The sequence below is a fragment of the Lujinxingia vulgaris genome (assembly GCF_007997005.1).
GTDB lineage: Bacteria > Myxococcota_A > Bradymonadia > Bradymonadales > Bradymonadaceae > Lujinxingia.
Genome location: NZ_VOSL01000054.1, coordinates 1 through 115,343 on the forward strand (window position 1 = coordinate 1; position 115,343 = coordinate 115,343).

The following is a 115,343-nucleotide window of genomic DNA, read 5'->3' on the forward strand; positions in this document are numbered from 1 at the left end:
GCGCCGAAGGCGCCGCGCGCGATGAGGCGCTCCTCAAGGCGCTGGCGCGGGTGCTGGAGCAGGGTTTTGGTGTGGTGACCGGCGCGCTCACCGCCGCGGAGGTGCAGCGAGCGCTGCGCACGCGCGCGCTCCCGGAGCCGCTGGTCGAGAAGGTCAGCGACCTGGTCAGTGAGCTCACCCGCGGGCGCTACGCCCCGGGGGCCGGCTCGGCCCAGACGCTGGTGGAGCGCGCCGCGCAACTGATCGATGCGCTCTTTGAGAAGGCCGAAGCCCGGGCGGAGACCGCCTCTGCAAGCACGCAGGCTGGCCGCACAGCCCTTTTGATCGCCGCCGGGGCTGTGGGCCTGTGCGCGGCGCTGGCAGGTCCTGGTGAGGCCCTGGCGCAGGCAGACGAGGCCGGCGTTGAGGCTCAGGCGCCCGAGACCGACGCTTCTGGCGCCACGGTCGACGGCCCCGGCAGCGAGGCCGCCCGGAGCTGGGAGGCGGGAGCGTTTGCGGAGGCGTCTCGGAGCTGGGCGGAGCGCGCCGCACAGCACAACGACGCCACCGCCTGGTACAACGCCGGCACTGCCGCGCTGCGCGCCGGCGACCTGGGGCGCGCGCGCCTTTTTCTGGAGCGCGCCGCGCTCACCCACGCCCATCACCCGGATGTGGCCGCCAACCTTCAGACGACCGTCAACCTGGTGAGCCTCAATGACGCCAACGCCGCACGCTTCGGGGCTCAGAGCCCGGTGGTGGCCCGCGCCTTGCGCAGCGGCCCCTGGCTTGCGCTCATCGTCTTGTGGCTGGCGTTTGCGCTCACGCTGGTGCGCCGCCTCAGCGGGCGCCCCTCCGCCGGGGTGGTCCGCGCCGCGGTCATCGCCGCCCTGGTGCTCGGGCTGCTCAGCGCGACGCTGCACGTGGGCATCGCCCAGATCTCGGGCCCCGCGCAACTGGGGGTGGTGATGGAGGAGAGCGAGATGCGTGTGGCCCCATCCGAGCACGCTGGCGCGCACAGCGGACACCCTCAGCTGGCGGCCGGCGCAGTGGTCGACATCCAACGCACCCGCGAGGGCTGGGTGGAGGTCCTCCTGCCCACCGGCGACCTGGGGTGGCTACTCGCCAGGCAGGTCGAAGCGGTGCAACCTGCCAGCGAATGAGCCGCATCGCTACCCCGGAGGGCGTTCGCCTGTAGCGCCAGGGCAATCGCAAAGTCCCACAAGACTTTTTATGGAGAACCCACCCAATCCGTAGGGAGGGGTCTTGTGCCCCTCCCGAACTCCCAAGGCGGGGACCCACAAGGGGTCCCCCTACGGTGGTGGGGACCCACTTTGCGATTGCCCTGCCTGTAGCGCCGCAATGTCTTGACGCATGCGCCTCTCGTGGTGTCGAGCCCCCGACTGCCTACCTCCCCGCAACGTCAGCATCGCCACCGACGCGACGCGCTGCGCCGCCCCCTCCGAGCGTCATGAAGGCGTGTGGGTTCGCCTGTCGCCTCGGGGCTTACGCCCATCAACAAAGAAGCCGCGCCCCCTCTTGCGGGACGCGGCTTCTCTAATCGCTTCAGCGCTGGTGTCCCGCGAGCGTTAGCGCACAGGGCGATGACACTCGGGGTCGCGCACCATCATTTGGATTCCTGCATCGCCGCCAGCCCCTGCAGCATGCGCGGCAGATCCATCCCCAACGTCTGCTTGATCTGCTCCGATCCGCTGGCCGCCTTCATCGGCGCGGTGCCATGGCGATCGACCTCCTGCATCTGCGAGTCGATGACGGTGATCTTGTCGATCTTGATCTCCTGGACCGTCGAGAGCATCGAGTCGAGGATCGTGTCGAACTGCTGCAAGAGGAAGATCGGGCGCGCGGAGTCGCCGGCGCTGTTCCAGGTGTCGATCAGCTCGCGCAACGCGACCACGTTGGCCTTGCCGTCCTCGATAAAGGACGCGGCGTTGGCCTTGGCCTGCGCTTCCAGCTCGGACTTACGGGCCTGCGCAGGCTGAATGAGGTCGGCGGCGAGCTGGCGCTTGACCTGCTCCAGACGCGCGCGCTGCACGTCGAGGTTCGCGCGAGCTTTGGCGACCATCGCCCCCACCTTGGCGCGCTCCTCGGCCACCATCGCCTCGCCACGGGTCTGGGCGTCGATGACGCGACGCTCGGCCTCAGCCTTGGCGATCTCCATCTGGGCGTTGACCTTGGCGGTGGCGCGCTTTTGCTGGTTCTCGGCGTCAAGCACGCTGGCCTCGGCGCGGTTGAGCGCCTCGGCGATGCGGCTCTCCATCAGCAGCGTCGCCGACTGCTGGCGACCGATGGAGTCGAGGTAGCCCTGATCATCGCTGACGTGCTGGATGTTGAGCGTATCCAGCTCCAGCCCGATGCGCGTCAGATCGTGCTCGGCCTCTTCGGAGAGCGACTGCGCGAACTTGATGCGATCGTCGTTGACCTCTTCCGGGGTCAGCGTGGCGAGCACCCCGCGCAGGTTCCCTTCGAGCGTTTCTTTGGCAATCTGGATGATCTGCTGACGCGTCATCCCCAGAAAACGCTCCACGGCGTTGTCGATCAGCGGCGAACGGCTGCCCACCTTGACGTTGGCCACCCCTTTGACGCTCAAGGGGATACCACCTTTGGAGTAGGCGTTGGTCACGTGCAGGTCGATGACCATGTTGGTCACATCGAGCCTGTCGACGCGGTGGAAGAGCGGGTTTCGGATCTTACGACCGCTGTGCACGATCGTATAACCGGGCGCCTTTTTCTCACCCGCAAACACCAGCACCTCGTTGGGCTGGCAGACCTCAATGAGGTGGGTGGCCGCAATAACCGCAAAGACGATCAGGACCAGGATGGCACCGAAGAGAGCGAAGATTCCCATAATTTCTCCTGTGATGAAGCGTGGGGCACCGAAAAGCGTGTGGTGTGATGCTCAGGCCTTTTCGGTGGGGCCGTCGCGTTCCTCGCCAAGTTTCGGGATGGAGTGCTGCGTGGTGGGGCGCTTACCAAAGCCCTCGCCGGACTCACGCGCCTCCGAGAGCCGACGCCCGAGGGAGGCGGGGCCGGAGGTGGACTTGCCACCGCCGGCGTTCTCGGTCATGCCGCCACCGCCGGTGAGCACGGCTTCGATGTCGATGCCCACCGTCTCGCGCATCTCCTTGAAGAGGCCGCTGACGATGCCCGGGAAGCTGCTCACGTAGTTGGGGAGCGCCTTGCCGTTGCCGCTGTCGATCAGCGCCACCTCGCGCACCTCGACCTGGCGTGCGGCGTCGGCCACGCGTTTCATCACCGACTCCATGCGCTGCAGGATGAAAACATCCATGGCCGCGTCGCCGGCGTCGACCCAGACCTCGGTCATCATGCGCAGGACCTCGGCCATGGCACGACCGCGCTCGGCGATCTCGGCGGCCTCACCGGCAGCGGTCAACTCACGAGCGACCTTATCGGCCTCGGCCGGGATGACCACGTCGGCCTGCAGACGCAACTTCTCAAGCTCGGTACGCACCTGCTGGAGCTCCTGCTCGGCCTCAGCCCGGGCGGTCATCGCCCTCGCGGTGGCGCGCTCCTCTTCGGAGCGGGCGCGAAGCTCCAGGTCGGCCTGAAGCTCGCGCAACGCATTCTGAACTCGCTGGATCTGGGCCTGAGCGTTGCGGCGGGCAACCTCGCCACGCCCCTGCGCTTCGGCTTCCGACTCTTCGGCGGTCTTCACCGCGTTGGACTCGGCGACCTCGGCGACCTTCAAGATCTCGGCGATGCGGCGGCGACCGATGGAGTCGAGGTAGTCGCGATCATCGGCCACGTTCTGGATCTTCAAGGTGTCCAGGTGCAGGCCGAGCTTCTCAAGGTCGGGCTCGGCCTCGCGGGCGAGCTGGTCGGCGAAGAGCAGGCGGTTCTCATTGACCTGCTCCGGGGTCAGCGTGGCGAGCACCCCGCGCAGGTTACCCTCCAGGGTCTCCTGGGCCACGCGCATGATCTCGTTGCGGCCCCGGCCCAGAAAACGCTCCACGGCGTTGTGAATGGCACCGTCGCTGCTGTCGATCTTGACGTTGGCCACCGCCTGCAAGGTCAGCGGGATACCGCCGCGGGAGTAGGCCCCGGTGATGCTGATATGCACCGGCATCACGGTCAGGTCGAGGCGGTCGACCTTCTCAAAGAAGGGGTTAAAGAGGCGCCGGCCGCCGGCCAACACCTCGTAGCCACGCACCGAGCCATCGGCCAGGCGGTAGTCCTTACCCGAGAAGATCAGCACCTCGTTGGGCCGGCACACGCGCAAAAAGTAGCGGTAGGCCCAGATCAACGCCGAGACGGCGATGAACCCGAAGAACCCTAAAAAGATGGTCGTTATAACGATACCTTCCATACCCTCTATCCCTTACGTTGATGGACCCGGGGTCACGCCCGTGGCGCAACACCGGCCCCATAATGGTCGCCGAGGTGCCTTAACTCTGCCGTCGTTCTTCGAGCGCGCGCATGTCCACCACGCGCGCCACGCCGTCCTCAATGCCGAGCACGAAGCAGGGCTCGTTCAAATCGAGCACCACCCCTTCATCCTCGGTCACCGCCATCACATCCATGCTGCGCCCGCCGATGGTCACGCGCACCTTGCCGCGTTGCCCCTTCTTGACCGGGAGCAACACCCGGGCGGTCGTCCCTACAAAGTCATCGTCGTTGGTCGCCCGTCCGCCTTCACTTAAGCCGCCCAGGTAGAGCACGTAGGCGACCGCCAGGCCGGCCCCCAGACCCATCAGCGCCGAGAGTCCGGCGGCGAACCCGCCGCTGGCAAGCCCTAGGACGGTAAGCAGGGTGCCTGTGAGCCCGAAAAAGGCCATCGAGTACGTGTAGAACTTGAAGCTACGCAGGGGGCGAAAGCGACGCCCGGCTTGCGTCTCGAAGTCTTTTTCGGCGTCGCCATCGAAGTCCTTATCGACTTCAAATTCTTTGTCGATCTCGAACTCTTTATCGATCTCAAACTCCTTATCGAGATCGAAATCGCCCTCCCCGTCGGCTTCCAGATCGGCATCGGAGCCCAGCCCGGCAAAGACGGTCATCGCCACAAAGAGGCCCCCGAAGACCAGACAGAATACGTAGAGTGCCAGCATAGACGACCTGTCATCGGGCCCCGAGATCGAGCGACGAGGAAGACTTCTCCCCGCTTCACCCAATCCTCTCGAAAGACCCACGGACAAAAGTGGTAGACATCAATGAACGCGTGCGCAGCCTTTGATAGCGCGCAACGTCCACGCGATCAAGGCGACTGCGAGCCGGCGATATTCTCCGCCGGCCTTTTATTGCTGCGGAATACCTGCTAGAGTTGAACGCGTTAACGCTGACGAAAATACTGAGTTCTCACGGCATGACCGGGCCCCTCACACATCTCACGCTCAAGTTTCTCGTAGGCGCACTGGCCTTTACGAGCGCACTTTTGTTGACGCCCCGCGCGCTGGTGGACAGCGCGACCGGTGCCGCCGACGACAGCGCTGAGATCTCTGTGCAGCTTCTCGAGCGCCCCGAAGATTGCCTCTGGTGTTCTCCGCCCCCGACCAGCGAGCGTTGTGACGAGAACGACGCCGCCGACGGTCACTGGCTTCATCCCGATGAGGCCCACCCCGATGAGTGCGAGGATCGCGCTCGTGCGGCGCTTCCCGGCGCCTGAACACCCCGAAATGACCATCCCGACGTGAAACTTTTGAATCACCCCATTTAAAACCCACAGTCAGGGCCCCGATCCTTGTCACGCGCCGGATGCGCTGTGGCCGGGGCCGACGTACACCTGTTTGAAGAGGATCCATGAGCGAAAACAACCTGCTACCCGCCCCGCCCAAAAAGGACTACCTGCGCTACATCCCGCTCGGTGGTCTGGATGAGGTGGGTATGAACTGCTCGATCATCGAGTGCAACGGCTCGATGCTGATGATCGACTGCGGCATCACCTTCCCCGAGACCGGCGACTTCGGCGTGGACATCGTCCTGCCCGACTGGAGCTACGTCCTCGACAACCTCGATAAGCTCGACGGCATCCTGCTGACCCACGGTCACGAAGACCACATCGGGGGCGCGCCCTTCTTCCTCCAGGAAGTCGATGTGCCCGTCTATAGCGGGCGGCTCACCCTGGGCATGCTCAACCGTAAGCTGCAGTCGCACGGGCTGGGCAATCAGGTCGACCTGATCGAAGTCGAGCCCGGTGAGCAGCTGGAGATCGGCCCCTTTGTGGCGGAGTTTGTGCACATCAACCACTCCGTGCCCAACGCCATGGCGATCGCGCTGCACACCCCGATGGGGACCGCGCTCTTCACCGGTGACTGGAAGATCGACCAGACCCCGATGTACGAGCCCATCACCGACCTGCCGCGCCTCTCGGCGCTGGGCGACCAGGGCGTGCTGGCGCTCTTCGGCGACAGCACCAACTCGGAAGTTCCCGGGTTTACCCGCAGCGAGCGGGCCGTCTTCCAGGGCTTCTCGGAGGTCTTCGATAACGCCCCCGGTCGCCTCATCGTGGCGCAGTTCTCCAGCAACCTGCACCGCGTCGCCGGCCTGCTGGAGCTGGCCTACCGCAACAAGCGCAAGGCGGTGCTCATGGGCACAAGCCTTGTCAAAAACTCCAACATTGCCCGCGACTTAGGGTTCTTGCCCTTCCCTCCCGAAGATGTGCTCATCAACCCGGAGGAGATGGACAAGTACCCCGACAAGCGCATCCTGATCATCTCAACGGGCAGCCAGGCCGAGCCGCGCTCTTCGCTGGCGCGCATGGCCTTTGGCGACCACCGGCACGTCGAGGTGCAGGAAGGCGACACCATCGTGCTCAGCGCCCGCCAGATTCCGGGCAATGAGTACGGGATCAACTCGATGGTCAACGCGCTCTACAAGCGCGGCGCGATCATCATCACCGCCGACGACAAGGTCATCCACGGTTCGGGTCACGCCAAGCAGGAGGAGCTCAAGCTGATGCTCAACCTCACTCGCCCCACCCACCTGGTCCCCGTCCACGGGGAGTACCGTATGCGCAAGAGCCACGCGCGCTTGGGCTCGGAGGTGGGCGTGAAGAACACCCACCTGATCGAAAACGGCGACTGCCTGCAGATCACCGAGAAAGGCGCCGAAGTCGTCGGGCGCGTGCATCACGGGCGCATGCTCGTCGACGGCCGCAACGTGGGCGATACCGAGGACTTCCAGCTTCGGGATCGCCGCAAGCTGGCCAGCGCCGGAATCGTCATGGCCATGGGCATCCTCGATCGGGAGTCGGGCTCGCTGGTCGCCCCGCCGACCGTGCTTCAGCGCGGGGTGGTCAACACCACCGAGAGCGACGAGCTTCTGGAGCAGGCTGCGCAGGCGGCCTGGAACGGCGTCCAGGAGCTCTCCCGCGCCGCGCGCGGCGACATCTCCGAGGTTAAAGAGGCGATTCGCACGCATATCCGACGCTACATCAGCAAAGAGCTGGGGCGTCGCCCCGTGGTGATTCCCGTGGTCCACGAGCTCTGATTTCCAGGCCTCAAGGCGGCGCCGATGTTAACGCGACCCAACCTCGCCCGCGCGCTTCTGCGCGCGGGCTCCCCTGCGTTTGTGCTGTCCTGGGGCGCGGCCAGAGGTCTTCCAGACGGGCTGGATGCCCCCCGCCCGCTCATCTTGAGCCTGGTGATCTGCGCCGCTCTCTGGATCTTAACCAGCGCGCGGAACTGGCAACGACCCTTTGTGCGTCTCTGCTCGCTGGCCCTTGTGCTGGTGGGGTTGGTCCCCATGATGCTGGTCTCGGCCACCCGGCCGGGGCCAGCTTTTTTATGGGCATTGAGCGTGCTGCTGGGGGGCTACTGGCTGCTCTGGCTGCAGCAGGGGCAGGTTCCGGCGCGAGGTCGCGGTGCGGCCGGCGCGATCGGGGCCTCGCTGGGCATGGTCACGGTGTGGCTCAACGCGGTGCTGATCGCCCCGCCGGAGCTTCTCGGCGTAAGCGCGGTGGGGCTCTCCATTGTGAGCGCGCTTGTCGTGATGACCCACGGGCTGTGGCGCTGTCGCCAGGCGCCCCGAGAGCTGGCGATGCTCGCCAGCGCGCTGGCCCTGGCGGGCCCACTCCCCCTGCTCTTCGGGGCCAGCGTCGGTCTGGCGTTGAGCCTGTGGGCGCTGGTGGTGGTGCTTCTGGCCGTGCGCCTGTGGATCCTCGACCACCCGGCCTCCGATCCTGAGGCGCATTGGTGGGAGCCGGTGGCGACCAACCCGGCGCGCCTGCTGGCCACGACCTTTTTGCTGACCTGCCTGATCGGGGGGCTCTTTCTCTCGCTGCCCCAGGCCACCCACGGCTCCATCCGTGTGATCGATGCCTTCTTCACTGCGGTCAGCGCCACCTGCGTCACGGGGCTTGTGGTCCTGGACACCGCGACGGACTTCAGCGGCGTGGGGCAACTGATCATTCTGGTGCTCATTCAGATCGGCGGCCTGGGGATCATGACCTTCTCCACCGCGGCATTCTTGCTGCTGGGCAAAAGGCTGAGCATGCGCCACGAGGGCGCCATCGCCCAGCTCATCGGCGAGCGCGACCGCGGCCAGATCACCGCCGCGCTCAAGCTGATTCTCCTGGTGACCTTTGTCACCGAGACCCTCGGCGCGGTCGTTCTAAGCGCGCTCTGGTGGCTCGACGGAGCCTCACCCTCCCGGGCGATCTGGGAGGGCGTGTTCACCGCCATTTCCGCCTTCTGCAACGCGGGTTTTGCGCTGCGCTCCGACAGCCTGATCAGCGCTCAATCCAACCCGGCCATCCTGATGACCGTCGGCGCGCTCATCGTCATCGGTGGGCTGGGGCCGGCGGTCGTCGCGTCGCTTCCGCGCTGGTGGCGGGGGCGCCCGGTCTCCTTGCACGTGCGCGTGGTGATGACGACCTCGTTGATGCTCTGGCTTTTGCCGGCGGTCTTCTTTTTCTTCTCGGAGTCCACCCACAGCTTTGAGGCGCTGGGGACCCTGGACCGCGCGTTCAACGCCATCTTCCAGTCGATCACGCTGCGCACCGCGGGCTTCAACTCGGTGGACTTCGCGCTTCTTCATCCGGCGAGCGTCCTGATCATGCTGATGGCGATGTTTATCGGGGGCTCGCCGGGCTCGACCGCCGGCGGGATCAAGACCACCACCTTTGCGCTGCTCTTTCTGGTGGTGCGCAGCGCGCTGGCCAACCGCGCGCGGGTCGAGGCCTTCGGGTTTCATATCCCTCAGCAGACGATCTTTCGCGCGGCGGCCATCGCCACCGTCGGGGCCATGATCGGGGTGGTGATGACGCTGGCGCTGCTGATCACCCAGCAGATGCCCTTTTTGATGGCGATCTTTGAGGCGTTGAGCGCGCTGGGCACCGTGGGGCTCTCGATCGGGGGGACGGGCATGCTGGATACGGTGGGCAAGATCATCGTGATGCTGGCGATGTTCATCGGTCGTATTGGCCCGCTGACGCTCTTTCTGCTACTGGCCTCCCGTACGCCGAGCTCCGACTGGACGCGCCCCACGCGCAGCCTGCCGGTCGGCTAATTGAACCTCTCGTTCTCATCGCAGCGGTACTTCTATGGCAAAGCAGGCACTGATCATCGGGCTGGGGCAATTCGGCATGGCCCTGGCGCGCTCGCTGACCGGCCAGGGCGTGGACGTCCTGGCGGTCGACACCAAAGACGATCTCGTGCAGCAGGCCGCGGGCTTTGCCGCCGAGGCCGCCTGCTTTAACGCCATGGATGAGGAGGCGCTGGCACGCGCCGCCCCGGAGCGTCGGGACATCTGCGTGTGCGCCATCGGCGATGAGTCGCGGGAGGGGGCGATCGTGGTCACCGCCTTGCTGCGAAAGATGGGAGCCCCCCGGGTGGTCGCCCGCGCCACCGACGAGCTCTTAGAGCGCATCCTGCACCTGGTCGGCGCCCACGAGGTCGTCAACCCGGAGCGCGCCTTCGGTGAGCGCCTGGCCACGCGCATGCTCTACAGCGGCGTGCTCGAGGAGGTGCCCCTGGGAGAAGATCTGGTCCTGACCGAACTTCGCCCCCCTCAGGCGATGCTGGGACGCAGCCTCAAAGAGCTGCAACTTCCCACCCGCGTGGGCGTCAACGTCGTGGCCATCCGCCGCGTCATCGAGGGGCGCGGCGTGGTGCAACTCCCCGAACCCGACACCGTCTTACAAACCGACGACATCCTGGTGGTGGTCTCCCGATCGGACGCCGCTCGCCAGCTCGTCGACTGGATCTAAGTGATGCGCGTCCGCACGGAAATCACCGCGTTGCTCATCGCCCTGCTCTCCCTGCAGATCCTGACCTCGCTGGGCGCCATCGGGCTGCTCTCACGGATGGCACCGGCCATCGAGCAGATCATTGAGGAGAACTCCTACTCGATCATCGCCGTCGAGGAGATGCTGGTGATCCTGGGGAACACCCCGGTCAACGACGAAGACCGCGAGCGCTTCGACGAGGCCTTCACCCGGGCCAGCACCAACATCACCGAGAGCGGAGAGCGGCCAGCGATCCACACGATTGAGCGCTACCATCAGGCCGCGCTCCGCGGCGATGCGCAGGCGCGCGCCGAGACGACGTCTGCGCTCAGCGAGCTCGCGCGCATCAACCACGACTCGATGGCGCGCATGGATGAACGCGCCAAACGCATGGGCATCTCCGGGGCCTGGGCGGCGATGATTCTCGGGGTCATCAGCGTCTTTCTGGGCCTGGTGTTTGCGAGACGCCTGTTGCACCGCATCGTGGAGCCCGCCGAGGACTTCCAGGCCACCGCGCGCGCCTTCACCAGCGGCGATCTTTTGCGGCGGGTTCACCTCGATGAGCCACCGCCGGAGTTTAAAGACACCGCCCGCTGCATCAACACCCTGCTCGACGAGCATCAACGCCTGCGCCACGGGGGCTCGCCACAATCCGACGCCACGCCCTCACCGAGGGCCGGTACGCTGAGTGATGGCGAGCGGCGGCTGGCCATCGCGCTGCTCGACGACTACGCCACCCCCGGCGCGCTGCTCGACAGCTCGGGTCGGGTCCTTGCGACCAGCCGCGCGGCGCTTGATCTTCCCGATGAGGCGCGAGCGCAGCTCCGAGAGCTCGACGCCATCGCCGAGGACGAGCGCCTGTGGCGCCGCCGTCAGCTCACCGATGAGCTCTGGCTTGCCACGCTGGAGCGCCTCGAGGCTTGACCTTGATTTATCGGCGTCGATGGCTATCGTGGCCGCCGCCGATCCACCCCGCACGCAGTTCAGGTCCATCATGATTCCAGTCATCTTAGCCGGCGGCTCCGGCACCCGCTTCTGGCCGCTGAGCCGACGCGCGCGCCCCAAACAGCTGATTGCCCTGTGGGGCGAGCGTCCGATGATCGCCGAGACCTTCGATCGTGTGGCGAGCCTCGACGCGCAGGGCCGCGCCCTGCTGGTGCTGGGCCGCCACCACGTGGAGCCCACCTCCGAGGCGCTCCGCAGCCTGGGCACCGAAGGGCTGGAGCTGGTGGTCGAGCCTCGCGCGCGCAACACCGCGCCGGCCATTGCGCTGGCCGCCGCGCGCGCCGAGGCCATCGCAGGCGATGATCCCATCGCGATCTTCCCCTCCGACCACTTCATCGGCGGCCAGCAGGCCTTTGAGGCCTGCTTGCAACTCGCCGACGAGCGCGCGCGCCAGGGCGCCATTGTCACCCTGGGCGTGCCGCCGACCCGCCCGGAGACCGGCTACGGCTACATTGAGAGCGAGGGCTCCATCGACGCCGCTCCCGGCCAGGGCCCGGTGGCGCTGGCGGTGCGGCGCTTTGTCGAAAAGCCCGATCTGGCCACGGCCCGCGAGTACGTGACTTCGGGGCGTTTTGTCTGGAACTCCGGGATGTTTGTGCTGCGCCCCTCCACCCTCTGGGCGGAGCTTGAGCGCCAGCAGCCTGAACTTCTCCGCGCTTTTGAGCCGGTGCGGCGCAGCGGCGCGAGCGACGCGGCGATCATCGCCGAGGCCTTTGAGAAGGCCGCTTCCATCTCCATCGACTACGCGGTGATGGAGGGTGCGGCGCATGTGGAGGTGATCCCGGCGCTCTTTCGCTGGTCGGATGTGGGGCACTGGGCGGCGCTCGACGAGGTCAGCGCCACCGACAGCCGGGGCAACGTCGTGCGCGCCGAGGCGGTGCTCGACGAGGTCAACGACTCGGTGGTGCTCAGCGCGGGAAGTGAGCGCCTCATCGCGATGAGCGGCGTCGAGGGCCTGGTGGTGGTCGACACCCCCGACGCGCTGCTGGTGCTTCCGCGCGAGCGCGCTCAAAGGGTGCGCGAGCTTGTGGACGCGCTCAAGCGCAAGGGTCGCGAGGACCTTCTGTAGAGCCTTTCGGCCGGAGTGCCCATGTGTGCGTCGACGCCAGAGGTCAGTCGCAGCAACAACCACCGCGCGGTACGCCGCGTGCTCATCTTCACGCTGGCCGCCAACCTGCTGGTGGCCATGGGCAAGCTCGCCTGGGGCTACCACGCCAGCATCGTGAGCATGCAGGCCGACGGCTTTCACTCCTTCTTCGACGCCCTCTCCAATGTTATCGGGCTGATCGCCCTTGGCATGGCCACGCGCCCCCCGGACCGCGAGCACCCTTACGGCCACCAGAAGCTGGAAGTGGCGGCGAGCATGGCCATCGGCATGATGATCCTGCTGGGGCTCCTGGAGGTCGGCCGCGGGGTATGGGCCGCCGCCACCGGCGCGGCCTCCCCCCAGGTAAGTCCGGCGGCCTTCGGCGTCATCGGCGTGGCCATCGCCACGAGCTTTGTCATCAGCTGGTACGAGAAGCGCGCGGCAAAGCGCTACGACTCCATGATCCTGGCCAGCGATGCGGCGCACACCTTCTCCGACGCGCTGGCGGGCATCGCCGTGCTCATCGGCCTCGTGCTGGTGCAGCAGGGCATCCCCTCGGGCGATATCTTCGCGGCGCTGGCCGTGATGCTCTTTATCGGCATGACCGCCTACCGCGTCTTGCGCGACGGGATGGTCGTGCTGGTCGATGCCGCGCTTCTCGACGCCGACGCGATCCGTAAGGTCGTGGGCACCCACCCCGAAGTTCGCTCCTGCCACTACGTACGCAGCCGCGGGATGCCCGGCGCCGTGCACCTGGATCTTCACGTCACCGTCGATCCGGCCATGACGATGGAGGAGGCCGGCGAGGTGCTTCTGGAGCTCAAGGCGCGCCTGCACGCGCGCTTCAGCGAGCTCGAAGACGTCCTCATTCAGCTCGAGCCCCACCATCCGGTGCACTACGAAGACGTGCCCGAGAACCTGGTTTAAGGCTTATTCGGCGTCGCCACCGACAAGCTCCAGATAGCGGCCATCGAAGCGCGCCACGCGGCGATCACCCACCAGCCCCCGCAGCGTCTTTAAAGGCTCCGCGACGCTGACGCGCGCGGGCTGCGCCTCCTCAATGAGGCTGACACTGCGCAGCTCCGGGCCGCCGTGTGCGGGAAGATCAAAGATGAGATCCTCATCGGTGAGGATCTCCTGGATGATCTCGGCGCGGTGCTCCTCCGGCCAGCCCGGCGGCGACTCAATGCGCAGCTGGCGGGTGTCCAGATAGACCAGATCACCGCCCTCACTGCGCTGGGCTGCGCCCAGCGGCACCAGCAGCTCGTCGAGGATCGCCTCAAGCCACTCGCGGAACTTCGGCCCGTGGTAGGTATCCATAAAGAAGCTCGCGCGCTGGTAGGGCAGATACACCGTGGAGTGCTGATGCTCGAGCACCATGCCCAGCTGGCTGAACATCGTGGCCGCGGCGGTGCACTGCAGCATCTCCACCAGCGAATCCACGGTGTACCAGCGCTCCGCCTCCAGCAGGCTCACAAGGTCAAGCCAGGTCATCTTCAGCGCGATGCCAAAGCCCATAACCAGCCCGGCCTCGAAGATCACCGCGTCGACCGAGCCCTCGCCGGCGCCTCGCAGCCAGCCTCCGCCAGTCTCGTGGGTGGGCACGCCGCTGTAGGTCATCCAGCGCGGCACCATCTCGTCGCTCTGGCGGAGCATCGAGATCGCGTCACGCCGCCAGAGGTCATCGAGGCCGATGGCCTCGGCCATCAGGCGGTCGGCGCGCTCCCCGGAGTAGCCGATGACCCACTCCAGCAGAAGTTCGCGCGCGAAGCGGCGCCGGGGCACGTCGAGCATCAGGTCGAACTCCACACCCCGCTCCAGCCGCCCTTTTTTGGCGCGGAAGATGCGCGCCTCGGTCGCGAGGCTGACGACGGCCTCCCAGTTAACCGGGGCCTCACTGATGGCGTTGAGCCTGCTTACGCTGGCCTCGTTGAGGTGGCCGCCCTTGCTGAGCGCGAGCGGCTCGCGGTCGAGCTCCAGCGCCAGCCATTTGAGCACCGCCTGCAGGTCCGCCGGCGCGGTCGAGACGGCGCGGCGGGCCCCCTGGTCGCTTAAGTCATAAAAGCTCTGAGCGATCCAGTCGAAGAGCCAGCGCCGGCCCAGCGTCCACAGCTCTCGCCAGAGCTCCTCGGGCACCGCGACCATCGGCACGTGCAAGACCGGGTCGTCGAAGCGAAAGAGCACCCCCGCCTGCAACAGATGCTCGGCCACATCCTGCTGGTGCTGACGGTCCTGGGTGCGCATCAAGGGGACGATCTTCTCGTCCGGAGCTTCTCCCCAGGTCGGGTCGAGGTCGTAACCGTAGATCTGCTGCCAGTAGCACACCCCGCCAAGCTCCAGCACCATCATCGCATCGCCGATCCAGTCCTGGTTGGGGAGCGACTCCACCATCTGCGCCACGGTGTCAGGCTGCTCAAAGGTCTCGGCCAGTCGCAGCACCCGCTCGACGCGGGAGCCCTCCGGGGCCACGCCGTAGAGCGCTTCCAGGCGCGCGATCTCCTCATCGTCGACACGGCCCAGCAGCATGATCATCGAGGGGCGCTGGCCCTGAATGCGTCCGGCGAGCATCGCGGCGATGGCGCCGGGGATCACCGCCCAGAGCCCACCCTCCTCGGAGCGGCGCGTCTTGGCGATGCCCAGGCGCTGGAGGATCTGGCGAGAGCGGATCGTCGCCCAGCCGATCGACAGGCCGATATCGTGCTCGAGCACAAGCTCTTCGAGCACACGCCAGGCGCTGCCGGCGGGCACATGCTCCTCGACCACCTCGGCAAAGCGCTCCGGGTGGCTCAACCAGGCCGCGGCGATGGCCTCCGGGGTGTTCTCATCGACATCGTAGATCTCGGCCATGCGCGTGCGCTGGCGCGAGCTGAACTCCCCCAGGTGCGCCTCCAGGCGCTGGCGATGTGTGACGACGTATTCTTGAGGCTCGCTCATTCGATCTTCCAGATGTGTCGGGGAGTAGCCCCGAAGGCGCGGGGCGAACCCACGCCCCTATCATGATGTGGTAGGACCGACAACCCGGCGCCCTGGTGCGTTGTGGGCGTGGGCGGCGCCACGTTGCGCGACGACCGGCGACGCCCGGCGCTGTCTGTCCTTTCGGTGGTGACGAGCTTTGATGAAGAAATGATCCTCTCGACCGTCTCAGTTATGGTAATGGCTCTGATCCTCTTTCGCCCCGGCTCCTGAGATGAACGCTCCCTCGCCACGAATTCATGTCCGCCTGGCCCTCCTCGCGCTGGCCGCGCTGGCGCTCAACGTCGGGGCGCCCTCGGCGGCCGAGGCCCAACGCCCACAAAAACTCGCCCCCACCGAGCAGGTGGAGCGCGCCGAGCTGCGCGCCTCCCTGCAAGACCCGGTGCTCGAGGTCGAAGCGCCGCCGGTGCTGCGCCCGCGGGCGTTCCGCTGGCAGCAGGAAGAGCTCTTCTACTCGGTGCGCGTCAACGACGCCGAGGCCATGCGCGCCGGACTTCGCACTGGCGAGGTCCGACGTCACCAGGGACGCCACTACGTGCCCTTGAGTGGAACGGCTCAGTCCCGCGGCTTCTTTCACGCCGTCTACCCTTTGCACGACCGGGCCAACACCTACCTCGACCCCGCCACGATGCGCCCGCTGCGCACCGAGAAGCACTTTGAGGAGCGGGGCCAGACCCGCGTCTACAACGTCGACTACCGCCACCCCGGCTTTGAGGCGCGAGTGGAGCGCCTGCGCGAGGATCGTCGCCTGCGCTTCCGGGCCACCATCCCCGACACCACCCACGATATGCTCACCTGGCTCTACGAGCTTCGCAGCCAGGGGGAGCTCAACGTCGGCGACGCGTTTGCGTTCTACATCTACGACGGCTGGCTCTTAAGCCGGCTGGACGTTGAGGTGGTCGGGCGCGAAGACATCCTCACACCGCTGGGTTGGTTTCACACCTACCGCCTCGACTTCGCGCGCCATATCATGGACGCTGAGCGCGGCGGAGTGGACGCCGAGCGTGGCGAGGTGGCCGCGCCCTCGGTCTCGCTGCGCGAGTCTTCCCGTCACACCGGCAGCCTCTGGCTGAGCCGTGACGCCAACTTCATCCCGGTCCGCGTCACCATAAACACCCCTCTGGGGGCCGGCGAGGCCGTTTTGATTCACTACAAACCCGGAACCGGCGCGTGACCTTGACGCACTCTGACGTTTCTGCCCCCCAACGCATCCTCCCCGCCCCGTTGCGCCCCGGTGATCGAGTGCACGTGGTCAGCCCGGCCGGTCCGGTCATCCCGCGCCTTCTTGCAGAGGGGCTCGCCACGTTGCGCGCCTGGGGCCTTGAGGTCGTGGTCGACGATGCGGTCTACGCTCGCCGCCCCGGCGCAGACTACCTGGCCGGCGAGGACGACGCGCGGGCGAAGGCCTTCCTCAACGCCTGGCGCGACCCGGAGTGCCGCGCGCTCTTCTGCTCCCGCGGCGGGTTTGGCTCCCAGCGCATCCTGCCGCTGCTGGGCGAGCTCGACGTGCGAGAACATCCCCGCCACCTGGTCGGCTTTAGCGACATCACCGCGCTGCACCTGCACCTGGCGGGCAACCTGGGGCTTCAGACCTGGCACGGACCCGTCGTCAAGAGCTTTGCGCTGCACCGCGACGACCCTCATCGCTCCCTTGAGCATCTGCGCGCGCTGCTCTTCGGTGAGAAGGCGCCCACCTGGAGCATCGAGGGGCTCCGCACGCTGCGCCCAGGCTGTGTCCGGGGGCGGCTGCTCGGCGGCAACCTCTGCGTGCTCGTGCATCAGCTCGCGACCGACTACTGTCCCGCCCTCGACGACGCGATCCTCGTGGTCGAAGATGTCGGGGAGGTCGACTACCGCATCGACCGGCTCTTCACAGCGCTGAGACACTCGCTCAAAGGCCGGCGCCTGGCCGGGCTGGTGCTGGGCGACTTCAGCGACGCGGCCGGCGTCTATGTCGACGAGGAGGGCACGGACGCCTTTCTGGCCATGCTCGCCGCCGAGTTTGATTGCCCGGTGGTGGCCGGCGCGCCGGTCGGCCACGCAAGCCCCAACCTGGCGCTCCCGATGGGAGCTCCGGCCGAACTCGACGCCGACCAGGGACGCCTCACCCTGCTGACCTGAACCCCTTCAAACTGGCGCTATGACTGAACTTCTCCTCGATCCGACGCGCATCGACCACGCGCTCGAGTGCGCGCTGGCGCCCTCGCTTGAGGCCATCGGCACCACGCACACCTGCAGCGCGATTCAAGCCGCGGTGGCCACCCTCGATGGCCAGCGCTACCACCGCGCGCTGGGCCAGACCTCCTTTGAGACCGACGCCGTGCCCGTGGCGCGCCACACCCCCTTTGACATCGCCAGCGTCACCAAAGCCCTCGTCGGCGCCACGCTCGCCATGCAGGCCATCGACCGCGGTCTTGCCCGCTGGGAGACGCCCCTGGGTGAGCTCTTTGCCCCCTGGCGTAAGCACCCGGATCCACGTGCCGCGGACGTCACCTTTTTACACCTTCTCAACCACACCAGCGGGCTGCCTGCCTGGCATAAGTACTACCTCGAGTACCCGCTCAACCCGTCGGCAGAGACCGCCAGGGTCACCCGTCAGGCCATCGTCACGCGCATCTGCCAGACCCCACTCTGTGGCGCACCAGGCGCGATCTACGCCTACTCCGACCTCGGTTATATCCTGTTGGCCAGCGTTCTGGAGACGGTCTTTGACGCTCCACTGGCCGAGCTCGCGCAGACCCGGATCTTCGATCCTCTGAAGCTCTCGCAGACCCGTTATGTGTGGCCTGAGCGCGGCGATGCCCCGCTCGAAAACGCCGTGGCAACAGAGCGCTGTGCGCTTCGCGGGCGCGTCGTGCAAGGGAGCGTGCACGATGAGAACACCGAGATCATCGGCGGCGTCTCCTGCCACGCCGGCGTCTTCTCCACCGCCGATGATCTGCTGCGCTTTGGTCTTCATCTGCTCGCCATCGATCAGGGCCATCCGGTCGACGCCCCGTTGATGTCGCGCGAGACGCTGCGCTTTGCGTGGTCGGCGCAGGCGTCGATGGCCGGCGGAAACCACCGCGGCGGCTGGGACACCCCCAGCGGGGCGACCTCCAGCGCCGGCGCCGGCTTCGCCCCGGACGCCACCGTGGGTCACCTGGGCTTTACCGGAACCTCTCTGTGGCTAGAACGAGAGCGAGGCGTGGTCAGCATACTGCTCACGAACCGGGTCTACCCCACCCGCGAAAACGCCCGCATCAAAGCGACCCGCGTCGACGTCCAGGAGGCGGTCATCCCGCCAACCCCCATCGCGCTAACCCACTGAATTCATTCCACTTTAAGGATCGATCATGACCTACCACCACGAGCTACGCGTCGCCGAATCGATCGCGCGCCAGGCCGGCCGCCACATCCTGCGTGAGCGCGCCAAAAACATGGAGGTCTCGCTCAAGGCCCCCAACGATCTGGTGACCAACGTCGATCGCAGCACCGAGCGGCTGATCACGGCCGCCATCCGCGAGCACTTCCCCGACGATGACATCCTCGGTGAGGAGTACGGCGACCACCAGGGCGACTCGCCAGCCAGCGGCGCGCGGCGGCGATGGCTGATCGACCCGATCGACGGCACCGTCAACTTCACGATGGGCATCCCGCTCTACTGCGTCTCCATCGCGCTGCAGGTCGACGGCCACACCGTCGTCGGCGTGATCTACGAGCCCAACCGCGACGAGCTCTTCGGTGCCCGTGACGGCCAGCCCGCCACGCTCAACGGCGCGCCCATCCGCGTCAGCGACTGCCCGATGGTTGCCAACGCCGTGCTCGTCACGGGCTTTCCCTCCGGGCGCGGTGAGGAGTTCGAGCAGGCGCTGGAGCAGTTCATCAACCTCACCCGCACAAGCCGCGGGGTGCGACGGCTGGGCTCGGCGGCCATCGACCTGGCCTACGTGGCCTGCGGGCGCATCGACGCCTTCTGGGAGTTTGGATTGAGCCCCTGGGACACCGGCGCGGGCTACCTCATTGTCGCGCAGGCTGGCGGTCGAGTCAGCGCGCTCGATGGCTCACCTTACATGGTGGAGGGGCGCAGCATCCTGGCGAGCAACGGCGCGCTGCACGCCGAGTTGATCGAAGCGCTCAAGCTCTGAGCCGGCCCCCCGCCCTTTTGTTCCCCGGGCGGCTGTGGCACAACCTTAGGGGCGCAGCGCTTCGGCGCGCGCTCCCTGGTCGAAGCCGTCGCCCCCCCGTTGTAGTCAGGTCTTATGCATTGCCCGGTCTGTGCTCGAGAGATTCCCACCGATGCACGCTTCTGCGCCTACTGCGGAAGCTCGGTGCGAAAGTGCGAGCCCTGCCAGCGCTTCTACCCGGGCGACGCCCGCTTTTGCGGAAGCTGCGGCGAATCACTCGTCGTCGAACGCCGGCCGACCTTCGAGCCGCCCTCGGAGGTGGCCGACACCGTCTTCGGCTACCTCTACGAGCTCAACGCCAACCCGCAGCAGTTTCCGCTGGAGCAGGGTGACAACACCATCGGCGCCGGCGGCAACAACGACATCGTCATCCGCCGGCCCGCCGTCTCCTGGAACCACGCCATCGTCATCTGCCGCAACGAGCGCGTCCGCATCCAGGACTCCGCCAGCACCAACGGCACCTACATCAACGGCAAGCGCGTGCGCGTCCCGCACGCGCTCAACCACGGCGATCTTCTGCGCTTTGGCAGCGAGGAGTTTAAGGTCTGGCTCAAGCCCCGCTACCGCACCTCGGAGACCGTTTAGGTCCATACGTCTTATGAGGTTCCGGCATAAAAAAAAGCGCCCCGTGGGGCGCTTTTTTGTCGTCGATGCGAGGTCGCGATCAGAGATCGCGATCAGCGGCGGCCGCGTTGCTGGGCCTGCTCAATCGCACGCTGAATCGCCTCCATGCCGCCGACCTTCTCGATGCGCTCGTTGAGCTCCTCGAAGCCCTCATCGACCTCTTCGCGCGGGAGATTCCCCTCTTCGAGACGTGCGTCGGCCTGCTTGCGGCAGGTCTCGTAGAAGGCGTAGCCGCGGCGCAGGATCTGAGCGTCGTTGCCGGCCACATCGAGCGCCTTCCAGAGGCAATCTTCGGCGTCGGCAAAACGACCCAGGCGCTCGTTGTAGCTGATCAGGTTGATCTGGCTGATGACATAGACCGGAAGCACCGGTTGGCCCAGCGCCTCAAAGGCCTTCTCGGAGAGCGCCTCGGCGCTGCGTCCCCAGCGAAGCGCGTGCTCAAAGCGCTCCTCATCAAAGAGGATTACGCTGAGCTGCTGGCAGCCCTGGGCAAGCTGCGCCTGGAAGTTAGGCTGGCCGGCCTCGGCGAGCGCCTCGGCCAGCGCCACGGAGCGCTCCATCGCCGCGTCCGACTCCTCGTAGCGCTTCTCGCGGGCGTAGATCACGGCCATGTTCTGGTTCGCGCCAAGCTCCAACGCGTCGACCCCGGGCTCCTCGCGCTCCCGAAGAAGACCGATCATCGTGAGCGCCTTCTCGCCAGCTTCCAGGGCCTCGGGCGCCTTGCCCATGGCGATGTAGATGCTCGAGAGGTTGAGGTGGGTGGCGGCGCTGTTGGCCTCGAAGCTCTCACCGCGCTCGATGAGCCTGGTGCAGATCTCGGCGGCCTTGCCGTGATAACCCAGCGACTCTTCGAGCTTGTTGAGGCGCTGATGCGCCACACCGAGCTCGTTGCTCACACGGGCGCGCAGCTTCAAGACGTCATCGCTCTCCTCCTCGGCCATATCGAGGATCGCGTCGGCCTCGCGCAGCGCGGCGGCGCCGGCGGCGTTTTGATTCTGGCGCAGCGCCTGGCTGCCCGCGTTCACAAGGTCATTGGCAGCTTTGAGCTGCGCGTCCATCCAGCGGCTATCTTCCATGGCGATCGTCCTTGGTGTGTCGCAATGTCATTTAGGGGTTGCGCTGCGCCTGTGGCGAAGGGCGCTCAAAGTGCGGCAATCGAGGGGCTTCGTCAATGCCCCGACCTTCGGGGCCTCCTGAAGCCTCTCAGGGGCAGCTCCCGCTGCGCGCCTGCTCCAGGCCGCGGCGGGCCTCGGCCACCGCGCGAGAGCCGGGGTACTCGGCGACCACCGTCTCAAAGAAGACCTCGGCGTTGGGGCATTGCCCCATCTGCAAAAAGGCCTGTCCGATGCGCAGGTTCGCCTGGGCCTGACGGCTGGTGGGCGCGGAGCCCTCCAGCACCTTCTGATACTCCCCGATCGCGCTCACCCACTGCGACTGCGCGAAAAAAGCCTCGCCGAGCTGAAAGCGAACCTCGTTGGCGCGGGCATCCTCGCCGTGGCGCTCCAGAAAACGTTCGTAGGCGCGGCGAGCCTGCAGGTAGTCCTGCTCGGCCAGGCGGGCGTCACCGAACTGCCGCAGCTCGTCGGGCTCTTCAGGGAGCTTGATGGCCTCCCCCGACTCAAAGCGAAGATCGACGTCGCGCCGAAAGAGCTCCAGGCTCTGCTCCATACGCATGAACCGAAAGTCGAGCTCCTCGACGGTGCCGCGCAGCCGGTTGAGATCCTCGCGCGTGGCGGCGACCTCCACGCCCAGGTCGGCGCTGTTGCGCTGCAAGAGCTCGCGGGCCTCAGCGAGCACGTCGCGAAGCTCGGCGACGTCCTCACGGGCGCTGGCGACCATGGCGGTGAGCTCCTCGCGCTCACTGGCGCTCTTGGAGATGATCGCCTGCTGCTCGGCGCGAAGCGCCTCGATATCTTCCTGCATCGTCTTGCCCTGCCAGATCGGCAGACACCCACTGGTGCACAAGGCAAGAACCACGACAAGGGACTTCCACATAGATTGACCTGCGATAAGACGGATCACGTTGCACAGAGGGCAAAAGGCCCGCAGCCTCTCGGCGGCGGGCCTCCTACCTTAATGATTCAACCTCAGCCCACAAGCCGAGGATGCACCGCCTGGCGCTCAGCGCACGTTGAACTCAGCGCGGCGGTTGGCGCGGTGGCAGCTCTCCGGGCCGTCTTCCTGGCAGACGCGCACCGGGCGAGAGTCGCCGTAGCCCACGGTGTTGACGTTGGAGCTGCTCACACCGAGCGAGGTCAGGTAGTTGCGCACCGAGCGGGCGCGGCGCTCGCTGAGCGCGATGTTGTACTCGGAGGTGCCGCGCTCATCGGCGTGACCGGCGATCTGGACCGAGATGCCGCGCTCCTGGATGCAGGAGGCGTTGCGCTGCAGCGCGCTGCGCGCCTCATCGCTCAGGTTGGAGCTGTCGTAGGAGAAGAGGACCGTCTCCAGCTGGCAGACCTGCACCGGGGCCTCTTCGCACATGCCGCTGCGGCAGCGCATGCCTTCGCCACAGTCGGCGTCTTCGGAGCACTCCGGCTCCACCACGCAGGAGCCGCCTTCGCAAATGTAGCCTTCTTCGCAGTCATCGTTGCCCAGGCACTCCGGGCCACAGCGGTTGTCGCGGCAAACCTGATTGCCGGGGCAGTCGCCGGTGCCGACGCAGTAGCCGGGGATCGCTTCGCAGACGCCGGCGCGGCACTCCATGCCCGCGTCACCGCAGTCGGCGGTGGTGCGGCACTGCTGGCAGAGCCCGTTGACGCAATAAAGACGTCCCTCGGCCTGGCCCGCTTCACTGTCGGCGCAGTGATTGTCGGTCTTACAGTTGGGGAAATCAGGGCGACAGGCCACCGAGCTCAACGCGATCAAAGCGGCGACGGAGAACAACGCAAACATACGTCGAAGCGACATAACGACAGACTCCTTATTTACGGCATGTACGACCGGCATTCTTATCCACTTCTGGCAGTCCCCGTCGATCTGAATCCGACACCAGGGCGCTGCCGATACCTTTGACGAACGTGAGGGGCGCGGGCTCCCCACGCGGGCAACATTAACCCACGTCGTTCAAAGGCTCTTAACTGCCGCAATATACGGAGTTTCTTCCCAAACCCAAGGGAATTTTCGCTAAATATTGCATCAACGTTCGCAACATCGTGTGCGCACCGCCGCGGGTTGCGCCCCCGGGGAACATCCACCAGACTCAAGGGCATCGTGCACGACCACCAAGCGCACCGACGCTCCGTCTCCTCGCCGCCCGCCGACATGACGCCGTGAATGCCTCCGCGCCCCCCTCCGAAGAAGCTGCCAGGCCGACCCAATGTCTGCGTTGGGCCGGCGTGCTGGCGTTGACCCTCGCGTTCGCCCTGCCCGTGCTCCTGGAGTTGGGCGCGCTGGCGCGGGTGGGTCATGCGGCGCCTGCGGAGTTCATTGCGCTGGCGACCGCGCAGGCGCAGAGCGCCCCGCTCTTCTGGCCTCTGGTGGCTCTGGCGGTGGTGCTGTCCCGGCCGGACCGGCCTGACGCGGCGCTCTCACTTGGTGCCGCGCTGTGGGGCGGTCTTGTGGCCACGGTGGTCTTTGTCGGGGCGGGCCTTCCCTTCGGGCTGACCGGGGTTCATCTCTCGCGCGCAATCGCGCTTCTGCCCACGGTGCTCTTTTTGCTGATGGCGCTGCGCCTCTTCGCCCACCGCCGGCATCGCGTGCTCGTCACGAGTGTGGTGGGAGGGGTTGCGGCCGGAGCGCTGGCGCTGGGGGCTCCCTCAGCGTGGGGATGGGCGCCCGTGATGGGACTGGCGCTCACGCTGGCCCCGTTGCTCGGAGCGGCACTGGCGCTGTGGCTCTCGCGCACCTTCGGCGTCTGGGAGGGCCGCGGGGCCGGGCCCGCGTTCACGCTGGCCCGCGCTCCCGGCTTGATCCTGATCTGGTCCGGCGCCATCAGCCTGATCCTGGGCGCGCGTCTTCTGGCCCGACAGGATCTCGCCTGGCGCTCGGAGTGGCTCTCCGACATGCCGGCGCACCACGAGCTCGGCGCAGCAGCGCTGCGTGAGCTGGCCGGCCGTGGCGAGCTCCCCGGAGCGGGCTTCGCGCTGTGGAGCGACTGGCCCTACGCCATGGGGGCCTATACCCCGGGGGGCTTCGTCGCGTTGGCCTACGTGCTCTGCACTCTGCTGGCGTTGGTCGCGCTGGTGGGGCTGGGCCTGGGGGCGGCCCGCAAACTCTCGCGCTCGTCCTCAGCACCGCCCCTGCCGGCAGAACATCTGGCCGCCGCCACCGCCGCAACGCTCGCCCTCCCCCTGCTTGCTGCGCCGGCGTCCACGCTGCAACTTCTCGGCGCCGACCCGCTGCTGGCCTTTTTAGGCATCCAGCCCGCCCGGATGATCGCAGCGGGCTTGATCTTCGTCGCCCTGCTCTTCACGCTTTTGCCCGACGCCCTCTCGCGCACCACCCTCTCCAGCAGGCGGTACGCTCTGCTCGGGGCGCTCGTGCTCATCGCACCGCCGGCCAGTCTGCTCGCGCTGACCGAGCACGCCCCGGTCACCCCGCTGGGCGTGGCGTTCACCATCTCACTGGGCGCCGGCGCGCTCACCACCCTCCTCACCTGGCAGATCCGACGTGCCTCCCCATAACGCCACCCTCATCCACCACATCGGCACGCTGACGCTCTGCGCCGGGCTCTTAAGCTGCGGCCCCATCGACCCGCCGCCGCCGACCGACGCCGATGGCGAGCCCATCCCCCGGCCCGCCCCGCTCGACGACTGGCTGCGCGTGATCGAGGTCACCCCGGCCCAGTCCATCGCGACCCACCCCACCATTGAGGTGCGTTTTAACGCCTACCTGGCCCCGGACTCCTTCACCTCGTATGGTGCCCTCTCCCTGCGCTCGGGGGGGCTGAGCAGTGGCGGGCGCATCGACTACCGCATGACCCGAAAAACCCTGCGCCTGCGCCCGCGCTCCGCGCTGATCGATGGCCTGCGCTACACCCTCTTTGCCTCCCCCGGTCTTCGCAGCGTCACCGGCGCGCCCCTCTTTCCCAACACCCCGGCCCCGGAGCGCTTTACCGACGCCACCCTCCCGGACTCGCCAGCCCTGGATCGACCCGAGGTCCGCTGGGACGACATCGCCCCCCTCGTTGAGCGATCCTGCAACAGCTGCCACGACGATCCCGAGTGGCAGCTCCCCCGGCTCACGCCCCAGGCGCTTCGCCAGACCCGCTCCACCCAGGTCGAGGCCCCCCTTGTGATGCCTTTTGAGCCGGCGCAATCCTACCTGATGCATAAAATCCTGCCCGACTACCCCCTGCGCCGTTTCACCGTACAACCCCCACCCTACAGCGACGCGCCCCCTCTGAGCCTCGACGAGATCGAACGCATCGAGGACTGGATCGCACAGGGCGCGCGCTGACGCGCGCGCCCTGTGCATGACGCCTGACTCAACCTTTCAGGTCATCCGGACCTTATTCGGCAGCCGCTGCCTCAGCCTTGACCGCCGCCACAATCGCCTCCGGCGTCAGCTGACCGGTGTAGCGCTTGCCGTTGATGAAGAGGCTCGGCGTACCCTGGACGCCAGCAGCCATACCTTCCTGACGATCGCGGGCGACCAGCGCGCCGATCTCCTGCGACTTCAGATCTTCCTGAAAGCGCTCGTAGTTCAGCCCCAGCTGACGCGCGTAGGCTTCGAGGCGCTGCGGGTTGAACTGCTGCTGGTTGGCGAAGATCAGGTCGTGCATCTGCCAGAAACGATCCTGCTTGTGCGCGGCGTTGGTCGCGCGCGCCGCCAGATCGGAGAGCGGGCTGCCCAGCGGGAACTGCTTGAAGTAGATGCCCACGTCATCGCCCAGCTGCTCATGCACCGCGCTGAGCACGCCGGCGGCCATGCGGCAGTAGCCACACTGGAAGTCGGCAAACTCCACGATCTTCACGTCGGCCTCGGCCGAGCCTTTCACCGGCACGCCCTCAAGCACGAAGTTGTGGACGCGATCTTCATTATTCTGTTGCTCGGCGACGCGCTGCTGCGCCTCTTCGCCGGCACCTTCGGCCAGCGCGGTGACCATCGTGGTGAAGGCCGTCTCGGCCTCTTCACAACGCTCTTCCTTCTGCATGCACGCGTTCAGGCTCTCGGTGCTATCCGGGCAGGGGCAGAGCTCGCCCTCGGCCATCTCGGTGAGGCGAGCGCGTTCGGCGGCACCCAGCTTCGAGAGATCCACACCGGGATACTCCACCGCCGGCGCTCCCGCTCCCCCCTGGCCGGGGGCCTCGCCCTGAGCCGGTGCCTCATCGGCGGCAGCACCTTCAGCGCTCGCCTCCGGCGCCTCGGCCGTCGCGGCCTCGTCCGCCCCGGAGTCGCACCCCAACAGCGCCACCACCATCGCCACCATCGCCAGCACCAGGGCCGACTTCTTGAACCGCTCGTTTTGCTTCATCACTTCGTCTCCAGGATCTCTGTGGGTCTACTCGTTATAAGGCCCGCCCTCCGCGTCTCAGAACACCGTCTCAGAACACAGGGGCCGGGGAACTGGCTCAAACATCGTCGCGGGCCGCGCTATTCAATGGGATCGACACGCGCATCGTCAAGCGACGCCTTCAGGAATGCCCGCGCCCGTCGACTTTCCCCTCGCTGCACTTTACGCTCGCCAGCCTTTCGGGCTAAGTCACTGCCTGCCGCGCTGTTGCGCGCTTCACGACGACTGTGCTGCGGCGCACCTGCCGCACCACGCCATCACGATGATGATTGACCTCTTACCCCAGGAGAGCCCCATGGCGGAAGCACCCAACGATAAACGCGCCGATAAGTTGTATCGGGTCCGCCACTCCACCGCCCACTTGATGGCCGCCGCGATCCTGGAGATGTTCCCGGACGCCCGCCTTGCCATCGGCCCCCCGATTAAAGACGGCTTCTACTACGACTTTGAGCTCCCCCGCGCCCTCTCTCCCGACGACTTTGAGGAGATCGAAGAGCGGATGACCAAACTCGTCAAGTCCAACGTCCCCTTTAAGTACGAGGAGTGGGACAAGGATAAAGCCCGCGAGTTTTTCAAAGACCAGCCCTACAAGCTCGAGCTTATCGAGGGCATCGAAGGCGACACCGTCTCCACCTACGAGAGCGGCCCGCTCATCGATCTCTGCGCCGGCCCGCACGTGCGTTATTCGAAGCAGTGCAAGAACTTCAAGCTGCTCAAGGTCGCCGGCGCCTACTGGCGAGGCGATGAGAACAAGCCGATGCTCCAGCGCGTCTACGGCACCGCCTTTCCCACCCGTGATGAGCTCGACCAGTACCTGCACATGCTCGAAGAGGCCAAACGCCGCGACCACCGCAAGCTGGCCCGCGAGCTGGAGCTCTTTGACTTCAACCGCCTCTCGCCAGGCTCGATCTTCTGGCGCCCCAAAGGCTGGACCTCCTACCGCGAGCTGCAGAACTATTTTCGCGAGATCGAGGCCGAGCAGGGCTATGAGGAGATCAGCAACCCGCTGATCTACCACGAAGACCTTTTTGCGCAGTCCGGCCACCTGGAGCATTACCAGGACACCATGTTCAAGCTCGAGGCCCACGGTCAGACCTACTGCCTCAAGCCGATGAACTGCCCGGACACCATGCTCTACTTCAAGAGCAAGAAGCGCTCTTACCGCGAGCTCCCGCTGCGCGTGGCCGAGTTCGGCCACCTCCACCGCAACGAGCTCCCCGGCGCTCTAGGCGGCGCCACCCGCGTACGCCAGTTCTGCCAGGACGACGCGCACATCTTCACCACCGAGGAGCACATCACCCAGGAGATCTCCATGCTCCTGGAGCTCGTCGAGCGCACCTACGGCATGTTCAACATGGAGTACGACGTGGAGATCTCCACGCGCCCCGACGATTTTATGGGCGAGGTGGAGCTGTGGGATAAGGCCGAGGGCGCGCTCAAAGAGGCGCTGGAGGCAGCCGGCAAGCCCTACACCATCAACGAGGGGGACGGCGCCTTCTACGGCCCGAAGATCGACTTCCAGGTGCGCGACTGCCTGGGGCGCTCCTGGCAATGCGCCACCATCCAGCTCGACTTCCAGCTGCCACGCCGCTTTGAGCTGACCTACACCGCCAGCGACAACGCCGAGCGCACCCCGATCGTCATTCACCGCGCGATCGCCGGCAGCCTGGAGCGCTTCTTCGCCATCCTCGTCGAACACCTGGCCGGCGCCTTCCCCACCTGGCTCGCCCCGGTGCAGGCGGTCATTGTGCCCATCACCGATGAGCAGAACGACTACGCCTGGGAGGTCGCCCGCGACCTCAAGCGCGCCGGCGTGCGCGTCGAGGTCGACGATCGCAGCGAGAAGATGGGCTTTAAGATCCGCGAGGCCGAGACCAAAAAGATCCCCTACATGCTGGTGATCGGCGGCCGCGAGGCCGAGGCCCATAACGTGGCGCTGCGCACCTACAAAGACGGCCGCCGCGGCACGCTCCCGCTGGCCGAGGTCAAGGCGGAGATCCTCGATCGGATCGCCAATCGCACCCTCGACGTCGACGTACAGGTCAGCGGCCTGGCCACCATCGTCGAAGATGCGCCGAGCGGTGAAGATATGGCCGAGCGCGGTTATTGATCCTCTAAAGATCACATGAAGCCCCGTCAGAGGCTTAAAACCCGAAAAAGGCCGCGTTCCTCGAGAGGATCGCGGCCTTTTTTGTACCTGTAGAACTGAGCTTAACTGAGCTTAACTGAGCTTACTCGGCGTTCAAGACGCCCACGGCGTCCAGATCAAAACCCTGGCTGGGAGTGGCACCCACGCCCCAGAGGTCTCGGATCCGCACGTAGCGCGCCTGACTTACCCCCACCTCGGCCAGGTCAAAAGCATCGCCGCCCGTGACCTCAAGCGAGAGCGTCGGATGCTCCAGCGCGTCGTACTCAAGCGTCGGTGTCCAGCCGGCACACCCGGTATAGGGGGGCGCGTCGTCGGGCGTGAAATCGCAGGTAAAGCTCACCCACGTCTCCCCATCTTCGCCTACCGAGACTTCGGCGAGCTCGGCGAAGACCTGCTCCGGATCGCCGTCGGCGTAAAAGGCGTTCTCAAAGACCACAAAGTCGGGGCCGGGGCCATCGACGATCATCTGATCGCCAAAGCCCAACACGATCTCACCGCCGGCGCCCAGGCTGAGCACATCGAGCGAAGCAGCGCGCTCGCCCTTACCCTCAGGCGGCCCGAGCACCACGTCGGGCATCGCGTTTTCGCCAAAACCGGCACCTTCGCCCGGGACAAACGAGACGACTTCGCTGGCGTAGGGAAGACCTTCCCACCACGGTGCCTGGTCCAGGGGCTCGGTAGCCTCACCGCAGCCCACCGCCCCCCCGACGGTGATCAGCGCGATGGCACATTGATGATGTAGGCGCGCGATCCTCATAGCCGGGTCAGCTTCGTCCAGGAGAAGCCACCGCAGCCGCCATTCTCCGGATCGCTGGCGTCGGCCTCCGCCTCGATGGCGCGAGCTTCTTCGACTGTCTCCTGATCAAAAGCGACCATGCAGTAATAGAAGGAGTCGTCGACCGGCTCGGTCCACACGATCACGTTGTAGGTGTTGGGGCCGTACTCGGCGTCGGCGGCGTTCTGGGTGATCGCCTCGCGCGCGGCGTTGTCGTACTCAGTCAAGAGCATCGGGCCCCACATCTCTTCGGTGATCGTCTCCTGACCGCCGAAGTTCGACTCCCACTCTCCAGCCACCTCGATGCCTTCTTCTTGCTCCTCGGGCGCCTCGCAGTTCGCATCACAGCTCGCCGGCTCGTCGGTCTCACCACAGGCCACAAACGACAGGCTCGCGGCAAGCAGCAGCGCCATCAAATCCACCCGATTTTTCCGCGTCTTCATCTCGATCTCCATCACAGCGTGCTTCGGATGGCGATCGAAGGTCGGCAGCGGGACAACCCCAACTCGACGGCCGAACTCAGATATCAGCGACGTCAAGGATCGGCGCGCACGCGCCGGATCTGCTGCGTTCCTCTCGCCACCTTCCCGAAGCGATTGGGGGAAAAAATCTCCACGCAGCAATATCCTGGCTCTCGGGTCCTCTTTGCGCGTCCCCTTCCCGAGCCTCTACAACGGTCCAGTGGGTTTAGCTACGCCGGTTGAACTTAGCCGGGCGTACTCACGCGCTCATCGCCGATCACAGTTGCGGGGGCAGCGCTGGTTTCACACCAGCTTCCTGCCGCGTCGAGCCCGGCCCTGTTAGCACCGCGAGACGCGCCGGGTCAATCGAACTCGCCAGGTCGCGGCCCGACCGCCTTCGATCCGCTGAATTTCGGGCAAAAAAAATCCCGCGACACCTTTTTAAAGGTATCGCGGGATTCGTAGCACTAAAAAAAGTTCGACCCTCAAGCGGCCAGCGCACACCCTGAACCTGGTCCGCTGCTTCCTCCCGGACCTGACGGGGTGCCAGGCCAGCGGTCGCACTGGCCGCTCAGGGGTCGAACAACCCCACCTTAGTGGGGCAAAGGGCGAACCGTCAACCGGCCCTCCCTGTCGAGCGGAGAGAGAGGGATTCGAACCCTCGATACGCGTAAACGTATACACGCTTTCCAAGCGTGCGCCTTCAGCCACTCGGCCACCTCTCCAAAAAGATCTCAACCAGAGAGATCTTTAAGCGTGTAAAAACGGAGGGGGTGGGATTCGAACCCACGGTACCCGTGAAGGTACACTTGATTTCGAATCAAGCGCCTTCGACCACTCGGCCACCCCTCCGCACTTAAGATGATTCTTGAGTTGATGAATCATCTTCACTTACCGCCGCCTTACGTTTCTCGCGAATGGTGCGGAAAAACTCGCTCAAAACTCGCCCGCAGGCCGCAGACAGGACACCTTCTTTGACCTCAATTCGATGGTTCAATCGAGGATCTTCGCCCATCGCAAATAGCGAACGCATCGCGCCGGCTTTCGGGTCTCGCGCTCCGAAGACCACCCGTCCTACCCGCGCGTTGACTAACATTCCCGCGCACATCGGACAGGGCTCCAGCGTCACATAGACCGTACACTCGTGGAGTCTCCAGCTGCCCAGGGCCTCGGCGGCGCGTCGCACCGCGATCAGTTCGGCGTGGGCTGTGGGGTCTTGCCAGCTCTCGCGCCGATTAAAGCCGCGAGCGATGACCTGGCCCTTATGAACGACGACCGCGCCGACCGGGACTTCGCCCTCGGCCTGCGCGCGCTCCGCTTCTTCCAGAGCCTGCATCATAAAGATGTTGTCGACTTTCTTTCGTGCCAACGTAAGACCTTACTCCGAAAACAAAGAAACGCTCTTAGAGTCCTAAGAGCGTTTCAAAGTGCACCTGGAAGGGTTCGAACCTCCAACCTATGGTTCCGTAGACCATTGCTCTATCCAGTTGAGCTACAGGTGCGTGCTATGTGCTTGCTGCCGTTCTTCCGTCCGGCGTGGTCATTTTATTAACACCGCCTTTTCAGCCTTGCAAGCACTTTTTCGACTCTTTTTTCATTTTTTCTGCGAGGCGGTGAAGCGAGCTCTTTATGTGTATCCGAAGCTCAGGGCCAACGCAGAACGTTGAGTCGAGAAGGAGAGGAAGGGATTCGAACCCTCGATACGGTTTTAAGCCGTATACTCCCTTAGCAGGGGAGCGCCTTCAGCCACTCGGCCACCTCTCCGTACTCGTTCTTATTCACTTATCAAACAACTTCCTGCAAGCAGGATTTTAGAGCGGAGGAGGTGGGATTCGAACCCACGAAGCTTGCGCTTGCCGGTTTTCAAGACCGGTGCCTTCAACCGCTCGGCCACTCCTCCTGGAGCCGGCCCCCTTTCGGGCTGGGCCGCGTCAGGGAGTCGGGAGAATACTCGGATCGCTTCTGGCGTCAAGATGCTTTTCCAAATTTTTTCGCACCTCGTGCCAGCCGCTCCGTGCTCGCTCCTTATATGGCCTGCCGAAGCGCGCCGTGCAACCCGCCGGGTAGATGTTCGTAGGGCAATCGCAAAGTGGATCCCCCACCACCCGCCACCGTAGGGGGACCCCTTGTGGGTCCCTCCCGTGGGAGTTCGGGAGGGGCACAAGCCCCCTCCCTACGGATACAAGCCCCCTCCCTACGGATTGGGTGGGTTCTCCATAAGAAGCCTTGTGGGACTTTGCGATTGCCTTGGAGATGCCCGACGCCGCCGGCCGTGCGCCGGTGCGCATCAAGGCGGTGGCTGGACGCTCATTTTGGCGTGGTGTACACCTGTGGCGGTATCTCCAGCCCGGCGCCCCCGCTGGCCCTGCCCTCGCAGATCCAGGCTGCGGCCGCCCTTGTTGAAGTAACGCGCGTGGCGCGATGTGATTCCCCTATCAATGATTGTGCAGAGGCCCTGATCATGGTGCGTATGAAGTCCAGGGCGGCGATGGCCATCGTCGCGCTCTCCCTCCTCACTGCAACTGACGCCTGGGCCCAGGAGCCCGACAGCCCCGAAGAGCGCGAACTCGACGGCAGCAATCCCCCCGCATTGAGCGAGGGAGATTCAGAAGCCGGACCGGCCGACGAGGCCCCCGCGCCCGATGAGGCCGTGGGTCAGGCGCAGCGATCCGCCGAGGACGAAGCGCGCCGCCAGGCGGCGCCTGGCGAGCTGGTCGACCCGGTGGAGGAGCGCGAGGCGCGCCAGGCGACGATCGTCGAGACGAAAGAGGTCGACCTCAGCGATGAGGAGGTCAAAGACGAGCTCAGCCCCGACGAGCCTCCCGTGGGCACGGTCGCCCTCTCGCCAGCTCAAGCGCCGGCCGGAGGCGTGGTGATCGCGGGCAACGGCGACTCCTTTGCCGGCCCCTGGACCCTGACGCTGGGCGGCTACATCCGCGCCGGCTACACCGCCATCGGCGACGATCCCAACGTGGCGCTTATCGGCCGCAACGACGGCTTCACCATGGCCGACGCCCGCCTGACGACCACCGGGCAGATGGACAACGGCCTGGGCTTTGTCTTTCAGTTCGACGCCGGCAGCCGCCTCGTGCGCACCAGCCAGGACTCCCCGGTCGAAGAACTCGCCCTGCGCATGACCGACGTCTACGCCTATTACGCGCCCCTGGAGTTTCTGGAGATCAACGTCGGGCAGTTCAAAGCGCCCTTCGACGTTGAAGATCTGGTCTCGACGGGGAACCTTCTCTTTGTGCACCGCTCGGTGGCCAACCGCGGCGTGCAAAACGTGGAGGGCTACAACGTCGATGGCCTCTCGGCTGGCCGCCAGATCGGCGTGCAGCTTCGCGGCGACTACTTCTTTGGCGGCGAAGATGATGAGGGCCCCGGCATCAGCTACGCGCTGGCGGCGACCAACGGCAACGGCCCCAACGCCTCGCTCAACTCAAACGATCGCCTGGCCTACTTCGGCCGGCTGATGCTGCACTGGGGCGATGAGATCGCGCTCGGCAGCGCCGTCTTCTACAACGACGACACCTTCGGCGAAGAACCCAACCGCGTCGACCGCGTGCGCCAGGGCTGGACGGCCGACCTGCAGGTCAACCTCTTCGGGGCGTCTGTGCTGGCCAACGTCGTGGCCTCAAGTGTCGACTCCCCCGACCTCCCCGATGACCCGGAGCTCAGCGCGCTGGGCTACTCCGTGCAGCTGGCCTACCAGGCCCCCTTCGGCCTGCAGCCGGCCTATCGCCTGGCCACCTACGACCCGTCGAGCAGCTACGGTGGCGAGTCCAGCGTGATCTTCGAGAACGACGCGCTGACCTACCACACCATCGGCCTGAACTATAACGCGCCCACCTACCCGGTGCGCGTGCTGGCCAACTACACCCTGACCACCGAGCAGGACGCGCGCCGCCTCGACAACGATCGCCTCGATCTGCTTCTTCAGCTCAGCTGGTAAGACGTGCCCTCCCCTACTCCCGGTGACGTGAACATGCTGTCGACTCGCCATATCCGCACTCGTTATGCCGGCGCGCTCCGCGCGCTGGCGACCCTCGCCATCCTCGCCACAGGCTTCTCGTTGAGCGGCTGCGACGACGAGGGGCCCGCCCCCTACGCCAGCGCCGAGCGCATCACCCACCGCACCCAGCTCATCGGCGGGCCCACCGCCCTTGGCGAGGTGGGCGACTGGATTCTGGAGAACGATCAGGTGCGCCTGATCATCCAGGATCGCACGTTCAACCGCGGCTCCGGGATCTTTGGTGGATCGCTGATCGACGCCGACTTAAAGCGCCCCGAGGCCCAGGGCGCCCCGCTGGGCGGCGGGGGCCGCGACGCGTTCGGGGAGCTCTTCCCGGCCTTCTTTCTGGAGGTGGTCAACCCCGAGGAGATCGTCGTGGTCAACGACGGCTCCGATGGCGAGGCGGCGATCATCGAGGTGCGCGGGCGAGGCGGGGAGTTTGTGACCATGCTGCGCTTCTTCAACCAGGCGATGGTCAACGCCTATGAGGCCGATCTGGCCGACGCGTTGCGGGGGGAGATTCCCACCTCCGACGGCGTCCCCCTGGTCGGTTTCACCACCCGCTACATCCTTGAGCCGGGCGCGCGCCACGTCAAAGTGGAGGCCGAGCTGGTCAACAACGCTCTGGCCTCGCTGACCTTCCCCAACCGCGACATTGTCAACGCGCTCGGCGCTTTTTTGCCCGACATCGACTTCAACGGCTTCACCGTCCCCACGGGCATGGTGCTGGGGATGGGCGCGCTCAACAGCATCTTCTTGCCGGAGATGGGCTTCGACCTGCGCTTCGGGCTTGAAGAGGTCTACCAGCGCCCCATCGATCTTCCCGCCTTCCCCGGTCACATCACCGACCTGGTGGCCACGGCCAGCGAGCGCGGCGTGAGCTACGGCTTTGCCTCGGCGGCCGCCCCGGAGTCGAACTTTGTCTTCAATAAGAACGAGGCCTACGGCGGGCAGACCAACCCCTACGACATGCTCTTTCTCTTCTACGCCTCGGGCTTCGGTGGCGTCTTCACCCACGAGCTGCCCACTCGCCTGGCCCCCTCCTTCTGCGAGCCGGAGCGCCCGGCGGCCGAGGTCTGCGCCGAGATCGAGGCGAGCTGCGAGAGCGGCGACTGCCAGGCGCTGGGCCAGCGCTGCCTGGACCGCTACGACACCTGCGTGGCGCAGCGCGCCGAGTTCCCGGATCGCTTTAAGTTCACCAACTACTTCATCCTGGGCGACGGCGACGTGGCCAGCCTGCGCGATGAGCTCTACCGCATCCGCGACGAAGAGACCTTAAAGGTGGAAGGCCGCGTCTTCGACGCCTTCAGCGGTGAGCCGGTCGGGGCGCACGCCCAGGTCTTTATCTACGAGGGCATCGAGGATGCCGCCTCGCTCGACGAAGCGTGCGCGCCCACCGAGAGCCAGCGCCCGCGCATCTTCAACCAGGTCTTCACCAATGAGGCGGGCTACTTCCAGCTGGAGCTCCCGGCCGGACGCTACTGCCACCGGGTGCGCGCCACTGGCGAGACCTCGGGCTTTAAGGCCTTTGAGGTGGGAAGCCAGCCGCTGAACCTGCGCGCCGAGGCCCCGGGCTCCGGTCGCGTCGAGCTCGTTGTGGTCGACCAGAGCGGATCGCCGGTCCCGGCCAAGCTCACCGTGGTTGGCGAGTACGAGCCGCAACCGGGCAAAACCACCCGCGACTTTCTTTTTGATCTGGAGGTTGGCGAGAAGTGGCGCACCAGCGAGTTTGCCAGCTACGAGGAGGGCGACACCGCCCCGCGCCGCTACATCGAGGGCATCGCCTTCGCCGGCGCCGACGGTCGCGCCCACATCAACCTGCGCCCGGGCAGCTACACCGCGTATGTCTCGCGGGGCACCGAGTACTCCCTCTTTAGCCAGCCCATCGAGGTGAGCGCCGGCGGTATCGCCCGGGTGCAGGCCACCATCGAGCATCAGATGCAAGTCGAGGGGTACATCAACGGCGACTTCCACATGCACGCCCAGGGCTCCATCGACAGCGGGCTCGACTACAACGAGCGCGTCATCAGCGTGGCCGCCGAGGGGGTCGACGTGGTGGTGGCCACCGATCACAACTACATCTCCGACTACATGCCTTATATCTACCGCAACAACCTCCAGCCCTTTTTGCGCTCGATCGTGGGCCTGGAGCTGACCACCTTTGAGGCCGGCCACTTCAACGCCTTCCCGCTGCGCCAGGACATCACCTCGATGAACCGCGGCTCGATGGCCTGGCAGGACGTGCCGCCGCAGCAGATCTTCGATGCGCTGCGCGAGATGGGCAGCCTGGGCCCCGATCGCACGATCGTGCAGGTCAACCACCCCCGCGACTCGCTGCTCGGGTATTTCAACCAGCACTACGTCAACGCGCTCACCGGCGTGGCCGAGCTGCCGGTGAACACCACCGAGGGGACCGACCAGATCATCGCGACGGTCTCCAGCCCCAACGGTCCGGCCTTTGTGCGTCGCAACGACGACGGCACCTACGAGTCCACCTTCTCCGATGATTTTGACGCCATCGAGATCTACAACGGCAAGCGCGTGCACTTGCTTCGCCACTACCGCATGCCGGTCGACAAGGTCGATCTTCCGCAGGAGATCGTCGACCAGCTCACCGAGGAGCAGTACGAGGCGCTGCCCGATGAGGCCGGCGTGATCCTGTGCGACGGCGACGAGGTCGCCTACCCCGGCGGGCTCGACGACTGGTACACCTTCCTCAACACCCGGCGCCCCGACGGCACCTACCGCCGCTACACCGCCACCGGAAACTCCGACAGCCACTCCGCGGCCTCGGCCGGCGACCCGGAGCCGGGCTACCCCCGAAACTACTTCTACGTGGGCCATAACGACGCCCAGACCATGACCCCCGACCAGCTCGTCGACGCGCTGCAGAACCACAACAACGTGGTCACCAACGGCCCCTTCATCGCCATGTCGGTGGGCGGGGAGCCCTTAGGCTCGACCGTGGTCAGCACGACTGGCGAGGTCACCCTGGATCTGCAGGCCCACGCCGCCGACTGGGTGGGCGTGGAGCGTTTTGAGATCGTGGCCAACGGGGAGGTCGTCTACCAGGGCACGATCGAGCTTGGCGAGGAGGGCAGCTGGAGCGACTCGGTGACGCTGGAGCTCGACGGCGACACCTGGTTTGTGATGGAGGCCACCGGTGACACCAACCTCTTCCCGGTGGTGATGCCCGAGGAGATCCCCCAGGTGGACTTCGAGGCGGCGCTGGGCTCACTGGCCGGCTCCTTTGGCTTTGGCGGGGCGGTCGAGGGTTTAAGCCCCACCGAGACCGGCGAAGTTCGCCCCCTGGCCTTCACCAACCCCATCTGGGTCATCGACGATCGCGCTGGCGAGGGGCGCACCGAGTTTGAGCCCCCGAACCCCGCGCCGGCCCGCTGCGTCGACGGCGCCTTTGAGGCCACTCAGATGGCCGGCGCGCTGCGCGACTACGTGCCCTTCGGGGAGCGTCGCCTCGACGCCAGGAGCGTGCCGCTGCACCTGCACGAGCATAACACGCCCATCGATCGCACCCAGGGCGACCTGCGCGACGTGCGCCTGATCTTCGAGCACTGGGGCCATGGCCACTAATCGTTCACTCAGCCCCGAACCACCCTCCAGCCGGCGCGCCACTCCGGCGCGCTGGCTGACGCTCTGCGTGGTTCTCCTCGCCGGCCTCACGCTGGCCCCGCAGCCCTCCTTCGCCCATGAGATCGGCGCTGAGCGCCAGGTGCTCGTGCAGGTCTTTGAGGATCGCGTCGATGTGGCCCTCTTCTACACCGAGGCCCCGGGCGCGCGCAGCGGGCTTTTGATCACCCGCTTCGACGTCAACGGCGACGGCAAGCTCGAAGGCCACGAGGCCGATCTGGCCGGCCGCGCGCTCTTGCCCCGCATGCTCGGCGGCCTGCAGTTTGAGCTCCCTGGCGAGCGCCCCCGCACCGGGCAGCCCGAGCTCAAGGTGGAGGTGCGCCAGGGGCGCGTGGCGGCCGCGGCGATGATGAGCTACGCCCTGCCCACCCTCGACGCCGAGGCCACGCGCACCATGATCGTGCGCGCCTTAGAGGGCGATGTGCTCGAGAGCGAGCTGCATATGATGCCCGGCGGCGCGCTGATCCCGGCCGACGCCGAGAGCGGCCCCGGGGCGCTCCCCTCGGTGGTGCGGGCCGGCGAGGAGGTCGTGGCGAGTTTTAAGATCAACGCGGATGCGCTTCCTGAGCCCGACGCCGGGGACGCGAGCGGCTCCGAGGGTGACGCCTCGGGCCAGAACCGCCACGAATAGGTCGCCGGCTGCGCCGCCGGCGCTCCCGGCAGACTCCGCCTGCCAGATCGGAGCGCCGCTGAGCCTCCGAAGAGGCTCGGCCTGCCCGGCGTGGGGAGGTCACCTCCCCCCCGGCCCGTATCTTGAACGGTTGTCGACCCGGGTCACCTCCCCCTGGCCCCGTACCTCGAACGCCTTTCGACCCGGGTCACCTACCCCTTGACCCGTACCTTGAGCGTGTTTTTTGCGCCGCCAGGGCTCCGAAGCCGTACCTCGAACGCCTTTCGACCCGGGTCACCTACCCCTGGCCTCGTACCTCGATCGCCTTTCGACCCGGGTCACCTACCCCCTCCCCCGCTCCTCGAACGGCTTTTGGAAGTCGCCTGGCCTCCCATGCCCCGCCCTCCCCTCTCCGGCCCAACGCCCGCCGTAATCGAAAAGACCTGAACGAAAAAACCCCGGCGATAACTCGCCGGGGTTTTTAATCAGCTACCGAGATGTGCCTGAAGGCTTAGAGGGCGGTACCGGCGAAGCTGATGGTGATCATGCGCATGTTCCCCCCGGTGCTGCTGGGGTTGTAGGGGTAGAAGCGGTAGGCCACCGGGCCCGAGTTGCCCGCGGCCGGGGGCAGCACGAAGGTCGCGTTGAACTCGGTGTTGCGCGCGGTGATCTCGAAGGGCTCGGCCATGAACTCCAGGCTGCCGTCGCCGTACTCCGCGGCGATCTGCAGATGGGTCGGACCCGAGTTGGAGACCTTGAAGAGCCCCGAGGCGCTGATGTCGCTGTAGCCGGTGAAGTCGGCCTCGTAGCGGAAGTAGACGTTGCTCTTCGGCGTGACACCGTCGGGCTGGAAGAACTCGGTGTCCATCAGGAAGTTGTCGCAGGTCCACTCGTCGTCGCCGCCTCCGAAGAAGCTGCAGGTGGTCGGCACGCCGCCTTCGATGAACTGAGCGCTGCCCACGCCCTCCGACGCGGTAAGCGAGCTGCCCGCAAAATCCCAGGCGGCGATCGTCACCGGCTCGCCAGCGGCGGCCACCGTCAGGGTACCGGCGTCGGCCGGCGCGAAGGTGTCGAAGGTGCCGTTGACGCCGCAGTAGGTCCAGGCGTCTCCCTCTTCGAGCGCCACGCGCCAGACAAAGCCGTATTCACCGACGGCAACCTCGGTGCCAAAGTCGCCCAGAAGCTCCCCGGTCACATCGCTGATGCCGGTGCGGTAGATCCAGGTGGCCGGGTCGGCGCTCACGTCGCCGTAGCCCAGCTCCGCCACAAAGCTGGCGGGGACATCGACCACGCCCTGGCCAAACTCCTCGACGACCACCTGGCCGAAGGCGTCGGCGCTGGTACCGGCCGACATCGCCACGGCCGAGGGGGCGGTGATGGTGCAGCTCTCGATCGCGAGGAGCGGGCCGCTCTGGCCGCCCTGGCCGTCTTCGCCGTTGCAGACCGTGGCGGTCTCTTCGACGCCCTGGGCATCGGTGATCGTGATGAGGTAGCCGCCGGCGTCACCGCAGGCGCCACCGGCCTCGATGGTGGCCAGGTCGATGGCGGGGCTTGCGCCGGGCTCGCCATCGGTGCCCGGGGCACCGTTGCACACGTCGAAGGGAGCCGCGTCGCCGATGGTGACCGAGACGCCGCCGAACTCGCAGTCCGCCGGGCTTCCCACGCTCACCGAGGGGGCTTCGCCGGGCTCGCCAGCCTCGCCAGGGGCGCCGTCGCAGACCTCAAAGGGATCGGCGTCGCCGATGGTGACCGAGACGCCGCCAAAATCGCAATCTTGAGCTTCGCCGATGATCACGGCGGGCGCGGCCGCGTCGCCGTCGATGCCGTTGCAGATCACCGCGGTGTTGAGCACGGTGCCGTCGGCAGCTTCCACGCGCACTTCCTGGCCGCCGGCCTCGCAGACATCGCCGGCCTCAATGGCCTCGACGACCACATTGGGAGCCTCGCCAGGCTCACCCTGCTCACCTTGCTCACCTTGCTCACCCTGCTCACCCTGCTCACCGGGCTGACCGTCGGCGCCGTTGCACACCGTGGCACTCTCGACGCCGTCGACATACACGATGATGCCGCCCGACTCGCAGACCTCGCCAGCTTCGAGCTGCTCGATGGTCAGCTCCGGAGCGGGCTCGGCCTGAATCTCAGAGCCGCCACAGGCAGCCAGGGAAAGAACCAGCGAGACAACCAGGGACTTGCGATTGACGTACTGCATGTACGACCTCCCGATAGGATGTTCTGGATGGGGAATAGGGGTGAGGGTTGGACTTGACGTCCGCGGCCCTCATAGAGAAAAGGGCGCGGCCTTGTCAAAGGGGGAGTTGAGATTTTCTCAAGCGTTTCAAGCCTGTTACAAAGGGGGGCGAATCGCTCCTCCCCACCTGGAGCGGGGCCGACAGTAAGGCGAAAGAAGCCATGAGGAAGATCATTCACGTCGATATGGACTGCTTTTTTGCAGCCATCGAGATGCGCGACGACCCGCTGCTTCGGGGTCGCCCCATCGCGGTAGGCGGCGATCCGCAGCGGCGAGGGGTGATCGCTACGGCGAACTACGAGGCCAGAAAGTTTGGCGTGAAGTCGGCGATCGCCTCAGCCTACGCGATGCGCCTGTGCCCGCACCTGATCATCGTGCCCGGGCGCATGAACGTGTACCGCGAGGAGAGCCAGAAGATCCGCCGCATCTTTGAGCGCTACACCGACCGGATCGAGCCCCTCTCGCTCGACGAGGCCTTTCTCGATCTGACGCACACCCCGCACCACAGCGGCAGCGCCACCCTGTGTGCGCGGGCGATCCGCGAGGCGATTTTCAACGAGACCGGGCTCACGGCGTCAGCCGGAGTCTCAATCAACAAGTTTCTGGCCAAGGTGGCCAGCGAGCTCAACAAACCCGACGGCCAGGCGGTCATCGCCCCCCACCAGGTCGCCGCGTTTATGCAGGAGCTGCCCGTCAAAGCCATCCCCGGCGTGGGCAAGGTCACCGCGCGCAGCATTCACGACATGGGCGTCAAGACCTGCGGTGACCTCCAGCAGGTCGAGCTCGCCGAGCTCGTTCGCCGCTTTGGTAAACGCGGCAAGCGCCTCTACGAGCTAGCCCGGGGCATCGACGAGCGCCCGGTGCGTACCGAACGCGTCGCGCGCAGCGTGAGCGTGGAGAACACCTACGCCAACGACCTCCCCGACCTGGCCGCCTGCACCGCGAAGCTGCCGGCGCTGATCGAGAGCCTGCACCGGCGCCTGGGCCGAAAGGAGCGCCCGCCGATCCGCGCGCTCTTTGTGAAGGTCAAGTTCGACGACTTCCGCCAGACCACCGTTGAGCGCGCCGAGCTCACCGAGCCCACCCTGGAGAACTACGCCCCGCTGCTGGCCGAGGCCCTCGATCGCAGCGAGCGGCAGGTGCGCCTGCTGGGCGTGGGCGTGCGCCTGGACCACGAGTACGACGACCTCCCCCAACAGCTCGAACTGTTTTTCTAACCCTTTCGAATAAAAAACCCGCGCCGGGAGGGTTCGGCGCGGGTCGGAAAAACATCTGGAAACGAGCGACGCGATCAGCGCCAGCCCTGAAGCTCGGCCCAGGCGGTCTGCGAGAGTCGCTCGAAGAAGGCGTCGCGCCAGACGGGACTGAAGTTAACGCGCCCCAGGCGCTCGATGTCGTCGGGGAGGCTTCCGTGCCAGTCGTTGCTGGCGCTCATGCTCAGGCCATGTTTTTTCGCGACGTCGACAAGGCGCCGCTCGGTGGCCAGGTCATGGGAGGGGTGGCGCACCTCCAGGGCAAAAAGCCCGGCCTCGCGCCAGCGATCCAGGTGCTCGACCATGGTGGTGTAGCGGCCGGGGTGGGCGAGTATGACCATGCCGCCGGCGTTGTGGATGAGGGTGAGGGCGTCGTCGACCGAGAGGTAGGCCATGGGCACGTAGCCCTCCCCGCCCGCGTGCAGCCAGCGATCAAAAGCCTCCTGCGGGGTGTCGACAAGGCCCCGGGCGTGCAGCGCGCGTGCCAGATGCGGGCGGCCGACGTTGCCCTGCTTCGACTGGGCCATCACATCGTCCAGGGTGACCTCCAGGCCCAGCCCGCGCACCCGCTCGACCATCTCGGCCATGCGTTCGTGACGCGCGACCTCCATGGTCTCGGCGTAGCTGGCCAGGTTGGGCTCATCGGGGTCATAGCCGTAGCCGAGCACATGAATGGACTTGCCTTCGGACTGCGCGCTGATCTCAATGCCACTGATAAAGCTCACGCCCCGCTCTGCGCAGGCCGCCCGCGCCCGCTCGACGCCGCCGGTGGTGTCGTGGTCGGTGAGCGCCCAGTGAGCCACGCCCCGCTCGGCCATCAGCTCGGCCATGCGTTCGGGCTCGTAGGTGCCATCGCTGACGGTGGAGTGGCTGTGGATCTCCATCGGGCCGTCGGCCGGCCAGCTCAAAGTGCTCATAGGGCCTCGCAGGGTTGGGGGCGTGCTCACCGTCAAAAAAATGCCGCAGCAGATCGCATCTGCCGCGGCACAATCTGGGGGCCGAGCCCCGGTGGGTCAAGGGTCAGCGCTGGCGGGCACAGGGCAATCACAAAGTCCCACAAGGATTTTTATTGAGAACCCACCCAATCCGTAGGGAGGGGTCTTGTGCCCCTCCCGAACTCCCAGGGCGGGGACCCACAAGGGGTCCACCTGCGGTGGCGGGTGGTGGAGACCGAATTTGCGATTGCCCTGCCGGCGGGCAGGCCCCGCTCAACGCTTCGATGTGGCCCAACGTTTAGAAGCGGCCCGGGGCGGCCTCACCACGCTCCAGCTCCAGGTCGCGCTCACTGCGCTCGAAGCTCAGGGAGCGGCCCGCCGCCGAGCTCGGCCGGGCGCGCTCCATCTTGAACTGCACGTTCTGAACCTCATCGGCGACCGCGTCCATGGCCTCAGCGGGGAGCCCGAACTTCGCGGCGGCCTCATTCATGCGGCGGCGCTCGCGGGCCAGGCGACGGGTGGCACCCTCCTGGTCGCCGCGGGCATATTCGCGGGTGGCCTCGCGCAGGGTGCGCAGAGCGATGGCCTCCTGAACCCGCGCCATGACCTCGGGGCGCAGGCTGCTGACCATCGCGACATCATCGCGGGTGGTCGCCGCCTCAACCAGGAGCTCGGTTTCCACGGGGCGCTCGTCCACGCGATCCTCGTAGGTGAGGATGGCGCGGATGGCCGCCTTGCCATCCAGCGGGATGCCGCGGGTCGTCACACGCACCATCACCCGGCGGCTGGTCTGCGCGCGAAGATCGCCCAGCCCCAGGCTCAACGCCCCGGTGCTCACATCGACAGGCATGCCGTAGACCTCTTCAAAGCGCACGCCCGGTGAGGGCAGGAGCGTGAGCGTGACGCCGGTGGCCACGGTGCTGGCCAGGGCATCGAGCTCCTCGGTGAACGCCCGCTCAAAGTCAGAAGCGCGGGCGATGTAGCTGTAGTTGCCCGCCCCCTCTTCGGCCAATGAGGCCATTAAATCGGCGTTGTAGCTCGTGCCAAAGCCCAGCGTGGTCACCGAGATGCCGCGGGAGCGCACCCCGCGCACCAGGCGCTGAAGCTCCTCATCGCCGGTCAGACCGGCGGTGGGCAGCCCGTCGGTCATCACGATCATGCGATCGACCGAGCCCTCCCGACGCGCTTCGAGAAGCTGGCGGGAGGCCTCCTCCACCCCGCCGCTCAGATGGGTGGCGCCCATCGCCTCGATGCGCGCGATGGCCGCGACGATCTCACCCCGGCTGCGCGCATCGACGCGCATCGCGGGCATATCGACCCGGGGCCCGGCCCCAAACGAGATCACGCTGACGCGGTCCCCCTCCTGAAGTCTCTGCACAAAGGCTGTGGCCGCCTCCCTCGCCCGGACCATCGGCTCGCCATCCATCGAGCCGGAGCGATCGAGCACCAGCGCCACATTGAGCCCGGGGCGGCGCTCGGCGCGGGCCTCCCCGGCCTGCAGCTGCACATCGAGGTAGGTCTCGGACTCCCGCTCAGCGAGCACCCGGGTGTGGGCCAGCTCCGCGCTCAGCTGGAGCGCGCCCGTCTGATCCGCGGCCTGCTGCTCCATGTTTGGTGCTTCTGGCGAGGCCACCGGCGTCATCAACGCCTCGCCAGTCGCCGTCGCCAGCGAGGGAAGCACCGTCTCGGTGTTTCGAAGTTGCGGCGCCTGCATCAGCCCCACCGTCAGACCTACCACCACTCCCAGCACGATCCATGCGACCTGCGTTGCGTTCATGACCTCTCCTTATCCGTTAGGGCAGCCCACCGCGGCGCTGCGATCATCAAAGCCTTCCCTCCTGCAAACGCGCTCGTGGCGGAATGGATCTAAAAAGGTCGAACTTTTTCCCGCCGCGGGTCGTCCGCGCCGCGCGGGTGCCCACCCGGGCAGGGAATGCAAAGCGCGATCAGCGGCATTCTCTCTATGCGATACGCCCTTGTTGCGAGCCCCGGCCACTCCCTGTAAGACGCCTCTATGAACCCTCTGTTGCACATGTTGAGCTTAAAGACGCTGAGCCTGCTTCTGGCGATCCCGGTGCTGGGGTGCGATCCGGGCTTGAGCGAGCCTCCCGCCGACGCCCCCTCCCGGGCCACAGCGGAGGCGTCTGGCCAGGTGAGCCCGGAGGGTGCAGACGCCCCCGGGGCGGCAGGCGGCGTTGAGGCCTCCGCGGTTGTGGCGCGGGTCAACGCGGTGCCCATCCACGCCGTCGAGGTGGAGCGGCGCCTCGACCGCATCGATGAGCTCTACCGTCACGCGCGCCGCCCCTTTAACCCGGCGATTCGCCAGGCCAAGCGCAACGAGGTCATCGACCGGCTTATCGATCACGAGCTTTTGCGCCAGCATATCGACCAGGCCGCCGTGGAGATCGCGCCCAAACGCGTGGATCTGGAGGTCGAAGAGCGGGTCGAAGAGCATTTTGGATCCACCACCGCCTTCCAGCGCTACCTGCAGGCCGAGAACCTCACGATGAGCGACTTTCGTCGCGAGGTTCGCGACGCGATGATCCTGGAGCACACCTTGCTCGGTGAAACGCGCGAAAAACCCGCCGAGGAGCCGGCCGTGAGTGAGGCGCAGCTCCGCGAGATCTACGCCCGGGTGGCCGCCGGACGGCCGGCCGCCGCGCGGGTGCGGGTGAGCAGCGTGACCCTGCCGGCGAAGCACCGTCAGCAGGCCGCGCGCATCAGCCGGGCCCGTTGCACGAACGAGGCTCTGCCCGACGACGCCACCCACCGCGATCTGGGCTGGCGCCAGCGCCACCAGTTCCCGGCCGCCGCCGGATTCCGACTCTTTGGCACCGGTGACTCCCCGGCGCGGAGCGCGGTGGTCCCCGCGCCCGACGGAAGCAGCGTGACGGTGTACTGCGTCCACGATCGCCGCGAGGCCGGTGTGCGGGAGTTCGATGAGGTCGAGCCCCTTTTGCGCGAGCGGGCCAACCGCGCGCTGCTCGAGTCGAAACGCCGCGCCCTGCTGCAACGCCTGCGTGAGCACGCCGACATCCAGCGCCTCGACGCCACCTCGCCACAACCATGATCATGCGCCGCGCACCAGCTCGCCAGCTGCGCGCGAGCGCCCCGCTGCTGGCAGCGCTCGCTTCGCTCTCGCCACTTCCTGCGGCAGCCGAGCTTCGCTGGATCGACGCCGAAGCCTCCCCTCCCCCCACCCTGGCCGACCTACCCCACTCGACCCGCGCCGAGTTCAACGGGTTTGCTCCCGAGCCCGATCACCTGCCGCTGACGCTTCGCCTCAAAGGCCCGATGCCCGAAGGCGTGGCGCGCGCCGAGGTGATCGCCGCCCTCGAAGCATCCGCCCGCACCTGGAACGCGGTCGGCTGCGCGCAGGTCGCCTTTAAGACCGAGGTGCAAGCCGGCGAGGAGGCCAGCGAGGTGGAGGCGGTCGAAGTGAACTTCGAGCCGGGCATCGGGCCCAACGCCGAGCGCATCGCCTGGACCACCTACGCGGCCTCACCCGAGGAACGCGCCCGTGTGACCCTCAACAGCGCGCTGGTCGTCTGGCGCTCCTCCCCCGATCCCTTCCAGCTGCATGCCGAGCCCGAACGCCCGGCGGTCGATCTTCAGGCGGTCATCACCCACGAGCTTGGCCACGTGCTGGGCCTCTCGCACACGCCGGCCCACAACGCCGCGACGATGAGCGCGGCCTACCTGCGCGACGGCCGCCAGCGCGTCTTAAGCGCCGACGACAAGCTCGGCCTCTGCGCCCTCTTCCCCGCCGAGGGCCGCGAATGCTCCGGTGACGCCCAATGCCCCGAGGCCGGCCGCTGCGTCGAGGGCGTCTGCGACCCGCACCGCGGCCAGCCCGGCGACTACTGCGCTTTTGATCTGATGCACTGCCCGGGCTTCTGCCTCATCGACGACGCGCCCACCGGCACCGGCTACTGCTCGGAGCCCTGCGCGTCGGATGCGGCCTGCCCCACCCATTTCGCCTGCCGGCCAGACGACGAGCGCGACGAGGCCGTCTGCACCTTTGCCCCCGCCGACGACGCCGAAGGCACACCCCGGGGCTGCGCACACACCCCGGCCCCCTCGCAGAGCCCGGCGCTTCCCCTCCTGATCATGCTCCTCGGTGCGGCTACTCGCCGCTCGACGCGTCAGCGGGCACAGCGCTCCACTGCATCGCCAGAATGAGCTCCTCAAAGACCTCGCGGTAGGCCTCCTGGCGCGACTCCAGGCAGAAGAGCGAGAAGACCCACATCTGCTCCTCGCTGTGGTGCAGCCAGGTCATCAGGCGGTAGGCCTCGCCATCGGCGTCGACGCCGTAGGTGATGAGATCGCCTGTGCGCCCGCCAAAATCGACGTCGCGCTCGGCCGTCTCCACCCGAAAACCCGCCCCCTGGATCTGGTTCTGAAAGCTCTGGGCGTAGCGCTCGGCGCGGCCCACCAGGATCTCGCCACTTAAGCGAACCTCGAGCTGCGCCTCGCTGTCGCCGCTGGCTCGAAAGGTGGCCACGGCACCCGGGCCAGACGGCACGATCACCCACCCGGTGGGGCGGCGTATGCGCGCGCCGATCGACTCGATCTCGACCGCCTCCGCCCGGGCCTCGATGGCCTCCTGAGCCACGCGCCCACTGGGAGTGCGGGGCAGCCCCTCGGCCTGGCGAACCTCGGGCGCGGCCTGCGGCGCGGCGCGCTCCTGAGCGCGCGCCGACACCGACATCGCCACCACGCTCCCCACCAGCGCCAGAGCGACACAGGCCCGCGCGCTCCAATGAGCGGCGGGCCTGCTCAAGTTGGCAACGCTCAGCTTCACTCGGCAGCCTCAAAGCTCATCGAGGAGACCACCGCGTCGAAGTCGCCGCGCAGGTTCGACGCTTCGCTATCCTGCATATAACCGATCACCAGCCAGGCGGTACCCTCGCGCAGAAACTCAAACACCAGCACGTTCACGGTCTGACCGGAGTGGGTGTAGGCGTAGCTGCTCAGCTTGCCCTCACGCTCACCGATGGTCGACGCCGCGCTGCTCTGCTGCTCAAAGCTCGACTCCGTCAGCGTCTTGTGGAAGGTGCTGAAGAAGACATCGGCCACATCCTGGCTCATCAGCTTGGTGCCGATCACCTGAATCTGGCTGCTGGTCTCGGCGTGCTTGAAGTTGGCGACGGCCTTGTCATCGCTGGCGTTGACTTCCCAGGCGCTCGGCGGCGTGACCGACACGCCGAACTCCTCATTCTGCACCGCCTCTTGAGCGACTGCGACCGACGAGAGCAACAGCGTGACCAGCAACACGGCGAAAAAACGAGCGATCTTCATGGGGTATCTCCTCAAATGGATATCGCGACACGTCGCGCGAAGGTCTGTGGACAGCACGGAGTTATAACAGCAGGGGGTGGGTTGGGCAACCACAGGCTCAAGGCGTCTGGCCGCCCCGCCCGCCGCACCCGACGCGGGGCGTTGCGCAGGTGACGAATGCCGCGTCGCCACGTACATTGACGCGCGCGATGACGAAACCTTCACCTCCCCGATGATCTTCCGTCGACGGCCCTGGCACCTATGTTCGACTCCTCGCCACAAAAGTCACGCCCGACGCTGCGCTTTGTGCTCGCCCTGGCCGCGCTCCTCGCGTTGAGCCTGGGGTGGCTCAGCCCGATCAACGCCCAGCAGCCCGACATCCCCTTTGTCGGCCCACCGCAACCCTCCGAGGAGAGCGGCAACGGTGGCAATGCCGCCGATGGGAGCGGCTCCGAAGACACGGCGGAGGCTCCCAGCCTTGATGTGCACTCGGTGGAGCCGGGCCTGAAGCAGGCACAGTCGCTCCTGAAGCAAAACTACGCCGACTTTCTCGTCCGCGAGCCCCTGCAATTTGACTTAAGCCTGGCCGACCATCTGTTGGCGGACGCCTACGCGCTCTGGGACGGGCTGCGCGATCTGCGCGAGAACATCGCCGAAGTGAACCCCTGGGTGCTCGTCGACTGGGCGGTGCCGATCCTCATCCTGCTGATCTTCGCGGTCATCTTCATCCTGCTCGACCGCCAGGCCCAGCGCGTGGCCCGACGCAGCCAGATCCTGGTGCACATCGACCTCTCCCCCTGGCTGACCAGTGTGCTGCGCAGCCTGGTGTTGTTGCTGGGGCGAGCGGCGGCCATCGCGCTGCTGGTGGCGTTGAGCTACTTCCCGATTCAGGCGGCCTTCTCCAGCGTGGCGTGGACCCGGGTGCTCTCTGGAGCGCTGTGGTGGCTGCTGGCCTACCGCGCCGCGCACGCCATGATTGTGACCACGCTGCGCTTAAGCCCGGTCGACCCCGGCGCGACCTCCCACTACCTGCGCCTGGAGCGTTTTGCGCTGATCACGCTGCGCATCTCCCTGGGCTTTTTGCTCCTGCTCACCGCGCTCTATCATTTTGAGTATCGCCCGGACGCCATCGGCTTTGTCGCGTTTGCGTTTCGGCTGACGCTGGCGCTGGCGCCAATCTACCTCTTCTTCGCACGCGACGCGGTGCTCGCGCTCCTGCCGGCTCCCCAGCGCTCTCCCCTCTACGCGATGGTGCGCCGCGCCATCTCGGCGAACTACTACGGGATGCTCGCCGTCACCATCGCGCTCCTGCTCTTTAACGCCGCCGGCTTTGTGCACGCGGCGACGTTCATCCTGGCGCGCGGCTATGCGCTCATCGTGCTGCTGACCCTCTCCTTCTCGGCGGCCGAGCGCCTGCGTGCCTACGTGGCCCATAAGAGCGAGGAGGCCCGCGAAGAGGCCGAGGGCGAAGAAGACGCCCTGGCCTCCCCCCTGCTCCGCGCCATCGAACAATGGACGCTGGCCCTGGGGGGCCTGCTGGTGATCACCCTCGCGCTGCGCCTGCTCGCCCTCTACGAGCCGGTGGTCGCGCTGCTTAAAGTGCCCTTCCTCTCGGTAGGCAACGTCGCGATCTCGATCTACAGCCTGCTCACGATCGTGCTGATCGTGGTGGCTACGGTCCTCTCCATCCGCCTCTTCAAGGCGCTGCTCAACGCCAAAGTCTACCCGGCCCTCAACGTCGATGTGGGGGTAGCCTACGCGGTCAACACGCTGATCAACTACGCGCTGATCGTGATCGCGTTTGTGCTCTGCATGGTGGCGCTGGGGGTACAGCCCTCGGCGGTGATGGTCGTGCTGGCCAGCCTGGGGGTGGGCATCGGCTTTGGCCTGCAAAACCTCACCGAGAACCTCATCAGCGGCTTTATCCTGCTCTTTGGCCGCGCGGTGAAAAAGGGCGACTTCATCTCGGTCAACGACGTCTACGGCCGGGTCGAAGCGGTGGGTGCACGCAGCGTGGTGGTGCGCACCCCGGACAACTACGACATGCTCATTCCGAGCAAAGACATCGTCAGCGGGCGCATCATCAACTGGACCTTCCACGACTCGATTGTGCGCGTGCACATCCCGATCGGCGTCTCCTACAACTCCGATCCCCGTCAGGTTGAAGAGCTCCTGCTGGAGGCGGCGAGCCGCGACAGCAACATCCTCCCTCACCCCGCCCCGGACGTGTGGCTTGTGGGCTTTGGCGACAACAGCATCGACTTTGAGTTGCTTGTGCACTTTGACTGCCGCAGCACCACCGAGCGCAAACTGCGGGGCAAGTTCAACTTCATCCTGTGGGAGGTGCTGCACGAGGCGGGCATCGAGATTCCCTTCCCCCAGCGCGACGTGCACCTGCGAAGCGTGGACTTTTTGCCCGAGGTCAACCGTCAGCTGGGCTTTGGCCCCAGACGCACAGAGCGCTCCGAGCGCGCGTCTGGCGAGGCGGCCAGCGCCGAGCCGCCTCACCCCTCGGAGTCCGAGGACTGAGCTCCCCCCCTGAAAATGTCTCGCTATCAAATGACGAATAGGGCGCGGCCTCACCCCTGGCCGGCGACCTCGTCGACGCGCGCGCGCAGCTCCACCACATGTCGGCGAAGCCGCTCTTTGACGTCCGGCCCGCGCCCCTCCAGCAGCCAGGCCACCGAGCTCCCCACCAGCACCCCGTCGGCCGCCTGCACCACCGCCTGCGCCTCCGCGCCGGTGGTCACCCCCATCGACGCAAAGATCGGCCGGCGCGTATACTCACCAAAGGTGCGCAGCCGCTCCTCAAAGGCCTGCCCGGTCAGCGTGAGCTCCCCACCGCTGTGCCCCGTCCAGATGATCGGCGCCTGAGCGCGCCGGGCGATCTCCCGAAAACGCTCCAGCGAGGTGGTGGCCGAGACCGCCCGCACCAGCGGCAGGCCGGCCGACTCGCTGAGCGCGTCGACCTCGGCGGCCTCCTCCATCGGAAGATCATAGATCCACAACGCGTCGACCCCGGCGCTCTGAAGCCCCTCAAGGATTGGCCCTGTCGGAGCCACCATCAGACGATTGAGGTACGTCGAGACGACCAGCGCCACCGAGGGGTAGGAGCGCCGAAACTCCGCGGCGATCTCTTCGATCTGAGCCCAGTCCAGGTGCTCGTTGACCGCACGCGCCATCGCCCGCTGCAACACCGCGCCGTGGTAGGCAGGCTCGGAGAAGGGCACAATGAGCTCGACCACATCGACGCCGGCTTCGGCCAGAATCCCCATGTAGTCGAGGGTGGCGTCCAGATGCGGATCTCCCGCCACCAGCGCCACCATCAAGAGAGGTCGGCGCGCCGAGGCGCGCTCCTCCAGCGTGTTGAGCCGATCGTTCATGATGAGGCTCCTTCGCCACGCGCGCGCGCCAGACGCCCCAGGTCCCGCGAACCATCGCCACTCAGCCCCACCACCACATGCGCATCCTCCGGGAGCGTCGGCGCCAGACGCAGCGCATACGCCAGCCCGTAGCCGCTCTCCAGACACGCCAGAATGCCCTCGGAGCGGGCCAGCGTGCGCACCGCCGCGTAGGCCTCCGCGTCCGCCAGCTCCACGTACTGGACCTGACCTGTGCGCATCCAGCGCGCGTGCTGCGGGCCGACCACCGGCATCGCCATCCCGGCCGCATCCGTCAGGGGCGTGACCACCTGGCCCAGCTCGTCCTGCAACACAAAGGAGCGCGTGCCCATATGCACCCCCACTCGCCCCCGCACCAGGCTGGCCGCGCCTTTGGTCGGGCTGGCGTCACCGCCGGACTGCACCCCCACAAGCTGCACGCCGGGCACCGAGCCCTCCTGCACAAACGCGCCAAAAAGCCCGCAGGCAAACCCGCCGCTGCCCACCGGCGCGACCACGTAGTCGGCGCTCACCCCGCGCTCACGCAGCTGCCGGGCGCACTCATTGCCAATGATCTCCGCGCCGAACGCCACCATGCGCGGGTAAGGGTCCGGGCTGGCCAGCGAGCTCGTCACATAAAAGGCCCGCTCCGGCCCGCAGGCCACATAGCGCAACGCCTCGGCCATCGCCCCGCGTCGTCCGCGGGCCGGGCCTTCGACCGGCTCCAGCGCAAGCCCCATCTCTTCCATACGCCGCACCGCGGCGGGCTCGGCGGCCATATCATCGCGGGTCATAAAGACGCGGACCTTCAGCCCCAGCGCAAGCCCCACCTGCCCCAGCGCCACCCCGAAGTCGCCGGTGGCCGTCTCTCCCACGAGCTCCGTGCGGCCCAGTCGCACTGCGACCAGCGCCTGGGTCAGGGCCACGACCCCGCAGAACGAGCCTCCGCTAAGCAGGTCTTCACGCTTGAGCCAGATCTGCGCGCCGCCAAGCGCTTCTGAGAGCCCTCCCAGATGACTCAGCGGCGTGGGCCGCCCCAGACGCTGCTCCGCCCAGCCGTGCACCCGCGCCGCAAAGCTCGGATCGCCCAGGGCCTCCTCAAACACCTCGGCCACCTCGGCCAGCGGCGACCAGAGCGCCTCGGCTACAAACCGCCCCCCGAACTCTCCAAACGCGCCGCAGGCCGGGCTGCCCATCAGCTCTGACCGCTGCGGTGCTTCCCGGCGTCGACGTAACGCTTGACCTGGTCGAGGAAGCTCTCCACGCCGCGCACGATCTCCCGCGCCACAATCGGCCGAAACATCTTCGCGCCCAGCTTCGGGATCGGAAGATCGCTGGCCAGCGTCTCCTCGTAACTCACCTCGGTTCGGCCCGCCCCCACCTCACGAAGACGCGCGCTGCCGCGAGTCTTCATCGTGCCCCCCTCCAGGCTCTCCCAGCGCACCACGTTGCCCTCACGCGCATAGCGCACCGTGTAATCCCCCTGAAAGGTGATGCCTTTGGCACCCATCGGCTTGAGCAACCAGCGGTAGGTGCGATCGTCGACCGCCTCAAAACGCTCCAGATTCTCCATGCTCTCTTTGAGCTGAGCTGGCGAGGCAAAGACCTCGGCCACCTCATCGAGAGGAGCGTTGATGATCACTGTCTTCGTTGCCGAACCTTCAATCCATGCCATACATCACCTTCTGTGGGGGTGGAGCATCCATACATCGTCATTGCATCGTCCAGACCGGCGCCTGCTCAATGGCAGCCGCGATCCTCAGGTCCGCACGTAAAGCGGATATGCACGTGATTGAGGTGCCCGCGCGAGTGCCGAATGATCCCAGCGCGCACATTGGCCCCGCGGGGGTATTGCAGGATCGGCTCCAGATCTTCGGGGGTGTAGCCGATCGAGATCGCGTAATCGTAGAGCGCCCGCTGGAGCTGATAGTCGATGAACATGAACTCCACCTGACCGCTGTCGATCAGCGTCTTGTAGAGATGCCAGTTTTTGACCGCGTCAAAGGTCTCCACGCTCATGTCGCGAAAATCCGGGAGCTCCACGTTGCCGCGGTGGTAGTAGGTCAGATCCACATCTCGCCCGCTCTGGTGGGAGCGGTGCGGACGCAGCCGCCCGCCGTTGCGCACGCTCAGGCTTCCCACCACCAGGTCCGGCGCATCGGGCCAGCGCGCCTGCACATCGGCGCCGGCGGCCTGCAACAGGCGCACTACCCGCTGGGTGCCGTAGGCGCGCGCCACGTTGCGCACGCGCATCCCCGGAGTCGTCTGCATCGCCACGCCATTGTAGAGCCGCCCGCCGTTGGCCGCGCCATAGCTCACCGACTTGCCGTCGGCCCCGGGGATATGCAGCCGCACCTGCGCACCAAGTTGCAGGCGACGCGGGTTCAGGCGGCGATTCCAGCGCTGCACCTGACGGATCGTCACCCCGTAACGACGCGCGATCCCCTCAAAGGTGTCGCCGCGTCGAATGATATGAATCACCGGCAGGGGATCGGAGGAGCCCTGCACCTCCTGGCTGCTCTTGACCACCAGAGTGGTCTCCGGGGGCACGTGCACGCTCTCCAGGTCATTCCAGGTCAGCAGCTCATCAATGCCCACCTGATACTGCATCGCCACCGTGCCCAGGGTCTCGCCATCGGCGAGCTGGTGGTAGCGGACCTCTTCCTCCGCGGAGTTGTCAGCGGCAAAAGCCGTGGCGCTGCTCAGGGCCATCAAAAGCCCGGTCATACATCCTGACAAAAGGAGATTCTTGCGTCGTCGCACCATCGTCTCTGGCTCCTGGAAATCTGAGAAACGTCGCTCACCGGGGAGCTGCGCAAAAAGCAAAACACCCTCCCGATTATGCCAGCTCCACCTCAAAGTCAAGCCGGCGCGCCGGGGGCCCCTGCGCGCTCACGCGGCCCCAAACATCGCCCCATCCCCTTATTTTTCGGACACTTACCTCACCCAAACATGCTCACCGCAGAACGCGCTTCAAGCCTCATCGACGCGCTCGACAAAAACGCGGAAGCCCGCCTCAATGCGCTCACGGAGCCAGCGCTCCACGGCCTCATCCAGCCCTTCTTCGTGCGCAAAGTAGCGGTCGTGCACCTGCTCCGGCGCCGGGTCCACAAAGACATGATGGCGCTTTCGCACCACCTCGCTGCGCGCCTGCTCGATGCGCCGCACACGCAGGTGCGCCCGCTCCACCACAAGGCGTACCCGGGCTCCGCCGGCCTCGCGAAGCTCGCGCTCCTCGACCGCCCCGCGCGCCCGGCCCTCCACCCAGCGTCGCTCGTGAGCCCGCGGATCGGTGGTGACAAAATCCTCAATCTGCCGCACCAGCTCCCGCTCCGGCACCACCTCCCGGGCCTCTCCCCTCGCCGCATCATCCTCAAACGCCACGCTGTCCTGACCGACCTCCTCGCCAGCTCGCTCCGCAGCGAGCTTCGAGAGCCGCATCGCCGCCGCCCGGGCCACCGCGCGGTGGTTCACCTCCACATCGTGGTTGAAAATGATCGGATAGCTGACCTCCCCGGCCTCCACCACCAGCGCTTCGATCAGGCGCGCGCATGTCGAGCTCCCCGCCCGAAAATCACCGCCCTCGCCAGCAGCCGCAAAGCGCTGCCGAGTCTCACTCCACGACCAGACCACGCCGCGATCCGCGCCATCTTCTGCGCTCAAACGCTCGCGCCACTCCCCGAGCAACGCCCCAAAGCTCTCGCCCCAGGGCCAGTCGCGCAGCCGCCGCGCAAAGCGCTCATCGCTCGCCACGATCGTCTCGAGCTCCCGCGCAAGCCGCGCCGCGCTCGGATACTCCGCACACAACGCCTCAATGCGCGCGCCGAGCGCGGCGTTCTTGGCGTCGAGCCGCCCCAGCCAGCGTTCGAGATCCTCATAAAAACGCCGCGGCACCTCCTCCCGCGGCGTGTTTTCCATCGTCTTCACGTCGACCAACAGACTCATCCCTCGGGCAGGTAGCGGCGGCGCAAGTGATCTTTGAAGTATCGCGCGTTCAAGGTCTCACCCGTCGCCTCCGTCAACAGCGCGTCGGTCGAGAGCAACGAGCCCTTCGCGTGAATCTTCTCGCCCATCCAGCCCATCAGCCCGCCAAACTCCCCGCGCTCAAGCTGCGCCTCGACATCGCCCAGCTCACGGTCGGCCGCCGCAAAGAGCTGCGCCGCCGTCATCGCCCCCAGGGTGTAGGTCGGGAAGTAGCCGATGGTGCCGTCCATCCAGTGGATATCCTGCATGCAGCCGTCACGATCGTCTTCGGGCTCGATGCCCAGAAGCTCCTTCATGCCCTCGCGCCAGGCGCCGGGCAGGTCGGCCACCTGCAAGTCGCCCGAGAGCATCGCCTTCTCCAGGCGGTAGCGCAGAATCACGTGCGCCGGGTAGGTCACCTCATCGGCGTCCACGCGAATCAGGCTGCGCTGCACCCGCGTCATCACGCGGTAGAGGTTATCGACCTCCCAGGCCTCGCCAGTCCCCGCAAACGCATCTTTATAAATCGGCGCCACATAGGTCGCGAACGCCCGGCTGCGGCAGGCCTGCATCTCCACCAGCAAGGACTGGCTCTCGTGCACGCTCATCCCCCGCGCCGCGCCCACCGGCTGGTAGCGCCAATCGGCCGGAAGACCGCGCTCGTAGAGCGCGTGCCCGGTCTCGTGCAGCACGCCCATCATCCCCTTAATGAAACCCTTGGGATCGTAATAGGTCGTCAGACGCACATCATCGGGCACCCCACCGCAGAAGGGGTGATGGCTCGTATCGAGTCGCCCGTGCTCAAAATCAAAGCCCAGGGTCGCCATCAGCTCGCGCGCGACCTTCTCCTGACGCGCCACCGAAAAATCGCCGGTGGGCATCACCGCCTCGGGCTGCGCGGCCTGGTGGGCGAGCACCGCTTCGAGAAACTCGGGCAAGAAACCCGCCAGATCATCAAAGATGGCATCGATCTTCGCCGAAGACCCGCCCGGCTCATACTGGTCGAGGAGCGCGTCATAAGGCGTCACACCCAGCGCCTCCGCCTTAATACGCGCCGTCTCCCGGACAAGCTCCACCGTCTCGGCCAGGTGCGGGGCGAGGCGAGCGAAGTCGTTGTCGGCGCGCGCGGAGCGCCAGACCATCTCGGTCTGCGCGCCCTTGCGGCTCAGCCGGCTCACAAGATCGGAGGGCACCGCCGTGGCGTGCGTGTACTGCCGACGCATCTCCTCGACGTTGGCCTTCTGCCAGGCATCCAGCGACTCGCCATCGACCTGCTCAAAGAGCCCGGCGAGTTTGGGGTCGGTCTGCAGCTCGTGATGAATCACCCTCAAGGTCGCGATCTGCTCGCTGCGCGCCTCCGCCCCCCCGGCCGGCATCATCGTCGCCATATCCCAGTAGAGCACCCCCACCGCGTCGCCCAACCGACCGATCTTCCCAAAATGCTCTTCCAACTCTGCGTAAGCGCTCATCTTTTTGTCCTGATGTTGCGGGTTGCCCGGGGGGTCACATCCAGCAGCGAGCGCGTAGCTCACCGCCGACGGAGGCCATCTCGCGCAGAACCTACCCACGTCCGGCCCACCCTTTCAAGTTTCAAGTCGCAATCGCGCTCATTTCGTAAAGCCCACCTGCCGCCCGCTCGCGGGTCTGACGGGCGCACGACCGCCCTTTAGAAAACCTTTTAGACGCGACCACTTACCCCATACTCGCCAACGTCTCGCCATTCGCCCCTCCCTCGCTTCTTAAGCAAAGGCGAAATCCCACCTTGACCACAACACCCTCCCCCCGCAGGGTGAATGCACAGCTATTTCAAGTCCCCGCGCCTCATCTTCTTCAGGAGAGCTATGCGTGCGTTCTATCGTTTATCCACACTTCTATACACCGTGTGTTGTGTCGCCCTCATCGCCTGCTCCGAAGCGTCCTCCGTGGACGCTGAGGATGCTGGCGATCAAGATGTCGACTTTGGCCCTCCAAAATGCACAGATATGGAGCAGATGGAGTTTCAAACGGACTACAATCTCCAATGGATCACGTTGACATCAAGCGGCAAAAGCCCCTTTTGCATCCGTGAAGATGGCTTTGGAGGGACAGCCCCGCATTGTGGTTCATCTGAACCCATTGAAGAGTATTACTACCACTGCGACGCCCCGGTTACATCTACGTCTGAAGGCACTCAACTGAATCGCCAAACACCCTGTACCTGGTGGCCGCTTCTCGGCGAAGACGACGAAGGAAATTGCTTTCATGACTTCGTGTGCGTTCCGCGCAACCGCCTGCATGAGATTGGTTGGCCGGCAGGTTCTGACTTCGATTATTATGATGAATGCCCTGATGAGACGAACGATCCGGGTCCAGGCCCGCAGCCGCCGAGTGAGGGCTAATCCAACACATGTATCACAACACAATGCACCGCGACGCCCGACGTTTTATTTAAAAGAGTCCTAATTTACAGGCCCCATAACCTCAGGCGGTATCGATGCAGACATCAGCACGGCTTATAAAGACGATCATGCTTGCGTCGACGCTGGCCTGTTCGCAGGCCACATCAAACGACGGCAATGCAAATTACGATGTGTTTAGTTTCGAAGAACCCACCCCCCCCGAACTCCCTCACTGCACAGACAGCGCCTACTTCCTCCACTCCGAAGCCTATTATGAGTGGATGGATCATAATTTCAATGGTTACCGCGGCCCCTACTGCATTCGCACCGAAGACGGGTTCGGCGGAAGCTGGGACTATTGCGACGAACATTTTGGAGACACCGGCCCCATCCCCGAGTACTACTCTTACTGCAGAAATCCGGCCATATGGCTCGACATCAACAACCCTACCGAGACCATGGTCCGCGAGACGCCCTGCCTCTGGTGGCCTATCAAATATGAGAAGGACACCGGTCAGTGTCTTTATGACATCGTGTGCGTTCCCGAAGACCGTCTCACGGAGATTGGCTGGCCAGCCGGTCTCGGGTTTGAGTATTACGAAACCATCGCCCCCGAAGGTTCGCACTGCCCCCAACGCGCGGATCAGATCATCGACTAACTCTGCTGGCATCGCTCCATTTTTATATGTTTGAAAGAACGCCCCACCGCACCTCCCAGGTGCCGTGGGGCGTTTTTGCATCCGGCCGAATCTCTCAGTCGTCAAACCTTGCTCCCCTACCTACTTCTCGAACGCCGCGCCCTCCCCCAACTTCCGCCAGCCCCAACCTCCCACCTTGCCTCCGCGCCGCGAATCTGCGATCGCTGCGGGCGTTCTCTCACATGCTTCCCCCACCCTGACTTGCGAGGATTGCGATGCAAAAGCTGCGACTGGGACTGGAATGGTTCCTCAACCCCGACCACCTTCCCTTCCTCATTGGCCAGCGCAAAGGCTGGTTCAAGGATGCCGGTATTGAACTCGAGTTGATTGAGCCCGCCGAGCACCTTGACGCCGTCGACGCGATCGCGCGCGGTGAGATGGAGGTGGCGATCACCGAGCCCCTGCACCTGGTGGAAGATAAGGCCAAAGGCGATGCGGTGGTGGGCTTTGCGCGCTTTCTGCACACCAACGGCGGCGTGATGTTCTTGAGAAACGCGGGCATCGAGCGCCCCCGCGACATGGTCGGCAAACGCATCCAGTACCCGGGCGCGCCGGGCCCGGGCGGGCCGGCGATCGTGGGCACGATGGTGCGCGCCGACGGCGGCAGCTGCACAGCCGATGATTTTGAGCGCGTGAACAACAGCTTTTACCACACCGACGCCCTACTCGAAGATAAGGCCGATGTGGCCACGCTGGCGTTTTTTAACTTTGAGGTTGTGGAGGCTCGCCATCGCGGCGTCGACGCGGACTTCTTCGCGCTCAAAGACTGGGGCGTGCCGGATTTTTGTCAGCTCATTCTGATCACCAGCCCGGCGCTGCTCGACGAAAAACGCGAGGTCTTCGATACGCTGCTCAAGGTGATGGGGCGCGGCATCGACTTCATTCACCAGTATCCGAAAGAGGCGCGCGCCATCTACAATGAGGCCACCGAGAACTCGCTGGATACCGAGCTCGGCCAGGCCATCTTTGACGCCACGGTGCCCTGCTTCACCTTCGATTTTTCGATGAGTGAGGATTACTACGGCCAGCTGGAAGCCTGGATGGCCGAGAACGCGCTGATCAAGAGCCGCCCGGGCAAGGCCAACTACTGGACCAACGCGCTGGTGCTGCGCTGAGCCAGGCGCCCTTTTGTACGAAGGTCGACCGGAGCCCCCACGTCACGCGCTGGCGTGGGGGTCGCGGTAGACGCGTTTGATCGCCCGCTCGTAGGTGTTGCCCCCCGAAGGCTCCGCCTTGAGCGCCCGCGCGATGGCCTCGTCAATAGAGACGAGTTCCTCGACGCCGATCAGCTCCCAGAAGCGGGCATCACGGGCCAGAAGATCGGTCTTTAAGCCTTCGACCAACTCGCGGGCCAGGTGCAGGTTGGTGCCCGTCACAAGGCGCAACCAGTAGGTCGAGAGATGCGGGGTGAGCAGGGGCACGTTGACCATCACCGGGTCGTTACCCACGGCCTCGGCCGCGCGGCGCACACACTCCTGAAAAGTCACCACCTCGGGTCCGGGGATATCAAAGCTGGCGCTGCCTTCGTGCTCAAGCGTCAGCGCGGCGGCCAGCGCGCGCACCACGTCGTCAATGGCCACCGGTTCTGTGCGGTTCCGCAACCAGCGCGGGCAGAGCATCATCGGGAGGCGCACCGAGATGTCGCGCAGGAGCTGCCAGCTGGCGCTTCCCGCGCCGATGATCATCGACGCCCGGAGCTCGATGGTGCAGACCTCCCCGCTCCTCAAGATCGCGCCCGTCACCAACCGGCTTCGCAGATGTCTCGAAGGCTCTCGCCGCGGCTTGACCCCGCCCAGGTAGACGATGCGCTTGACGCCGGCGCGTGTCGCGGCCTCCAGGAAGTTCATAGCCGCGGAGGTCTCGCGCGCCTCATAGTCCTCGGCGTCGCTCATGCGATGGACCAGATAATACGCCGCGTCGCAGCCTTCCATCGCGCGTCGCACCGACGCGCCATCCTCCACATCGAGCCCCACCCAGGTCTTCTCGGGCTGCTCGCGTCGCGCCCGCTCGGGGCTTCGGGTGGCGCAGACCACATCAAAGCCCGCGTCGACAAGCGCGGGGTAGAGCGCGCTTCCGACAAAGCCGGTTGCGCCGGTCAATAAGACTCGCTGAATCGTGCTTTTGTCGCCCATCTCACATCCTCGCGCCGGTGCCGCGTTACTCTCATTGGTGTGGGGCAAGGATGCGCACCGCGCTTAAGGTTGCAAGGCCAGCTCCCCGGATGCCGGCGCCTCAATCGGCAGCGCGGATTGGCGGGTTCGCACCCGAGGTCGGGTGCGCCGCCGGGGCCACGACTCACCATCGTCACGCAGGCGCCACTCCTGGTAACGCGCCGCCTCCTCACCCGGCGCGAACACCTGCACCGCCACAAGGCGCTCCGCGCCGTTGGTAAAGCTCAGCTCGGCCCCGGCCGGCACGTACACGGCCATATCGGGCCCGATGATGTAGCTCTGGCCGGCGATCATCGCCACGGCGCTGCCCTCAAGCACATAGAGGTAGGTCTCGGCCTCGGCGGTGCGCGGCGAGGTCTGGGCGTTGGGAGCGAGCGTCCATCGCCCCATGTAGGCTTGCTCGCCGCGCAGCAGGTTGGCCACACGCATCTGACCATCATCACCGACCCGCTGCTGCACCCGGTGGGCGTTGACCACCACCGGCTGCGCGCTCTCGGTCTGTGCCACCACCGCCGTCGTAAGACTTCCGACACCGGCGGCGATGATCAGGGCCACCACCAACTTTGCTCCGCGCATCCTCACTCCCATCCATCGAAGTTATCCCTGGCGAGCGGCCCCATCTCAGACCGCTCGCCAGGGCACCACATCACTGCGCCGCTTCCGCCACCACCCGCACCCGCTCGGTCGCCGAGCGCCCAAAGGTCTCCGGGTGATACATCTCCTCGGCCCTGGCCGGCGGCGCCACAAACTCGCCAGGGGTGGTCGCCCGCGCCACGTAGCTGAAGGTGTGCACACCCGGACCCACCGTCGAAGCAAACGCCTCCACGCGCTCATCGCGGGTGTTCTGGTGCTCGTACCAGCGCCAGCCCCACCACCAGTGGCCCGGCCAGGTGGTGCTTCCGCCGTTGAGCCCGGGCTCCACATCGCTCACGGCGAGCTCGGTGTTGATGGGCTCAAAGCCCGCCGGCAACCAGTCGGCGAGTGCCACGTGGTAACGTCTGGCCGGAAGCGTCATCGTCAAGGTGACGCGCACGCGCGCCCCGGCTTTGATCTCCCAGACCCCGTCCTCGGCGCGACGCACATCGCTCTCGTTATCGACCGCCTCATAGATGCGCTCCACCTCCATGCCCTCCGAGGTGGCTGGAAGATCGAGGTTTTTCGGCGCGTAACGCATCCCCAGGCGATAATACATTCGACCTTCGCCATCGCGCTCGATCACCACCGGCTGCGTCGCATCGTCGAGCTCCTGCAAGTACGACATCGGCACATCGGCCGAGTAGCGCTCGCCAGTGCGACCCGAGAAGCTGTGCTCGGCAAAATGCGCGTCGCCGATCCAGGCTCGCGCCACAAAGTTCGGGCTCACCGACTCGAAGGTGTCGAAGTAGCGACGCATCGCCAGGATCACAAAGACGTTGTCCTGGGTCGTGCTCCAGCGCCCGCGCTTGCGGTGCGCCATCAGCCCGCGCATCACTTTTTCGGTGAGCGGGTTTTGCGCGTCGGTCTGCATCAGGCCGTCGAGCACCACGGCATCAGTGCGGCGGCCGGAGTGCAGCACACGGTACGCGCCGGCCTCATAGGCCTCCTGGAACTCGGCGGTGGCGGCGGTCTCCTGCACGTTGTTCTGAAGACGTTGCATAAAGCGCGCCTCCCACTGCGTGCCTTCGGCGATTGGCAAGAGCCAGCCCAGCGCCTCCAGAGGAAGCACCTCAATGCCGTAACGCGTCACCACGTCGTCGAGCGCACGATCGCCGGCCACACCCATCTTCTCAAGCACGTGCAGCGCGTAGGCATCCACCGTGGCGCGAGAGCGCGGGCTGTAGTCGGTGGTGTAGCGCTCCACCTGCGCGATGTAGGCGCGGGCACGCTGCAGCGCATAGGCGGGAACCTCCAGCCCCGCCTCATCGGCCATCCACAGCGCATGGGTGGCGTGCACACTCACGTAAGGCCAGGACTGACGACTTCCCTTCCAGAACCCAAACCCGCCATCGCCGCGCTGGGCCTGCACAATCTGGTCGACCCACTCCTGCTGCGACGCCTTAAGATCGTCGACCGAAGGCAGCCCCTCGGCCTCAAACGCATCGAGCACATCGTAGAGCGCCAGCACCGACATCAGCCGGCTGGCGGTCTGCTCGGAGCAGGCATAGGGGTACGTCGTCAGGTAGATGAACGCATCCGTCAGCGCCTGAAGCTGCGTGGAGGAGGCCGAGAACTCCAGCCCCCCGTACTGCGAGAACGCCTCTTCAGGGACCTGCACCAGCTCCTGGATCACATCTTCGTCCGAGAGCGAACCGTAGGTCGCAAACGCTTCGGTGGTCGCCGGCGTGAGCACCGGCATCGTGATCAGCTCGGCGTCTGCAAAACTTCCACTGGCCGCGGCCACCTGCACCCGCACCTCGCCAGCGGAGGTCGCCTCGGCCTTCCAGCGAACTTCCACGCGCTGGTTTGCCGGAACCTCCACCCGACGCCCGGGGCTCTCCAGCCACTTCAGGCCGCCGACCGCACGCAATGCGAGATCCACGCTGCGCGCCTCATCGGTCTGGTTATGCAGCACGATCGGAAGCTCAAAGCGGTCGCCCACATTGGCAAAACGCGGCGCCGAGGGACGCACCATCAAGGGAAGGCGCGCGACGACCTGAGACTCGCCATGACCGAAGCGGCGGTCGCCTTCGACCACCACGGCCATCAGGCGGTAGCGGGTGAGGCTGTCGGGCAGGGTGTGTTCGACACGCACGCGACCTTCGGCGTCGGTCACAAGGTCGCCGTCGAAGAAGGCCAGCGCGTCGAAGACCTCGCGGACGGCGATGGGCGTGTTGGCCTGGCCCCTGCCGCCGGGCGCCGCAGGCGCGGCCTCAGCGGGCGCAGCCATCGCCATGCGCTTGCGCATCGGCGCGGAGCCTCCTCCACGCATCCCGAGTCCACCAGAAGCCATCCCCTCGGCGGCATCACCCAGCGCGAGGTTATCGGCCGCCTCCTCCCGCTCCAGAGCTTCATCAGCGCTCGGCGGCACGATCAACCAGCGGCGCGTGCGCATATCGTAAACCCCGGCAGGGAGCTCCGGGTAGAAGATGCTCAGCGGGTCGCGCAGCGCATAATTCGAGAGCCCCAGCACCGCCTCGTCGACCGCAAAAAGCGCCACATTCGCACCGCTCACAGCCTTGCCCTGATGATCGGTGATCACAACATCCACACCGAGCTCTGAGCCAGGATCCACCTGTTCTTCTGCGGGCTCGATCGCCACGTTAAGGCGACGCTCCACCGGCTCCACTTTCAGCTGAAGCTCACCGCGCGCGAAGGCATCCGGCGAGGCCGCATCATCCACGCCGAGACTCTGCACGGTGAGCGTGAGTGCGGGGGTCATCGCGTCCTCAATCGGGATCTCGACCACGGGGTTCTCCGCGCTCAGGCGAACCTGCCGCGTCTCATAGCGCCCCTGGCGTCGCAGCTCCACGGTGGCGTCCATCGGATAGAAGGGTCCGTTGACCATCACCTTTGCCACCTCGCCAGGGCTGTAGGACTCCTGGTCGGGAATGAGCACGAGCTGCTTCTCTTCGACAAGATCCGCGCCGCGGGTGTCCTGACCGGCCGCCCACACGCCAAGATGACTCACCGAGCTCCGGCCGGCCTCATCCTCCACCGTCGCGACCGCACGGTACGAGCCCGCCGAGAGATCTTTGAACACACAGCGCCCACCATCATCTGGCGAACACCGCGCGAACTCCTCGGCGTCTTCGACCGTGAAGCTCCAGGGGTTGCGCGCCAGGTAGAGCACAACCTCGACGCTGGCCCCTTCAACCTGCGCCCCATCCACGTCGACCACACGCGTGAGCACCTCCCAGGCCTCACCGCGCTGCACGAAGGTCTGCTCACTCTTGAGCCCCACGTAGGCCGCCGCCGGGTGCACCAGCGCGCTGGCGCTGGCCTCCCAGCTCTGGCGGTTGACGTCCATCACCGACATCGTCGCCTGCACGCGGCGAGGAAGGCCGTCATCGGGAGCCTCCCAGCTGAGGTCGAGCACCGAGATGCCCCGGGCGTCCGTCATGCTCTGGTGGCCGCCGCGCAACGCCTCGGGCACGACCTGCGGCTCCGACGGAGGCTGCCAGCCCCAATGCCCCCAGTAGGGCCGCCACGCGCCAAAGGTCCACCCTTCATTATTCGGCGGGGTGTAGCCCGCCGAGCTCTCCGCAAAACGCCAGGTCACCGGCGCTCCGGCAAGGCCGCCACCGGCATAATAGGCCGCCTCGACTTCGAAACGGCTCTCTTCGCCGGCGCGATGCGGCTCGCCAATCGCGCGTGCGCTGACCTCATACTCCGGCCGACGAAACTCCTGGATCTGAAAACTGTGTGCGGTGGTCGTCCCGGCCGCCTCGCCATCCACGGAGAGTTGCACATGTGCCCAGCCCAGGTTGACGTTGTCGGCGAGCTCCACGTCGAACTCAAAGCCGCCGAACGCGTCGACCTCGGCCGTGCCGCTGGTGATCTCATTGCCCCGCGACTCCCGCACTCGATAGGTCACCCGCTGCGCACCACCAAGCGACGTGAGCGTCCCTCGCGGCCCCGGCTCACGGGCGCGTACCCAACCTTTGAGGGTGACGGTTTCCCCGGGCTTGTACATGCCTCGGTCGTCGATCACATACCACACCGCCTGGTCGCGCTCCGGCCGTTCGAGACGGTTCCATCCGCGCCCCGACCACCAGCCCGTCTGCGCGTCGGGCGGCATCATCACCACATCACCACCGCCCTGGCGCACCTCCAGAACCGCCGCATCCGTGGGGACATCCACCGAAAAGTGCCCGTGGTCGTTAACGCGGGCAACCTCCTGGCCATCCACCACAACCTGTACGCCCTTCGTCGGCTGACCGCTGCTCAACAGGGTCACCCGCCCCTCCAACGTACGCTGATCGCTGGTCAGATCGAGCCCCAGATCCGTGACCTGCACCCAGTACGACCAGCTCGGCTCCTCATGCCGCCGGCCATGGTTCGGCCAGGGCGTCGGCTCGTCGAGCACCACCATCACCTGACCGGTCCCCGCGCTGTTGAGCGCCTTGCTCAACACCACCTCGACCTCATGGCGCGCGTCGACCTCCTCGCCGCGAAAGCGGAACATCTGCGTGTCTACGAGCTCGCCAATTCGCGCCGGCCCCGAGCGCGAGTGCAAGAACGCCGGATAGTGCGCCGCCTCCACCTTAAAGACCCGCGCCCGCAACGAGCGAAGGCCACCGAGCATCACCGGCAGGCTCGCTGCGGGATTTTTGGGCAACACGAGCATGTCCGACGGAGGCCCGGCCACAAAGGCCGGGTAGGCCCCTATCTCCACCTGCCCACGGCGATCCCCTTTCAGCGGCTGTCCGAAGGCATCCACAAGGCCGGCGCGAACCTCAAAGGCGTAGGTCGTCTTCGGCAGAAAGTCGCCGTTGAGCCAGAGGTGGTCACTCCCTCCGCTGATCTGAAGGTTCGGCACCTCCGGAGTCACCTTCACCAGGTCTTCAAACTCGGTGTCGGAAGCGATGGGGTTGGTCAGCTTCACATAGATCTGACGTCCAGGCGGGCAGGGCTCGGAGACGTAGCAGCCGATGCTTTCGACCTGAAACGCCCCGCGCACCCGAAAGTTCGCCTCATGGCCCTCCTGCCCCAGCAGCGGCCCCTCTTTGCTCTCGATCGGCGCGGCAACCGTCACCTGCACCGTCGCGCCGTCGGGGTAGTTCTCGGTGGGCACAAGCGTGAGCACGCGCCCCTCGTCAGCCGCCCCCTTCACGCCACCGGCCTCCTGCAGCTCGGCAGCCTCATCGCCGCTGACCCGGCGCATCGCAATGGTCTTGCGACCCGCCTGCACCCGGATCTTCGAGGCCATCGTCTCGGGCACGGGCTGATTGAACACCACGTGCACCGGCGCGTCGGCCGCCTGCACGCCGTAGCGCGGATACACCGCGCTGACCTTCGCCGGCGGGGTCTCAAAGCCAAAACGCACCGCCTCCTCAAGCGTCGATCCGTCCACCGAGGTCACGCCGGCAGCCACCTCCACCTGGTAGGCCGTGGCCCTCGGCCACGCCTCGCTCACCTCATAGACCGCCGTGCGCGTCCCCAGCCAACGCCACCTCCCCTCCGGCTGCGGCTCGATCGTGATATCCGGCGCCTCAGCTTCGCCGGCCTGCCCCACCGCGATCATCGGGCGGCTAAAGCTCACCGAGAGCTGAATCGGCCCCTCCACCGCCCCCTCGGGCCGAAACGCCAGCACGTCGAGCGGGCCGGCCTGAGGCGCTTCGCTGACCACCTGCGTCAGATCCGGCGGCCACGCCTCGCTGACCTCTTTGCCAGGCACCGCCGGCGGCATCGTGTCGCTACGACGCCGAAACGCAACCTCATCGCCCTCTTTACCCTCCAGCGGCTCCAGCCGCCCGAGAAGCTGCGCGATCTCCTCCTCAGAGAGCGCCTCGCCACGCACCGCCTTGACCATCTCGTACCCCTCATCTTCACCCAGCACCCCGCCCATCGCTGGCGGCGCCTCGGTATCGCCGAGCTGCCCCTCGGCCAGCCCATCCACCGACGAGCGCTTGGAGCTGCACCCCACCATCAGCGCCGCCGCCATCATCACCGCTACCCATCTGCCCGCGCTCATCGCTCGCATGCCTTCCTCGTCATTCAATCCGTTTGAACATCCACCGGCGCACTGCGCCCTACCACCTTGTACGCAGCCGCCTTCATTTCGATCTATTTTAATCGAGCAATTCCTTCTAACGTGACACCACACACCCACATAAACCACTGAAAACATTACCATTCACACCACGAACCGAGGCTCAAATAACCTCACTCACCGCATCAAGACGATCGATCTCAGCGCCTCCACGCGTCCACCAAACACGCCAAACAGATCTCCCGAACGCGCCTGGCGAGCAGGCCTCATCCTCCCCCACCGCCGCGATCAATGCGCGTCGGGTGTCGCCGCCAGGTAGAGTCGCTCGGCGACCGTATCGCCCAGATCCAGCCCCCGCAACGTCGGTCGCCAGAGCGCCGGGTTGCCCCCGGATCGCTCCATCAACCCCAACGCTTCGAGCCCCTCGACCGCCTCGCCAACCCGCACCTTATCCGCTGCCGAGAGCACGCCCGCATAGCGCTCAAAGAGCCCCGAAAGGTCGAGCCCCAGGCGACTGCGCGCCCCCAGAAAAAGATGCTCCGCAAAGGACTCCCGGGCGCTGAGCACCTCCTCACTCTCGGCCGCCCCCGGGTCGCTTTGCGCCATGTACTCGGCGTACTTTCGAGCGTTGGCCCGTCGCCAGGAACGCCCGTCGCCCCCCACTCGCAGGCTGTGCGCGCCCACCCCCACGCCCACATAGGGCCTTCGTAGCCAGTAGCCGCTGTTGTGGCGACTCTCCCCCCCGGGCACCGCAAAGTTGGAGACCTCATAGCGCCACAGGCCCACCTCGGCGGTGCGCTCGACGAGCCGATCCAGAAAAGCCGCGCTGGCGTCCTCATCGGGGAGGTGCAGGCTGCCGCGCTTTCGCCGAATCCAGAACGCCGTGCCCGGCTCCACCGTCAGGTTATACGCGCTCACATGATCGAGGCCCCGCTCCTCCACCAGCCGCTGCATGATGGCCAGATCAGCCTCCCAGGAGGCCGTCGTCTGCCCCGGCACCCCAAACATCAGATCAAGCGAGACGCGCTCCATCACCTCCAGCGCCCGCTCCACCCCCTCGATGGCCTGCGCCGCCGAGTGATTGCGCCGGAGCGCCTTGAGCTGCGCATCCTGAAAGCTCTGACACCCCACACTTAAGCGCTCCACCCCCAGCGCGCGCCAGGCGTTGAGCTTCGCCTCGGAGAGCTGGTTGGGGTTGGCCTCCAGGGTGAGCTCCGCGCCCTCTTGCAGCGTCACCACTCCCCGCACCGCCTCAAAAAGTGCCCCCAGGGCCTCGCCAGAGAGCAGAGACGGCGTTCCTCCCCCCACATAAAGGGTGACCGCCTCATAGCCCTCAAACTCCCCGGCCCGGGCCTTAAGCTCGGCGGCCACACGCTCCACGTAGGCCTGGTGCGGGATCTCCCGCTGCACCGAGACGGCAAAGTCGCAGTAGGGACAGAGACGCTCGCAGAAGGGCACGTGCACATACACGCCGATCTCCCCCGACCTCATATGCCTTGCAGAAACGTCGACCTCACTCACCGGCTGCGCTCGTCGCCCACCTTCAGGTCGATGCGCCCCTGCTCGGTGCGGATCTGCACAAAGCTCGGGCTGTACGACGCCGCGGGCTGTGTCCCGGGGGGCTCCCCTTCAGCCAGCCGCTCCCAGTCCTGACGCCCCCAGGGCCTTGGGATATGGTAAAAATAACGCAGCGACTCGGCGTTGAGCGTCAGGCGCTCGCCACCCTCCACCCGATCGGTGGTGTAGAGGTACTTGCGATCAAAGACCACGCGCACGTCCGTCCAGTCCTTGTTCCCCTTATTCTCGATATAATACTGCCGACGATCCAGCTGGCTGGTCAGCTCCTCATCCCCAAAACTCGCCCCGAGCTCGTTGCCATCATCCGGCCCGCTCATCGCCCAGCCCACGCTGGCGATCACCAGGACCAGAAAGCCCACGACCACCCCGATCTTCTCGACCTGGTAGCGCGTCCCGGACTCAAAGACCCCTTTGAGCTGACGCTGTAACGTGTCCAACACCTCTTTCGGATCCATCGCCACTCTCCCGCGGGCAGTCCTTCAAACCTCCCTCCCCTTATACCCCCTTGCCCTCACACTGCACAGCCCGGCCTGATGTCAGACCGGGCTGCGCCTGTGCAGACGCAAAGCGCCCGGACACGATCCTGAGATGAGGCCGCGCCCAACGTCGCCGCACCACAAACGCCTCAACCTGTCTCAATCATCATCGTCATCATCGCCACCGCTATCGGTGTAACGACGCTCGTAGAAGTCCGGGTCTTCGCAGAACAAGAATGGCATAAACGCCTCGCAGGTCACCGGCTCATCGGAGCCATCGGCGCAGTCTTCCACCCCGTTGCAGTACTTCTCGTGGGTGACCGGCGAGCCGTCGGGGCAGACGCGATCGGGCTCACAGGCGTTGAGGCACTCGCTTAAGACCTCGCCACCCAGGGAGCACAAGCTGCGGCCGAGCGCCTCACAGGTCGCGTTGAGCATGCAACCGAGCTGACACGCGCGCACCTCGTCCTCGAAGTAGCTCTCGTCGCAGTCGGGAGACTCCTGCGGATCCGTCCACAGGCGGCCCAGCCGACAGTCGTTGAGCTTGTCCTGCAGGCCGCGGCACTGCGTGCCCTCCTCATAGCCCCGGTCTACTCCGCTATGCTCGGCGTCGATGGCCTCCACCCGCTCCACCAGCCCGCAGCCGCTCAACCCCAGAGAGGCCATCAACCCGGCGGCCACACCCATCATCCAGAAACGACCCTGCATCATCCTCTCCTCATTGACATCATGATCCCTGCTCCGGCGAAGATCATCGCCCGCGAAGTCGATGCGACGCGCCGAAGCGTTCATTATTCATTCAACATGGCCCCTGCGGTCAACGTCTTGGCGCCGGCGCCCTCACCTGCGCGTCAACATGACCCGGGCCCTCTTTAACAGAGCTTCACGCGCCTTACCCTTGACGCACCGGCCGCGCTCCCCTCATTCTGAAGAGACCGAACCACCTCCGGGGCACGTTTACGTTTTGTTCACGCAGTGATGTCTATGAACACGATTCCGGCACATATTTTCGGGCTCTTTCTGGCCGTGGGGGTCGGCGTGCTTGTGGGCGTCGGCCTCTTCACCTTCCTCTACGCCGACGGCCACGCCTACCTCCAGGACGACCCGCTGGTCTGCGCCAACTGCCATATCATGCAGCCGCAGTACGACTCCTGGATGGCGTCGAGCCATCAAAACGTGGCCACCTGCAACGACTGCCACACGCCCAAAGGCCTGATCCCCAAATACATCTCAAAGGCCGACAACGGCTTTCGGCACGCCTGGGCCTTTACCTTCGACAACTTCTACGAGCCCATCCAGATCATCCCGCGCAACCAGCGCGTGTTGCAGAATCAGTGCGTCCACTGCCACGGCGACCTGGTCCACCCGATCCTCGACGAGGATAACAACCCCCAGTGCGTCAACTGCCACTTCAACGTCGGCCACGCCGGGCACCAGCGCCCGCAGCGCTTCTGACGCCTACCGCCCCCGATCTACGCACCACGCCTTGAGCGCCTTGTTTGCCCGTCTATTGGAGTTTGATGATGAGCCAGAAATCCTCGGATACCCCTCGTAAAAAGTTCCCGATTCAGCGCGGCTACATCATCGCCGTAGCGCTCACCGCCGGGGTCACCATCATCATCATCGCGCTCCTGATGAACATCTTTGAGCGCCGCACCGAAGGTCAGACCCCACACTTCCGCGTGGTGGAGGTCGATGATGAGACCGTCGATCCGAAGATCTGGGCGCAGAACTGGCCGCATCAGTACGACTCGTACATGCGCACCGTCGATCATGAGCGCACCCGCTACGGCGGCTCGGATGCGGTGCCAATGCAGAAGCTCGACAAAGATCCCTGGCTCAAAAAGATGTGGTCCGGCTACGCCTTCGCCGTCGACTACCGCGAGGCCCGCGGCCACGCCTACATGCTGCTCGACCAGGAAGAGACCGAGCGCGTCACCGACTTTCAGCAGCCCGGCGCCTGCCTGCACTGCCATGCCTCGGTGATCCCGGCCTACCGCTTCGCCGGCGAGGGCGACGTCTGGGCGGGTTTTGTGAAGATGAGCGGCATGCCTTATGAGGAGGCCCGCAACATCGTCGACGACTCCGGTGAGAAGCTCATTGAGCACCCGGTGGCCTGCGTCGACTGCCACAACCCCGAGACGATGAGCCTGCGCGTAAGCCGCCCGGCCTTTAAGGCCGGCATCGCCGCGTTGATGAAACATGAGCGCGGCATCGAGGACTACGACGTCAACCGCGATGCGTCGCGCCAGGAGATGCGCACCTTTGTCTGCGGTCAGTGTCACGTCGAGTACTACTTCGACCCGCAGGACAAACACGTGATCTACCCCTGGGCGCAGGGCATCAACATCGACAACGAGATCGCTTACTACGACGAGGTCGGCTTCAACGACTGGACCCATGGCTACACCGGCACGCCCATGCTCAAGGCCCAGCACCCCGAGTTTGAGCTCTACAATGCCGGCACCCACGCCGCCGCCGGAGTGGCCTGCGCCGACTGCCATATGCCTTACGAGCGCATGGGCGCGATGAAGGTCAGCAACCACCACGTGCGCTCCCCGCTGCTCGATATGGCGTCGAGCTGCATGACCTGCCACGGGGGCTCGGAGTCCGACCTGCGCGATCGGGTGCACACCATTCAGGACACCACCCAGGGGCTGATCGACCGCGCCTCCAACGCGCTCGTTGAGATGATGGACGACCTGGCCCTGGCCCGCGCCATGGGTGCCACCCCCGAGGATCTTGCCGAAGCCTACAAACTCCACCGCGAGGCGCAGTTCCGTCTGGACTGGGTCTACTCGGAGAACTCCCGCGGATTCCACGCGCCTCAGGAAGCCGCCCGGGTGCTGGCCGACTCTATCGACCAGGCCCGCCAGGCCCAGCTCGAAGCGCGCCGCATCATCGCCGCCCTGGAGGCCGAGGGCGCCACCCGCCCCGAGCACGTCGAAGGCTCGGAGGTGGGCACCGAAAAGCCGGTCAAGCCCGAGCCCGCGCCCATCGAGGGTGTGACGCCCGCCGACCAGGCCCCGGCCGGCGTCTACTGAGCGCATCGGCAACAGTCCCCGGAGCGATCAAAAACGCCCCCGCTGCCTGCGCAGCGGGGGCGTTTTTGATGAGTGCCATTACGATGACGCGCGTGCCGCAGTTCATCCATTGCGCGCACGCCACCCTCGGCTTCACACATATCAGCCCAGATCACCCTCTCTCAAAGTATGCTTTAGCCGGGACGACAAATCACGGCCGCGCCCATAACCTCGGTCCATGATCAGCCGCGTCGCCTCTTCGGCCGCCTTTCGCTCTTCTCCGACGATGATCTCGCGCAACGATCTCAAATCCATCGCATCCTGAGGACGCTCATCCGCAGACTCCGACAGAAGTTTCAGCGCGAAAAGATGACCGGGCCGCGCCACTGGAATCACAACCTCGGGGATCACCGCTATCGCCTGAGCTTGCTCAACAATTTCCACTTCGATGCCGGACGAGGCAAAGAGCAGGTCGACATAGACCCACTCCTGGCTGCGCTCGCGTGTCGTGCGCGCTGTGGATAGCCGCCCACCGCATCCTGTTCCATCACCGCGGAAAGCACATAGCCCCGCGATTGCCACGCATGGAGAAACGACTCCGCGTCAGCGTCGTTCTTCACTGCGACTGCGACGTCAATGTCACGCGTGAAACGGGGATCAACATAGCAGGAGACGGCCAGGCCCCCTACCAGCGCCCATGCCGTGCCCATGTCCTCAAATGTGTCACGCACTATGGAAAGTGATTCAAAGAGTTCATTGATCACGACCGACCCAGGCTTCGAAACTCATCACAGTCCCGCAACCCGCCAGGGGCCTCGCCCCTAACCACGCTCGCAACATCGCGTCGACTTCGGCTGACGAGGCCTCCGGATGACGCCGCGCAAGTTGCTGACGCTTCATCGCAATTCCGGCGTCCGCCATCTGCAACGCGAGCCGCAATCTCGCCGCCTTCGATTCTTCGTCCTGAGAAAGCACGGTCGCTCCGTATCTAAAAGAGGTCACCTGACGTCTCGTCATCAAACGCTAAGTTCGCAACAGACCCACGTCAACGCGCTATCACTCAAAACGCACAGCCCGACGGCCCCCTTGTCGACCACGCCCCGGCAGCCGTCGAATGCGCGTATCAGTCAAAATGACCTGAGCGAACCCAAACGCCCCCGCTGCTCTCGCAGCGGGGGCGTTTTTGGGCTCACGGGCACCAACGCGATCAGGAAACGGTCAAACAGCAGCGCTTGTACTTCTTGCCGCTCCCACAGGCGCAGGGATCGTTTCGCCCGAGCTCCGGCTCCCGAACGACGAAGGGCTTCTGAATGCCTGCCAGAAGTCCGGCAGCGAGCAGCGCCGGGTCGGCGCCCCTCCCCTGCTCCTCGGCACTCTGGACCTTCGTGCGCCTGGCGTGCTTCATCGCGGCCTCCTGCAACGCCACGTCCAGCTCTGCAGACAGCCCCTCACGTTTCAGAAGTTTCAGGCAGGCCTCGGCCGCACCAAAGTCGTACGCGCGCTGCACATACATAAAGAGGGCCGTGAGCTCTGCGACGATCGCGTCCCCATCCAGATTAATCTCAAAACCTCGCATCCGAAGAGCGCTGAACATCGCGTCCTCCAGCAGCTCCGCGTTGATCTCCTGAAAGGGCTCGTTGCCGTACACGTGCAAATAGTCCAGCGCCAGACGTGCGCCACCCACGCGCGTTTGTAACGCGTTCGCCTCCGGCGATGCCGCAAACGCCCGAAAGAGCCCGTCGGTCCAGACCTCCGAACGCACGTGATGCACCTGCTCTTCGTAGTCGTCGAGAACGCTCTCCTCGAACTCGAACACCGGCCCCCCGCCCTGGTACGGCGAGCGCTCCCCGCTCCTCAGCGCCGCCGCCTCGGGCATATCGAGCAAATCAACCGCGACCTCATAATCCAACCACTCCTTAAAGGCGTCCCAGCCCCTCTCTTTCGGCCATAAGGTCTCATCGTAGCACCATCCGTGGAGCATCGACTCAAAGACCCGAGTCGCGTTTATCTCCAGATACTCCTCGGTATCCTCACGTACATGAAACATCGGCGTGAGGAAGACCTGATCACTGGCAAGAATGGCCTCGTCGCTCAGGCCCTCCGCGTACTCACGATCCACCTTACGCACCCAGTCTACAAAAGGCTGCAAGGGCCGTACAACTACCGCACAACGATTCACACTTCGCATAGCGTTCCTCCTGGTTCGGTAAAGTACACCGCCGTCAGCACCCGCGAATCTCCGAAAGAGCGCGAGCTTGCGTGACGCGAACAAGGGCACACCCCACAGGCGATCGACGCGTGTGGACATGCAAACCTTGAAACGCAGCCAGGCCATGCTCTCGATGCAGCAGAGCTGACATCAACGCGAGCTGACAGCGTACAGCACAATGGTTACGGCGAAGCTGCAGCATCGTTGGCTTTTGAATTCAGGTCAACCCTCTTAACCGTCCTACTCCCCCCCGGTCCTTGAACCCCACTGACTCGCCCCTACATCTTCTTCCCTCAATTCCAATCCGAGCCGTGCCACCTCCAGGGAAGGAGATCTGCCATGAGCGATGATAAGAAGCGCGCGCCGACCAGCGAGACGAGCAAACGCGGGGATCTTGAGCGCCACACCTCCGAGCGCGGCACCTACCTCACCACCAACCAGGGGCTGCGCGTCGACCACACCGATGACTCACTCAAGGCCGGTGAGCGTGGGCCGACCTTGATGGAGGACTTTCATTTTCGCGAGAAGATGACGCACTTTGACCACGAGCGCATCCCCGAGCGCGTGGTGCACGCTCGCGGCTCGGCCGCCCACGGGTATTTTGAGCTCTACGAAGATCTTTCGGATCTCACCCGCGCCCGCTTTTTGTGCGACACCTCCATGAAGACGCCGGTTTTTGTGCGCTTCTCCACCGTGGTGGGCTTTCGCGGCTCGGCCGACACCGTGCGCGATGTGCGCGGCTTTGCCACCAAATTCTTCACCCAGGAGGGCAACTACGATCTGGTGGGCAACAACATGCCGGTCTTCTTCATCCAGGACGCCGTCAAGTTCCCGGATCTGGTGCACTCGATTAAACCCGAGCCTCATAACCAGATGCCCCAGGCCTCCGCGGCACACGACAACTTCTGGGACTTTGTCGGCCTTGTGCCCGAGTCCACGGCCACGCTGATGTGGGTGCTCTCCGACCGAGCCATCCCGCGCAGCTACCGCATGATGGAGGGGTTCGGTGTGCACACCTTCCGGCTGGTGAATGAGGCCGGCGACGCCAGCTTTGTGAAGTTCCACTGGAAGCCGAAACTCGGCACCCACGGGCTTGTCTGGGACGAGGCCCAGAAACTCGCCGGCAAAGATCCCGATTTCCACCGCCGCGATCTCTGGGAGGCCATTGAGGCCGGTGATTTTCCCGAGTTTGAGCTCGGCCTGCAGGTCGTCCCCGCCGAAGACGAGCATCGCTTTGACTTCGACCTGCTCGACCCCACCAAGTTCATCCCCGAGGAAGAGGTGCCGGTGCGCCGTGTCGGGCGGATGGTGCTCAACCGCAACCCCGACAACTTCTTTGCCGAGACCGAGCAGGTCGCCTTTCACCCGGGCCACGTCGTGCCCGGCATCGACTTCACCAACGACCCGCTCTTGCAGGGCCGCCTCTTCTCGTACATCGACACCCAGCTCATTCGCCTGGGCGGCCCCAACTTCTCAGAGATTCCCATCAACCGCCCGGTGGCGCCGGTACACAACAACCAGCGCGACGGCTACGGGCGCCAGACCATCAACCGCGGCAACACCAACTACTACCCCAACTCCACCGGCGGCGGCTGCCCGATGATGGCCAGCGCCACCCAGGGAGCTTATGTCCACCTCTCCGAGCGCGTGGACGGCCATAAGATCAAAAACCGCAGCGACAGTTTTCGCGACCACTTCTCTCAGGCCACCCTCTTCTGGAACAGCCTCACCGACGCCGAAAAAGACCACCTGGTCAGCGCCGCCCACTTCGAGCTGGGCAAGGTCAGCTCCATGGAGGTGCGCGAGCGCATGGTCAACAACTTCAACGAGGTCGACCACGACTTCGCCTGCCGCGTCGCCGCCGGCATCGGTGTAGCCGCCCCCAAAACGCCAAACGCCAAAAACCACGGCAAAGCCTCCCCGGCGGTGAGCATGGAGGCGACCGTCAAAGACACCATCACAAGCCGTAAGGTCGCCGTACTGCTCGCGGATGGCTTCGCCGCCGACCAGCTCAACGAAGTGCGCGATGCTCTGGAACAGGAAGGGGCGCGGATCACCATCGTCTCAGAGGTTCGGGGCACGCTCAGCGCCGACGATGGCTCCAGCGTCGAGGTCGACAAACCCTTTGTGACCACGGCCTCCATCATGTTCGATGCCCTGTACATCCCCGGCGGCCAGGAGCACATCGACACCCTCAAAACCCGGGGCGACGCCCTGCACTTTATCAACGAGGCCTTCAAACACTACAAACCCATCGCCGCCACCGCCGAGGGCGTTGACCTCCTGCGCGACGCGGCGATTACAGGCATCGACCTGGCGGATGCGCAATCCAGTGACCACGTCACAAACCAGCACGGCGTCATAAGCCTCTGGGAGTGCAGCAACCTCGCCGACTTCACCACGCAATGGCTCGAGGCCATTGCTCAACACCGCCACTGGGGCCGCGATGCGGTCGGTCGGGTGCCCGCCTGACGCTTCGGCTTATCTCCGGCTGACCGCCCCTCATGCCCGAACGACGAAAGCCCGAGGCGAAAACTCGCCACGGGCTTTTTCGTGCTACGCCGCGCCTCCCCTCTTCACTCCCGAAAACGCCCCTCACAGCCCTGCTTCGCCAGCGCATACTCCTTTGAGCACGCCTGCAACTGCCCCTCACGCGCCGTGTCCGTGATGCGCGCCCCCTGCGTTGTGCCGTAGCCGTGGTCGGACACGGTCGTCCGCGCCCGCAGGGCCCCTTGCCGGCACTCTTCGTGAGCCTTCTGCGCTTGCTCCAAGCATGCGCTCAGACTTGAGGGAGCCCACCAGAGAGAAAACCCGACAAACCCCACCGTGACCAGGATCACGAGCGCAATAAGCTCGGTGCGCCGTCCTGCCGCCGCCCTGTCTCGAAGCTCCACCATGGTCTGATTCCGGCTTTAAAACAAAAACTGATACTGCAACCTCAAGAACTCCTGACGCGGCACATCGTGCAAAAGCCCGTGCACGCCCACCTCGACATGCAGCTTGGAGTTATGCCCCCGGTGGTAGATCTGCGCGCCCAGCGCGGCCTCATCGTTGCTCGCGACCGGCGCGGCATCGTCGAAGTAGGTCTGCGAGAAACGTGCGGCCAGCAGCAGGCGCTGCTCAATGGCCAGCACCGCCAGCTGCGCGTTCATGCCGTGGCCCACAAACCCATCAAACGCGCCGTCCGGCGAGTTTGTGTCGCGGAAAAAATAACTCCCCTGCAGCGTAACCCGGTCGATGGCCAGGTAGGCGTCGGCGGTCAGGCCCAGCAGCTCGGCCCGAAGATCGGAGCCGTCGTCCAGCCAGTCCCGCGCCCGTGAAGAGTTCGCGTAATACGCGCCCGCCCCCAGGATCAACGTCGGCTCGGCCACCGCCTCCACCAACGCCTCGCTCTCGCTGTACACGCCGATCGGCGCCCCGGCCGCGCGCGCGGTGAACACATGGCCGACATCCGGCGAGGGCATGGCGTTGCGGCCTTCTCCATTGAAGATGCCGGCCTCGACATGGAACTTGTCGCTCGGATCGGCGTCGACCATCACGCCGATATCGCGCCCATCCGCCCACTGAAACTCCCCGTGTGCGAGAGAGCGCTCCACAAAGACGTGATAATCACTGGAGCTGTCGCGCTCCCAGCTAAAGGGCGGCGCAAATTGCCCGGCCTGCACACTGACCTGGTCGGAGAACTCGTAGGCCACCCAGCCGTCGCGAAGCGAGGCGTCGCGGTTGAGCTCCGGGACCACCTTCATCACCATGTTGCCAAAGGCCCGCGCCTCAATCGACGGCCGCAGCCGACGAATGAAAAACCCGGCGTTCTGCACCGCGAGCTCCTCGGCGTTCACCTCATAACGAAGCTGAAAGTCGCCGTTAAAGGTGATCGAAAAGTCGCCGTCTTCGGTGCTGATCGACAGATCCGGCGTCTCCTGCGCCGACGCCACCCCCGGAACAAAAAAAGTCGCCCCAACCAGGGCGGCCGCCGCGATACCAACCAGGTTTTTATGCATCCATCTCACCGTGCCAAAAAGTGGACATCGATCACGTGTCACAAAAATGACACAAAACCTCAGGGAAGTAGATAACAGAGTGTGGCGAAAAAGTATTCACCCCTGCCCCGGGAGCGTCGCCTGCTCCGGTCCGCCATCGGCGGATTAAGCCACCTGACCGAGCGGACCGACCGAGGCCCACACCGCTGGTCCAGAAGGTCTCAGAAGCAGAGCGCTCCGAGCTCATCGCCGAGATCGAGCCGGAGCTCCCAGGACCTCGCCAGATCCACCTCCGCGCTGGCGCGGTACACTCCGGGCGCCACCTCCTCCAGCGAGCGGTCCAGCAGCATCATCGCCCGCGGCCGCCCCACCCGGTTGTCGATCCTCCCCATCGGCGAGGGCTGCCCCTCCGCCAACACCAGAATCGCGCGCTGGTTCGGTGACGCCACAAAGATCGACCTCCCCGCCGGCCCCGGCGCCGCACTCACGGCTGAAGCGCCTGCGCCCGCCACCCCGACCTCCCCCGTCGACACCCACCTCAAGCCCGGCCCCGACTTTGCCAGCGCGTCGAGCGCCACCATCCCCACCTGCTCACCAGCCGCGCGCTCGATGTACGCGTAGCCCTCCGTAAACACGACCCTCTCCGGCGCGCCCAACCCCTGAAACGCCCCCCGCACCACGCCATGCTCCAGATCGATCACGCTCACCTGCCCGGCGCCCGCATGCAGCGCAAACGCCCACCTTTCCCCCGGCGCCACATCCACCCGGGTCACTCCGGCCGCAACCTGCACCCGGCGATCCGAACCGCGCGCCACATCAAAGACCCGCACCTCCCCGCCCTCCCGCGCCACGGCGATAGTTGAACATCCCCGGCCCAGCGAAACCACGCCCTCTCCCACCGCCACCGCCCCCACGTAGCGCGCCGAGGGCCCGTCGATCGCTACCAGCTCCCGCATCTGCGGGCTGGCCACCCACACCTGATGCCCCCCGTGCGACACCACCACCTGATGCGGCCCGGGCCCCACCTCTACCGCCCCCACAACGCGATCCTCATCGGTGTCGATCACCTGCACATGCGCCGCATTCGCATCAGCGCCACCCACCCACAGCTGTCGCCCGTCCTCCGAGAACGCCAGCGCCCCCGGCGCCTCATCGAGCTCAAGCGTCGACGCCACCCTGAACCCCTGTGTCTCCACCACCAGCACCTGCTTTACGTTCGGCACCGACAGATAAAGCGAGCGCCCGTCCGGGTGCAGCGCCCAGTCTAACACCTCCCCGGGAAGCCTCAACAGCGCCTCCAGACGCGTCTGCCTCAGCGCGATCTGCGGGTTGAGCACGCTCAACGTGTCATCATCGTTGAGCAAGAGCACCCTCAGCGCGTTGAGATCCTCCTCGGCGCGCTCCGCCAGCCCCCCTCCTCTAAGCTCCTGCACCCGGGCGCCACAGGCTGCAGCATCCTGCGGGCCATCCTCCCCCCGCTCCTCCAGCCAGGCCCGGGGCTTTAACCCCCGCACAGGCTCCCCGCCCTCAGCGTCCGTCACCACCAGACGCGCCACCGCCCCGCGCGGACCCTCCTTCAGCGCAAACGAGAGCTGCAGCCCCTCATACTCCACAACCTTGGGAGCATGAGCGGCCCCCTCGACCGCCACCGGCATCATCACCCCGGCCACCAGCTCCGAAAACGCCACCGGCCCTCCCCTGACAGCCCCGCTCGCCACTTCAGCAGTCGGAGGACCATCGGCTCGAAATCCCGGCTCGGCGCTGGTCATCAGCAGCGTGCCCGCCGTGGCCACACCCAGTGCCGCGGCCAGCACGCCGGCCGCCACGCCCATCGCCCCCCATCGACGAAAAGCCCCCATCAGCGCTCCTCCGACGCTTCGTCGCTCGATGCCGTCGCCCCACCATCATCCCCCTCCGAGGCCCCGGCAAGCACCGGCGTCTCGGCGACCCGCACCAACCCCCAGGTGCCGCCGTAGAGATAGATGCTGGCCTGATCGTAGAGCAGATAATCCCCCTCCACCTTAAATGGCCCTCCGGCGCCGTGCAGCGGAATCAGGTTGGAGGCCTTACCCGCCGCAAGTCCCCCGTCGCTGCCGGTATAAAAGGTCGAGTCGTTGGCACCGAGCACCTGCGAGAACGACCCCGTCTGCGCCGTGGCCACCGGCCACTTCGCGCCCGTCAACCCGACGGCGTGCTGGCGCGGATGCCCCGAAGGCAGCAGCACCCGCACCCGCAGGTTGTCGCCGGGCTCCGCCCGAAAGACGGGCGTGGCCGGATCGCCATGCACAAGCGAGCTCAGCAGATCGCGCTGCTGCAGGTCATTGAGCGCGTTCTCATCAAACTCCGGCGCCACCCCCAGCCGCGCCCACAACGGCTCGGTGCGGTAGTTAAAGCCCTTATGCCCGGACTCCTCCGCATCATCCGCCCCCACATTATTACGCAACACCGTCGGCTGCAGCGGATCGCCCCCCTGGAAGACCGGGTTCCCCGAATGCAGCGCGATCTCATCCTGGAGCACCATCACAAACTCCCGAAAACTGCGCTCATCGCCATAGGTATCCACATAGCTCACCGTGGCCTGCGCGTCGGTGCCCGCATCGCTCACCCAGGTTGCGCCCACCGGCTCCACGATCAACGCCCCCATCGCCCCATGCACCCCGTGGTTTACCACGTCAGCCATGCTGCGCAGGTTGATCGCCCCAAACTCAATCGGCGTCGCCACAATCCCCTTCGAGCCCTGGGTCCATACCCCGGCGTACCAGTCAAACTCACGCTCCTCCCCGGGCGGCACCGTCTGCGCGTCGTTCAAGCCCACATTCGCCCCGCCGCCGCGATGCGCATCATGCGCATGCGTTACGAACTGCGGCTGCAACGACACGTGGTTCGAGGTGCGAATCTGGTTCGTATTGAACTTATCGACAATCGGCGGGTTGAAGTTGAAGTGCAGCGACGAGGGCGGCATCTCCTCCGGAAGCTCATTGATCAGCTGCACCTTGATGCACTCCCCGGCTGCCGCTCGCAGCACCGGGGCTCTGGCGCGCGCCTTCCGGCCCGCAGATCCTCAAGATGCTCATCCTTCACAAAGAGGATCGCGTCCGGGTCATAGAGATCAAAGGCCGCGTTGTAGGTGAGCCGGTCATCCGGAAGATTCCCCTGCGCCAGAATCGCATGCACCGTATAACGCCGCTTCGGTGCCCCCGGCGGACATACCGGCGGACGACGCCCCCGCCAGCCCTGTACCTCCCTCGTCGAACGATTCGGCAGCGGCAGCAGATCGGGCTGCGCGTCGCGATACACCCTCAAAAGCCCCCACATCCCGCTCCAGAGGTCATCCGTCGGCAAACTCCCATAAAGGTAGTCGGTCACCTCCTCATAGGAAGTCGCCACCTCGCCGAGGTCGGCCGTGAAGTTCTCCGAGAGGCCAATCTGCTGCGCGGCCACATAGCCGCTGTCCGGATGGTCCGGCTCCCGCAACCACTTCTGCCCGAACACCCCGAACACGTGCTGCTCCTCATGCGCAGCCCCGATCAGACGCAGCATCACCCGGTCGCCGCCGTACGCCCGCAGAAGCGGCGTGGACGGATCCCCGTGAATCACCGAGCTGAACGCCTGCGCCATCTCCCCGGCCTCCCCGCCCTTCTGTTGCCAGCCGCCCGGCCCCGGCTGCCCCACACGCAGGGGCAGCGGCTCCTGCCGGTAGTTGATCAGCATCGTCCCCGGATCGCTGGCCGAGATCGCCTCCGGTCGCGGCTCATCTTCATGGCCAATCGCCCAGGGCAGGTCTTCTTCCTTTTGAATCGGCGGGTTCACCGGCCGATCCCCATCATAAAGTGGCGCGAAGTCGGCCAGCGCCAGGGCAAACTCCCGATAACTATCGCCGCCATTCGCCGTCAGAATATCGGCCCGATAGCTCGTCGGCCCCCCGTCGGCCCGCGTCCCGTACATCTCGCCAGTCTGCGGATCCCGCCAGCGCGATCCCGCCGGCTCCGCCACCAACATCCCGTACAAACCATGCTGCTGCCAGCTCGCCGCCGACATATGGTCGTGAAAAAAGACCGTGCCCACCGTGCGGTCGTACCCCTCATCGTCGAGCACCGGATCCACCCAGTAGACCTGCTGCATGGTCTGCGCCCCCATCACCCCCAGCCGCGAATGCGGCGTCAGCGTCAGCTCCACCCGCGAGCCCGTCTCCCCCAGCCCATCGCCCGCCTCAAACGCCCCGCCGGCGGCGTTGATCGCCTCCACCATCATCATCACTTCTTCGGGAGAGTGGCTGCCGTTCTCGTAGTTAAAGCCGTTCATACCCCCGTCCGAGCCCATATCGAACTTCACCTGGTGCATATGCAGCCCGACCATGTCCGAGGGCGTGAACATCTGAAAATCATCTTCGTCCAGATGCGCCGGCATCAGGTTGGTCAGCTCCACCTCCAGGCAATCCCCCGAGTTGGCGCGAATCACCAGCGGCTCGATCTCCCGCTCCCCGGAGCGCGTCGCCTCAACATCCTCCACCAGCACATAGATACGCCCCTGGGGGTCGCGCCAGCCGGCCCTGTTAGCCACGATCTCCGTCTCGATCGCCGCCATCCTGTAGCGCCTCACCGGCGCATCCGCCGGACAGGGGTTGGCAAAGGGCGCGCCCTTGCGCCGCGGTTGCCCGTTCACACACCACTGCCCCGGCTGACCGTCGGGCAAAAACGCCGGGTACGCTTTGGCCTCAAAGCCCTAAGGCGTCACCGCACTCACCGCCCCCGGAAATCCCCCTCGTGGTAGAGCATCGCGTCCTGCTCCCCGGGTAGCCCCTCATCGGGCAGGAGCTTGGCGTTGATCTCCATCATCATCACGTCAAACTGGCCGCGCACCCCGTACTGCACACCGCCCTCGGGCGCGCTCGTGATCAGGTGGCGCCCCAGGCCCCCATCCTCCACGTGCGTCAGCGGATTGAGCGGCGCGCGCTTGCCCGCCACCGTAGGGGGACCCCTTATGGGTCCCCGCCCTGGGAGTTCCGGAGGGGCACAAGACCCCTCCCTACGGATTGGGTGGGTTCTCCATAAAATAACCTTGTGGGACTTTGCGATTGCCCTGCCCGCGGCCCGGCGTGCAGGTTGCGGATGCGCACCGGGTCGCGCACATAGCTGTGGTAGACGTTCGACGGATCATCGGGCCAGAGCGCCTCCACCGCCTTGCCCGACTCATCGACCCGCACATTGAGCGCCGGTTCGCCCTTGGGCCACGACGCCATAAAGAACTCTTCGAACTTGCAGTTGATGCAGTCCTTATTCGGCCCGATCCCCTGACGGTTCCCCAGAATCATCGCCCCGGCGCCGGCGATCCCGTAGTTGATCGCCCCGTGGTCGGCCAGCCCTTTGAGCGTGGAGTGGTGGTCCAGCTCATGGAAGGCCTGCACCACCTTGGCCTCATCATGAAATCGGTGTCAGACGAGCAAACACACGTGTTTCGCGCGCGGCCGTGCAGCCATGTCGTCCCATCGTCTATCCCCCCGGATGTTCCAATGATTCAATCGCGAGCCCGCAGGCGCAGACTCACCACACCACCGATTCATAGTGTCACACAGCACACGGCCGCACGCGACCTCCCCCCAACCCTCCAGGAAGCCCCCACACACATCGCCGCACGGCGACCTCGCTCAACAGCGAGGCATACAGATAGACGGATCGTGCCCTAGGAAGGCCCATTAAACGTGGCTGCCAGAGCCCCGCCTTCAATCGACAATTCACAGAATTCACAGAATTTACCGCTGAAAAACCAGCACGCCAGCGCCCCTCTTATGCCTTCTTCAAACAACACCGCTTGTACTTTTTCCCGCTCCCACACGGGCACGCATCGTTTCGCCCCACCTCCGGCTCATTCGATACAAATGGGTGCTGAATCGGCGAGAACCCGCCTCCGCCGAAGGGGTCCAACCCCGCCATCATGCGTTTGGCCATCCCGAAGTTATCCGACGAGCTCATAGCCTTATCCATCGCATCGGCCATGCCCTTGCGCCGCAGCAGCGCAAGACACGCCGACGCGTTCTCCAGCTTGTAGGCCCGCTTCATAAACTCAAAGAGCGCCCCAAACTCCGCCAGCACCGCCTCCGCATCGAAGCTCGGATCGGTGATCTTGCGCGGGAAATGCACCAGCAACGCATACTCCAGAAGCTCCGGCGTCAGATCGTGAATCGTGATCCCCTCATAACCATGCAGGTAATGAAAAAGAACCTCCGTCCACCCCACCACGTACCTCAGCCCCTCAGCCTCCTTCGAACTCGCAAACTGCTCATAGAGATGCGCCACCCAGATCGGCCCCCTGGTGTCGCTGATATATCCATCCGGGTCATGGAGCGCGGCATGAAAATCAAAGGGCTCATCGACAAACCCGGGTTGGTCAGTGCTTGAATCTGAGACAAGCGGCGCGCCATCCAGGTCGACGACGTAATCATGAAGCTCCCACTCCACCCACTTCTCAAAACTCTTAATGCCCCGCTGTTTCGGCCATTGCTCGCGGTCCACGCACCAACCTTCGAGCAGGTCCTCAAACATCCTGCGCGCTTGTTTTTTGAGAAAACGCTCCACATCCCCGGGCGTCTCCACCTCCGGCGCAAGATAGGCGATGGTCTCCCCGCGAATCGCCGACGCCTCGGCAGGCTCCACCCCATCTTCTTCATCAAGCGCATGCACCCAGTCGACAAAACGCGGCCCCGGCCGCACCACCACCACACATCGATTCACAAAAGGCATCGCATACTCCGCATGCAGATTTCCGTCTTCGTTATTCACGCTCCCGACACAGCGTAGACCCAGGCACACTACGTCCTGAGTCCCCGGTAATGTCAACGAACTCAACGCCCTGGACACGTCCCCTCGCGCGATTCGTCTCCTCCTGCCATACTCACCCCGCACCCATCGCCGCTCCCCCGATCTCACTCACCCCACCCCCGGCCCCGCCATGCGCCAGCTCCCCCGAAACCTCGCCATCGCCGCAGCCCTCGCCCTGACCGCACTCGCCTGTTCTGACGACGTCCTCAGCGACGACACGCGCGACGTATCCCCGGACGCCGACCCCGTCTTCGAGTTCGCCGAGCCCGCCCCTTGCCCCACCCAGAGCCCCTGGGTTTATGGGGGTTGCTACGGAGTGATGGGCGTCGTCTTCGACGGAACCCAATGCGTGACAGCATCCGGCTGCGGCTGCCCGAACGACGACTGCCCGGCCTTTGAAACCCTCGAAGCATGTGCCGCGGCCTGCGATCAACCCACCGAGTAGCCCAACCAGGTCCAGGTTTCGCCCCTGCCCCAACGCTCGGTCAGCAGACAGGTTTGTGCTGCGCCCTGAGCAGAAGTTGACGCGATAGCTGCGAAGTCGATCGCTCACGGCGTAATAAGCTCAACGGCCCTCCCCCGACCCCGCTCACCGCCGCCCCGGGCCCCGCCATGCGCCAGCTCCCCCGAAACCTCGCCATCGCCGCAGCCCTCGCCCTGACCGCACTCGCCTGCTCCGACGACATCGACCCGGCCGGCCCCTTCGACCTCACCGAACCCGACGTCGCCACGGACGCAGCATCCGACGCAGACACGGCACCCGACACCACAGAAGACACCGACGCCTCGCCCGACACCACAGGAGAGGCCGACGCCGCCAAAGACGCCGACCCCACCCTCCCCCCGGCGCCCCACAACATCTGCGAGCTCTCCAATCCCACGCCCGACACCACCCCCTGCCCCATCCAGGCCCCCGACGCCTATGGCGACTGCGACGCCGTGCTCGGCGTCGTCTTCGACGGCACCCAATGCGTCACCGCCTCCGGCTGCGACTGCCAGGGTGACGACTGCCCCGCCTTCGACACCCTCGAAGACTGCGCCACCTCCTGCGCCGGCGCCGGCTACTGCCAGACCGAGCGACTCACCTCCCTCCTCACCGGCGCCTGCCCTGGCGCGGACTGCTTCAACCTCACCACCATCTGCGCTGCTCCCTCCGGCGAGCTCGCGGATTTTGAGGCCTTTTTGACTAACAACCTCCCCGACCTCCGGATCGTCTGCTCCGAAAACGAGGGCCTCTGCGGCGCCAACATCTTCCCCCACACCTGCCTCCCCGACGACTGGTGCTGCACCATCAGCGGCCCCTACCCCTTCGACCGCCCCCGCCACCACGGCCACTGCGCCGTCACGCTCCTTCCCAACACCCGCGCGCTGGGCTGCCTCCACCTGGAGTAATAACAACCATAAATGGGGAGTGGGCTGCCGCCTGGTCGATCTGCGCGCCGCCCCCCGCTTTGAACATCCCCACCACCCCCACGTCTCTCCCCTCGACGCCCCGCTCGCCACGCCAGGTCCCCTCGATCCCCCCGCTGCTGGCAGCGCCCCCGCTGCCCTGCTACACCTCGGCGTGGTAGGCTCCCGGCGCCGACTTCCCGTCGCCCCGGGCGCACGGTCACAGTCGCCACCGCGCACATGCCCGTGTAAGATGCGCCACGGCAAACCCACACCCACGTCAGCACGCGTTCAACCGATACAACGCATTTTACGGAGTACACGATGACGAACCTGATCCCACGCAAGCCCTGGACCCGCGGCGCCCTCGCCATCTCCGCCTCCCTGGCCCTGCTCGCCTGCGGCGACGATGGCCCCGTCGAAAACACCGAGCCCGAGCTGCTCCCGCAGACCATCAGCGAAGACATGGTGCTCACCGACATCGTCCCCGACCCCTCCCTGCCCGACTACGTGGTCACCGAATCCGTCACCCTTCGCGCCACCCTGCGCGTCGATCCCGGCGTCAACATCCAGTTCTCCCGCACCACTCGCCTCACCGTCGATGGTGAGAACGGCGGCGCGCTGGACAGCCGCGGCAGCCAGGACAAGCCCATCAAATTCACCGGCGAAGACAAAGCCAAGGGCGCCTGGGACGGCATCCATTTTGTGAGCTCCACCTCCTCCCAGAACAACCTGCGCTGGACCATCGTCGAATTCGCCGGCGACGACGCCTTCCGCGACGGCCTGCGCGCCGCCAACCTCTCGCTCGACGCCGGCTCCACCCTCTTTATCTCCAACAGCACCATCCGCGAGTCCGCCCGTTACGGCATCGAAGTCACCCCCGACAGCGCCCTGACCGGATTCTCGCAAAACACCTTCGAGGGCAACTTCGACTACGCCATGCGCCTGCCCGCCGAGGAGGTCGGCAAAATCGACCGCAACTCCACCTTCTCCGGCAGCACCTTCGAGGCCGGCATTGAGACCTACGGCGGCGACATCACCTCCAGCGCCACCTGGAAGCCCCTCTCCAACGACGCCCCCATCGCCGTCACCGACACCGTCGTCGTCAAAAACCGCCTCGACCTTGAGCCCGGCACCCGCATTCTCTTCGACGAGTTCATCGGCATGACCATCGACGGCGAAAACGGCGGCGTCCTCGTCTCCCTGGGCACCGAAGCAGACAACGTCCTGATGAGCCGCCTGGGCGACGTCGTCTGGAAGGGCCTCTACCTCGACGGCGTCGACTCCAACCAGAGCCGCATGGAGTACACCACCATCGAATACGCCGGCTTCTCCGAATACGACGACACCCCCAAAGCGAACCTCACCATCGGCGGCGCCACCGGCACCAGCACCATGGTCGTCCTCGACAGCACCTTCGCCTACTCCCAGGGCGCCGGCATCGCCATCGCCCCCGGCTCCACCGTCAACGAAGACGTCGAAGAGGTGAACTCCTTTGTCGACAACGCCGCCGCCGACGTGATTTTCCCCTGATTTTTTCAATCATGGGTTGGGAGGTGGCTGCCACGCTGTGCGAGAGAGCCCGTCAGCCACCTTCTAGCCTCGGCCTCAGTCGCCGAGCGCAACGCTAAAAAAACCGCGCCCCACCCGGGGCGCGGTTTTTTATTTTTCAATCATGGATTGGGAGTCGGCTGCCGCGTGGGTGGGGGGGGAGTGGCCGGGCAGCCCCCGACTCACTCCCTGGCGAGGTGGGCATTGGAGGGCGGGCTGGTCGCCTCGATGGCCGTAAACGTCTCCAGAATCTCGTAATAATGCCTCACATTCGAGGGCACCATCCACGAGTCCCCCAGCGTCAACAGCACCGACTCCTCCTCAAAATGCAGCCGGGCTCGCCCCTCGATCACATACCCCACCGTCTCGTAGCCATGGCCATGCATCGTGCTCGCTTTGTTCTCGGGGGGCTCCTCGATCCAGATGCGCATGGCCACGTTCTCTCCCCGTGCCAGCACGCGCATAAACCCCCCCTGACCTCGCGGGGCGTCGTCCACGTTGATCTTCTCGGGTCTGATGTTCTGCATAGGTCTGCTCCTCCGACGTAAAAACCGGACCGTGAAAACACGCCTTCAGCGCTGGTCACAAACCTAAACATCCCCCGCGCTACGCATAACAGCGGCGCTGCCACACGGAGCGCATGCGCCTGCCGAACCACCGGAGGTCGAGCCGGCGGCGAGGGTCAGGTGGCGGCCTGGTCGCGCGCACCTCTTCCCTCGGAGTACTCACCTGAATAAAGTCTGCCGACAACCACGCCGAACGCCTCGCCAGCGTCGCGCAAGAAGACGCCGGCGCCACCGACCTCACCATCAACCCCGGGGCGCGCGACCAGCGCTGGCGCAGCGGCGAGCCTGTGGGCGGGTGAGCGACTCGCCGGGCTTTGACGAAAGGAGACCCGGCATCCCCCCGAATCTCCTAAAACGCGACAATTTGGCACAACGCATCACCTTACCCCCCACCTCAGCGTGGTATTTTGCAACACACCATCACCTTACCCCCCACCTGAGCGTGACATTTTGGCACAATGCATCGGGTTACCCCCCACCTCAGCGTGGTATTTTGCAACATGCCATCGCCTTACCCCCCACCTGAGCGTGACATGTTGTCATAGTCGATGGGTTTTGCTCCGGTTTTAGCGCAGCGCGGGGCATCGGCCATTGGTTCTGGCGAGCCAGGGTGGGGTTGCGGGCGAGCGGGCATCGGCTGCCGCCGTGCTACCGCGTCGTGACGACGTGCTCTCATTCACCCCCATCCCGATCACCCAACCCTGTTGCCATCCCCCCTTCGGGTCGCTACTCTCACGCTCAACATTTCGCAACGACTCCGGTGGGGACCTTTCAGACCACCACATCTGCTCAAGGAAGTTCCGACGTATGAGCACCGACCAAACATCACTCGCCGACTGGCTGCGCTCCGAGCGCACCGCCGCAGGCTTCTCCATCCCCCAACTCGCCAGCGCCATCAGCGCCTCCCCCGACGATCTCAAAGCCTGGGAGGCCGGCAAAGACATGCCCACCGTGGCCATGATCCACGCGCTGCGCGAGGTCTTCAAAGCCGCGTCCGCCTCCGAGCCGACGCGCGCCAAAAGCACCAAAACCTCCGACGCGTCCGCCGAGCGCTCCCGCGACATCGACTTTGAAAACAAACTCTTCAAAGCCGCAGACAAGCTGCGCAACAACATGGACGCCGCCGAATACAAGCACGTCGTCCTGGGCCTGATCTTTCTCAAATACATCTCCGACGCCTTCGAAGAACGCCACGCCGCGCTCGAAAAAGAGCCCCACGCCGACCCCGAAGACCGCGACGAATATCTGGCCGACAACATCTTCTGGGTGCCCCCGGCCGCCCGTTGGTCCTACCTCCAGAGCAGCGCCCGCCAGACCACCATCGGCAAACTCATCGACGACGCCATGGTCGCCATCGAGCGCGACAACCCTCGCCTCAAAGGCGTCCTCCCCAAGCGCTACAACCGCCCCGCCCTCGACAAGCACACCCTCGGCGAGCTGATTGATCTGATCGGCAGCATCGGCCTGGGCGGGCGCGAGAACCGCTCCCGCGACATCCTCGGCCGCGTCTACGAATACTTCCTCGGCCAGTTCGCCAGCGCCGAAGGCAAACGCGGCGGCCAGTTCTACACCCCTCGCCCTGTCGTCCAGACCCTCGTCGAGATGCTCGCTCCTTACCGCGGCCGCGTCTACGACCCCTGCTGCGGCTCCGGCGGCATGTTCGTCCAGAGCGAAACTTTTATCGAAGATCACGGCGGCCGCCGCGAAGACATCAGCGTCTACGGCCAGGAGTCCAACCCCACCACCTGGAAGCTCGCCAAGATGAACCTCGCCATCCGAGGCATCGACGCCGACCTCGGCGGCCAGCACGCCGACACCTTCCACGAAGACCTCCACAAAGACCTCAAGGCCGACTACGTCCTGGCCAACCCGCCCTTCAACTCCAGCGACTGGGGCGGCGATCGTTCGCACCTGATTCAGACCAATTGTTCTTTTAGTAACATCACCCTGGTCTCATTAAACTTTGCAAACCCCGCCCAATTCAACTAAAAAACCGCAAGCGATTCCACAATCGCCTTAATCAAACTTCCTTTTTATGAGGATAACCCATGAAATACATTCTGGAAACCTATTATAAACAAGAATGCATTGAGCAACGAGAAAATTTCCCTCTCCAAGCCATTCCCGAGGCTCATGAAAAAATATACCTAGAATTCAGCAATCCGAGCTATTCCGAAACGCATGGAAATTGGTGGAAAGCGATAGAATGTCGTTATCTTATATTTTCAAACCAACATAAATCCCAAACGCTTCAACTTCATTGCATACCAACAACACCTGGTTAAAACAAAACATTCCTCCTCTAATACAGACAGCTAAAAGCCTTCATCAAATGAGAAAACAATGAGCACACTAACAACGATCCCACGACCGGAAATCTTATCGACATCAACCAATAGCATCGAATTTCCGCTAACACCTGTTGAAGGCAACCTTCTATCACAAGCAGGGAGATTGCTTGACGACGGATATCCAGATCATGCGTTGTTAGATTTATGGAATGCTGGAATAAAAAATCTGCAGCGACGAATTGAAACTTATGGTGTTGACCTTTTCCTATCTGCGGTAAATGACGAAGCGGGTCGAAAAAAATACAAACCTGACGGCGATAGCCTGTCAGAAAGATGGGACGAAGTTGACGTAATATTATTGATTATGGGAGCAAAAACACTGGGTTTGATTAACAGAAAAGCCGCGAAGTGTTTGGAAACAATAAATTGGATGAGGAATCATGCGTCTGCTGCGCACGCCTCAGATGACAGTGTAGAGACTGAAGATGTAATAGCATTTGCATTATTGCTTCAAAATAACTTATTTTCAGTAGCAATTCCTGATCCTGGACATTCAATATCTGCGTTGTTTGAGCCGATTAAAAATGGCACCTTAAGCGATGAGGATTTTCTACTATTAGGCGATCAAGCCAAATCCTTATCCCCACAAGAGCTTAGGACTTTTTTCGGATTTTTATTAGATAAAATTTGCGGTAGCTCACCGTCGGCGGCAGCCAATGCAGCGAGACTTTTTCCGATCGCCTGGGAACGGGGTACAGAAGACCAACGGTCTCTTGCTGGGCTTCGATATAATAAAATGGCATTTAACATTGGATCCAAATCAAAAGATAACAGATTCCCATCAGGGGCAGATAGTCGACTTCTGGACGTGCTTGTAAACGTTAAAGGCATTATTTACATACCAGACGGTATGAGGGCGAAGTTGTTCCGACGTGCTGCCCTAAAGTTGGCGGAAGCCAAAGATCGGCCCTATGGATGGAAAGATGAAGAAGTCGCAGCGAGTACTTTAGCCCAATTTGGCCCGTGCGTGCCCAAAATCGCGTTTGACGAGGTTTATCAAGAAATTTTAGCTGTTTGGTGTGGTAATTATTGGGGCCGTTCCAGCGCACACGTTGTACTCAAACCATTTCTAGAAGAGGTTTCACCTGACAACCTGAGAAATATAGTATTCCTCTTCAGCTCAAACCAACGAGTACAGAACGAGCTTTACAACACCACCCCCAAAAGACTCGCAATCGACCTACTGAAAAGCATTGAAGAAAAATTCGTATTAAAGACCCATAAGGAAGAGGCACTCAAAGCAATTGAAATCATCGAAGCCTTATAAAGCAACGGTGAACATAAAAATCTACACCCCTATTATCGATACACGTCCGCGGCATAACTCAACACCAACCAAACCAACTTTAGCCACCGATCCTCTTTAGCTATTCTAAACATGAACATCCAATATCTACTCAAATCATTCACGCAACGTCGAAAGTCTCTTACTATTGAGAGAATTTGGCATTTGCTCCACGCCGCCACCGCAACCTATCACGACAATGAAACCCCCACCCAGCTAGCTTCCTCCATCAAAGAAGTTCACCTGAAAGCATCACGTGTTTTAGCTCCAGGCCGAAACCAATACTTCTTAACCAATTCCAATGGCCAAGCAACGGTTGAAGATTGGGTCATCGACAGATTTTCTAACAAATGGGAATCACATATTTTTGAAAACTACGGATTACAGAACCTTCATGAGCACCTCGTGTTTGCACCTTCCCTTCGAGATCAATACTCACGAGCGTTCGGTCAACGTGACTTTTCGTACTTGGATCAAGTCGACATCAATCATCTACCCTATATATACCAACACTTAAGCACATATTCTCCCAGCCGCTTAGGTAAACTCATCAAGGAAGGCGGCAAACGCTTACACACGACCCGAGACCAGCGATTCTCCAACGCCCCAAACCGAACCTATTGGAACAAGGTCCTCTCTAAATTTATCAACTGGGTTTCCTTTGAAGAACTCCTCATGCTGCTTAGCTGGCCAATACATGAAGGGCAGTCAGGCTTTCCCGACCTGGTCGCCCATGACGGACAAAAAGTCTTCTTCTTAGAGGTTAAGGCAGATGGTGATCGATTACGCCCCACCCAGGCCAAATGCATAAACTTTATTTCTGAGGTCGTCGGCATTCCGTGCATGGTTGTTTATGTATCCGACAGCAATTCGACTGACGATGAATATCAACGCTATTTCAACGAACTCAGAACCTCTAAAAGACGAGACACCAAGGCATTACGCGAGTTCTACTCCGACGTCTGCGCTTTGTTCAATATTAACAATGAAGTTGAACGCCCTTCGTTGAGCCACATCCGTTTTGAACTTCGAAGACTGTCTCTTCCGGAAGTTTATAAATTTCCCGTTCATCTCACCGAAGACGCAATTCTAGAGCTTGCATCAAGAGCGCATCCTTTTGGCGAGGAGATTGTTCTCCGACTTGAGGGCCTCGCGCCGGAAGCCGCACGTCGACAAAGGCAAAGACTTGAAGAAATCGCGCTTAAAGAGCAGGAGCGAATTCGTCTCGAACGAGAACTCGCGGCTAGAAAAGAGCGCGAGCGCCCCTTTGTCGATCCTTACGAACGCGGCAAAGCGTTGGAGCTGAAAGAGAACGACCGTGAAGGAGCGTTGCAGCACTACGAGCAATGTTTATCTCAATTTGAAGCAAATCTGGGCACAACGGACGCCAGTCTTTTCTGGCTTTTAGCCAGCCTGGCCAATCGTTACTCGATTTGCTTAAAAGCTCTTGAGCGCTATAACGCTGCCATCAATGTCATTAATCGAGCAGATAAGCTGCTACCTACTGACTTTTCTTCTACGAAATGGCAGGCGACGCTCAAACGTCGCGATTGGCTCCTTGAGCGCCTTTAAAAGCCCAAACCGTCTTTCTTAATCAATGTTAATCAGTTCGTCTTTTAGCTGGATCGCCCTCCCCGACGACCTCAACCCCCACCCCAGCTTCTTCGTCACCCAAATGGTCGGTGACTCCATCAACCGCTACATCCCTCCCAACAGCTGATGCCTCTTCCGCCTCGACTCCGGCGGCTACCGCCAGGGCAACGTCGTTTTCTTTACCCAACATCCAGGTAACGCCCCCCAAACGCCCTCCCCCACGCCTCATGCCCCACAACGCCCAGCCCCACCGCCCCCTCCACCAAACGCTCCAACGACACCACCCGCACGCAGCTCTCCGGCGCCTCCAACTGCCCCCGCACGCCATCCACCGCCTTCGCTGCGCCCTTGTCGTCTTCCAACGCTAGCACCACCACGTGGCCATACTTGAACCCCTCCGCCTTCTGCACCGCTTTCACGAGTAGCAGATTCCGCCACAGTTGGTTCGTCGCCCGCTTCACCAGCACAGCCGCCACGCCTTCCACGAACCCGTTCGCTGGCGTGGTCAGCGCCCGATAGCTCTCCCGGTCATACTCCTTCGCGCTGAAGGGCTCGGTGTACTTGGTCTCGACGCCTAAGAACCCCGCCTCGTTATCGTGCGTCAGATACTCGACATAGGCATCGAACGCCGTCCGATCACCGAGTGGGTGCGCACCCCGAGGAATCCACTCCACCTCCATCGCCGTGATCGCAGCAATATCCAGATCCAGCAGCTCACCCAACAGACTCGCCGCCGTCATCGGATACTGGCGCCAGTATCCGAAAATATTAAAGCACATCGGCATGCTCGAGAGCATGTTCCGGTAGAGCCGGTCTTCCTCCAGTGTGCCGCCATGGCAGACGACCTACCTTGAGCGCGCCCGGGTGTATTCGGTGATCTCCGGGCTCAGAAAATTGAGCCCCGGGTTCTCCTCCACCGCCTCACGAGGCAGAAGGTTCGGCCAAGGGATCTCCTTCGAGTCGCACCCGACGCCCACACCCAACACATGCTCACGATAGTGCGATTGCAGCCGTCGATACCTCGCCGTCCGTGCTGAATCAGAGGCGACGTTCAGCTCATCCGCGTCCCAGGGGATCATCAGACCGTGGGAAAGCCTCGGCGGCGTATTCGGGGGTTTTGTCATATCTCACTCCGTCCATACGTATGTTTTTAGCGAGGTTGCACCGCGGCATATGTCCCCGCCTGTGATGTGTTGAGCTGCCCCTACTCTAAGAGACATACCTCCCAGGCGCACCCCGACTTTTCCGTGCACCACGATCATTGCCTTCCCCATGCGCCAGATTTCCTCTCTGGGACAAAATGGCGTGTATGCTCTCCCAGACAGCTCATTTTTTCTATTCATCCTTCACGCTTGGTCATGCGCCCCCAGTCCATTAGCTTTGACCCGCGCCTTGCACGTCGCCGTCCCCTCCTTGCAGTGGCCCCCCATGCCCAAAAACCTCTCCCCCGACCGCATCCCCCGCGCCCGCAGCCGCAAGCTCGGGCCGGCCCGCGAAGAGACCATCGAGCGCCTGCAGCAGGCCTACGCCGACGACCTGCTCACGCTCGACGAGCTCGACGAACGCCTGGAGCTCGCCAGCCGCGCCGAGAAGCGCGAGCACCTCCTGGTGCTGGTCGACGACTTGCCCGATCAAGACTCGCGCGAGCTGGTCCCACACGAGCCGCCTGGTGAGTTGGGGTGGGCCGAAGCGCCCATGGGCGTGCTTTGTATCTTTTCGAGCACCAGGCGCACCGTCGACGGTCCCGCCCCCTCCCGCATCGACGCGGGGGTTTTCTTTGGCGAGGCAAAAATCGACCTCAGCGAGGCTGACTTTAGCTCCGGCGTGCTGGAGATTCGCTGCACCGTCGCGTTTGGTGAGTTGAAGGTGTATGTGCCGCAAGGCGTAGCCGTGGAGACGGCGGGCGTGCCCATCCTAGGCTCCTTCTACGGCAAGGATCGCGACGTGAAGTCCGGCGCGCCCGTGGTGCGCCTGACGGGCTTTGCGGCGATGGGGAGCGTGAGCTGCAAGGCGACGAAGAGTAAGAAAAAGCGTCGCAAGCGAAAGTAGCCTTGCGCGCCGCGCGAACGTAAGCGGCCCTCGACACCTCACCGCCCTACCCCCCGGCCACCTCGACCGGCCCTCGACACCCTTCCACCCTACCCTCCGGGCACCCCGACCGGCCCTCGACACCCCTCCACGCTACCCTCCGGGCACCGAAACTCGCCATCGACACCGCGACCTTGTGGCGCCGCGACCTCCGCGCCGCCCTCGACACCACCCGGCGATACCCCGACCACCTGAGAGGGTGCCCTCGACACCGCACCGCCCTTCCCCTGGGGCACCTGCTCCCGGGGTCGACACCCGGCCTCCATGCCCTCCGGGCACCCCGCGACGCCCTCGACACCACCCGGCGACACCCGGCCCGGTCCCCCTACCGGCCTCGACACCCCGCCACGCTACCCGCGAGGCACCGAAGCCCGGCCTCGACACCGCGAGCGCATAGCGCAACGACCTCCGAACCGGCCTCGACACCTCGCAGCCTTACCCCCGGGGCACCCGATCCCCGGGTCATTGTTTTGTGAAAACCGCTTAGAAATCGGCTTTCTCGTGAAAACCACTTACGCGCCGTGAAAAACGCTTAAAGATCGGCTCTTTCGTGAAAAACCCTTATTCCTCCCCCCTCCCCCCCCTCAAGGCAACGCCCCATCCCTCACATCGTTGGCCACCACCAGGCTGATGTCCTGCCCGATCACCCCGTCGCCCGTCGCGTTGAGCCGCCCGGCGTCGCCAAAGACATAGATCGTGGTGGCCTGGTCGGGGGCGCTGAGCCGCCCGTGGTTGAGCTCCGCCAGCAGCCAGGAGGCCTCGCCACGCGTGCAGGCGGCTACGGCCTCCATGTGGTGCTGATCGTCCACGCCGGGCTCACAGAGCACATAGGAGGGGCAGACCCGCATCGTGCTTGTGTACGCCAGCGTGGTGTAGACCTGCGCCTCGGCCGCGCCCTGAGCGGTGTAAAGGCTGGCGTACCGGTTCCAGAGGTTGTCCTCGCTGCTCGCGGCGATGATCTCGGCGTTGGCGGTGACGTTCACCACGCGCCAGCCGGCCTGATAGCTGCCGTCGACGCGCTGCCCGTCGCGCACGAGCATCGCCCCCGGCGCAGGACACGCCGCGGTGCTGCCCGACGTCTGGCTGCTCGCCGGATAAAACCCACAGCCCTCCACCTCGCTATGTGTGGCGCATTCCTCACCAGCGCTCTGCGCATATGCCGTGACGACCAGCGTGTGGTACTCGCCAGGCACAAGGCCCTCCTCCGACACCGCGCTCGCGAGCGAGGCGTCGCAGCCCTCGTCGCTCTCGTCATTCGCATCCTCCCACGCCAGGTGCGCAACCCGAAGATCCGGGCTCGCCGGCACCCTCGCATACTCGGCGTAGACGCTGGCGATGCGGCTCACGGTCACCGCCGAACGGGTCATGACCCGAAAGGGTGTCGACTCACCGTCGCGGTAGAAGCACACCTTACGCACCGAAGACTCGCCAGGATGCTCTCCCACGATCACGCGCAGGCCCGCCTCGTCATCACCCAACTCCCCCTCGTCGCAGCCCGGGCAGACGCCCCCGCAGCCGTCCTGGCCGCAATACCCCTCCGGGCAGCGCGGCTCACACACCGTGTCGTCACCCTCGACGCGAACGCCGCAGTCCTCGCAGTCGGTGCCAAACTCGCACAGACCAAACTGGGAGGCCGGCCCCCCGTCATCGCATTGGCGATCGCCGGCGTAGCGACAGGTGTTGGTGCAGAGCTCCCCGGGTCCAAGCTCCGGCGGCTGCCAGGGCTCGGGCTCCGGGAAGGGGTCGGGGTCAGGACCGGGATCAGGACCGGGGCCAGGTCCTGGCTCGGGTTCAGGCTCGGGGACGCGTGGTCCGCAGTCACGGCAGTCGGTCCCCAGCGCACAGAAGCCATAGTCGGCGCCCGGCCCCCCGTCATCGCAGTCTCCATCGCCCTCAAAGCGGCAGGTGTTGGTGCAGAGCTCCCCCTCCAGAGGAGCGTCGCCGAAAAAACAAGACCCCAGCTGAAGGGTCAGGGCCATCAGGCCCAGCATCACGAGTCGCTGCGTCCAACCATGCATCGGGGCTCCCTCGTTCAGGTGTATGCAATCCTTGTTGAGCAGGGGTCTGACTGTGGCCGCTGCACGCGCGAAGATCAAGGGGGCGCTTCGAGACCGGATACACCTCGCCATGCACATCGCCCCCCACGCTCCTCTGCTGCCGGACTTGCCGACCTGCAAGGCACAGCGTACACACTGTTACACGCACGACGTTGAACTCGCCCTCCCCCCCAACGCTGGCCAGCACCTCGTTGCCAGCCCCCTGGAGTCCCTATGCACATCTGGAAACGCACCGCTCTGACCACCTGCACCCTTCTTTTGGCCGCCTGCTCGGGCGGTGATGGCGAGGTTCGCGCCGGCGAAGATGGCCAGGACGGCATCTCGACGCTGGTCTCGGTCACCGAAGAACCCGCCGGCGAAGGCTGCGAAGCCGGTGGCCAGCGCATCGATTTTGGCGCCGACCTCAACGGCGATGGCGAACTCTCGGCCGACGAGGTGGAAGGTTCAAGCCTGGTGTGCGCGGGCGTCCGGGGTGAAGACGGCGAGGATGGCGAAAATGGCGAAGACGGCGAAAACGGTGAGGATGGCGCCACCAGCCTGATCCGCAGCAGCGCGGAAGCGGCCGGAGCGAACTGCGCACAGGGGGGCACCCGAGTCGACTACGGCGTCGATGCCAACCGGGACGGCGAGCTGCAGGAGGAGGAGATCGACGGCACCGAGTATATATGTGAGGCCGCGGAGGGCATCGCGACCCTGGTCACCAGCAACGACGAACTCGCCGGAGAAAACTGCGAAACCGGCGGCCAGCGCATCGACATCGGGCGCGACCTCAACCGCGACACCGTGCTGGGTGAGGACGAGATCGAAGACGTCGTCTATGTCTGCAATGGTGAGATGGGCGAACCCGGACAGGATGGTCAGCCCGGTCAGGACGGCGAACCCGGACAGGATGGCCTGAACGCGCTGATCGCGATCGCTGATGAGGCGCCCGGCGAAAACTGTTCGGAGGGGGGACAACGCATCGACGTTGGCCTCGACGCAGACCGCGATGGCGAGCTTAGCCAGAGCGAGGTCACGCAGAGCGTCTACCTCTGCGACGATATGCTCGTCGTCTCACTGGCGTCTTCGCCAGACGTCGCCACCGTCTTTAACAGCCCGATCGACTGCTACTTCTACGACAACAACCTCTCCAACGGGTTCTGGCACCGCCAGTCCGATCGCATCGTCGTGGGCTTCTTCAACCGCAACGGCTACTGGTCCCACCCGGCCGGCGAAGGCGGCTACACGCGATATCCCGACCGCGACACCTCCGCGATTTACGGTCGCATGGTGCACATTCCGGCCACCCGTACGGTCGTGCGCGGCAATGGCAACACAGGCCCGGCGCCTGCCTCCGCCATCTCGGTGGGCACGGTCTCCGACGCGGGTCTGCTCTCGGGCTTTGAGACCGCCGTCTTCTCCGATGGCTTCAGCGGCAACTGCAACCTGATGTCGGCAAGCCATGACGCCTTCCTCTGCTTCGACGGCAGCGGCATTCGCCACTACGCCACCACCGAGGGCTCGGCGACTCTGACGCTGACGCAGACCATCACGCTCTCGCAGTCCCCCACCAGCACGTGCGGCGCCCCGGAGTGTTTTGGCAACACCTTCGCCTACGACGGCGCGTACTATTACTTCGCCCAGCAGGCCGGCAACACCCCTGGCCGCGCCTATGAAGTCTTCGGGCTCGGCGGCACCTTCCTGAGCACGCAGACCGCCGACGGCAGCGACCGCATCACCTCGACTTACTTCGACTGGTCGAAGGGGCGCTACACCACCCACGATGGCTACGGGCAACGCAGCGGCATCAACAACTACACCTGGAGCGGCGGCTACAACGGCAACGACAGCCAGTGCTACAGCGGGCCCTCGCCATACCACACCAACGCGACCTGATGGCGCGCGGCAACACCTGGTCTGAGATGAGCGCTACCCTGTGAAAGGCCGAAGGGGCGCGGGCAATTGCCCGCGCCCCTGCTTTTTGTTCTTTTGCTCGACGCTCCACACCTCACCGCCCACAAACCTCATCCACCACTCCAGCATCGAGCATTAAACACCCATTGAACTGCGCAAAACGCCGCAGCCCCTCGTTGAGCGCCCCAAAAAAGCGCTCCCGATCAAAAGCAACACCCTCAAGGTGCAAACTCAACACCTCCAGACGCCCCTCGGCCCGATGCGCCTTCGTATCGATGCGCGCCACGAAGGTGTCGCCCCATAAAACGGGCAGACAGAAGTAGCCATACTCGCGCTTCGAGGCAGCAACATAGCTCTCCAGGCGGTACTCAAACCCGAAGAGCGACTTCAAACGGTCACGGTGGATCAGGACATTATCAAAAGGCGACAGCACCTTAACGGTGGGCTCGGGCTGCGCTGCGCTCTCCAACGCCTCACAATCGACGTACACGCTGGAGCCGTCGGCCAGAACCACCTCCTCGATCGCTCCATCGGCCAGTTGCGCGTCGACAATGACACGCATGGCCTCGCGCAACGCCCTGCCCTTTTGCAGGTGCAGGAGCTGCTTCCAGCTAAACACACCATGGGCCCGGCGCGTGGTCTCAAAGAGGTAGGCCGCATACTCCTCAAGGGTCGGCACGCTCAGATCGAGGCCCTCGGGCAGCACGCGTTCGGCAAGGTCGTAGACCTTCTCCATGCCCTCGCGACGACAGATCATCAGCTCCCCCATCATAAAGAGCGTATCAAGGGCACGACGCACGGGCCTCGAACCCCAGGTCGTGTCCCGACGCTCGGCCCTGCGCTCAAAATCCCGCGCTTTCAAAGGGCCTTCTCCACGCACCCGCGCCAGAATCTCCCGCATCAATGGCGAGTCCAGCGTCTTAAAATACCGACTCTCTCCTCGCCGAATCGCGCTCATGCGCCGCAGCGCGAAGCGATAGTCGCGCATCGGCAGGTAGGAGGCCGCGTGAAACCAGTACTCAAAGACCTTCTGCTCGCGCACCAGGGCGTTGAGATGATCCGGCTCGTAGCCCGGCACCCGACTCCACAAGACGTGATGATGCGCGCGCTCGACGACCGAGAGCGTATCGATCTGCACATAGCCCAGGTGTTCGATGGCGCGCTGCGCCCCAATCAGGCCGTCGTCCGGCCGCAGTGACGGGTTCAAACCTTGTCGGGATATAGCGAGGCGTCTCAGCGTAGAGGACATTGTCATCCTGGGGGGGAGGAAGTTCGTTTCGGGGGACGACGCGTGAGCCTGGAAAAGCCGCAGCGGGAGCAGAAACGCCCTTAAACATCGCCCGACCACCTCTCGCAGACCCGATAAAGCGTTACCGCCCGGGGGAGGACTACCTGAACACTCATATAGGTTCAACCTCGGACGCCAGGATATCGCCCCAGCGACTTTGCCCTCTCCAAAAAATCTTCCGACAAAGCTTTCCCTCCTCCGGGCCGTGACTAAATGCCTGGTGGTGAGCGTCCGCTCACCCATGGATGTGCCTTCCCCCCTTTATGCCCTTCCCGGCCATCCCCATCTGAGCGATCGCTTTCAGCCCGCTGAATCTCCTCTCGGCGGTAGCGCACTGACCTGAACCCCCTGCAAACTTTGCGCTCTTCGCCCCCTTCAAGCATCCCTTAATGCATAATTCGCACATTTCTCAGCTGGTGAAATAGTTTTCACCCACAGGAATACAAAACTTTACAGACCGTTCTTTACCCGCTCCGAGGGATCGTGGATAGTCGCCACGTTGCCCGGGCCCACCTCCAGCGCAACCCACCACCCAGACTGGGGAACCTTTTGTGAGAACCACCGCTATGAAACGCACCCCGGAAGACACTTCTCGCACCTCCACCGGATCGACCGACGACGGTCGACTGCGCGCGCTGCCGCTCGAGCCCCCCGGGAAGATGCCCTCAAACGACCCCGAAGACGTTCGCGTCGGCCCGGTCTTTCCCCACCGTCTGGGTGACCCGATGTCCGACGAGGAGCTCGCGCTTGAGGAAGAGCCCATCAAGACCACGCGTAGCGAACCCACACCCCGCTCCCCCGGCGAGGCCCTGCAAAGCATCAACGCAAACTTCAACCCAACCCACGCACGTTCATCCCAACGCAACGACGAAAAGGAAGTACCCATGTCGAACCCCGTAGAAGACGCTCTCAAAGAACTCTCCACCATTGATGGATTCATCGCCGGCGCCGTCGGAAACAGCGCCAGCGGCATGGTCATGGGTTCGATCGGCGGGTCCGATACGTTCAATATCGAGGTCGCCGTCGCCGCCAACACCGAGGTGGTAAAGTCGAAAAACCGCGCCATGAAAGCTCTGAAACTGGAAGGCACGATTGAAGATATTTTGATCACGCTGACCGACCAGTATCACCTGATCCGCCCGCTGCAGAGCCACCCGGAGATCTTCCTCTACCTGGCGGTGGATCGGGAGCGCGCCAACTTAGGGATGGCCCGCTTCACGCTGGCCAACGCCGAGGGCTCGCTGAACCTCTGAGCCTTTTGCTCCGGAGCTTGATCGAAGTGAAACGCCGCGCGCCTCCCCGGAGGTGCGCGGCGTTTTTGTGTTCGCCCCTCACGCTGGGTCATCGGCTCCCCTCGTGCTCTGCGTCGGAGTGCGCTAGGCTGCGCGAGCCGAGCCACACCCAACCCGCGGCTCGAACGCCGTACGTTAACCCGTCGCCCCGCTGCGACGGGCCTTTTTGCAGTGTTTTGATAGCCCCATCGACCATCAACCCCTTACCTGCGAGGTGAAGCGATGAGCACTCCCAACGAGATCGAGAGCCTGGAGCGTCTTCTTCATAAACTTCCCGAGGAAGACCAGGCCGAGGCCTTCCGTATCCTTTACGGCAACCTCCCCGAGGCCATCCCTCTCACCGAGGCGGCCGCATCCCTGGCCGAGGAGTACGACTTTGACGTGGCGGCCTACCGCTTCCGCGCCAAACGCGAGCAGCGCCGCGAGCCGCGCGTGGTGCGCGTCGGTGTGATTCAGACGCAGATCGTCGAGCCCACCGACGCCCCGGTCGAGACGCAGTACGAGGCGCTGCGCGCCCGCACCGAGCAGCTGATTCACGCCGCCGGCGCCATGGGCACCAACGTGCTCGGTCTGCAGGAAGCCTGGACGATGCCCTTCGCCTTCTGCACCCGCGAGAAGGAGCCCTGGCTGGAGTTCGCCGAGCCGGTCGACGGCCCCTCCACCCGCTTTCTGGCCACTCTAGCTCGCCGCTACAACATGGTCATCGTCTCCCCCATCCTGGAGCGCGATGAGCGCCACGGGGGCACCATCCACAACACGGCGGTGGTGATCGGCAACCGCGGCAACATCATCGGCGTGCACCGCAAAAACCACATCCCGCGCGTGGGCGACTTCAACGAGTCGACCTACTACATGGAAGGCAACACCGGGCACCCGGTCTTCGCCACCGAGTTCGGGAAGGTCGGCGTCAACATCTGCTACGGGCGCCACCACCCGCTCAACTGGCTGATGTTCGGGCTCAACGGTGCCGAGATCGTGTTCAACCCCTCGGCCACCGTCGGCGCCCTCTCCGAGCCCCTCTGGGGCATTGAGGCGCGCTGCGCGGCGATCGCCAACAACTATTTTACCGCCGCCATCAACCGCATCGGCACCGAGAGTTTCCCCAACGAATTCACCTCCGGCGACGGTCGCCCGGCCCACCATGACTTCGGTCATTTCTATGGCTCGAGCTACGTGACCGCCCCCGACGGCAGCCGCACCCCGGGGCTCTCCCGCACCCGCGACGGGCTTTTGGTCAGCGAGATTGACTTAAACCACTGCCGTCAGGTCCGCGACACCTGGGGATTCCAGATGACCTCGCGCCTTGAGGAGTATGGCGAGCTTATCAGCCGGGCGGCGGCCCCGGACTTTGAGCCCCAGGTCATCGTCGATCCCGGCGTCGACATCTCTACCGGCCGCGGCACCACCCCGCCCTCGGCCGGCCGCGCCCTGCACCACGCCTCACCGCGCGCGCTGGGCTCGGCGCCCGCCCAGCAGATTACCTATGTGGGCGAAGAAGAAGGCTCCCGTAAGGAGTGAGCCTGCTTCCCGAATAACCCACACGACTCGCCCCGCTCAGAAGCCCCTGAGCGGGGCGTTGTTCTCTGGCTCTCACGCGTCACCTCCACTCGCCACACACAGCGCCTTGCCACCGACGCCAATACGCCGCAGCGCGTCATTTCTGGCCGTCTTCGGCGTGACTCACCAGTCATGCCAAAGGCCGTCTTGACATCGCTCACACCTCCCCATAAAGCCCACCTCCCGATAACCGGCAGTGTGCCCGAACCTCTCGGACGCCGGTCTTTTGCAAACCAGGTTGGACCCGAAGTCAGGTGGCTGTAGATGGAACCCCATAGCGACACTCGCCGCACCGCCGCGTTCTACGACGTCGACGGCACGCTCATCCGCACCAACGTGGTGCACGCCTACGCCTACTACGCGATCAACAGCCCGGCGATGGGCGACAAGATCGGCAAGACCGCCGGCCTGCTCGCAAGCCTTCCGCTTTACTGGATCGCCGACAAGTTCGACCGCCGCGTCTTCAATGAGGCCTTCTACAAAAACTACGCCGGCTTCACCGAGGACCGCCTGGTCCTCATCGGCGAAGAGATCTTTGAGAAGGTCATCAAGCCCAACATCTTCAAAGGCGCGCACAGCCTGGTCGATCGCAGCAAACGTCAGGGCCACGACCAGATCCTGGTGACCGGCGCCCTCGACGTCATCACCAAACCCCTGGCGGACTTTCTGGGCTGCAAAGACTTCGTGGCCAACCGCCTGGAGATCAAAGATGGCAAAGCCACCGGCCGCCTGCTCAAACCCATGATCGCCGGCGCCAACAAAGCCCTCTGGGTGCGCCGCTACGCCGAGGAGCACGGCTACGATCTCGACCGCTCCTTTGCCTACGCCGACAGCGGCTCCGACATCCCGCTGCTCTCGGTGGTCGGTAACCCCTGCGCCATCAACCCCGACTTCAAGATGCGCACCACGGCCCGCGCCTACGACTGGCCGGTGCTCAACCTCGACTGATCTCGATGAAAAACGCCGGCCACGTCACCTCCTGACGCGCGGCGCTCCTCATACATCTTTATTGCGGAAGGTCTGGCATGTCCGACAGCTCAAAGCCTTACAACCCGGTTCGCTACCTCACCGAAGACTCGCGCCCCCTCTACCTGCATTATGGCGAGGACTTTCTGACGCATAAGTTCCCGGCGGGCACCCGTGTGGTCTATGCGAACAAGCCGATGAAGCCCATCGACAACCAGGGCGCGGCCATCCGCTACGCGCTCAACCACCCGGAGGGCGACGTCAAGCCGCTCTACGCGCAGCTCAAACCGGGCATGAAGGTCACCATCGCCATCGATGACATCTCGGTGCCGCTGCCCCCGATGAAGACCCCGGACATCCGCCAGAAGGTCCTCGAGATCGTCCTGCAGATGCTCACGGACCACGGCGTCGAAGACGTCGAGATGGTCGTCGCGCTCGCGCTGCACCGCCGCATGACCGAGGGCGAGATCAAGCGCATGGTGGGGCCGGAGATTTTTAAGGAGTACTATCCCGAGCGCCTCTACAACATGGACGCCGAGGACGAAGACAACATGGTCTTCCTTGGCGAGACCGATCATGGCGAGAAGGTCCAGATCGTGCGCCGCGCCGCCGAGAGCGACCTGCTGATCTACGTCAACGTCAACTACGTGCCCATGAACGGCGGCTTCAAATCCATCGGCACCGGCCTCTCCGGCTACCAGTCGATCCAGTACCACCACAACCCGCAGACCATCCTCAAATCCGACTCCTACATGGACCCCAAAAACAGCGCGCTCTACAGCAGCAACGAGCGCATGGGGCGGATGATCAACGAGAAGCTCAACGTCTTCCACATCGAGACGGCGCTCAACAACAAGATGTACGACGACCAGCTTCAGTTTCTGGCCGATCCGGAAGACGACTGGTCGACGGCCGACGAGCTCAAGTTCAAGTCGATGCAGTGGACGCTCAAGCAGCTGCCGCGCGCAGCCAAGCGTAACTTCTTTCACAAGGTCCCCGCCGACTACGGCCTCGTCGGGGTGTTTGCCGGCGCCACCGAAGCCGTGCACGAGAAGACGCTCGAAAAATGCTGGCAGCAGCACGCCGTACCCGTCGAAGGCCAGTCCGACGTGGTCGTCTGGGGCATCCCCTTTGAGAGCCCCTACAACGTCAACTCCATCATGAACCCGCTCCTGGTGCGGGTGATGGCGCTGGGCTACTTCTTCAACATGTACCGGGGCAAACCGATCGTGAAAAAGGGCGGCACGCTCATCATCACGCACCCCTGCTACGACCAGTTCGATCCGGACCACCACCCCAGCTACATCGAGTTCTTCAACCGCTGCCTGCCCGAGACCCGCTGCTCCAAGACCCTGGGCAAGCGCTGGGAGAAGGAGTTCGCCGAGAACCCCAACTACATCGAGATGTTCCGACGCGGGAACGCCTACCACGGCGTGCACCCCTTCTACATGTGGTACTGGGCCGAGAACGGCCAGCATCACGTCGGCCGCGTCGTCGTCGTTGGTGCCGAGAACGACCACGTGCCCGCGCGCATGGGCTGGCTCAGCGCCAAAACCATGGACGAGGCCCTGGAGATGGCCGCCGAGCACCACGGCCCCGACCATGACCTGACCGTGATGCACCACCCGCCCTTTGTGATCGCCGACGTTCGTTAAACACGTTTAACGGTTCTATCGCACGTTTTGACGCACGCCGTCTTTCGCTAAACGCGTTTCATCGTTCTGGAAGTTGCGCGCCCCCGAGCACGCCAGCCATTGTCGACCCAGGTTTTTGCCATGACGCATACCAACGACACCCCCGCCATCAAGAATGGCGCCCCGAAAAACGGCCACGCCAACGGCGCCAACGGCTACGCGCTACCCGCCACCCTCGATGAGCCCACCCTGGAGGGGATGCTCAAAGTCGGCGAGTCGCTCCGGGGCCGACGTATCTTGCTGACGGGCACCACCGGGTTCCTGGGCAAAGTCGTCATGGTGATGCTGCTGCGCAATCACCCCGACATCGATCAGCTTTATGTGCTCGTGCGCAGCCGCCGCACCCAGAGCGCCACCGAGCGCTTCTTTGACGAGGTGGTGCCCTCCGGCGCGCTCGACCCGCTTCGCGAAGTCTACGGCGACGAAGGCTACCTGGAGTTTCTCAACGAGAAGGTCAGCGTGATCGACGGCGACATCTGCCGTCCCAACCTCGGCCTTGATGACGACGAAGCTCGCGCCCTCTCCTCGCAGCTCGACGTCTTCATCAACTCGGCGGGCCTGACCAACTTCAACCCCAACCTCAAGAACGCGCTGGAGATCAACACCCTCTCCCAGCGCCTCACCCTCGACTTCCTGGCCCTCGGCGACAACCGCGCTCGCCTGATGCACGTCTCCACCTGCTTTGTGGCCGGCAACACCGAAAAACCCAGCCCGGAGATCTTCCCCGGCCCGCAGGTCTACCCCAAAGTCGACGAGCTGGGGCTGGATTACGACCACTCCCGCGAGATCGACGACTGCCTCAAGCTCATTGAGCATTTTGAGGACATCTCCCGCGACCAGGAGCACCAGGTTCGCTTTGTGCAGGAGGCGCGCGAGTTCCTCAAAAAGCATAACCTCAACCCCGCCGACCGGGGCGCGCTGGACGCGGCCTGCGAGCGTGAGCGCGTCAAATGGGTCGACCGCACCCTGTCGATGGAAGGCCGCAAACGCGCGGCCTTCTGGGGCTGGCCGAACATCTACACCTACACAAAGAGCCTTGGTGAGCGCATCCTGGCCGACGCTGCGGCCCGCGGCGTTAAAGTCACCATTGTGCGCCCGGCGATCATCGAGAGCGCGGTGAGCTTCCCCCAGCAGGGCTGGAACGAGGGCATCAACACCACCGCCCCGATCTGCTTTATGATGTACAAGGGGCACCGCTTTGTGCCCACGCGCGAGGGCATCAACCTCGACGTCATCCCGGTCGACTTCGTCTCGGGGGCGATGCTCGCCATCACCGCCGCGCTGCTCACCGACCAGCATCACGACGTCTATCACCTGGGCTCCTCCGACTTAAACCCAATCTCGGTGGCGCGCCTGGTGGAGCTCTCCACCCTGGGCAACCGCCGGGTCATCGACCGCGAAGTGAAGACCCCGGGCTGGAAGAAGCTCGTGCTCAAGTCGATGGACTCGGTGGTGGTCGAGCGCAAAGAGTTCGACCGGCAGTCCGCGCCGGGGCTCAAGCGCACCGTCGGCGGCATGCGCAAACTCCTCAAGAAGTTGCCCACCAAACAGCTCGGCGGTGTGGGCAAAGCCATCGAAGGCGTCAACAAGTCGCTCAAAAGCGTCGAGGCCATGGCCACGACGACCGAGAAGATCTTTGAGCTCTTCTTCCCCTTCATCTACGACAACCGCCTGACCTTTAAGGCGGGCAACATCGTAGAGCTCTCGCAGAAGCTCAGCCCGGCGGAGCGCCCGATTTACGGGAGCCGCATTCAGGACCTGGACTGGCGCGAGTACTGGATCCAGACGCATATCCCGGGCCTCGCTCGCCACAGCTACCCGGCGCTGGAAGCCAAGCTCAAAGAGCGCAACCGCGAGGTCTACACCTACGACGACCTCGTGGAGCTCTTCGACGCCTCCACCACGAACTTCTCAAAGCGCGTGGCCCTGCAGCATCAGTCGGGCGCGATTGTGGAGCGCTACACCTACGGGGAGCTCAAAGAGCGCGCCGAGCGCGCCTGCACCGTGTTAAGCGGCGTGGGTGTCGGCCCGGGCAACACCTGCCTGCTCATCTCGGAGAACCGCCCGCAGTGGGGCATGACCTACTTCGGCATCCTGAAGACTGGCGGCATCGCCGTGCCGGTGGACTCGGCGAGCACCACCGAGCAGATCGTGAACATCGCGCGCTCCGCGCGAGCGCGGGCGATTGTACTCAGCCAGGCCGTCGATGAGCGCCTGGGCGCCGAGCTCCGAGAGACCCTCCTCAGCGAGAGCATCCCGGCGCGCACGCTGACCTTCGCGCAGATCTACAGCCTGGGGCTGCCCGACGAGGCGCAGCTCAGCGAGACGGCCAGCGCTGCGACCAGCGACACCGCCGCCGTCGAGCTCTTGCCCGCAGAGGGCGACGACCCGCTTTTGGCCGAGCTGATGCGTGCCGAGGAGGACGGCCAGCCCCTGGCGAGCCTGATCTTCACCTCGGGCACAACCGGAGCTCCCAAGGGGGTGATGCTCACCCACCAGAACTTCGCTCACCTGCTCAACAGCCTGCAGAAGACCTTCCAGATCACCGAGCGCGACGGCTTCTTGAGTGTGCTGCCTCTGCACCACACCTTCGAGTTCGCATGCGGCTTCCTTATGCCCCTCTCGCGAGGCGCCTCCATCACCTACCTGGAGGAGGTCAACGCCGACGAGCTCACCACGGCGATGACGCATAACCGCATCACCGCCCTCATCGGCGTGCCGGCGCTGTGGCAACTTCTGCACCGCCGCATTGACCAGCGCATCAGCGACGCGCCGCCGGCCCTGCGCTTTGCGCTGGAGTCGATGCTCAAGGCCAACACCACCCTGCGCGAGACGTGGGGCGTCAACCTCGGCTCGACCTTCTTCTCGCCAGTGCACGCAGCCTTTGGCGGGCGTCTGCGCTACATGATCAGCGGCGCGGCCGCGCTCCCGGTCAACATCCTGGAGACCTTCTACGGCCTGGGCTTCAGCCTCTACGAAGGCTACGGCCTGACCGAAGCTGCGCCTGTGCTCACTGTCAACAGTCCCGAACGCGGGCTGGCGCCCGGCACCGTCGGTCGCGCCCTCGAAGGCATTGAGGTCGACATCAAAGACCCCAACGACGAAGGCGTTGGCGAGGTCATCGCCCGCGGACCCAACGTCATGCGCGGCTACCTGGGACGCGACGACGAGACGGCCGCCGCCCTGCAAGACGGCTGGCTGCACACCGGTGATCTCGGCAAGTTCGACCGCCGCGGCAACCTCACCATCGTTGGTCGCGAGAAAGAAGTCATCGTCACCGCCGGCGGCAAGAACTGCTACCCGGACGAGCTCGAAGACATCTACTCCAAATGCCCCGACGCCCTGGAGCTCTCCATCGTCGGGCTGCCCGACGGCAAGGGCTCCGAGCGCGTGGCGTGCCTTGTGCGCCCCGATCTTCCCGAGAACGCCCGCGCCGAGCAGATCGCCACAATGCAGTCGGCCATCCGCGAGTGGATCCGCGTCGAAGGCGCGCGCGTGCCCTCCCACTCCCGGGTGCAGGTGCTGCGCTTCTGGAACGACGAGTTCCCCCGCACCGCCACCCGCAAGATCAAGCGCAAAGACGTCGTCAAGATCCTCGAGCGCCTCATGGCCGCAGAGCTCGAAGCGGTGGACCGCGGCGAGGTCGAAGACACCACCTGGAGCTGGCTCGACAAGGTCCTCGGCAAGCTCGCCGATTACGACGCGTCGCACATCCACAACAACACCCACCTGCTCGACGACCTGGGCTTTGACAGCCTGATGTTTGTGGAGCTGGCCTCCATCCTGGAAGCCCGGGACCACCACGTCAGCGCCGAGACGCTTGCCACGATCCAGACCGTCGGCGAGCTTCAGGAGCTCCTCGATGGTGGGGCGAGCTCCACCGAGTTGGTCGTCCAACCGAAATCGGTGCTCGAACGCGTGGACTCCTACGACGTGCCCCCGGCCGTGCAGCGTATGGTCAAAGATCTGCTCTACAACGGTCAGATGAACGCCTACGAGCGCCTCTTCGACGTGGAGGTCTTCGGCCGCGCGCATATCCCCTACCACAACCCCAACGTCATCGTGGTCGCCAACCACTCCAGCCACCTGGACATGGGCCTTGTGAAGTACGCCCTGGGCGACTTCGGGCAGGATATCCGCGCGCTGGCCGCGGCCGACTACTTCTTCAAAAACACCGCGCGTAAGACCTACTTTGGCAACTTCACCAACCTGCTTCCCGTGGAGCGCTCCGGCACCCTGGAGAGCTCGCTGGGCCGCGCGTCGGAGGCGCTGCACCGTGGCGAGATGTTGTTGATGTTCCCGGAGGGCACGCGCTCGAGAGATGGGAAGCTGCAGGCCTTCCGCCGCGGGTTGGGCTACCTGGTAGACACCCACCAGATCGACGTCTTGCCCCTGTGGATCGAAGGCACCCACCGCGCGCTTCCCAAAGGGCAGGCCCTGCCCTCGCCGACCTCGCGCAAGCTCAAGGTCACGATTGGGCCGGTGCTCAAAGCCTCGGAGCTTCGCGCCAACATCGACGCCGAGTCGCCCACAGCCCGCTTCGACGCCATCAGCCAGCGCACCCGCGACGCGGTCGCCGCCCTGGGGCTCGCCGCCTCCGGCGGCGGCAACGCCGAGAAGGCTAAAGCTCAGGCTGACCAGCTCTCGCCAATCTTCCACGAGCTCAACACGAAGTTCGCCGAGAACCAGGTCGACAGCCCCGTGAGCTTCTACTTCAGCCTGGGCAACTTCGACTCGCACAAGTGGACGATCACCGTCGACCCGAAGACCTGCAACATCCAGAACACCAAACCCTCGGGGCACGCCGACTGCGTGGTCAAAACCTCCCCGGAGATCTTCCGCAAGATCGTCCAGGAGAGCTACGTCCCCTCGATGGAGGAGTTCATGAACGGGGTCATCAAGACCAATGACCCCGACCTGCTGATGCGCTTCTCGGCGGTCTTCCGCCTCTGATTCGGGCGACGCCGTCGCTTTTAAGGCGCGGCCGCCACCTGCGGCCGCGCCTTCTTAATTTCCGAACAAAATCAATACGATAGAGCACCCATGACCACACTCATCACCGGCGGAACCGGCTTTCTGGGCCGACATCTCATCGACCAGCTTCTGGCCGCGGGCCACAGCGATCTGCGCGTGCTCACGCGTCGCCACAACGCCGAGCTTGAGGCGCTGGGCGTAGCGCAAGTCGAGGGCAGCCTCGACGATGCCGACGCGCTCAACGCCGCCGTCGAAGGTGTCAGCCGCGTCTACCACCTGGCCGGCCTTGTGGAGCGCGATCGCAGCCAGGCCCACCGCATGTACGCGCTTCACGTCGAAGGCACGCGTCGGCTCTTTGACGCGCTCATCGCCAGCGACACCGACATCGAGAAGGTGGTCGTGGCCTCGACCAGCGGCACCGTCGGGGTAAGCCGCGACGCCTCCTTTGTAGCTGACGACACCAGCCCCTACGCCGAACATGTGGTGCGCGACTGGCCCTATTACCTCTCCAAGATTTACCAGGAGCGGGTGTGTGTGGATTACCAGAAGCGCCACAACCTCCCGGTGGTCTTGATGCGCCCCACCCTGCTGCTCGGTCCAGGAGACTGGCGCGAGAGCTCCACCGGCGATGTCGTGCTTTTCATGAAACGAAAAGTTCCCGGGGTGATGCCCGGCGGGCTCTCGTTGGTCGATGTGCGCGACGCGGCCGCGGCTTTCATCGCGGCGATGGAGCGCGCGGAACCGGGCTCAAGCTATCTTCTGGGCGCGGGCAACCTGACGCTGGCGGCCTTCTTCGATCACCTGGCCGACATCACCGGGCTGAGCGCCCCTCGCCTCCCGGTGCCCGGCAAACTCGCCAGACTCGGCGGCAAGCTGCTGGGCGCGCTGCAGGAAGCCGGCGCGCCGGCAGGCGATCTGGACGCGGCCAGCATCGAGATGGCGCGACACTTCTGGTACATCGACAGCAGCCGGGCTGAAGACGAGCTGGGCTTTGATCCGCGCCCCATCACGCTGACGCTTCGTGACACGGTGCAGTGGATCCGCGAGCATCACCCCGACTTCGCCGGCGCCCCCTCGCACCGAGAGGAGCCCCCTGCCGAGTGGGTGCCCTCGGAGACGCTTGAGTATGCCCGGGAGCTGCGCCGCAAGGCCGGCGTAGAGAGCTAAGACCGCGTTAAGTTCGTCGATACGGGACTGACACGCACAAAAAAGCGCGCCCTCCGCGATTGGAGGCGCGCTTTTTCGCATGAGAGCGCAATCGTTTGAGGCGGCTCGTCGACGGTTAGTAGAAGCGCGCGATCGACAGCCCGATGTTGTCGCCACCGCCCCCGCGGTTGGCCAGCAAAATCAGCTCCAGGCACGCCAGCGCCGGGTCAGGCTCAGCGAGCATGATCGCCAGGATGTTGTCCTCAGCGGCGAGCAGGTTGGCACCACCGAAGTCCGTGAGGCCGTCGGTGGTGAGCAACATGGAGTCGCCCTCAATCACCCGGAAGCGGAAGAGATCCGGCTGCGGGTCGACCGCCACGAGCTTTGCCTCTTCGATCACGAAGGTGCCCATGCAGCGCGCCAGCGCCTCGCCATGCGGCATCGCCAACGCGGTGTCGGCGGCGACGCCTTCCTTAATCGAGAGCGTCCACAGGTTGTGATCGACGGTCATCTGCTCCAGGCCCGCACCCCGCTGCAGGTACACGCGGCTGTCGCCCAGCGCCGCCAGCGTCACCACCCCATCGAGCACCACCGCGACCAGGGCTGTGGAGCCCATCACCTCGTGGGGGCTTCCTCGAAAGGGTGAATACGTGCGGTTCACATGATCCACAATCCGGTGGTTCGCGCGCCCCAGGATCTGATGAATGATGCGCGTCTCATCGACCTGGCTCTCGAGCAGGTAGGTCGGCAGCGCATCTTCCCAGACCCGCGCGGCTTCTTCGGCGAGCGCCCGGCTGGCCAGATCACCGGAGCCGTAGCTCGCGGTCGAGACCCCGTCGGCCACCACGATCAGCGCAAAGCGACCATCTTCGGAAGCGGCCGAGAAGACGCTGTCCTGATTGGTCGGGTTGCGACGACGCTTGGCGATACCGATGTGCGTGTCGCTCGCCAGGCGAATCACCGGCGGCGCGTACTCGCGCGATCGTACGCGCGCCTCAATGGCCTCGCACGCCTCGTAGAAGGCGTCCAGCATGGCCTCGACGCTGTCGTAGCGATCGGCGGCGTGCGGCCGGGTCGCGCGCGAGATCACCGGCTGCAGCCCCGGCGGGAAGCCCGGGCGGAAGTTTCGTGCGGGAATCGCCGGCGCGTAACGCGTGTACACCGAGGCCGGCGGCACCATCCCCGAGACCAGAAAATAGAGCAGCATCCCCAGCGCGAAGATGTCCGCCGACTCTCCGTCCTTGCTGCCCAGACCGCTGAGCAGCTCGGGGGCCGAGAAACCGGGCGTTACCGCGATCTCGTCGTCGATTTTGCCCTTCTCAAAGAGGCGGTCGATGCCGTCGAGGACCGCGTCGATCTCCAGTCCGGAGGTGCCCACCTCTGGCTCGTCGTCCTCAATGACCTCCGAGATCGACGAGGAGTCGTAGGTCGGCTCATAGAAGCCCCGATCCTCGCTGGCCGTCTCGCCTTTATCGCGCAGCTCGGCGGCGCGTGCGATCTCCTCGGCCGAGAACGCAAGGGGCGTCAGCTCAATCACCGTCGCCCCCCGATCTTCAAAGGGGTTGCCTGACTCCGGCTCCGTGATCTCCGCCGGCTCCGGCGCCTCAAAGACCTGACCGAGCGACTGCGAGATGAACAGACGCGGAAAGCCGTCTTCGCTGCCGCGATCAAACACGCGCACATTCCAGGGCGTCAGCCCCAGGTGCACCCAGCCGGCGCGATGCAGCCTTCGAAAGAGCTCGGCCACGGAACCGAAGATCGCTTTGACCTGCTCGTACTCCAGCTCCCCGCGCACCAGGTCCACCAGGTCGCCCACCGAGACGCCCACGTTGTCCACAAAGACCGAGCGGGTGTGGTTGCCCTCACGCTCCAGAAACACCGGCGCGCGCACGAGCCGACGCACCTCTTCAGGCCACGAGTCATGCCGAGGACGGGGCCGCGTGGTCTCTTCAATCAGATAGGTCGGATGCAAAAACGCCAGCGCATCATCCCCCTGTAGATCCACTCCCGAGACCGACGCGCTCACCGCGCTCGCCACCAGAACTCGCCGCCCGTCGAACTCTTCGAGCACCTCGTCGACGCGCACCACAAGGGTGACCTCGCCAAGTTCCTCGCGACCGTAATGGCGCCCCTCCACCACGATGTCGAGGGTTTGGCCGGGAGAGGCAAAGTGCGCACCAAACGCCGCCATCTCACCGGTCGCCCGATCGCAGATCGGGCAGCTATCATCGTCACGGGTCGGCTCTCCGCATTCGGGGCAGACCGTTTCACTCAGGGGCATACCATTCGTCCTGGGCACTTACGCCGGCAGCTGGTCTTCTCGACGCGCAGCCTGCCACACCCTGGGCGCATGCAGCAAGCTCCAAGCCGACCTCAATCCCCCCCTGGGTGATGCTTCAGTAGAGTTGTTGAGCGCTGCACAACCCGAGATCCGTGGCCGTCTCCACCATGGCGTTACCCACCTCCGGGGGCTGTCCCTGAGGCAGCGCCGGAT

Annotated in this window: 86 protein-coding genes, 5 tRNA genes, 1 other RNA gene, 2 pseudogenes and 1 riboswitch (1 of these 95 running past the window's edge); of the genes and pseudogenes, 43 read left to right on the forward strand and 51 right to left on the reverse strand. The window is 64.8% G+C overall.

What is annotated here, in order from left to right; all coding sequences use genetic code 11:
* Positions 1-1,139 (forward strand): hypothetical protein (locus FRC96_RS22150; protein WP_230470199.1); only part of this gene is annotated, 1,139 nt, incomplete at its 5' end.
* A gap of 464 nt (positions 1,140-1,603) precedes the next feature.
* On the opposite strand, the gene FRC96_RS12560 is transcribed toward FRC96_RS22150, so the two are convergent.
* The 3 genes from FRC96_RS12560 to FRC96_RS12570 all read right to left on the reverse strand — a co-directional run bounded on the left by FRC96_RS12560 (position 1,604) and on the right by FRC96_RS12570 (position 5,060).
* Positions 1,604-2,842 (reverse strand): flotillin family protein, encoded by a 1,239-nt coding sequence (locus FRC96_RS12560; RefSeq protein WP_146974838.1) that lies wholly within the window; start codon positions 2,840-2,842, stop codon positions 1,604-1,606.
* 51 nt (positions 2,843-2,893) lie between these two features.
* Positions 2,894-4,321, reverse strand: coding sequence for a flotillin family protein (locus FRC96_RS12565; RefSeq protein ID WP_146974839.1), 1,428 nt, complete (start codon positions 4,319-4,321; stop codon positions 2,894-2,896).
* A gap of 79 nt (positions 4,322-4,400) precedes the next feature.
* Positions 4,401-5,060, reverse strand: coding sequence for a hypothetical protein (locus FRC96_RS12570; protein WP_146974840.1), 660 nt, complete (start codon positions 5,058-5,060; stop codon positions 4,401-4,403).
* 323 nt (positions 5,061-5,383) lie between these two features.
* On the opposite strand from FRC96_RS12570, the gene FRC96_RS12575 reads away from it, so the two are divergent.
* The 7 genes from FRC96_RS12575 (at position 5,384) to FRC96_RS12605 (ending at position 13,193) form a co-directional block, all read left to right on the forward strand.
* On the forward strand, positions 5,384-5,614 hold the full coding sequence (locus tag FRC96_RS12575; RefSeq protein ID WP_146974841.1) for a hypothetical protein: 231 nt from the start codon (positions 5,384-5,386) through the stop codon (positions 5,612-5,614).
* A 134-nt stretch (positions 5,615-5,748) separates the two neighbouring features.
* A complete protein-coding gene (locus FRC96_RS12580; RefSeq protein ID WP_146974842.1) occupies positions 5,749-7,437 on the forward strand; it encodes a ribonuclease J in 1,689 nt (562 codons plus the stop codon).
* 24 nt (positions 7,438-7,461) lie between these two features.
* A complete protein-coding gene (locus FRC96_RS12585; protein WP_146974843.1) occupies positions 7,462-9,456 on the forward strand; it encodes a TrkH family potassium uptake protein in 1,995 nt (664 codons plus the stop codon).
* A gap of 34 nt (positions 9,457-9,490) precedes the next feature.
* The gene (locus FRC96_RS12590) at positions 9,491-10,156 is read left to right on the forward strand and encodes a potassium channel family protein (protein ID WP_146974844.1); all 666 of its coding nucleotides are present in this window, start codon (positions 9,491-9,493) and stop codon (positions 10,154-10,156) included.
* A gap of 3 nt (positions 10,157-10,159) precedes the next feature.
* Positions 10,160-11,098 carry a HAMP domain-containing protein gene (locus FRC96_RS12595; protein WP_146974845.1) on the forward strand — a complete coding sequence of 313 codons (939 nt, stop codon included), beginning with the start codon at positions 10,160-10,162 and terminating at the stop codon, positions 11,096-11,098.
* Positions 11,099-11,168: 70 nt separating this feature from the next.
* Positions 11,169-12,248, forward strand: a complete 1,080-nt coding sequence (locus FRC96_RS12600; protein WP_230470200.1) for a mannose-1-phosphate guanylyltransferase — start codon at positions 11,169-11,171, stop codon at positions 12,246-12,248.
* Positions 12,249-12,269: 21 nt separating this feature from the next.
* Positions 12,270-13,193 carry a cation diffusion facilitator family transporter gene (locus FRC96_RS12605; RefSeq protein WP_146974847.1) on the forward strand — a complete coding sequence of 308 codons (924 nt, stop codon included), beginning with the start codon at positions 12,270-12,272 and terminating at the stop codon, positions 13,191-13,193.
* A 3-nt stretch (positions 13,194-13,196) separates the two neighbouring features.
* Here FRC96_RS12605 and FRC96_RS12610 read toward each other — a convergent pair whose 3' ends face one another.
* Positions 13,197-15,200, reverse strand: coding sequence for a hypothetical protein (locus FRC96_RS12610; RefSeq protein ID WP_146974848.1), 2,004 nt, complete (start codon positions 15,198-15,200; stop codon positions 13,197-13,199).
* 253 nt (positions 15,201-15,453) lie between these two features.
* Here FRC96_RS12610 and FRC96_RS12615 point away from each other — a divergent pair, with 253 nt between their 5' ends.
* The 5 genes from FRC96_RS12615 to FRC96_RS12635 all read left to right on the forward strand — a co-directional run bounded on the left by FRC96_RS12615 (position 15,454) and on the right by FRC96_RS12635 (position 19,990).
* Entirely contained in the window at positions 15,454-16,413 is a 960-nt protein-coding gene (locus FRC96_RS12615; RefSeq protein WP_146974849.1) for a DUF3108 domain-containing protein, read from the forward strand.
* A 74-nt stretch (positions 16,414-16,487) separates the two neighbouring features.
* The gene (locus tag FRC96_RS12620; RefSeq protein ID WP_230470201.1) at positions 16,488-17,360 is read left to right on the forward strand and encodes a S66 peptidase family protein; all 873 of its coding nucleotides are present in this window, start codon (positions 16,488-16,490) and stop codon (positions 17,358-17,360) included.
* A gap of 19 nt (positions 17,361-17,379) precedes the next feature.
* A complete protein-coding gene (locus tag FRC96_RS12625; RefSeq protein ID WP_146974851.1) occupies positions 17,380-18,549 on the forward strand; it encodes a serine hydrolase domain-containing protein in 1,170 nt (389 codons plus the stop codon).
* 25 nt (positions 18,550-18,574) lie between these two features.
* Positions 18,575-19,366, forward strand: a complete 792-nt coding sequence (locus FRC96_RS12630) for an inositol monophosphatase family protein (protein WP_146974852.1) — start codon at positions 18,575-18,577, stop codon at positions 19,364-19,366.
* Positions 19,367-19,480: 114 nt separating this feature from the next.
* Positions 19,481-19,990, forward strand: a complete 510-nt coding sequence (locus FRC96_RS12635) for an FHA domain-containing protein (RefSeq protein WP_146974853.1) — start codon at positions 19,481-19,483, stop codon at positions 19,988-19,990.
* A gap of 92 nt (positions 19,991-20,082) precedes the next feature.
* On the opposite strand, the gene FRC96_RS12640 is transcribed toward FRC96_RS12635, so the two are convergent.
* The 3 genes from FRC96_RS12640 to FRC96_RS12650 all read right to left on the reverse strand — a co-directional run bounded on the left by FRC96_RS12640 (position 20,083) and on the right by FRC96_RS12650 (position 22,939).
* Positions 20,083-21,105, reverse strand: coding sequence for a DUF6483 family protein (locus FRC96_RS12640; protein ID WP_146974854.1), 1,023 nt, complete (start codon positions 21,103-21,105; stop codon positions 20,083-20,085).
* 127 nt (positions 21,106-21,232) lie between these two features.
* Entirely contained in the window at positions 21,233-22,024 is a 792-nt protein-coding gene (locus FRC96_RS12645; protein WP_146974855.1) for a tetratricopeptide repeat protein, read from the reverse strand.
* 126 nt (positions 22,025-22,150) lie between these two features.
* Positions 22,151-22,939 (reverse strand): OmpA family protein, encoded by a 789-nt coding sequence (locus FRC96_RS12650; RefSeq protein WP_230470202.1) that lies wholly within the window; start codon positions 22,937-22,939, stop codon positions 22,151-22,153.
* 362 nt (positions 22,940-23,301) lie between these two features.
* Between FRC96_RS12650 and FRC96_RS12655 the strand changes: the two genes are divergently transcribed.
* On the forward strand, positions 23,302-24,654 hold the full coding sequence (locus FRC96_RS12655; RefSeq protein WP_146974857.1) for a hypothetical protein: 1,353 nt from the start codon (positions 23,302-23,304) through the stop codon (positions 24,652-24,654).
* Positions 24,641-25,429, forward strand: coding sequence for a hypothetical protein (locus FRC96_RS12660; RefSeq protein WP_146974858.1), 789 nt, complete (start codon positions 24,641-24,643; stop codon positions 25,427-25,429). Before FRC96_RS12655 ends, FRC96_RS12660 begins: the two co-directional genes overlap by 14 nt.
* 52 nt (positions 25,430-25,481) lie before the next feature.
* Here FRC96_RS12660 and FRC96_RS12665 read toward each other — a convergent pair whose 3' ends face one another.
* On the reverse strand, positions 25,482-26,447 hold the full coding sequence (locus FRC96_RS12665) for a DsbA family protein (protein ID WP_146974859.1): 966 nt from the start codon (positions 26,445-26,447) through the stop codon (positions 25,482-25,484).
* A 334-nt stretch (positions 26,448-26,781) separates the two neighbouring features.
* Here FRC96_RS12665 and thrS point away from each other — a divergent pair, with 334 nt between their 5' ends.
* On the forward strand, positions 26,782-28,596 hold the full coding sequence (gene thrS / locus FRC96_RS12670; protein WP_230470203.1) for a threonine--tRNA ligase: 1,815 nt from the start codon (positions 26,782-26,784) through the stop codon (positions 28,594-28,596).
* Between the two features lie 121 nt (positions 28,597-28,717).
* Here thrS and FRC96_RS12675 read toward each other — a convergent pair whose 3' ends face one another.
* The 9 genes from FRC96_RS12675 to FRC96_RS12715 form a co-directional block, all read right to left on the reverse strand.
* A complete protein-coding gene (locus tag FRC96_RS12675; RefSeq protein ID WP_230470204.1) occupies positions 28,718-29,392 on the reverse strand; it encodes a hypothetical protein in 675 nt (224 codons plus the stop codon).
* Positions 29,389-29,853 carry a hypothetical protein gene (locus FRC96_RS12680; RefSeq protein WP_146974861.1) on the reverse strand — a complete coding sequence of 155 codons (465 nt, stop codon included), beginning with the start codon at positions 29,851-29,853 and terminating at the stop codon, positions 29,389-29,391. The genes FRC96_RS12675 and FRC96_RS12680 overlap by 4 nt, the downstream gene beginning before the upstream one ends.
* A gap of 157 nt (positions 29,854-30,010) precedes the next feature.
* A riboswitch (cobalamin riboswitch) is annotated at positions 30,011-30,237 on the reverse strand.
* A gap of 117 nt (positions 30,238-30,354) precedes the next feature.
* An RNA gene (ffs, locus tag FRC96_RS12685) (signal recognition particle sRNA small type) lies at positions 30,355-30,445 on the reverse strand.
* 64 nt (positions 30,446-30,509) lie between these two features.
* Positions 30,510-30,596: transfer RNA gene (locus tag FRC96_RS12690), tRNA-Ser, on the reverse strand.
* Between the two features lie 40 nt (positions 30,597-30,636).
* Positions 30,637-30,723: transfer RNA gene (locus FRC96_RS12695), tRNA-Ser, on the reverse strand.
* 4 nt (positions 30,724-30,727) lie between these two features.
* Positions 30,728-31,240 (reverse strand): tRNA adenosine(34) deaminase TadA, encoded by a 513-nt coding sequence (gene tadA, locus FRC96_RS12700; protein ID WP_230470205.1) that lies wholly within the window; start codon positions 31,238-31,240, stop codon positions 30,728-30,730.
* 59 nt (positions 31,241-31,299) lie between these two features.
* Positions 31,300-31,373: transfer RNA gene (locus FRC96_RS12705), tRNA-Arg, on the reverse strand.
* Between the two features lie 172 nt (positions 31,374-31,545).
* Positions 31,546-31,635, reverse strand: a tRNA-Ser gene (locus FRC96_RS12710).
* 53 nt (positions 31,636-31,688) lie between these two features.
* Positions 31,689-31,771, reverse strand: a tRNA-Ser gene (locus tag FRC96_RS12715).
* Between the two features lie 561 nt (positions 31,772-32,332).
* Here FRC96_RS12715 and FRC96_RS12720 point away from each other — a divergent pair.
* The 3 genes from FRC96_RS12720 to FRC96_RS12730 are packed head-to-tail and all read left to right on the forward strand — an operon-like array spanning position 32,333 to position 38,162.
* The gene (locus FRC96_RS12720) at positions 32,333-33,823 is read left to right on the forward strand and encodes a porin (RefSeq protein ID WP_146974862.1); all 1,491 of its coding nucleotides are present in this window, start codon (positions 32,333-32,335) and stop codon (positions 33,821-33,823) included.
* A gap of 33 nt (positions 33,824-33,856) precedes the next feature.
* Positions 33,857-37,474: a hypothetical protein gene (locus FRC96_RS12725; RefSeq protein ID WP_146974863.1), complete on the forward strand. Its 3,618-nt coding sequence runs from the start codon at positions 33,857-33,859 to the stop codon at positions 37,472-37,474.
* A complete protein-coding gene (locus FRC96_RS12730; RefSeq protein ID WP_146974864.1) occupies positions 37,464-38,162 on the forward strand; it encodes a hypothetical protein in 699 nt (232 codons plus the stop codon). Before FRC96_RS12725 ends, FRC96_RS12730 begins: the two co-directional genes overlap by 11 nt.
* Before the next feature lie 490 nt (positions 38,163-38,652).
* Here the strand turns inward: FRC96_RS12730 and FRC96_RS12735 are convergent, their stop codons facing one another.
* Complete coding sequence (locus FRC96_RS12735; protein WP_146974865.1) at positions 38,653-40,350, reverse strand: hypothetical protein; 1,698 nt, start codon at positions 40,348-40,350, stop codon at positions 38,653-38,655.
* A 200-nt stretch (positions 40,351-40,550) separates the two neighbouring features.
* On the opposite strand from FRC96_RS12735, the gene dinB reads away from it, so the two are divergent.
* The gene (gene dinB / locus FRC96_RS12740) at positions 40,551-41,606 is read left to right on the forward strand and encodes a DNA polymerase IV (RefSeq protein ID WP_146974866.1); all 1,056 of its coding nucleotides are present in this window, start codon (positions 40,551-40,553) and stop codon (positions 41,604-41,606) included.
* Between the two features lie 74 nt (positions 41,607-41,680).
* On the opposite strand, the gene FRC96_RS12745 is transcribed toward dinB, so the two are convergent.
* Both FRC96_RS12745 and FRC96_RS12750 read right to left on the reverse strand, forming a co-directional pair.
* Positions 41,681-42,559, reverse strand: coding sequence for a PHP domain-containing protein (locus FRC96_RS12745; RefSeq protein WP_146974867.1), 879 nt, complete (start codon positions 42,557-42,559; stop codon positions 41,681-41,683).
* Positions 42,560-42,875: 316 nt separating this feature from the next.
* Positions 42,876-44,354, reverse strand: coding sequence for a vWA domain-containing protein (locus FRC96_RS12750; RefSeq protein ID WP_146974868.1), 1,479 nt, complete (start codon positions 44,352-44,354; stop codon positions 42,876-42,878).
* Between the two features lie 237 nt (positions 44,355-44,591).
* On the opposite strand from FRC96_RS12750, the gene FRC96_RS12755 reads away from it, so the two are divergent.
* Positions 44,592-45,647: a SurA N-terminal domain-containing protein gene (locus FRC96_RS12755; protein WP_146974869.1), complete on the forward strand. Its 1,056-nt coding sequence runs from the start codon at positions 44,592-44,594 to the stop codon at positions 45,645-45,647.
* A gap of 2 nt (positions 45,648-45,649) precedes the next feature.
* On the forward strand, positions 45,650-46,759 hold the full coding sequence (locus FRC96_RS12760; RefSeq protein ID WP_230470206.1) for a matrixin family metalloprotease: 1,110 nt from the start codon (positions 45,650-45,652) through the stop codon (positions 46,757-46,759).
* On the opposite strand, the gene FRC96_RS12765 is transcribed toward FRC96_RS12760, so the two are convergent.
* Both FRC96_RS12765 and FRC96_RS12770 read right to left on the reverse strand, forming a co-directional pair.
* The gene (locus FRC96_RS12765; RefSeq protein ID WP_146974871.1) at positions 46,704-47,381 is read right to left on the reverse strand and encodes a hypothetical protein; all 678 of its coding nucleotides are present in this window, start codon (positions 47,379-47,381) and stop codon (positions 46,704-46,706) included. The two genes, FRC96_RS12760 and FRC96_RS12765, sit on opposite strands and share 56 nt — an antisense overlap.
* Positions 47,378-47,878 (reverse strand): hypothetical protein, encoded by a 501-nt coding sequence (locus FRC96_RS12770; RefSeq protein ID WP_146974872.1) that lies wholly within the window; start codon positions 47,876-47,878, stop codon positions 47,378-47,380. The genes FRC96_RS12765 and FRC96_RS12770 overlap by 4 nt, the downstream gene beginning before the upstream one ends.
* Before the next feature lie 240 nt (positions 47,879-48,118).
* On the opposite strand from FRC96_RS12770, the gene FRC96_RS12775 reads away from it, so the two are divergent.
* The gene (locus FRC96_RS12775) at positions 48,119-50,386 is read left to right on the forward strand and encodes a mechanosensitive ion channel family protein (protein ID WP_146974873.1); all 2,268 of its coding nucleotides are present in this window, start codon (positions 48,119-48,121) and stop codon (positions 50,384-50,386) included.
* A 50-nt stretch (positions 50,387-50,436) separates the two neighbouring features.
* Here the strand turns inward: FRC96_RS12775 and trpA are convergent, their stop codons facing one another.
* From trpA to FRC96_RS12805, 6 genes are all read right to left on the reverse strand, one after another.
* Positions 50,437-51,240, reverse strand: coding sequence for a tryptophan synthase subunit alpha (trpA, locus tag FRC96_RS12780; protein WP_146974874.1), 804 nt, complete (start codon positions 51,238-51,240; stop codon positions 50,437-50,439).
* Positions 51,237-52,433 (reverse strand): pyridoxal-phosphate dependent enzyme, encoded by a 1,197-nt coding sequence (locus FRC96_RS12785; RefSeq protein WP_146974875.1) that lies wholly within the window; start codon positions 52,431-52,433, stop codon positions 51,237-51,239. The genes trpA and FRC96_RS12785 overlap by 4 nt, the downstream gene beginning before the upstream one ends.
* The gene (locus FRC96_RS12790; protein ID WP_146974876.1) at positions 52,433-52,912 is read right to left on the reverse strand and encodes an SRPBCC family protein; all 480 of its coding nucleotides are present in this window, start codon (positions 52,910-52,912) and stop codon (positions 52,433-52,435) included. Before FRC96_RS12790 ends, FRC96_RS12785 begins: the two co-directional genes overlap by 1 nt.
* 65 nt (positions 52,913-52,977) lie before the next feature.
* Positions 52,978-54,003, reverse strand: coding sequence for a penicillin-insensitive murein endopeptidase (locus FRC96_RS12795; RefSeq protein ID WP_146974877.1), 1,026 nt, complete (start codon positions 54,001-54,003; stop codon positions 52,978-52,980).
* A gap of 207 nt (positions 54,004-54,210) precedes the next feature.
* A complete protein-coding gene (locus FRC96_RS12800; RefSeq protein ID WP_146974878.1) occupies positions 54,211-55,173 on the reverse strand; it encodes a hypothetical protein in 963 nt (320 codons plus the stop codon).
* Positions 55,174-55,178: 5 nt separating this feature from the next.
* A complete protein-coding gene (locus FRC96_RS12805) occupies positions 55,179-56,669 on the reverse strand; it encodes a carboxypeptidase M32 (RefSeq protein WP_146974879.1) in 1,491 nt (496 codons plus the stop codon).
* Between the two features lie 372 nt (positions 56,670-57,041).
* Here FRC96_RS12805 and FRC96_RS12810 point away from each other — a divergent pair, with 372 nt between their 5' ends.
* From FRC96_RS12810 to FRC96_RS12820, 3 genes are all read left to right on the forward strand, one after another.
* Positions 57,042-57,578, forward strand: coding sequence for a hypothetical protein (locus FRC96_RS12810; protein WP_146974880.1), 537 nt, complete (start codon positions 57,042-57,044; stop codon positions 57,576-57,578).
* Between the two features lie 95 nt (positions 57,579-57,673).
* Positions 57,674-58,237 (forward strand): hypothetical protein, encoded by a 564-nt coding sequence (locus tag FRC96_RS12815; protein WP_146974881.1) that lies wholly within the window; start codon positions 57,674-57,676, stop codon positions 58,235-58,237.
* Between the two features lie 254 nt (positions 58,238-58,491).
* Positions 58,492-59,391 (forward strand): ABC transporter substrate-binding protein, encoded by a 900-nt coding sequence (locus FRC96_RS12820; protein ID WP_146974882.1) that lies wholly within the window; start codon positions 58,492-58,494, stop codon positions 59,389-59,391.
* A gap of 42 nt (positions 59,392-59,433) precedes the next feature.
* On the opposite strand, the gene FRC96_RS12825 is transcribed toward FRC96_RS12820, so the two are convergent.
* From FRC96_RS12825 to FRC96_RS12850, 6 genes are all read right to left on the reverse strand, one after another.
* On the reverse strand, positions 59,434-60,408 hold the full coding sequence (locus tag FRC96_RS12825) for an NAD(P)H-binding protein (RefSeq protein ID WP_146974883.1): 975 nt from the start codon (positions 60,406-60,408) through the stop codon (positions 59,434-59,436).
* Positions 60,409-60,471: 63 nt separating this feature from the next.
* Entirely contained in the window at positions 60,472-61,023 is a 552-nt protein-coding gene (locus FRC96_RS12830) for a cupin domain-containing protein (protein ID WP_230470207.1), read from the reverse strand.
* A gap of 70 nt (positions 61,024-61,093) precedes the next feature.
* The gene (locus FRC96_RS12835) at positions 61,094-67,069 is read right to left on the reverse strand and encodes an alpha-2-macroglobulin (protein ID WP_230470208.1); all 5,976 of its coding nucleotides are present in this window, start codon (positions 67,067-67,069) and stop codon (positions 61,094-61,096) included.
* Between the two features lie 297 nt (positions 67,070-67,366).
* Positions 67,367-68,548 (reverse strand): radical SAM family heme chaperone HemW, encoded by a 1,182-nt coding sequence (gene hemW, locus FRC96_RS12840; RefSeq protein ID WP_230470209.1) that lies wholly within the window; start codon positions 68,546-68,548, stop codon positions 67,367-67,369.
* A 47-nt stretch (positions 68,549-68,595) separates the two neighbouring features.
* Complete coding sequence (locus tag FRC96_RS12845) at positions 68,596-69,111, reverse strand: hypothetical protein (RefSeq protein ID WP_146974887.1); 516 nt, start codon at positions 69,109-69,111, stop codon at positions 68,596-68,598.
* Positions 69,112-69,291: 180 nt separating this feature from the next.
* Positions 69,292-69,843, reverse strand: a complete 552-nt coding sequence (locus tag FRC96_RS12850) for a hypothetical protein (RefSeq protein WP_230470210.1) — start codon at positions 69,841-69,843, stop codon at positions 69,292-69,294.
* Between the two features lie 273 nt (positions 69,844-70,116).
* Between FRC96_RS12850 and nrfH the strand changes: the two genes are divergently transcribed.
* Entirely contained in the window at positions 70,117-70,587 is a 471-nt protein-coding gene (nrfH, locus tag FRC96_RS12855; RefSeq protein WP_230470211.1) for a cytochrome c nitrite reductase small subunit, read from the forward strand.
* Between the two features lie 68 nt (positions 70,588-70,655).
* Entirely contained in the window at positions 70,656-72,176 is a 1,521-nt protein-coding gene (locus tag FRC96_RS12860; RefSeq protein WP_146974890.1) for an ammonia-forming cytochrome c nitrite reductase subunit c552, read from the forward strand.
* A 141-nt stretch (positions 72,177-72,317) separates the two neighbouring features.
* Here the strand turns inward: FRC96_RS12860 and FRC96_RS12865 are convergent, their stop codons facing one another.
* From FRC96_RS12865 to FRC96_RS12880, 4 genes and pseudogenes are all read right to left on the reverse strand, one after another.
* A complete protein-coding gene (locus FRC96_RS12865) occupies positions 72,318-72,737 on the reverse strand; it encodes a hypothetical protein (RefSeq protein ID WP_230470212.1) in 420 nt (139 codons plus the stop codon).
* 26 nt (positions 72,738-72,763) lie between these two features.
* A pseudogene (locus tag FRC96_RS22835) lies at positions 72,764-72,865 on the reverse strand (nucleotidyl transferase AbiEii/AbiGii toxin family protein); the annotation flags it as partial.
* A gap of 43 nt (positions 72,866-72,908) precedes the next feature.
* Positions 72,909-73,130 carry a hypothetical protein gene (locus FRC96_RS12875; RefSeq protein ID WP_146974893.1) on the reverse strand — a complete coding sequence of 74 codons (222 nt, stop codon included), beginning with the start codon at positions 73,128-73,130 and terminating at the stop codon, positions 72,909-72,911.
* Between the two features lie 232 nt (positions 73,131-73,362).
* Positions 73,363-74,343 carry a YecA family protein gene (locus tag FRC96_RS12880; RefSeq protein WP_146974894.1) on the reverse strand — a complete coding sequence of 327 codons (981 nt, stop codon included), beginning with the start codon at positions 74,341-74,343 and terminating at the stop codon, positions 73,363-73,365.
* Positions 74,344-74,703: 360 nt separating this feature from the next.
* Here FRC96_RS12880 and FRC96_RS12885 point away from each other — a divergent pair, with 360 nt between their 5' ends.
* Positions 74,704-76,836, forward strand: coding sequence for a catalase (locus FRC96_RS12885; protein WP_146974895.1), 2,133 nt, complete (start codon positions 74,704-74,706; stop codon positions 76,834-76,836).
* A 440-nt stretch (positions 76,837-77,276) separates the two neighbouring features.
* On the opposite strand, the gene FRC96_RS12890 is transcribed toward FRC96_RS12885, so the two are convergent.
* The 7 genes from FRC96_RS12890 to FRC96_RS22660 all read right to left on the reverse strand — a co-directional run bounded on the left by FRC96_RS12890 (position 77,277) and on the right by FRC96_RS22660 (position 85,081).
* A complete protein-coding gene (locus FRC96_RS12890) occupies positions 77,277-78,365 on the reverse strand; it encodes a porin (protein ID WP_146974896.1) in 1,089 nt (362 codons plus the stop codon).
* A gap of 200 nt (positions 78,366-78,565) precedes the next feature.
* The gene (locus FRC96_RS12895; RefSeq protein ID WP_146974897.1) at positions 78,566-80,203 is read right to left on the reverse strand and encodes a YncE family protein; all 1,638 of its coding nucleotides are present in this window, start codon (positions 80,201-80,203) and stop codon (positions 78,566-78,568) included.
* Positions 80,203-81,369 carry a hypothetical protein gene (locus tag FRC96_RS12900; protein ID WP_146974898.1) on the reverse strand — a complete coding sequence of 389 codons (1,167 nt, stop codon included), beginning with the start codon at positions 81,367-81,369 and terminating at the stop codon, positions 80,203-80,205. Before FRC96_RS12900 ends, FRC96_RS12895 begins: the two co-directional genes overlap by 1 nt.
* Positions 81,327-83,006 (reverse strand): hypothetical protein, encoded by a 1,680-nt coding sequence (locus tag FRC96_RS12905; protein WP_146974899.1) that lies wholly within the window; start codon positions 83,004-83,006, stop codon positions 81,327-81,329. Before FRC96_RS12905 ends, FRC96_RS12900 begins: the two co-directional genes overlap by 43 nt.
* A gap of 77 nt (positions 83,007-83,083) precedes the next feature.
* Positions 83,084-83,308, reverse strand: coding sequence for a hypothetical protein (locus FRC96_RS12910; RefSeq protein ID WP_146974900.1), 225 nt, complete (start codon positions 83,306-83,308; stop codon positions 83,084-83,086).
* A gap of 14 nt (positions 83,309-83,322) precedes the next feature.
* Positions 83,323-83,751, reverse strand: a complete 429-nt coding sequence (locus FRC96_RS12915) for a hypothetical protein (protein ID WP_146974901.1) — start codon at positions 83,749-83,751, stop codon at positions 83,323-83,325.
* Positions 83,752-84,127: 376 nt separating this feature from the next.
* Complete coding sequence (locus FRC96_RS22660; protein WP_283808942.1) at positions 84,128-85,081, reverse strand: YecA family protein; 954 nt, start codon at positions 85,079-85,081, stop codon at positions 84,128-84,130.
* Positions 85,082-85,289: 208 nt separating this feature from the next.
* Here FRC96_RS22660 and FRC96_RS12925 point away from each other — a divergent pair, with 208 nt between their 5' ends.
* From FRC96_RS12925 to FRC96_RS12935, 3 genes are all read left to right on the forward strand, one after another.
* Positions 85,290-85,604 (forward strand): hypothetical protein, encoded by a 315-nt coding sequence (locus FRC96_RS12925; RefSeq protein WP_146974902.1) that lies wholly within the window; start codon positions 85,290-85,292, stop codon positions 85,602-85,604.
* A 167-nt stretch (positions 85,605-85,771) separates the two neighbouring features.
* The gene (locus tag FRC96_RS12930) at positions 85,772-86,551 is read left to right on the forward strand and encodes a hypothetical protein (protein WP_146974903.1); all 780 of its coding nucleotides are present in this window, start codon (positions 85,772-85,774) and stop codon (positions 86,549-86,551) included.
* Positions 86,552-86,872: 321 nt separating this feature from the next.
* Positions 86,873-88,081, forward strand: coding sequence for a right-handed parallel beta-helix repeat-containing protein (locus FRC96_RS12935; protein ID WP_146974904.1), 1,209 nt, complete (start codon positions 86,873-86,875; stop codon positions 88,079-88,081).
* A gap of 200 nt (positions 88,082-88,281) precedes the next feature.
* On the opposite strand, the gene FRC96_RS12940 is transcribed toward FRC96_RS12935, so the two are convergent.
* Positions 88,282-88,626, reverse strand: a complete 345-nt coding sequence (locus tag FRC96_RS12940) for a cupin domain-containing protein (protein WP_146974905.1) — start codon at positions 88,624-88,626, stop codon at positions 88,282-88,284.
* Between the two features lie 981 nt (positions 88,627-89,607).
* Between FRC96_RS12940 and FRC96_RS12945 the strand changes: the two genes are divergently transcribed.
* The 3 genes from FRC96_RS12945 (at position 89,608) to FRC96_RS12955 (ending at position 93,873) form a co-directional block, all read left to right on the forward strand.
* On the forward strand, positions 89,608-90,654 hold the full coding sequence (locus tag FRC96_RS12945; RefSeq protein ID WP_434006980.1) for a type I restriction-modification system subunit M: 1,047 nt from the start codon (positions 89,608-89,610) through the stop codon (positions 90,652-90,654).
* 354 nt (positions 90,655-91,008) lie between these two features.
* Positions 91,009-92,283 (forward strand): hypothetical protein, encoded by a 1,275-nt coding sequence (locus FRC96_RS12950; RefSeq protein WP_146974906.1) that lies wholly within the window; start codon positions 91,009-91,011, stop codon positions 92,281-92,283.
* 111 nt (positions 92,284-92,394) lie between these two features.
* Positions 92,395-93,873 (forward strand): VRR-NUC domain-containing protein, encoded by a 1,479-nt coding sequence (locus FRC96_RS12955; protein ID WP_146974907.1) that lies wholly within the window; start codon positions 92,395-92,397, stop codon positions 93,871-93,873.
* A gap of 200 nt (positions 93,874-94,073) precedes the next feature.
* On the opposite strand, the pseudogene FRC96_RS22765 reads toward FRC96_RS12955, so the two are convergent.
* A pseudogene (locus tag FRC96_RS22765) lies at positions 94,074-95,018 on the reverse strand (PGN_0703 family putative restriction endonuclease).
* A 304-nt stretch (positions 95,019-95,322) separates the two neighbouring features.
* Here FRC96_RS22765 and FRC96_RS12965 point away from each other — a divergent pair.
* On the forward strand, positions 95,323-95,943 hold the full coding sequence (locus FRC96_RS12965; RefSeq protein ID WP_230470215.1) for a DUF1707 domain-containing protein: 621 nt from the start codon (positions 95,323-95,325) through the stop codon (positions 95,941-95,943).
* A gap of 623 nt (positions 95,944-96,566) precedes the next feature.
* Here FRC96_RS12965 and FRC96_RS12970 read toward each other — a convergent pair.
* Positions 96,567-98,000 carry a hypothetical protein gene (locus tag FRC96_RS12970; protein ID WP_230470216.1) on the reverse strand — a complete coding sequence of 478 codons (1,434 nt, stop codon included), beginning with the start codon at positions 97,998-98,000 and terminating at the stop codon, positions 96,567-96,569.
* A 252-nt stretch (positions 98,001-98,252) separates the two neighbouring features.
* Here FRC96_RS12970 and FRC96_RS12980 point away from each other — a divergent pair, with 252 nt between their 5' ends.
* Positions 98,253-99,914: a DUF7151 family protein gene (locus FRC96_RS12980; protein ID WP_146974910.1), complete on the forward strand. Its 1,662-nt coding sequence runs from the start codon at positions 98,253-98,255 to the stop codon at positions 99,912-99,914.
* 112 nt (positions 99,915-100,026) lie between these two features.
* Here the strand turns inward: FRC96_RS12980 and FRC96_RS12985 are convergent, their stop codons facing one another.
* Positions 100,027-101,181 (reverse strand): winged helix-turn-helix domain-containing protein, encoded by a 1,155-nt coding sequence (locus tag FRC96_RS12985; protein WP_146974911.1) that lies wholly within the window; start codon positions 101,179-101,181, stop codon positions 100,027-100,029.
* 764 nt (positions 101,182-101,945) lie between these two features.
* Here FRC96_RS12985 and FRC96_RS12990 point away from each other — a divergent pair.
* The 6 genes from FRC96_RS12990 to FRC96_RS13015 all read left to right on the forward strand — a co-directional run bounded on the left by FRC96_RS12990 (position 101,946) and on the right by FRC96_RS13015 (position 112,870).
* Positions 101,946-102,473: a hypothetical protein gene (locus FRC96_RS12990; protein ID WP_230470218.1), complete on the forward strand. Its 528-nt coding sequence runs from the start codon at positions 101,946-101,948 to the stop codon at positions 102,471-102,473.
* 261 nt (positions 102,474-102,734) lie between these two features.
* Complete coding sequence (locus FRC96_RS12995) at positions 102,735-104,030, forward strand: nitrilase-related carbon-nitrogen hydrolase (protein ID WP_146974912.1); 1,296 nt, start codon at positions 102,735-102,737, stop codon at positions 104,028-104,030.
* A 303-nt stretch (positions 104,031-104,333) separates the two neighbouring features.
* Complete coding sequence (locus tag FRC96_RS13000) at positions 104,334-105,017, forward strand: HAD family hydrolase (protein ID WP_115604052.1); 684 nt, start codon at positions 104,334-104,336, stop codon at positions 105,015-105,017.
* A 77-nt stretch (positions 105,018-105,094) separates the two neighbouring features.
* Entirely contained in the window at positions 105,095-106,690 is a 1,596-nt protein-coding gene (locus FRC96_RS13005) for a lactate racemase domain-containing protein (protein WP_146974913.1), read from the forward strand.
* 120 nt (positions 106,691-106,810) lie between these two features.
* Positions 106,811-111,682, forward strand: coding sequence for an AMP-binding protein (locus FRC96_RS13010; RefSeq protein WP_146974914.1), 4,872 nt, complete (start codon positions 106,811-106,813; stop codon positions 111,680-111,682).
* Positions 111,683-111,772: 90 nt separating this feature from the next.
* Positions 111,773-112,870 (forward strand): NAD-dependent epimerase/dehydratase family protein, encoded by a 1,098-nt coding sequence (locus FRC96_RS13015; protein WP_146974915.1) that lies wholly within the window; start codon positions 111,773-111,775, stop codon positions 112,868-112,870.
* Positions 112,871-112,985: 115 nt separating this feature from the next.
* On the opposite strand, the gene FRC96_RS13020 is transcribed toward FRC96_RS13015, so the two are convergent.
* A complete protein-coding gene (locus FRC96_RS13020) occupies positions 112,986-115,130 on the reverse strand; it encodes a protein phosphatase 2C domain-containing protein (RefSeq protein ID WP_146974916.1) in 2,145 nt (714 codons plus the stop codon).
* 115 nt (positions 115,131-115,245) lie between these two features.
* Positions 115,246-115,343, reverse strand: partial view of a choice-of-anchor D domain-containing protein gene (locus FRC96_RS13025; RefSeq protein WP_230470219.1) — the 3' portion only. 1,987 nt of this gene lie beyond the right edge of the window; the window shows 98 of its 2,085 coding nt (coding positions 1,988-2,085); the start codon falls outside the window, past its right edge; the stop codon is at positions 115,246-115,248.

Excerpts from the sequence above, each read along its gene's own strand:
- FRC96_RS12610 (WP_146974848.1), bottom strand. The coding sequence starts at position 15,200 with ATGAGCGAGCCTCAAGAATACGTCGTCACACATCGCCAGCGCCTGGAG.
- FRC96_RS12590 (WP_146974844.1), top strand. The coding sequence starts at position 9,491 with ATGGCAAAGCAGGCACTGATCATCGGGCTGGGGCAATTCGGCATGGCC.
- FRC96_RS12775 (WP_146974873.1), top strand. The coding sequence starts at position 48,119 with ATGTTCGACTCCTCGCCACAAAAGTCACGCCCGACGCTGCGCTTTGTG.
- FRC96_RS12635 (WP_146974853.1), top strand. The coding sequence starts at position 19,481 with ATGCATTGCCCGGTCTGTGCTCGAGAGATTCCCACCGATGCACGCTTC.
- FRC96_RS12720 (WP_146974862.1), top strand. The coding sequence starts at position 32,333 with ATGGTGCGTATGAAGTCCAGGGCGGCGATGGCCATCGTCGCGCTCTCC.
- FRC96_RS13000 (WP_115604052.1), top strand. The coding sequence starts at position 104,334 with ATGGAACCCCATAGCGACACTCGCCGCACCGCCGCGTTCTACGACGTC.
- FRC96_RS12795 (WP_146974877.1), bottom strand. The coding sequence starts at position 54,003 with ATGGTGCGACGACGCAAGAATCTCCTTTTGTCAGGATGTATGACCGGG.
- FRC96_RS12880 (WP_146974894.1), bottom strand. The coding sequence starts at position 74,343 with ATGCGAAGTGTGAATCGTTGTGCGGTAGTTGTACGGCCCTTGCAGCCT.
- FRC96_RS12605 (WP_146974847.1), top strand. The coding sequence starts at position 12,270 with ATGTGTGCGTCGACGCCAGAGGTCAGTCGCAGCAACAACCACCGCGCG.
- FRC96_RS12965 (WP_230470215.1), top strand. The coding sequence starts at position 95,323 with ATGCCCAAAAACCTCTCCCCCGACCGCATCCCCCGCGCCCGCAGCCGC.
- FRC96_RS12970 (WP_230470216.1), bottom strand. The coding sequence starts at position 98,000 with ATGCATGGTTGGACGCAGCGACTCGTGATGCTGGGCCTGATGGCCCTG.
- trpA (WP_146974874.1), bottom strand. The coding sequence starts at position 51,240 with ATGAACGATCGGCTCAACACGCTGGAGGAGCGCGCCTCGGCGCGCCGA.
- FRC96_RS12945 (WP_434006980.1), top strand. The coding sequence starts at position 89,608 with ATGCCCACCGTGGCCATGATCCACGCGCTGCGCGAGGTCTTCAAAGCC.
- FRC96_RS12600 (WP_230470200.1), top strand. The coding sequence starts at position 11,169 with ATGATTCCAGTCATCTTAGCCGGCGGCTCCGGCACCCGCTTCTGGCCG.
- FRC96_RS12980 (WP_146974910.1), top strand. The coding sequence starts at position 98,253 with ATGCACATCTGGAAACGCACCGCTCTGACCACCTGCACCCTTCTTTTG.
- FRC96_RS12835 (WP_230470208.1), bottom strand. The coding sequence starts at position 67,069 with ATGCGAGCGATGAGCGCGGGCAGATGGGTAGCGGTGATGATGGCGGCG.
- FRC96_RS13020 (WP_146974916.1), bottom strand. The coding sequence starts at position 115,130 with ATGCCCCTGAGTGAAACGGTCTGCCCCGAATGCGGAGAGCCGACCCGT.
- FRC96_RS12735 (WP_146974865.1), bottom strand. The coding sequence starts at position 40,350 with ATGCAGTACGTCAATCGCAAGTCCCTGGTTGTCTCGCTGGTTCTTTCC.
- FRC96_RS12895 (WP_146974897.1), bottom strand. The coding sequence starts at position 80,203 with ATGGGGGCTTTTCGTCGATGGGGGGCGATGGGCGTGGCGGCCGGCGTG.
- FRC96_RS12885 (WP_146974895.1), top strand. The coding sequence starts at position 74,704 with ATGAGCGATGATAAGAAGCGCGCGCCGACCAGCGAGACGAGCAAACGC.
- FRC96_RS12570 (WP_146974840.1), bottom strand. The coding sequence starts at position 5,060 with ATGCTGGCACTCTACGTATTCTGTCTGGTCTTCGGGGGCCTCTTTGTG.
- FRC96_RS12675 (WP_230470204.1), bottom strand. The coding sequence starts at position 29,392 with ATGAGGATCGCGCGCCTACATCATCAATGTGCCATCGCGCTGATCACC.
- FRC96_RS12845 (WP_146974887.1), bottom strand. The coding sequence starts at position 69,111 with ATGGATCCGAAAGAGGTGTTGGACACGTTACAGCGTCAGCTCAAAGGG.
- FRC96_RS12615 (WP_146974849.1), top strand. The coding sequence starts at position 15,454 with ATGAACGCTCCCTCGCCACGAATTCATGTCCGCCTGGCCCTCCTCGCG.
- FRC96_RS12665 (WP_146974859.1), bottom strand. The coding sequence starts at position 26,447 with ATGAAGCAAAACGAGCGGTTCAAGAAGTCGGCCCTGGTGCTGGCGATG.
- FRC96_RS12770 (WP_146974872.1), bottom strand. The coding sequence starts at position 47,878 with ATGAAGATCGCTCGTTTTTTCGCCGTGTTGCTGGTCACGCTGTTGCTC.
- FRC96_RS12760 (WP_230470206.1), top strand. The coding sequence starts at position 45,650 with ATGCGCCGCGCACCAGCTCGCCAGCTGCGCGCGAGCGCCCCGCTGCTG.
- FRC96_RS12805 (WP_146974879.1), bottom strand. The coding sequence starts at position 56,669 with ATGAGCGCTTACGCAGAGTTGGAAGAGCATTTTGGGAAGATCGGTCGG.
- FRC96_RS22660 (WP_283808942.1), bottom strand. The coding sequence starts at position 85,081 with ATGCCTTTTGTGAATCGATGTGTGGTGGTGGTGCGGCCGGGGCCGCGT.
- FRC96_RS12560 (WP_146974838.1), bottom strand. The coding sequence starts at position 2,842 with ATGGGAATCTTCGCTCTCTTCGGTGCCATCCTGGTCCTGATCGTCTTT.
- FRC96_RS12745 (WP_146974867.1), bottom strand. The coding sequence starts at position 42,559 with ATGAGCACTTTGAGCTGGCCGGCCGACGGCCCGATGGAGATCCACAGC.
- FRC96_RS12650 (WP_230470202.1), bottom strand. The coding sequence starts at position 22,939 with ATGTCGCTTCGACGTATGTTTGCGTTGTTCTCCGTCGCCGCTTTGATC.
- FRC96_RS12815 (WP_146974881.1), top strand. The coding sequence starts at position 57,674 with ATGCAGACATCAGCACGGCTTATAAAGACGATCATGCTTGCGTCGACG.
- FRC96_RS12990 (WP_230470218.1), top strand. The coding sequence starts at position 101,946 with ATGTCCGACGAGGAGCTCGCGCTTGAGGAAGAGCCCATCAAGACCACG.
- FRC96_RS12950 (WP_146974906.1), top strand. The coding sequence starts at position 91,009 with ATGAGCACACTAACAACGATCCCACGACCGGAAATCTTATCGACATCA.
- FRC96_RS13010 (WP_146974914.1), top strand. The coding sequence starts at position 106,811 with ATGACGCATACCAACGACACCCCCGCCATCAAGAATGGCGCCCCGAAA.
- FRC96_RS12785 (WP_146974875.1), bottom strand. The coding sequence starts at position 52,433 with ATGGGCAGCCCGGCCTGCGGCGCGTTTGGAGAGTTCGGGGGGCGGTTT.
- FRC96_RS12890 (WP_146974896.1), bottom strand. The coding sequence starts at position 78,365 with ATGCATAAAAACCTGGTTGGTATCGCGGCGGCCGCCCTGGTTGGGGCG.
- FRC96_RS12755 (WP_146974869.1), top strand. The coding sequence starts at position 44,592 with ATGAACCCTCTGTTGCACATGTTGAGCTTAAAGACGCTGAGCCTGCTT.
- nrfH (WP_230470211.1), top strand. The coding sequence starts at position 70,117 with ATGAACACGATTCCGGCACATATTTTCGGGCTCTTTCTGGCCGTGGGG.
- FRC96_RS12730 (WP_146974864.1), top strand. The coding sequence starts at position 37,464 with ATGGCCACTAATCGTTCACTCAGCCCCGAACCACCCTCCAGCCGGCGC.
- FRC96_RS12925 (WP_146974902.1), top strand. The coding sequence starts at position 85,290 with ATGCGCCAGCTCCCCCGAAACCTCGCCATCGCCGCAGCCCTCGCCCTG.
- FRC96_RS12585 (WP_146974843.1), top strand. The coding sequence starts at position 7,462 with ATGTTAACGCGACCCAACCTCGCCCGCGCGCTTCTGCGCGCGGGCTCC.
- FRC96_RS13015 (WP_146974915.1), top strand. The coding sequence starts at position 111,773 with ATGACCACACTCATCACCGGCGGAACCGGCTTTCTGGGCCGACATCTC.
- FRC96_RS12810 (WP_146974880.1), top strand. The coding sequence starts at position 57,042 with ATGCGTGCGTTCTATCGTTTATCCACACTTCTATACACCGTGTGTTGT.
- FRC96_RS13005 (WP_146974913.1), top strand. The coding sequence starts at position 105,095 with ATGTCCGACAGCTCAAAGCCTTACAACCCGGTTCGCTACCTCACCGAA.
- FRC96_RS12830 (WP_230470207.1), bottom strand. The coding sequence starts at position 61,023 with ATGCGCGGAGCAAAGTTGGTGGTGGCCCTGATCATCGCCGCCGGTGTC.
- FRC96_RS12625 (WP_146974851.1), top strand. The coding sequence starts at position 17,380 with ATGACTGAACTTCTCCTCGATCCGACGCGCATCGACCACGCGCTCGAG.
- FRC96_RS12930 (WP_146974903.1), top strand. The coding sequence starts at position 85,772 with ATGCGCCAGCTCCCCCGAAACCTCGCCATCGCCGCAGCCCTCGCCCTG.
- FRC96_RS12850 (WP_230470210.1), bottom strand. The coding sequence starts at position 69,843 with ATGATGCAGGGTCGTTTCTGGATGATGGGTGTGGCCGCCGGGTTGATG.
- FRC96_RS12995 (WP_146974912.1), top strand. The coding sequence starts at position 102,735 with ATGAGCACTCCCAACGAGATCGAGAGCCTGGAGCGTCTTCTTCATAAA.
- FRC96_RS12750 (WP_146974868.1), bottom strand. The coding sequence starts at position 44,354 with ATGAACGCAACGCAGGTCGCATGGATCGTGCTGGGAGTGGTGGTAGGT.
- FRC96_RS12680 (WP_146974861.1), bottom strand. The coding sequence starts at position 29,853 with ATGAAGACGCGGAAAAATCGGGTGGATTTGATGGCGCTGCTGCTTGCC.
- FRC96_RS12935 (WP_146974904.1), top strand. The coding sequence starts at position 86,873 with ATGACGAACCTGATCCCACGCAAGCCCTGGACCCGCGGCGCCCTCGCC.
- FRC96_RS12630 (WP_146974852.1), top strand. The coding sequence starts at position 18,575 with ATGACCTACCACCACGAGCTACGCGTCGCCGAATCGATCGCGCGCCAG.
- dinB (WP_146974866.1), top strand. The coding sequence starts at position 40,551 with ATGAGGAAGATCATTCACGTCGATATGGACTGCTTTTTTGCAGCCATC.
- FRC96_RS12955 (WP_146974907.1), top strand. The coding sequence starts at position 92,395 with ATGAACATCCAATATCTACTCAAATCATTCACGCAACGTCGAAAGTCT.
- FRC96_RS12860 (WP_146974890.1), top strand. The coding sequence starts at position 70,656 with ATGAGCCAGAAATCCTCGGATACCCCTCGTAAAAAGTTCCCGATTCAG.
- FRC96_RS12645 (WP_146974855.1), bottom strand. The coding sequence starts at position 22,024 with ATGTGGAAGTCCCTTGTCGTGGTTCTTGCCTTGTGCACCAGTGGGTGT.
- FRC96_RS12985 (WP_146974911.1), bottom strand. The coding sequence starts at position 101,181 with ATGTCCTCTACGCTGAGACGCCTCGCTATATCCCGACAAGGTTTGAAC.
- FRC96_RS12940 (WP_146974905.1), bottom strand. The coding sequence starts at position 88,626 with ATGCAGAACATCAGACCCGAGAAGATCAACGTGGACGACGCCCCGCGA.
- FRC96_RS12640 (WP_146974854.1), bottom strand. The coding sequence starts at position 21,105 with ATGGAAGATAGCCGCTGGATGGACGCGCAGCTCAAAGCTGCCAATGAC.
- FRC96_RS12825 (WP_146974883.1), bottom strand. The coding sequence starts at position 60,408 with ATGGGCGACAAAAGCACGATTCAGCGAGTCTTATTGACCGGCGCAACC.
- FRC96_RS12565 (WP_146974839.1), bottom strand. The coding sequence starts at position 4,321 with ATGGAAGGTATCGTTATAACGACCATCTTTTTAGGGTTCTTCGGGTTC.
- thrS (WP_230470203.1), top strand. The coding sequence starts at position 26,782 with ATGGCGGAAGCACCCAACGATAAACGCGCCGATAAGTTGTATCGGGTC.
- FRC96_RS12820 (WP_146974882.1), top strand. The coding sequence starts at position 58,492 with ATGCAAAAGCTGCGACTGGGACTGGAATGGTTCCTCAACCCCGACCAC.
- FRC96_RS12595 (WP_146974845.1), top strand. The coding sequence starts at position 10,160 with ATGCGCGTCCGCACGGAAATCACCGCGTTGCTCATCGCCCTGCTCTCC.
- FRC96_RS12790 (WP_146974876.1), bottom strand. The coding sequence starts at position 52,912 with ATGGCATGGATTGAAGGTTCGGCAACGAAGACAGTGATCATCAACGCT.
- FRC96_RS12725 (WP_146974863.1), top strand. The coding sequence starts at position 33,857 with ATGCTGTCGACTCGCCATATCCGCACTCGTTATGCCGGCGCGCTCCGC.
- FRC96_RS12580 (WP_146974842.1), top strand. The coding sequence starts at position 5,749 with ATGAGCGAAAACAACCTGCTACCCGCCCCGCCCAAAAAGGACTACCTG.